At 56.1% G+C, this 115,343-nt stretch carries 94 protein-coding genes, 2 tRNA genes, 1 other RNA gene and 2 pseudogenes (1 of these 99 running past the window's edge); 49 read left to right on the forward strand and 50 right to left on the reverse strand.

The window, feature by feature from the left end:
- Positions 1–374 precede the first annotated feature (374 nt).
- The 9 genes from msrQ to mrcB all read right to left on the reverse strand — a co-directional run bounded on the left by msrQ (position 375) and on the right by mrcB (position 10,195).
- Entirely contained in the window at positions 375–1,007 is a 633-nt protein-coding gene (gene msrQ, locus AC19YQ_RS10980) for a protein-methionine-sulfoxide reductase heme-binding subunit MsrQ (protein WP_133078271.1), read from the reverse strand.
- Entirely contained in the window at positions 1,007–2,020 is a 1,014-nt protein-coding gene (gene msrP, locus AC19YQ_RS10985; protein ID WP_133078272.1) for a protein-methionine-sulfoxide reductase catalytic subunit MsrP, read from the reverse strand. The genes msrQ and msrP overlap by 1 nt, the downstream gene beginning before the upstream one ends.
- A 63-nt stretch (positions 2,021–2,083) precedes the next feature.
- Positions 2,084–2,941, reverse strand: coding sequence for a CDP-diacylglycerol--serine O-phosphatidyltransferase (gene pssA / locus AC19YQ_RS10990; RefSeq protein WP_019825985.1), 858 nt, complete (start codon positions 2,939–2,941; stop codon positions 2,084–2,086).
- A gap of 143 nt (positions 2,942–3,084) precedes the next feature.
- Positions 3,085–4,101 carry a ketol-acid reductoisomerase gene (ilvC, locus tag AC19YQ_RS10995; RefSeq protein ID WP_133078273.1) on the reverse strand — a complete coding sequence of 339 codons (1,017 nt, stop codon included), beginning with the start codon at positions 4,099–4,101 and terminating at the stop codon, positions 3,085–3,087.
- Between the two features lie 49 nt (positions 4,102–4,150).
- Entirely contained in the window at positions 4,151–4,642 is a 492-nt protein-coding gene (ilvN, locus tag AC19YQ_RS11000; protein ID WP_016783407.1) for an acetolactate synthase small subunit, read from the reverse strand.
- A gap of 2 nt (positions 4,643–4,644) precedes the next feature.
- On the reverse strand, positions 4,645–6,369 hold the full coding sequence (locus AC19YQ_RS11005; RefSeq protein ID WP_133078274.1) for an acetolactate synthase 3 large subunit: 1,725 nt from the start codon (positions 6,367–6,369) through the stop codon (positions 4,645–4,647).
- A gap of 409 nt (positions 6,370–6,778) precedes the next feature.
- A complete protein-coding gene (locus tag AC19YQ_RS11010) occupies positions 6,779–7,108 on the reverse strand; it encodes a YqcC family protein (protein ID WP_326398984.1) in 330 nt (109 codons plus the stop codon).
- Between the two features lie 5 nt (positions 7,109–7,113).
- Complete coding sequence (locus AC19YQ_RS11015) at positions 7,114–7,854, reverse strand: tetratricopeptide repeat protein (RefSeq protein ID WP_133078275.1); 741 nt, start codon at positions 7,852–7,854, stop codon at positions 7,114–7,116.
- A 16-nt stretch (positions 7,855–7,870) separates the two neighbouring features.
- Positions 7,871–10,195: a penicillin-binding protein 1B gene (mrcB, locus tag AC19YQ_RS11020; protein WP_133078276.1), complete on the reverse strand. Its 2,325-nt coding sequence runs from the start codon at positions 10,193–10,195 to the stop codon at positions 7,871–7,873.
- A gap of 116 nt (positions 10,196–10,311) precedes the next feature.
- On the opposite strand from mrcB, the gene AC19YQ_RS11025 reads away from it, so the two are divergent.
- Entirely contained in the window at positions 10,312–11,868 is a 1,557-nt protein-coding gene (locus AC19YQ_RS11025; RefSeq protein ID WP_133078277.1) for a bifunctional aminoglycoside phosphotransferase/ATP-binding protein, read from the forward strand.
- 339 nt (positions 11,869–12,207) lie between these two features.
- Positions 12,208–12,480, forward strand: a complete 273-nt coding sequence (locus AC19YQ_RS11030; protein ID WP_133078278.1) for a TfoX/Sxy family protein — start codon at positions 12,208–12,210, stop codon at positions 12,478–12,480.
- Positions 12,481–12,714: 234 nt separating this feature from the next.
- Here the strand turns inward: AC19YQ_RS11030 and AC19YQ_RS11035 are convergent.
- The 3 genes and pseudogenes from AC19YQ_RS11035 to AC19YQ_RS11045 form a co-directional block, all read right to left on the reverse strand.
- Positions 12,715–13,434: pseudogene (locus tag AC19YQ_RS11035) on the reverse strand (heme ABC transporter ATP-binding protein); the annotation flags it as partial.
- A gap of 47 nt (positions 13,435–13,481) precedes the next feature.
- A complete protein-coding gene (locus AC19YQ_RS11040; protein ID WP_326398982.1) occupies positions 13,482–14,465 on the reverse strand; it encodes a FecCD family ABC transporter permease in 984 nt (327 codons plus the stop codon).
- A gap of 50 nt (positions 14,466–14,515) precedes the next feature.
- Positions 14,516–15,391, reverse strand: coding sequence for a heme/hemin ABC transporter substrate-binding protein (locus AC19YQ_RS11045; protein ID WP_133078281.1), 876 nt, complete (start codon positions 15,389–15,391; stop codon positions 14,516–14,518).
- A 177-nt stretch (positions 15,392–15,568) separates the two neighbouring features.
- Between AC19YQ_RS11045 and AC19YQ_RS11050 the strand changes: the two genes are divergently transcribed.
- Entirely contained in the window at positions 15,569–15,907 is a 339-nt protein-coding gene (locus AC19YQ_RS11050; RefSeq protein ID WP_133078282.1) for a Rieske (2Fe-2S) protein, read from the forward strand.
- Here the strand turns inward: AC19YQ_RS11050 and sfsA are convergent.
- Together sfsA and AC19YQ_RS11060 are read right to left on the reverse strand one after the other, a co-directional pair.
- Positions 15,890–16,597: a DNA/RNA nuclease SfsA gene (gene sfsA, locus AC19YQ_RS11055; RefSeq protein WP_133078283.1), complete on the reverse strand. Its 708-nt coding sequence runs from the start codon at positions 16,595–16,597 to the stop codon at positions 15,890–15,892. The genes AC19YQ_RS11050 and sfsA overlap by 18 nt on opposite strands.
- Positions 16,597–17,769: a pyridoxal phosphate-dependent aminotransferase gene (locus AC19YQ_RS11060; RefSeq protein WP_133078284.1), complete on the reverse strand. Its 1,173-nt coding sequence runs from the start codon at positions 17,767–17,769 to the stop codon at positions 16,597–16,599. The genes sfsA and AC19YQ_RS11060 overlap by 1 nt, the downstream gene beginning before the upstream one ends.
- Before the next feature lie 322 nt (positions 17,770–18,091).
- On the opposite strand from AC19YQ_RS11060, the gene dksA reads away from it, so the two are divergent.
- From dksA to AC19YQ_RS11130, 14 genes are all read left to right on the forward strand, one after another.
- Positions 18,092–18,532, forward strand: coding sequence for an RNA polymerase-binding protein DksA (gene dksA, locus AC19YQ_RS11065; RefSeq protein WP_133078285.1), 441 nt, complete (start codon positions 18,092–18,094; stop codon positions 18,530–18,532).
- A 169-nt stretch (positions 18,533–18,701) separates the two neighbouring features.
- Entirely contained in the window at positions 18,702–19,589 is an 888-nt protein-coding gene (gluQRS, locus tag AC19YQ_RS11070) for a tRNA glutamyl-Q(34) synthetase GluQRS (protein WP_326397337.1), read from the forward strand.
- A gap of 78 nt (positions 19,590–19,667) precedes the next feature.
- Positions 19,668–19,844, forward strand: coding sequence for a hypothetical protein (locus AC19YQ_RS11075; protein ID WP_003176118.1), 177 nt, complete (start codon positions 19,668–19,670; stop codon positions 19,842–19,844).
- Positions 19,828–22,782, forward strand: coding sequence for a sensor histidine kinase (locus AC19YQ_RS11080; protein WP_219262445.1), 2,955 nt, complete (start codon positions 19,828–19,830; stop codon positions 22,780–22,782). The genes AC19YQ_RS11075 and AC19YQ_RS11080 overlap by 17 nt, the downstream gene beginning before the upstream one ends.
- Positions 22,783–22,804: 22 nt before the next feature.
- The gene (locus tag AC19YQ_RS11085) at positions 22,805–24,238 is read left to right on the forward strand and encodes a sigma-54-dependent transcriptional regulator (protein ID WP_133078288.1); all 1,434 of its coding nucleotides are present in this window, start codon (positions 22,805–22,807) and stop codon (positions 24,236–24,238) included.
- Between the two features lie 734 nt (positions 24,239–24,972).
- A complete protein-coding gene (locus AC19YQ_RS11090) occupies positions 24,973–26,367 on the forward strand; it encodes a polynucleotide adenylyltransferase PcnB (protein WP_133078290.1) in 1,395 nt (464 codons plus the stop codon).
- Between the two features lie 3 nt (positions 26,368–26,370).
- Complete coding sequence (folK, locus tag AC19YQ_RS11095) at positions 26,371–26,853, forward strand: 2-amino-4-hydroxy-6-hydroxymethyldihydropteridine diphosphokinase (protein ID WP_133078291.1); 483 nt, start codon at positions 26,371–26,373, stop codon at positions 26,851–26,853.
- A gap of 222 nt (positions 26,854–27,075) precedes the next feature.
- Complete coding sequence (panB, locus tag AC19YQ_RS11100; protein WP_133078292.1) at positions 27,076–27,876, forward strand: 3-methyl-2-oxobutanoate hydroxymethyltransferase; 801 nt, start codon at positions 27,076–27,078, stop codon at positions 27,874–27,876.
- The gene (gene panC / locus AC19YQ_RS11105) at positions 27,873–28,733 is read left to right on the forward strand and encodes a pantoate--beta-alanine ligase (RefSeq protein WP_133078293.1); all 861 of its coding nucleotides are present in this window, start codon (positions 27,873–27,875) and stop codon (positions 28,731–28,733) included. Before panB ends, panC begins: the two co-directional genes overlap by 4 nt.
- Before the next feature lie 262 nt (positions 28,734–28,995).
- Positions 28,996–30,660, forward strand: coding sequence for a glucose-6-phosphate isomerase (gene pgi / locus AC19YQ_RS11110; protein ID WP_133078294.1), 1,665 nt, complete (start codon positions 28,996–28,998; stop codon positions 30,658–30,660).
- A gap of 52 nt (positions 30,661–30,712) precedes the next feature.
- Entirely contained in the window at positions 30,713–31,594 is an 882-nt protein-coding gene (locus AC19YQ_RS11115; protein ID WP_219262444.1) for an oxygenase MpaB family protein, read from the forward strand.
- Positions 31,595–31,761: 167 nt separating this feature from the next.
- A complete protein-coding gene (locus tag AC19YQ_RS11120; RefSeq protein WP_219262443.1) occupies positions 31,762–32,943 on the forward strand; it encodes an acetyl-CoA C-acetyltransferase in 1,182 nt (393 codons plus the stop codon).
- A 162-nt stretch (positions 32,944–33,105) separates the two neighbouring features.
- A complete protein-coding gene (locus tag AC19YQ_RS11125; protein ID WP_133078297.1) occupies positions 33,106–34,119 on the forward strand; it encodes a class I SAM-dependent rRNA methyltransferase in 1,014 nt (337 codons plus the stop codon).
- A gap of 87 nt (positions 34,120–34,206) precedes the next feature.
- Complete coding sequence (locus AC19YQ_RS11130; protein ID WP_326397336.1) at positions 34,207–37,119, forward strand: DUF748 domain-containing protein; 2,913 nt, start codon at positions 34,207–34,209, stop codon at positions 37,117–37,119.
- 277 nt (positions 37,120–37,396) lie between these two features.
- On the opposite strand, the gene AC19YQ_RS11135 is transcribed toward AC19YQ_RS11130, so the two are convergent.
- The 16 genes from AC19YQ_RS11135 to rlmE all read right to left on the reverse strand — a co-directional run bounded on the left by AC19YQ_RS11135 (position 37,397) and on the right by rlmE (position 53,399).
- The gene (locus tag AC19YQ_RS11135) at positions 37,397–37,750 is read right to left on the reverse strand and encodes a BON domain-containing protein (protein ID WP_219262441.1); all 354 of its coding nucleotides are present in this window, start codon (positions 37,748–37,750) and stop codon (positions 37,397–37,399) included.
- Between the two features lie 289 nt (positions 37,751–38,039).
- Positions 38,040–40,145: a polyribonucleotide nucleotidyltransferase gene (gene pnp / locus AC19YQ_RS11140; protein WP_133078299.1), complete on the reverse strand. Its 2,106-nt coding sequence runs from the start codon at positions 40,143–40,145 to the stop codon at positions 38,040–38,042.
- A 224-nt stretch (positions 40,146–40,369) separates the two neighbouring features.
- Positions 40,370–40,639: a 30S ribosomal protein S15 gene (gene rpsO / locus AC19YQ_RS11145; RefSeq protein ID WP_019825926.1), complete on the reverse strand. Its 270-nt coding sequence runs from the start codon at positions 40,637–40,639 to the stop codon at positions 40,370–40,372.
- A gap of 162 nt (positions 40,640–40,801) precedes the next feature.
- Positions 40,802–41,719, reverse strand: coding sequence for a tRNA pseudouridine(55) synthase TruB (truB, locus tag AC19YQ_RS11150; protein ID WP_133078300.1), 918 nt, complete (start codon positions 41,717–41,719; stop codon positions 40,802–40,804).
- Positions 41,720–41,722: 3 nt separating this feature from the next.
- The gene (rbfA, locus tag AC19YQ_RS11155) at positions 41,723–42,124 is read right to left on the reverse strand and encodes a 30S ribosome-binding factor RbfA (RefSeq protein WP_019825923.1); all 402 of its coding nucleotides are present in this window, start codon (positions 42,122–42,124) and stop codon (positions 41,723–41,725) included.
- Positions 42,125–42,282: 158 nt separating this feature from the next.
- Positions 42,283–44,784, reverse strand: a complete 2,502-nt coding sequence (infB, locus tag AC19YQ_RS11160; RefSeq protein ID WP_133078301.1) for a translation initiation factor IF-2 — start codon at positions 44,782–44,784, stop codon at positions 42,283–42,285.
- A gap of 27 nt (positions 44,785–44,811) precedes the next feature.
- The gene (gene nusA, locus AC19YQ_RS11165; RefSeq protein ID WP_019825920.1) at positions 44,812–46,293 is read right to left on the reverse strand and encodes a transcription termination factor NusA; all 1,482 of its coding nucleotides are present in this window, start codon (positions 46,291–46,293) and stop codon (positions 44,812–44,814) included.
- Positions 46,294–46,340: 47 nt separating this feature from the next.
- Positions 46,341–46,799, reverse strand: coding sequence for a ribosome maturation factor RimP (gene rimP / locus AC19YQ_RS11170; protein WP_019825918.1), 459 nt, complete (start codon positions 46,797–46,799; stop codon positions 46,341–46,343).
- 141 nt (positions 46,800–46,940) lie between these two features.
- A tRNA-Met gene (locus tag AC19YQ_RS11175) sits at positions 46,941–47,017 on the reverse strand.
- Between the two features lie 96 nt (positions 47,018–47,113).
- Positions 47,114–47,199: transfer RNA gene (locus AC19YQ_RS11180), tRNA-Leu, on the reverse strand.
- Between the two features lie 28 nt (positions 47,200–47,227).
- Positions 47,228–47,611, reverse strand: coding sequence for a preprotein translocase subunit SecG (secG, locus tag AC19YQ_RS11185; protein WP_003439612.1), 384 nt, complete (start codon positions 47,609–47,611; stop codon positions 47,228–47,230).
- 2 nt (positions 47,612–47,613) lie between these two features.
- Positions 47,614–48,369, reverse strand: coding sequence for a triose-phosphate isomerase (gene tpiA, locus AC19YQ_RS11190; protein ID WP_133078302.1), 756 nt, complete (start codon positions 48,367–48,369; stop codon positions 47,614–47,616).
- Positions 48,370–48,435: 66 nt separating this feature from the next.
- The gene (gene glmM, locus AC19YQ_RS11195; RefSeq protein ID WP_133078303.1) at positions 48,436–49,773 is read right to left on the reverse strand and encodes a phosphoglucosamine mutase; all 1,338 of its coding nucleotides are present in this window, start codon (positions 49,771–49,773) and stop codon (positions 48,436–48,438) included.
- 16 nt (positions 49,774–49,789) lie between these two features.
- Complete coding sequence (folP, locus tag AC19YQ_RS11200) at positions 49,790–50,641, reverse strand: dihydropteroate synthase (protein ID WP_326397334.1); 852 nt, start codon at positions 50,639–50,641, stop codon at positions 49,790–49,792.
- Positions 50,642–50,649: 8 nt separating this feature from the next.
- The gene (gene ftsH / locus AC19YQ_RS11205; RefSeq protein WP_133078305.1) at positions 50,650–52,557 is read right to left on the reverse strand and encodes an ATP-dependent zinc metalloprotease FtsH; all 1,908 of its coding nucleotides are present in this window, start codon (positions 52,555–52,557) and stop codon (positions 50,650–50,652) included.
- Between the two features lie 191 nt (positions 52,558–52,748).
- The gene (rlmE, locus tag AC19YQ_RS11210) at positions 52,749–53,399 is read right to left on the reverse strand and encodes a 23S rRNA (uridine(2552)-2'-O)-methyltransferase RlmE (RefSeq protein WP_019825907.1); all 651 of its coding nucleotides are present in this window, start codon (positions 53,397–53,399) and stop codon (positions 52,749–52,751) included.
- A gap of 107 nt (positions 53,400–53,506) precedes the next feature.
- On the opposite strand from rlmE, the gene yhbY reads away from it, so the two are divergent.
- Positions 53,507–53,815 carry a ribosome assembly RNA-binding protein YhbY gene (gene yhbY / locus AC19YQ_RS11215; RefSeq protein ID WP_019825905.1) on the forward strand — a complete coding sequence of 103 codons (309 nt, stop codon included), beginning with the start codon at positions 53,507–53,509 and terminating at the stop codon, positions 53,813–53,815.
- 278 nt (positions 53,816–54,093) lie between these two features.
- Here yhbY and greA read toward each other — a convergent pair whose 3' ends face one another.
- From greA to grpE, 7 genes are all read right to left on the reverse strand, one after another.
- A complete protein-coding gene (gene greA, locus AC19YQ_RS11220; RefSeq protein WP_019825904.1) occupies positions 54,094–54,570 on the reverse strand; it encodes a transcription elongation factor GreA in 477 nt (158 codons plus the stop codon).
- Entirely contained in the window at positions 54,567–57,788 is a 3,222-nt protein-coding gene (gene carB, locus AC19YQ_RS11225) for a carbamoyl-phosphate synthase large subunit (protein ID WP_019825902.1), read from the reverse strand. Before carB ends, greA begins: the two co-directional genes overlap by 4 nt.
- A 114-nt stretch (positions 57,789–57,902) precedes the next feature.
- Positions 57,903–59,039: a glutamine-hydrolyzing carbamoyl-phosphate synthase small subunit gene (gene carA / locus AC19YQ_RS11230; RefSeq protein ID WP_133078306.1), complete on the reverse strand. Its 1,137-nt coding sequence runs from the start codon at positions 59,037–59,039 to the stop codon at positions 57,903–57,905.
- A gap of 259 nt (positions 59,040–59,298) precedes the next feature.
- Positions 59,299–60,105: a 4-hydroxy-tetrahydrodipicolinate reductase gene (dapB, locus tag AC19YQ_RS11235; protein WP_133078307.1), complete on the reverse strand. Its 807-nt coding sequence runs from the start codon at positions 60,103–60,105 to the stop codon at positions 59,299–59,301.
- A gap of 10 nt (positions 60,106–60,115) precedes the next feature.
- Positions 60,116–61,240 (reverse strand): molecular chaperone DnaJ, encoded by a 1,125-nt coding sequence (dnaJ, locus tag AC19YQ_RS11240; RefSeq protein ID WP_019825896.1) that lies wholly within the window; start codon positions 61,238–61,240, stop codon positions 60,116–60,118.
- Positions 61,241–61,560: 320 nt separating this feature from the next.
- Positions 61,561–63,477 carry a molecular chaperone DnaK gene (dnaK, locus tag AC19YQ_RS11245; RefSeq protein ID WP_019825894.1) on the reverse strand — a complete coding sequence of 639 codons (1,917 nt, stop codon included), beginning with the start codon at positions 63,475–63,477 and terminating at the stop codon, positions 61,561–61,563.
- Positions 63,478–63,577: 100 nt separating this feature from the next.
- Positions 63,578–64,144, reverse strand: a complete 567-nt coding sequence (grpE, locus tag AC19YQ_RS11250) for a nucleotide exchange factor GrpE (RefSeq protein ID WP_133078309.1) — start codon at positions 64,142–64,144, stop codon at positions 63,578–63,580.
- Positions 64,145–64,396: 252 nt separating this feature from the next.
- On the opposite strand from grpE, the gene recN reads away from it, so the two are divergent.
- Positions 64,397–66,079: a DNA repair protein RecN gene (gene recN / locus AC19YQ_RS11255; RefSeq protein WP_326397331.1), complete on the forward strand. Its 1,683-nt coding sequence runs from the start codon at positions 64,397–64,399 to the stop codon at positions 66,077–66,079.
- Between the two features lie 96 nt (positions 66,080–66,175).
- On the opposite strand, the gene fur is transcribed toward recN, so the two are convergent.
- A complete protein-coding gene (gene fur / locus AC19YQ_RS11260; RefSeq protein ID WP_019825889.1) occupies positions 66,176–66,589 on the reverse strand; it encodes a ferric iron uptake transcriptional regulator in 414 nt (137 codons plus the stop codon).
- Between the two features lie 98 nt (positions 66,590–66,687).
- Here fur and AC19YQ_RS11265 point away from each other — a divergent pair, with 98 nt between their 5' ends.
- The gene (locus AC19YQ_RS11265) at positions 66,688–67,215 is read left to right on the forward strand and encodes an outer membrane protein assembly factor BamE (protein ID WP_048352541.1); all 528 of its coding nucleotides are present in this window, start codon (positions 66,688–66,690) and stop codon (positions 67,213–67,215) included.
- 57 nt (positions 67,216–67,272) lie between these two features.
- On the opposite strand, the gene AC19YQ_RS11270 is transcribed toward AC19YQ_RS11265, so the two are convergent.
- Genes AC19YQ_RS11270 through AC19YQ_RS11280 form a run of 3 tightly spaced genes read right to left on the reverse strand, consistent with a single transcriptional unit; the run spans position 67,273 to position 69,428 of the window.
- Complete coding sequence (locus AC19YQ_RS11270; RefSeq protein ID WP_500595134.1) at positions 67,273–67,590, reverse strand: RnfH family protein; 318 nt, start codon at positions 67,588–67,590, stop codon at positions 67,273–67,275.
- Positions 67,583–68,017, reverse strand: a complete 435-nt coding sequence (locus AC19YQ_RS11275) for a type II toxin-antitoxin system RatA family toxin (RefSeq protein WP_019825884.1) — start codon at positions 68,015–68,017, stop codon at positions 67,583–67,585. The genes AC19YQ_RS11270 and AC19YQ_RS11275 overlap by 8 nt, the downstream gene beginning before the upstream one ends.
- Positions 68,018–68,024: 7 nt before the next feature.
- Positions 68,025–69,428, reverse strand: a complete 1,404-nt coding sequence (locus tag AC19YQ_RS11280) for a sodium-dependent transporter (RefSeq protein ID WP_500595135.1) — start codon at positions 69,426–69,428, stop codon at positions 68,025–68,027.
- 117 nt (positions 69,429–69,545) lie between these two features.
- Between AC19YQ_RS11280 and smpB the strand changes: the two genes are divergently transcribed.
- Positions 69,546–70,028 carry an SsrA-binding protein SmpB gene (gene smpB, locus AC19YQ_RS11285; protein ID WP_048362119.1) on the forward strand — a complete coding sequence of 161 codons (483 nt, stop codon included), beginning with the start codon at positions 69,546–69,548 and terminating at the stop codon, positions 70,026–70,028.
- A gap of 121 nt (positions 70,029–70,149) precedes the next feature.
- Here smpB and AC19YQ_RS11290 read toward each other — a convergent pair whose 3' ends face one another.
- Entirely contained in the window at positions 70,150–70,917 is a 768-nt protein-coding gene (locus AC19YQ_RS11290; protein ID WP_133078313.1) for a GntR family transcriptional regulator, read from the reverse strand.
- Positions 70,918–71,177: 260 nt separating this feature from the next.
- On the opposite strand from AC19YQ_RS11290, the gene AC19YQ_RS11295 reads away from it, so the two are divergent.
- The 11 genes from AC19YQ_RS11295 (at position 71,178) to AC19YQ_RS11345 (ending at position 87,919) form a co-directional block, all read left to right on the forward strand.
- Positions 71,178–72,872 carry a lactate permease LctP family transporter gene (locus AC19YQ_RS11295; RefSeq protein WP_133078314.1) on the forward strand — a complete coding sequence of 565 codons (1,695 nt, stop codon included), beginning with the start codon at positions 71,178–71,180 and terminating at the stop codon, positions 72,870–72,872.
- A gap of 113 nt (positions 72,873–72,985) precedes the next feature.
- Positions 72,986–73,810 carry a heterodisulfide reductase-related iron-sulfur binding cluster gene (locus AC19YQ_RS11300; RefSeq protein WP_133078315.1) on the forward strand — a complete coding sequence of 275 codons (825 nt, stop codon included), beginning with the start codon at positions 72,986–72,988 and terminating at the stop codon, positions 73,808–73,810.
- The gene (locus AC19YQ_RS11305; RefSeq protein WP_133078316.1) at positions 73,807–75,264 is read left to right on the forward strand and encodes a LutB/LldF family L-lactate oxidation iron-sulfur protein; all 1,458 of its coding nucleotides are present in this window, start codon (positions 73,807–73,809) and stop codon (positions 75,262–75,264) included. The genes AC19YQ_RS11300 and AC19YQ_RS11305 overlap by 4 nt, the downstream gene beginning before the upstream one ends.
- Complete coding sequence (locus AC19YQ_RS11310; protein ID WP_500595136.1) at positions 75,264–75,935, forward strand: LutC/YkgG family protein; 672 nt, start codon at positions 75,264–75,266, stop codon at positions 75,933–75,935. The genes AC19YQ_RS11305 and AC19YQ_RS11310 overlap by 1 nt, the downstream gene beginning before the upstream one ends.
- Positions 75,932–78,739, forward strand: coding sequence for an FAD-binding and (Fe-S)-binding domain-containing protein (locus AC19YQ_RS11315; protein ID WP_500595137.1), 2,808 nt, complete (start codon positions 75,932–75,934; stop codon positions 78,737–78,739). Before AC19YQ_RS11310 ends, AC19YQ_RS11315 begins: the two co-directional genes overlap by 4 nt.
- Before the next feature lie 256 nt (positions 78,740–78,995).
- Entirely contained in the window at positions 78,996–79,277 is a 282-nt protein-coding gene (locus tag AC19YQ_RS11320) for a PA2433 domain-containing protein (RefSeq protein WP_133078319.1), read from the forward strand.
- A gap of 71 nt (positions 79,278–79,348) precedes the next feature.
- Positions 79,349–79,740: a transfer-messenger RNA gene (ssrA, locus tag AC19YQ_RS11325) on the forward strand.
- Between the two features lie 173 nt (positions 79,741–79,913).
- The gene (locus tag AC19YQ_RS11330) at positions 79,914–81,119 is read left to right on the forward strand and encodes a tyrosine-type recombinase/integrase (protein ID WP_056789441.1); all 1,206 of its coding nucleotides are present in this window, start codon (positions 79,914–79,916) and stop codon (positions 81,117–81,119) included.
- Between the two features lie 140 nt (positions 81,120–81,259).
- A complete protein-coding gene (locus AC19YQ_RS11335) occupies positions 81,260–86,164 on the forward strand; it encodes a DEAD/DEAH box helicase (protein WP_056789444.1) in 4,905 nt (1,634 codons plus the stop codon).
- Positions 86,165–86,648: 484 nt separating this feature from the next.
- Positions 86,649–86,864 carry a helix-turn-helix transcriptional regulator gene (locus AC19YQ_RS11340; RefSeq protein WP_034133699.1) on the forward strand — a complete coding sequence of 72 codons (216 nt, stop codon included), beginning with the start codon at positions 86,649–86,651 and terminating at the stop codon, positions 86,862–86,864.
- On the forward strand, positions 86,864–87,919 hold the full coding sequence (locus tag AC19YQ_RS11345; RefSeq protein WP_056789448.1) for an AAA family ATPase: 1,056 nt from the start codon (positions 86,864–86,866) through the stop codon (positions 87,917–87,919). The genes AC19YQ_RS11340 and AC19YQ_RS11345 overlap by 1 nt, the downstream gene beginning before the upstream one ends.
- 144 nt (positions 87,920–88,063) lie before the next feature.
- On the opposite strand, the gene AC19YQ_RS11350 is transcribed toward AC19YQ_RS11345, so the two are convergent.
- Together AC19YQ_RS11350 and AC19YQ_RS11355 are read right to left on the reverse strand one after the other, a co-directional pair.
- Entirely contained in the window at positions 88,064–88,897 is an 834-nt protein-coding gene (locus AC19YQ_RS11350) for a hypothetical protein (protein ID WP_236710135.1), read from the reverse strand.
- Positions 88,898–89,023: 126 nt separating this feature from the next.
- On the reverse strand, positions 89,024–89,599 hold the full coding sequence (locus AC19YQ_RS11355) for a recombinase family protein (RefSeq protein WP_056789451.1): 576 nt from the start codon (positions 89,597–89,599) through the stop codon (positions 89,024–89,026).
- Between the two features lie 112 nt (positions 89,600–89,711).
- Between AC19YQ_RS11355 and AC19YQ_RS11360 the strand changes: the two genes are divergently transcribed.
- Both AC19YQ_RS11360 and AC19YQ_RS11365 read left to right on the forward strand, forming a co-directional pair.
- Positions 89,712–90,800 carry an integrase gene (locus AC19YQ_RS11360; RefSeq protein ID WP_242551694.1) on the forward strand — a complete coding sequence of 363 codons (1,089 nt, stop codon included), beginning with the start codon at positions 89,712–89,714 and terminating at the stop codon, positions 90,798–90,800.
- 548 nt (positions 90,801–91,348) lie between these two features.
- Positions 91,349–91,714, forward strand: a complete 366-nt coding sequence (locus tag AC19YQ_RS11365) for a hypothetical protein (protein WP_017735521.1) — start codon at positions 91,349–91,351, stop codon at positions 91,712–91,714.
- Positions 91,715–92,083: 369 nt separating this feature from the next.
- On the opposite strand, the gene mobI is transcribed toward AC19YQ_RS11365, so the two are convergent.
- The 3 genes from mobI to AC19YQ_RS11380 all read right to left on the reverse strand — a co-directional run bounded on the left by mobI (position 92,084) and on the right by AC19YQ_RS11380 (position 94,551).
- Positions 92,084–92,545 (reverse strand): conjugative transfer protein MobI(A/C), encoded by a 462-nt coding sequence (gene mobI, locus AC19YQ_RS11370; RefSeq protein ID WP_014754508.1) that lies wholly within the window; start codon positions 92,543–92,545, stop codon positions 92,084–92,086.
- A 410-nt stretch (positions 92,546–92,955) separates the two neighbouring features.
- On the reverse strand, positions 92,956–93,537 hold the full coding sequence (locus tag AC19YQ_RS11375) for a hypothetical protein (protein ID WP_017735520.1): 582 nt from the start codon (positions 93,535–93,537) through the stop codon (positions 92,956–92,958).
- Between the two features lie 160 nt (positions 93,538–93,697).
- Positions 93,698–94,551, reverse strand: a protein-coding gene (locus AC19YQ_RS11380; RefSeq protein WP_095024594.1) for an IS5 family transposase whose coding sequence is annotated in 2 segments (ribosomal slippage) — positions 93,698–94,195 and positions 94,198–94,551 — 852 coding nt in all. Because the reading frame shifts where the segments join, the coding sequence is not laid out codon by codon here.
- Positions 94,552–94,897: 346 nt separating this feature from the next.
- On the opposite strand from AC19YQ_RS11380, the pseudogene AC19YQ_RS11385 reads away from it, so the two are divergent.
- From AC19YQ_RS11385 to AC19YQ_RS11445, 13 genes and pseudogenes are all read left to right on the forward strand, one after another.
- Positions 94,898–95,065, forward strand: a pseudogene (locus AC19YQ_RS11385) (PAS domain-containing protein); the annotation flags it as partial.
- Between the two features lie 177 nt (positions 95,066–95,242).
- The gene (locus AC19YQ_RS11390) at positions 95,243–96,352 is read left to right on the forward strand and encodes a methyl-accepting chemotaxis protein (protein WP_371105869.1); all 1,110 of its coding nucleotides are present in this window, start codon (positions 95,243–95,245) and stop codon (positions 96,350–96,352) included.
- A 36-nt stretch (positions 96,353–96,388) separates the two neighbouring features.
- Positions 96,389–98,080 (forward strand): putative bifunctional diguanylate cyclase/phosphodiesterase, encoded by a 1,692-nt coding sequence (locus tag AC19YQ_RS11395; protein WP_500595138.1) that lies wholly within the window; start codon positions 96,389–96,391, stop codon positions 98,078–98,080.
- A 250-nt stretch (positions 98,081–98,330) separates the two neighbouring features.
- Positions 98,331–98,600, forward strand: coding sequence for a hypothetical protein (locus AC19YQ_RS11400; protein ID WP_012274344.1), 270 nt, complete (start codon positions 98,331–98,333; stop codon positions 98,598–98,600).
- A gap of 880 nt (positions 98,601–99,480) precedes the next feature.
- Entirely contained in the window at positions 99,481–100,719 is a 1,239-nt protein-coding gene (locus AC19YQ_RS11405; RefSeq protein ID WP_500595140.1) for a tyrosine-type recombinase/integrase, read from the forward strand.
- Between the two features lie 165 nt (positions 100,720–100,884).
- Positions 100,885–101,589 carry a hypothetical protein gene (locus AC19YQ_RS11410; protein ID WP_500595141.1) on the forward strand — a complete coding sequence of 235 codons (705 nt, stop codon included), beginning with the start codon at positions 100,885–100,887 and terminating at the stop codon, positions 101,587–101,589.
- A gap of 63 nt (positions 101,590–101,652) precedes the next feature.
- Positions 101,653–101,946, forward strand: a complete 294-nt coding sequence (locus AC19YQ_RS11415) for a helix-turn-helix transcriptional regulator (protein ID WP_500595142.1) — start codon at positions 101,653–101,655, stop codon at positions 101,944–101,946.
- 41 nt (positions 101,947–101,987) lie between these two features.
- Complete coding sequence (locus AC19YQ_RS11420; protein ID WP_500595143.1) at positions 101,988–102,419, forward strand: Rha family transcriptional regulator; 432 nt, start codon at positions 101,988–101,990, stop codon at positions 102,417–102,419.
- A 287-nt stretch (positions 102,420–102,706) separates the two neighbouring features.
- Positions 102,707–102,874 carry a hypothetical protein gene (locus tag AC19YQ_RS11425; RefSeq protein ID WP_178110288.1) on the forward strand — a complete coding sequence of 56 codons (168 nt, stop codon included), beginning with the start codon at positions 102,707–102,709 and terminating at the stop codon, positions 102,872–102,874.
- A 487-nt stretch (positions 102,875–103,361) separates the two neighbouring features.
- The gene (locus AC19YQ_RS11430; protein ID WP_500595144.1) at positions 103,362–103,640 is read left to right on the forward strand and encodes a hypothetical protein; all 279 of its coding nucleotides are present in this window, start codon (positions 103,362–103,364) and stop codon (positions 103,638–103,640) included.
- Complete coding sequence (locus AC19YQ_RS11435; protein ID WP_500595145.1) at positions 103,637–104,512, forward strand: toprim domain-containing protein; 876 nt, start codon at positions 103,637–103,639, stop codon at positions 104,510–104,512. The genes AC19YQ_RS11430 and AC19YQ_RS11435 overlap by 4 nt, the downstream gene beginning before the upstream one ends.
- A gap of 127 nt (positions 104,513–104,639) precedes the next feature.
- On the forward strand, positions 104,640–106,379 hold the full coding sequence (locus AC19YQ_RS11440) for a DUF927 domain-containing protein (RefSeq protein ID WP_500595181.1): 1,740 nt from the start codon (positions 104,640–104,642) through the stop codon (positions 106,377–106,379).
- Positions 106,376–106,738: a hypothetical protein gene (locus AC19YQ_RS11445; RefSeq protein ID WP_500595146.1), complete on the forward strand. Its 363-nt coding sequence runs from the start codon at positions 106,376–106,378 to the stop codon at positions 106,736–106,738. Before AC19YQ_RS11440 ends, AC19YQ_RS11445 begins: the two co-directional genes overlap by 4 nt.
- A 359-nt stretch (positions 106,739–107,097) precedes the next feature.
- On the opposite strand, the gene AC19YQ_RS11450 is transcribed toward AC19YQ_RS11445, so the two are convergent.
- The gene (locus AC19YQ_RS11450) at positions 107,098–107,253 is read right to left on the reverse strand and encodes a hypothetical protein (protein WP_500595147.1); all 156 of its coding nucleotides are present in this window, start codon (positions 107,251–107,253) and stop codon (positions 107,098–107,100) included.
- Between the two features lie 77 nt (positions 107,254–107,330).
- Here AC19YQ_RS11450 and AC19YQ_RS11455 point away from each other — a divergent pair, with 77 nt between their 5' ends.
- Positions 107,331–109,178 (forward strand): glycoside hydrolase family 19 protein, encoded by a 1,848-nt coding sequence (locus tag AC19YQ_RS11455; protein ID WP_500595148.1) that lies wholly within the window; start codon positions 107,331–107,333, stop codon positions 109,176–109,178.
- 1,342 nt (positions 109,179–110,520) lie between these two features.
- Here AC19YQ_RS11455 and AC19YQ_RS11460 read toward each other — a convergent pair.
- Positions 110,521–111,711 carry a tyrosine-type recombinase/integrase gene (locus AC19YQ_RS11460; protein WP_500595149.1) on the reverse strand — a complete coding sequence of 397 codons (1,191 nt, stop codon included), beginning with the start codon at positions 111,709–111,711 and terminating at the stop codon, positions 110,521–110,523.
- Positions 111,712–112,310: 599 nt separating this feature from the next.
- Here AC19YQ_RS11460 and AC19YQ_RS11465 point away from each other — a divergent pair.
- Positions 112,311–114,242: an AAA family ATPase gene (locus tag AC19YQ_RS11465; RefSeq protein WP_500595150.1), complete on the forward strand. Its 1,932-nt coding sequence runs from the start codon at positions 112,311–112,313 to the stop codon at positions 114,240–114,242.
- 266 nt (positions 114,243–114,508) lie between these two features.
- Here the strand turns inward: AC19YQ_RS11465 and AC19YQ_RS11470 are convergent, their stop codons facing one another.
- Positions 114,509–115,343: the 3' portion of an SIR2 family protein gene (locus AC19YQ_RS11470; RefSeq protein WP_500595151.1), read on the reverse strand. It continues 929 nt past the right edge of the window; only the last 835 of its 1,764 coding nucleotides appear in the window; its start codon lies off the right edge, out of view — the gene reads right to left on this strand; the stop codon is at positions 114,509–114,511.

Genomic DNA, 115,343 nt, shown 5'->3' on the forward strand with positions numbered 1-115,343 from the left:
CTGATAATCTTGTTGACTATCAGTCTGACTCCACAAGCACCCACACGAATTGCTTGATTCAGTTGTTAAAGAGCGGTTGGTTTAGCTTTCGCTGAACCGAGGCGCGCATTCTACAGCAGCCTCTGTTACTGTCAAGCGGTTATTTTAAGATGTTTTCAAAGTTTCCTCTGCAACATCAACCACTTGCGCTTTCGATCTCTCGTTAGCGGGAGGTGAATTCTACAGCGTTGCACGCTGCTGTCAACACCTCATTTCCTGCTTCGATGACTTGAAGCTGACACCGCCGAAAACTAATCCAACTCATTGAAACTCAAGGAGTTTTCCGTTTCGACTGCGCCGGAAGTGGGCGAATTATAGGCCGTTACAGATCTGAGTCAAGGGTTAATTTTCACTCTTGATACCGATATCGGTTTCTTCTTATATAGACGCGGAATTCGACTCATGACCACGGGTATTCGCAGCATCAGCAGGCACACACCTATAAAGGCATAAACCGACCATTCCTTGAGGTCCGCCCGCACAATCCAAAGCATATGCAGCAACCCCAATCCTACAACCACATACACCAGACGATGGAGTTTCTTCCAGCGCGCACCCAGCCGCCGCTGACTGTATCGATTTGAAGTCACTGCCAAGGCCAGCAAACACAGAAAACCCAGAGCACCTACAATAATGTAGGGCCGCTTGCGCAACTCCACACCCAGCTGCGACCAGTCAAACCCCAGCACGAAAGTCAGGTATGAACACACATGCAGCACCACATAGGCAAAACACCACAAGCCTATCTGGCGACGCACTGCAATCCATCCAGGCCACCCCGTAAGCTTTTGCATCGGCGTCATGCTCAGTGTTACCAGCAGCAGAATAAGCGCCCCCAACCCCAGCCTATCAACCAGCACCTTTCCCGGATCCGGGCCCAAGGCAAAGATCCAGGCCTCATAAAGCCAGTACAAAGGCCACACAGCCGCTGCTGCAAAGACCCCAATACGCCAAGAAAGGAACTTCATCAGTAGTTCTTCCGTAAATCGAGACCCGCATATAAAGAAGCCACTTCATCCGCGTACCCGTTAAACATCTGGGTATCACGCACATTAGGACTGAACAGGCCGCTCGGCAGACGCCGCTCACGCGCCTGCGTCCATCGCGGATGATCGACCTGCGGATTCACATTTGCGTAGAAGCCGTACTCATCCGCAGCGATGCTCTGCCAAGTGGTTTTCGGCTGCTCCTCCACCAGGCTGATTCTCACAATGGATTTCACACTTTTAAACCCGTACTTCCAAGGCACGACCAAACGTAGCGGCGCTCCATTCTGATTCGGCAATTCGCGCCCATACATGCCCACTGCCAAAATCGCCAGCGGGTTCATCGCTTCATCCAGACGCAACCCCTCAACATAGGGCCAGTCAATCAAGGCGAAACCCGAGCGCTGCCCCGGCATGACCTTCGGATCCTGTAAGGTTTCAAAGCGTATAAATTTGGCTTTCGACGTCGGCTCCACCTGCTTGAGCAATGCCGATATGGGAAAGCCCATCCATGGAATAACCATTGACCAGGCCTCTACGCAACGCAAACGATAGATCCGCTCTTCCAACTGATAAGGCTTCATGAAGTCTTCAAGGGCATAGCGACCCGGCTTGCCCACTTCCCCATCCACGACCACCGTCCAAGGCTCGGTTTTCAAGGCACCAGCATTCTGCGCCGGATCCCCCTTGTCGGTCCCGAACTCATAGAAGTTGTTGTAGTGCGTTGCGTCCTTGAAAGGCGTGATCGCCTCCCCGCTAACCGTGACAGCCTGCCATTTGGTCTGCGGGAGCTTATCGGCAAACCATGCCGGCGCCCTGCCCGGCTCGACATCCGCGTAACGCACCGCATCTTCGGCGCTGGCCCAACGCGGTAGCGCGCCTACAGCCAATCCGGCAAGCGAGCTGCCAAGTAATGCACGACGGGATAAATAGAAGGATTCAGGCGTAACGTCCGACTCTTTGCAGTCGGACGCCTTAGGAAGCTTGATAAGCATGACAACTCCGCAGTATTGGAGGACTGATGCACCAATAGACTACGGAGTATGGGAGAAATTACATCACTCGGCGTTTTTGTTACGGCGCAAACGCAACAAGTACTGGATAGGTCCCGATGCCGCATACGCCAGGAATGCCAACAACAGGATGCGCGGCGGGTCGCTGAACACAACAGCAAACACCAACACTACCGCCAGGATGGCCACGAAAGGAACGCGCCCTTTCAAATCCAGCTCTTTAAAGCTGTTGTACTTGATATTGCTGACCATCAGCATACCGGCTGCAGCCACCAGCAGCGCAACCAGGAACGACATTTTCGAACCCTGGATTCCGTAATCACTGAACGCCCAAACGATACCCGCCACTACACCAGCAGCAGCCGGACTGGCCAGACCTATGAAGTAACGCTTATCCGCTTTACCTACCTGGGTGTTAAAACGCGCCAGACGCAATGCAGCCCCCGCGACATAGATGAAAGCCACCATCCAGCCCACCTTGCCCATATCACCCAGGGCCCAGCCAAAGGCCAGCAATGCAGGTGCAACGCCAAAGGCAACCATGTCCGACAAGGAATCGTACTCGGCGCCAAAAGCACTTTCAGTATTGGTCATACGGGCTACGCGGCCATCGAGACCGTCCAGCACCATTGCGACAAAGATCGCGATAGCAGCAAACGCAAAATACTTGCTTGCTCCTGCAGCATCACCCGCACTCATCGCGCTTTGCGCACTCATGGAGCTGATGATCGAATAAAAACCGGCGAACAGGTTCGCGGTGGTGAACAGGTTCGGCAGCAGATAGATACCACGATGCCGGACTTTACGGCCTTCGGCGTCATGCCCTTCTTCGACATGCTCATCGATAGGCAGCAGGCTATCGGCGTCTGAAGCCGCTTTTGGCTCTTCGGGACGTTCGCTCATGGACATTACCTTGCAACGATATGGAAAGTTTCGGTGGAAGCTTGGGGCCAGCACACACCCGCAAACGATCCTGCTTTATACCAGAAGCTGTCGCTTAAACGAAAAAACGCGGCCTAGGCCGCGTTTTCTCTACAGGCTAAAACTTAGTTCTTTGTTTGATCGACGATTTTATTCGCGCCGATCCAAGGCATCATCGAGCGCAGTTGCCCGCCGATGACTTCGATACCGTGAGCGGCGTTGTTACGACGCTTGGCGGTCATCGATGGGTAGCCAGTAGCACCTTCGGTGATGAACATCTTCGCGTATTCACCATCCTGAATGCGCTTCAGAGCATTACGCATTGCCTGACGGGACTCTGCGTTGATCACTTCCGGACCGGTTACATACTCACCGTACTCGGCGTTGTTGGAGATCGAGTAGTTCATGTTGGCGATACCGCCTTCATACATGAGGTCAACGATCAACTTCAACTCGTGCAAGCACTCGAAGTAAGCCATTTCTGGCGCATAACCTGCTTCAACCAGGGTCTCGAAACCGGCTTTAACCAGCTCGACAGTACCGCCACACAGAACAGCCTGTTCGCCGAACAGGTCGGTTTCGGTTTCGTCCTTGAACGTGGTTTCGATGATGCCGGTACGACCGCCACCAACGCCAGCCGCGTATGACAAGGCTACGTTTTTGGCGTTGCCCGACGCATCCTGATAGATCGCGATCAGGTCAGGAATGCCACCGCCTTTTACGAACTCGGAGCGCACGGTGTGACCCGGTGCTTTTGGCGCGATCATGATCACGTCAAGGTCGGCGCGCGGTACAACCTGGTTGTAGTGGATAGCGAAGCCGTGGGAGAAAGCCAGTGTGGCTCCCTTCTTGATGTTCGGCTCGATTTCGTCCTTGTACAGCGCCGACTGGAATTCGTCCGGGGTCAGAATCATGACCAGATCTGCAGCGGCAACAGCGCTGGCAACGTCAGTCACTTTCAGGCCGTGAGCCTCAGCCTTGGCGACAGTGGCCGAACCTTTGCGCAGACCAACAGTAACGTCAACGCCGGAGTCTTTCAGGTTGCAGGCTTGGGCGTGACCCTGGGAGCCGTAACCGATAATGGCTACTTTTTTGCCCTGGATGATCGAAAGGTCGCAGTCTTTGTCGTAATAAACTTTCATGATTTTCCCTTATATCCAGGCCATTCAGGCCAATTAGCATTTGTTAGTTTTAGATGCTGAGTACTTTGTCGCCACGGGCAATCCCGGTGACGCCACTGCGAACTGTTTCCAGGATCGAGGCGGTACCAATCGACTGAATGAAACTGTCGAGCTTCTCACTGGTTCCTGTCAACTGCACGGTGTACACACTGGCGCTGACATCAACGATCTGCCCACGAAATATGTCCGTGGTGCGTTTGATTTCTGCGCGCTGTGCACCCGTTGCCTTGACCTTGACCAACATCAGTTCACGCTCGATATGAGCACTTTCCGACAGGTCAACCAGCTTGACCACTTCGATCAGCTTGTTCAGGTTTTTAGTGATCTGCTCGATCACTTCATCATGGCCCACCGTGGTCAGCGTCAGACGCGACAAAGTCGGGTCTTCGGTTGGCGCTACAGTCAGGCTTTCGATGTTGTAGTTACGTTGCGAGAAAAGCCCAACAACGCGAGACAAGGCGCCCGGTTCGTTTTCAAGAAGCAAGGAAATAATGTGCCGCATGATTAAGTGCGCTCCGTCTTGCTCAGCCACATGTCGCGCATGGAGCCATCTTTGATCTGCATCGGATAAACGTGCTCACTGGTATCAACCTGAATATCCAGGAACACCAGGCGATCCTTCATGGCAAAAGCTTCTTCCATCTTTGGCTTCAGGTCTTTCAGATCAGTGATCCGGATACCTACATGCCCATAAGCCTCAGCCAGCTTGACGAAATCAGGCAGCGACTCCATGTACGAATGCGAATGACGACTGCCGTAGTTCATGTCCTGCCACTGACGCACCATTCCCAGCACGCCGTTGTTGAGGCTGATGATTTTTACTGGCAAGCCATACTGCAAACACGTCGACAGCTCCTGAATGTTCATCTGAATACTGCCCTCGCCTGTTACACAGGCAACGTCAGCCTCAGGGAAACTCAGTTTTACGCCCATCGCCGCCGGGAAGCCGAACCCCATCGTGCCCAGGCCGCCAGAGTTGATCCAGCGATTAGGCTTGTTGAAGCGGTAATACTGGGCCGCAAACATTTGATGCTGACCCACATCGGATGTTACGTACGCATCACCCTTGGTCACTTCGCAAAGCATCTCGATAACAGCCTGAGGCTTGATCTTGCTGCCGTCACCCTTGTCATAAGGGAACAGGCCGCGATCGCCACGCCATTCGTCGATCTGCTTCCACCAACTGGAAACTGCCTCTGGATTTGGCTTCTCGCCAATGTCCTTGAGGATTGCGACCATCTCGGTGAGCACACTCTCCACCGGACCCACGATCGGTACATCGGCCTTGATGGTTTTGGAAATGGACGCCGGGTCGATATCGATATGGATGATCTTGGCGTTCGGGCAGAACTTGGACGGACCGTTGATTACGCGGTCATCAAAGCGTGCGCCTACAGCCAGAATCACATCAGCATTGTGCATGGTCATGTTGGCAGTGAAGCTGCCGTGCATGCCGAGCATGCCGACGAACTGACGGTCTGTGCCAGGGTAGGCACCCAAGCCCATCAGCGTATTGGTTACAGGCACGTTGAGCATTTTTGCCAGCTCGGTCAGCGGAGCCGAACCGCCGCCCAAAATTACGCCGCCGCCTGCATAAAGCACAGGGCGCTTGGCTGCCAGAAGCATCTCTGCCGCCTTGCGAATCTGGCCTGAGTGACCACGCAAGGCCGGGCTGTAAGAACGCAGCTTGGCTTTTTTCGGGAAAACGTATTCGAACTTCTCGGCCGGGTTGGTCATGTCTTTCGGGATATCGACCACAACCGGACCAGGACGGCCGGATTGAGCGAGGTAGAACGCCTTTTTCATGACCTCCGGGATTTCCGAAGCATGCTTGATCATAAAGCTGTGCTTCACGATGGGCCGGGAGATACCGATCATGTCGGTTTCCTGGAAAGCATCAGTCCCGACCATGGTGCTAGGCACCTGACCAGAAATGATCACCATCGGAATGGAGTCCATGTAGGCAGTGGCAATCCCGGTAATGGCATTGGTTGCTCCCGGTCCGGAAGTGACCAGAACTACACCGGCCTTACCCGTTGCACGGGCATAGCCGTCAGCCATGTGGGTAGCCGCTTGTTCGTGGCGAACCAGGATGTGGGTAACTTCCGGTTCTTTGAACAAAGCGTCGTAGACATGCAGCAGAGCACCACCAGGGTACCCGTAGATATATTTGACACCTTCGTCGCGCAAAAAGCGCACGAGCATCTCACCGCCAGATAAAAGCTCCACGTTGTTCACCTCTAAAACGCCAGAATACCGTTCACAAAAATACGAACGGGTCTTAATAGGTTTACTTTTCAGCAGAGCATGAGCGACGGTGGTCGCCGACTACGTCAGCACTGACTGAGCAAGTATTGGGAGCTCCCCAAGTGTTGCGGGGGTTTCCCACCCAGCGCGAGGTAACGCGTTGCGGGTGTAGCAGGTCGGCGCGGGTGTGCGCCTCATGATCTGCTGAGAGGGTCTGCTTCTGGCAGTCCCTCTACAGCGGGACTTCGATTCTTGTCATTAGGCCTGCCCAAGTCAAGCCATCTATGAGATTTATTTTCATAAATTGACAGGAACGCACAAAAAAACGCGTGAAACGCCAGAAACTGACAAGAAAATGGATGACTGACAGTAAAAGCTGGCAGCCATGACCTCAGGCGGAGGGGCTAATCAGCAGATCAAAACCTTCGAAGTGCTTGAGCAGTGGCTTCCAGTTTCCGCGACGCTGAGCAAAAACCTGATCAGCCATATGCCGAATACCCGAAACATTTGGCAGTGGCAGGCCCTGCTCAACAATGACTTTCATCTTCGGCAGGAAGATCCACTGCACCCACAGTTCAAAATCGAGCCGGTCGACGCTGAACGGCTCCTGGCTGGACAAGTCGTGCTCCGTAGGAACCTTGTCGCTCCACAACCCCTGCGTGCGCATTTCCTGCTCGATGAGCAACAAGAACCCGGCGACTTCAGGAGTACGGGAATCCATGACCATCAGAGGCTGACCTTGGCTTTTTGACGGGCCAGTGCAGCGCCTGCAGCATCGCCCTGTTTCTCACGCGCCTGGGCAATCAAGCCCCACAGACTGGCCTGCAGGTCCGGACGACCATTGGCGAACGTCAAACCGCGACGGGCAAACTGCTCCGCCTGAGCGGCGTCACCTTGTGCCATCCGCACTTGCGCCAAGCGATAGAGTACTTGCGGCTCCCGAGGCGCCACGCGCTGAGCACGCTCAAGACTCGACGAAGCGCCATTCAAGTCACCGCTCGACTGTTGCTGCTGAGCAGTGGTAAGCAACGCCAGCACTGGACCATCCAGCTGCTCGTCGGCAGCCAGAACGCCGCTACTGCTCGATGGAATTCCGCTTGGCGTAATCGGCGCCGGGGCGCTGTACGTATTACCCGGTGTATAGCTGCCCGTGCTGATGGGCGCTGCCGCCGGGCCAGGCGTAATCGGTCCGGGCGTGAACGGCTGGGTGCTGATCGGCGTAGATACGCTTGCAGCGCCACCCGGGATCATCACGACAACGCCCGAGTCCTCGGTAATCGTGCGCGCCTGAGTAGCACGCGGCGCAGTGGCCTGTGGGTAGTTTCCAGTCGTACGCTGGGCCGAAACTCGTTCGTTATTCGACACCGCCACACCAGAATCGACCACAGGGATCGAACCCTGAGGCACGCTGGCACAACCATTGAGCAAAGCCAGGGCTGAAACAGCCGCAATCCACAACTTATTCACGTAAAACCCTCTTTGCTTAATTCAACCAGCCCTTGACCCAATCCATCACGGCCTCACCTGAAGCAGGCGCCTGCCCGCCACAACTGGTCCCCGCTGGCGGCTCACTGCCGCGAATATACGGCATCTGTACCGCGCCAGGGCAGCTGGCGTCAGATCCTTGACCCGTATGCGGATCAATCCAGGCCTGAACAATGTTATCGGGCTGAGGCATATCGAGCGGCAGCGGGTCAGCTTTCTTCATAAAGCTGGTCCACACTTGCAGAGCACCGGTTGCGCCGGTAAACGGCGTTTTGCCGTTGTCGTCGCGACCCAGCCAGACCACTGCCAGCAAGTCCTGACTAAAACCTGCGAACCAGCTGTCACGCGAATCGTTACTGGTACCGGTCTTGCCTGCCAACGCAAGATTCCTGGGCAGTACGTTATAAACCGAACGCCCCGTACCTTCGCGCATTACATGCTGCATCGCATTCTGGATCAGGAAGATAGAACCCGGATCGAAGCGTTGCTGGATCTGGAACGGATAGCGCTTGAGTGGCTCGCCTTCTGCTGTCAGTACACTGCGAATCCCGCGCATCGGCGTATTAAAGCCGCCGTTGGCCAAGGTCTGATACATGGTCGCCACTTCCATCGGGCTCAATGCACCGGCACCCAGCAACATGGACGGGAACGCCGGGAACTGACGCTCAACCCCCAGTCGCGCCAAGGTCTTGAGCACATTAGGCACGCCGACTTCCTGCCCCAGTCTTACAGTACCCAGGTTGTAGGAGTTCATCATCGACTGGTAGAGGAAAACCGTGCCATGAGAACGCCGGTCATAGTTCTGAGGCTTCCAGACCTGACCGTCCGCGCCTTTGATCGACAACGGATCATCTGACAGCCAACTGGTCAGCGTGTACTGACTCGGCCGCTCAAGCGCCGTGAGATACACCGCAGGCTTGATCAACGAACCGATGGGCCGTACCGCATCCAGGGCACGGTTAAAACCTGCAAAGCGCGGTGCACGGCTGCCGATCAGGGCCTGAACCTCACCGGTTTCGGGATTCGTGACCACCATTGCGGCTTCCACTTCATCCGAACCCTTACGCCCGGTCAGACGCTTGAAGGTCTCACCCATTGCGGCTTCAGACTTCATCTGCAGGATCGGGTCGAAGCTGGTAAAAATCCTCAACCCCTCTTCGGTCAAGTCTTCATCTCGATAATCTTCACGTAACTGACGCTTTACCAGATCCAGAAAACCCGGGAACGAGCTGTCTGCCAGACTGCCACGCGTGGTCACGCCCAGTGGCATTTTCTTGGCAGCAGCCACTTGCTCAGACGTTGCAACACCTTGCTGCTCAAGCAAGTCGAGTACCAGATTACGGCGAACAAGCGCTCGCTCAGGGTAGCGTCGCGGATTGTAGGCAGATGGCCCTTTGACCATGCCTACCAGCAGCGCCACTTGATGCAACTTGAGCTCGGCCAGCGGCTGGCTGAAGAAGAACTGACTGGCCAGGCCAAAGCCATGAACAGCCCGTTGACCGTCTTGACCTACAAACACTTCGTTGAGATATGCCTCAAGGATTTCGCGCTTGTCGTAATGCATCTCAAGCAACAAGGCCATCATCGCTTCAGTCAACTTGCGGCTCAGACTGCGCTCGTTGGTCAGGTAGAAGTTCTTGACCAACTGCTGAGTCAATGTGCTGCCGCCCTGACGCATTTGCCCGGCCGAGGTATTGACCCACATGGCACGTGCGATCGACTTTGGCGACACGCCAAAGTGATGATAAAAATCGCGATCCTCTACCGTTACCAGCGTTTCAAGCAGAAACGGCGGCACTTGATCGATATTGATCAGGATCCGGTCTTCGAGGTTTTTCGGATAGAGGCCACCGATCAGCAACGGCTCAAGGCGCACCACAGGCAGCTTGGAACCATTGGTCGATGACAGCTCTGCTACATAGTCACCAGAAAAACGTACACGTACCGGCTGTGCCTGTTCAGCACCTTCATAAAACTGGAAGCCACGGGTATTGAGGTCGACCGTGTTGCCATTGACTGCTGCGGCACCAGGGCCATTGGCCACGCTTTCACGGCGGTAGCCCAGCGCATCGAGCTCCGTGAGGAAGTCATTCTTGCTCAGCTTCTGGCCGACGAACAGCTCCAGCGGCCGGGCATAAACCTTGGCCGGGATGGTCCAGCGCTTGCCGGAGAACTTCTCCTGCACGATGGCATCCAGATAGACGGCAAAACCTGCCAGCACCACCAGACCGACCAGACTGAGCTTGATTGCCCAGCCCAGCCAGGGCCGAAGGCCGCCAGAAGGACGTTTGGAACGAGAACGAGGAGATCGGGTACGAGTCATGGCGCGAGATTATACGCACTTTATTCATGTTCATCATGCGCAGCCCGGCGGTTTGCACTCCCGCTGTCAGCCGCCATAATGGCGCATCGAATTTTCCAGACCTTGAAGGATCAACCGTGAGCCAGAACCTGATTGCCGCCCTGCAAAACCCGGACCTCTACCCCCATGAAGTCGATGGGTTTCAGGTTATCGAGACGCACATCTCCTGGGTCATCCTTACGGGGCCGTACGCCTACAAACTTAAGAAGCCCGTCAACTTTGGCTTTCTGGACTTCACCGAGCTCAGCGGTCGCGAGCACTTCTGCAATGAAGAGCTGCGCCTGAACCAGCGCCTGACCGAAGGGCTGTACCTCGACGTATTGCCGATCACCGGTACTGCCGAAGCGCCAGCACTGGGCGGCGAAGGCCCGGCCATCGAATATGTGCTGAAAATGCGTCAGTTCCCGCAAAGCCAGCTGCTGAGCACCTTGCAAGCCAACGGCGAACTCAATGCCGCCCATGTCGACGAAATGGCCCAGCAGATCGCCCTGTTCCACACTCAGGCGCCCCACGTTCCTGCTGAACACTACCAAGGTACTCCAGAAGCCGTGATGGATCCTGTCCGTCAGAACTTCGATCAGATTCGCCCATTTCTTTCGGACAAAGCTGACCTGCTGCAACTGGACGCGCTCCAGGCCTGGGCAGAAGCAAGCTTTACCCGCCTCAAGCCGTTGTTCGAGCAGCGCAAGGCACAGGGATTCATCCGCGAATGCCACGGTGACATTCACTTGGGCAACGCCACCATCATTGATGGCAAGGTAGTGATTTTCGACTGCATTGAATTCAACGAGCCTTTCCGCTTTACCGATGTGTATGCCGACACCGCTTTTCTGGCGATGGACCTTGAAGACCGTGGCCTTAAGTCGCTGGCTCGACGGTTTGTCAGCCAGTACCTGGAACTGACAGGCGATTATCAGGGCCTGGAGCTGCTGAACTTCTACAAAGCCTACCGTGCACTGGTTCGCGCCAAAATCAGCCTGTTCAGCATGCCTGCAGAAGCCAGCCCTGTTCAGCGCGCGGCCACACTGCGCCAATACCGCAATTACGCCAATCTGGCGGAAAGCTACAGCACTATCCCTTCACGCTTCCTGACGATCACCCACGGTGTTTCGGCTGTAGGCAAAAGCTCAGTCGCCATGCGACTTGTCGAGGCACTGGGGGCGATTCGTCTGCGCTCAGACGTTATCCGCAAGCAGTTGTTCGGACAGCAGACCACTGAAAACGCGGTAGGCGATGGCATTTACAATGCCGACTCCAGTACTGCTACCTACAACAAGCTGCATGAACTGGCTGGCATCGTGCTGCGTGCGGGTTTCCCCGTGGTGATCGACGCTACCTACCTCAAGCGTGAACAGCGCGATGCCGCCGCTCAAGTAGCAGAAGCCACCGGCGTGCCTTGCCTGATCCTTGACTGCACAGCGCCAGACGCCGTGATCGAAGGCTGGCTGGCCCATCGCAAGTCCATTGGCACCGACCCTTCTGACGCCACTCTGGAAGTAGTCAAGGCACAGCAAGCCAGTCGCGAAGCCCTGGGCGCCGATGAAATCCTGCGCAGCAAATGTGTTGAAACCCACAACAGCAAAAGCCTCGACACTCTGATCGCTGATATTCGCCAGCGCTTGCCAGGCCTGTAAGGATTCGCGCTAGCCGTGAAACCGCAATGGTTTCACGGCTCAATTGAGCACCGGTGAAATTGAGCGGCCTTTAGTGTTCGTACTCGCCAGCACTGCCGGTAATACAATTACGACACCCGATCCAGCACACATGCAGTGCAATGGATCATGCAGGGTTGCACCGCCTCAGACGCTCTATCCCCTACGCCCCCGCCATCTTCTGACAAAATCCTTGTTGTTTAGAGCCAATCCTTTGTTCCAAAACCGACTAACGGACTGCGGTTTTCCTACTGAGCGCTACACTTCGTAGAATCAAAATGCCCCATAAACGCTGAGCTCACGCCGTCGCAAGGAGAGCTGATGAATGATGAACTCCAGCATTTGAAAAATCTTGGGAAGACCTCAGCGCAATGGCTTCACGCTGTTGGTATTCACAGCGCCTCGGACTTGAGACGTCTGGGGGCTGTTGATGCATATCGAGCAGTAAAGGCCCGGGGCTTCAGGGCTTCTAAAGTATTGCTGTATGCGATTGAAGGAGCCTTGCTGGATGTTCACTGGAACGATATCCCCGCGCAGCGCAAAGAAGAGCTGAACCAGCAGGTGGATCACCTGGCCACGTTGAAAAAAGCCTGAAGTGACTCATTTCAAACACGCACGATGAACGGTAAAAAACAGTTGTTGACATGGTAATGAGAATTGTTATGATTACGCCATCTGGTCGCGAGACCAGTCGATCTTCTGAAAGGCCCTTGGTTCGGACTCTCAGAAAATCTCCTCATCAGGCTAATCACGGTTATTTGACCCGGCTCTTGCCGGGTCTTTTTTTGCCTGCCGAAAAGCGCCAGCCAAATGACTCACGCTACCTGCTCAGCGGGCAATCACCATCGGGCAGCCCAGCTCCGGGTGAGGCTGCACTAAAACGTCCAGACCAAAAACGGCTTTTAGCGCGTCCGGCTGCAGCACCTTTTGCGGACAATCCAGGGCACGGGGACGTCCCTCCTCAAGCAACAACAGACGATCGCAGTAACGCGCGGCAAGATTCAGGTCATGGAGGATGATCAGTACCGCCGCTCCGCGGTCCGCGAACGCACGAATGGCCTTGAGCGTCGTGTGCTGATGCAAAGGGTCGAGCATGGAGGTCGGCTCATCAAGCAACAGGGTTTGCCCGCTTTGCCCTGGCCATAATTGCGCCAGCACCCTCGCCAGATGCACCCGTTGCCGCTCACCACCCGACAACGCCAGATAGCTGCGCCCCGCCAAGTGCTCAACGTCAGCCGCCTGCAACGCGGCGTGAATGATTTCTGAATCGCGGGTCCGACCTGTCTGATGTGGCAGTCGCCCCATACCCACTACTTCTTCAACACGAAAGGCGAAATCCAGGGTAGAGGTCTGCGGCAAGACCGCAAGACGCTGGGCCCGTTGCGCGCCCTTGAAGTTGCCCAGGACTTGCTGGTCCAGCCAGACCTGCCCCCCACTCGGAGCCAAGTCCCCGCACAACGCGGCCAGCAGTGTGCTTTTACCCGCGCCATTGGGACCCAGCACGCCCAGCACTTCACCCGGACGTACATCAAGAGTGACATCCGCCAACACGATTTTCCGGTCACGACGGATCTGCAGATTCTCCGCACGCAGCATCAGTGGCGACCTCGCAACAGTAAGTAGAGGAAGAACGGCGCCCCAAGGAATGCGGTAACAATCCCGATGGGCAGCTCTGCAGGTGCCAGGGCCAGTCGTGCAATCAAGTCGGCAAACAGCAGTAACGCGGCACCTGCCAGCACGGAAGCAGGTAACAGCACGCGGTGATCAGGCCCTGCCAGCAGCCGTACCAGATGCGGCACCACCAGCCCGACAAAACCAATCATGCCTGCCGCCGCCACAGCAGCGCCCACACCCAAGGCAGTGCAAAACACCAGCTCGCGCTTAAGGCCTTCGACGTCGATCCCCAGATGATTGGCCTCCGACTCTCCCAACAACAGCGCATTGAGCGCACTTGCTCGCCGAGGCAACCACAAGGCAACACCCACAGTAACAATCAACAAGGGCCACAACCGCGCGTAACTGGCGCCATTAAGACTGCCCAGATTCCAGAAAGTCAGGGTACGCAATGTCGCGTCATCTGCCAGATAGGTAAACAATCCGACCGCCGAACCGGCCAAAGCTGTCAGCGCGATCCCCGCAAGCAACATGACGGCGACATTGGTCTGACCGTTGCGCCGCCCCAGCCGATACACCAGTGCCGTTACACCCAACCCCCCGAGAAACGCGCACAGCGACAGCAAATAGGGTCCGATAAAATCTGGCAGCCCGCCAAACGCAGATCCGCCCACAATCGCAATCGCCGCACCCAAGGCTGCGCCGCTGGACACACCGACCAACCCGGGGTCGGCCAACGGGTTACGGAACAACCCCTGCATGGCTACACCTGACAACGCCAGCACACCGCCAACTGCCAACCCCAGCAATGTCCGAGGCAAACGAATCTGCCCCAGGATCAGCTCGGCCTGCTCCAGACCTTCGCCCGGTATCGGTATGCCCAGCAACCTCAGAGCCGCGCGCAGGGTGTCAAACAACGGCAAGCTCACAGGCCCCAGCGCCAGCGACAACCACGTCGCCAACAGGCACAGGGCACTCAGGCCAATAAACAATGATCGGGGTTTAACCAGGGTCCTCATGGGTTAGCCGGGGCCGCGGGATAAAAGTCTGCTGTCAGTTGCTTCAAGCTGGCTGGCAATCGTGGCCCCAGTCCACCCACCAGCAGTGTTGGGTCCAGCTCGTACACGCGGCCATTTTTAGCCGCACGGATAGACGCCAATACCGGGTTTTCCTTGAACAGTGCCGTGCGAGCCGCCTCACCTGTCAAACTGCGATCCGCAAACACCAAAACTTCAGGATTGAGCCCTGCCAGCGCCTCCACAGAAAACGGCTTGTAGCCGGTGTGGGTGGCCAGGTTATGTCCGCCAGCTTGAGTCAGCAGCCAGTCTGCCGCCGTATCCTTGCCGGCAATCAGCGGCTTGCCCCCCGCGTGCCCCAATAACAACAGCACCCCAGGCTTCTTGTGATCGGCTTGTGCCGCCTTTACCTGCTGCTGATGACGAACAAGTTGTTGCTGGTAGTCATTGAACAGTTGCCCCGCTTGCGCCTCGTTACCCAGCAGTCGCCCCAAATGCTTCAAGGTGGCTTCAAGGCTTGCAAGATCGGCCTTGGCCGAAAACATCTCTACCGGGACACCTGCACCGCGAATCTGCGCCAAAACCGGCGGCGGTCCCATCTCGTCAGTGCCGATCAGGACATCCGGTTTCAGGCTCAGGATCCCTTCTGCCGAAAGCTGGCGCTGATAACCGATGCTGGGCAGCGACTTGAGTGATTCAGGATGTTGGCTGGTGGTATCGACCCCAACCAATTTAGACTCCGCGCCCAGCGCGCTTACCCACTCCGAAAGCGCTCCACCCGCGCTGACCCAGCGTTGTGGCAACTCGCCAGCCAGGCTGGCATGACTGATCATAAGGCCTGCACAGAGCGAAATCAGGCGGGTACTCAGGCGCATACAGGGGCATTCCTTGAAAAAGAGGGCTCAACGGGACAAGGGGATTGTCACGCCGTGAAAACAGCACATCGCAGAGCAAGCCGCCATTTGATAATTGTTTGCATTTGCACGTCAACCTCTTAACCCACGCTGAAACACGTCAACCACACAGCCGTTTGGCTGCTATTAAGGATTGCCATGAAGTTTTTATGCCCCTCACAGGCACTAAGCGAAGGCGCCAGCCGTGGCTTCGAGCTGGATGAGCTGAGCCTGCTCGTCATTCGTCGTGAAGGCCAGGTATATGCCTACAAAAACCGCTGCCCCCATCGCGGGGTAACACTGGAATGGCAACCGGATCAGTTTCTCGACTCAAGCGCCAGCCTGATCCAGTGCGCGACTCACTCGGCACTGTTTCTGATCGAAAGCGGTGAATGCGTTGCCGGGCCTTGCGCCGGGCAGTTTCTGACAGCCCTTGACTGCCGTGAAGACAGTCAAGGGATCTGGATTACGCCACAAGTGTCAGAGGATGACGTCTAGTCGGCGATCAACCACCACTCCATCAGGCGTCAGGCTTACGCCATACGCCAGCACTTGCACTCCGGCTGCGACCGCCTCGCGCAACGCTGCCGCGTAACCGGGGTCGATCTCCTGGGCCGGACGCACCGCGTCGATACCCGTAAGGTTGACGCAATACAGCTGAACGGCACGCACCCCTTCACGCGCCAGGGTGGCAAGCTCGCGCAGATGCTTGGCACCACGCTGCGTAACAGCATCCGGAAATGCAGCGACACGAGAGTCGTCAAAACCCAGGGTCACACTCTTGACCTCTACAAAGGCAAAGCCTTGGGGGTATTCCAGACGGAAATCAATCCGGCTTTTTTCCTGGCCGTAAGGGACTTCACGCTTGAGTGCAGTGAAGCCATCAAGCTCAGTAATCACCCCTGCCAACAACGCCTCCTCGATCAAGTGATTGGCTCGCGCGGTATTCACGCACGCCAACCGCCCTTGCGGGGTTTGGCTGATTTCCCAAGTGCCCGGCAATTTGCGCTTGGGATCATTGGAGCGGCTGAACCAGACCTGACCACCTTCGACCATGCAATTGAGCATGGAGCCCGTATTCGGGCAGTGGATGGTCATCAACTCGCCAGTGGTGGTTTCGATATCCGCCAGGAAGCGCTTGTAGCGCTTGATCAGCCGCCCTTCTTCCAGTTCAGGTGAAAAACGCATCAGCCTTTCCAGCTCTTGAGACCAAGGGCGATCCGCTCAACGGCCTCCTGCAGGCGCGGCAAACTTTGAGTGTAGGCAAACCGTACGTGGTGCCCTGACTTGAAGCGCCCAAAATCCAGGCCCGGCGTAAAGGCTATGTGCTGGGTTTCAAGAAAGTGCTGGCAAAATGCAAACGCATCGCCGCCAAACGCGCTGATATCGGCGTACAGGTAAAACGCACCCTCTGGCTCTACCGCAATACCAAAGCCAAGCTCACGCAAGGCCGGCAACAGAAAGTCACGACGCCGCCCGAATTCGGCCCGACGCTCTTCCAGAATGGCCAGTGTCTGCGGTTCAAAACAGGCCAGGGCTGCGTATTGAGCCATGCTTGGCGCGCTGATATAGAGGTTCTGCGCGAGCTTCTCCAGATCAGCCACGGCTTCAGGCGGTGCCACCAGCCAGCCCAAACGCCACCCGGTCATGCCGAAATACTTGGAAAAGCTATTGAGCACAAACGCGCTGTCATCGACTTCAAGCACGCTCGTCGCATCGCAGCCATAGGTCAGGCCATGGTAAATCTCATCCACCACCAGATGCCCGTTGCGGGCCTTGATCGCCGTAGACAGTGCCGCCAGCTCATCACGGTTCAAGATCGTACCGGTAGGGTTGGCCGGGGATGCCACCAGCGCACCTACACTGTCTTGATTCCAGTAGCGCTCGACCAGATCCGCCGTCAGTTGGTAGCGCACCTCCGGGCCAACCGGCACCAATTGCGCGGCTCCCTCTACCAGACGTAGGAAATGTCGATTACAGGGGTAGCCAGGATCTGCAAGCAGCCAGTGTTTTCCGGGATCGACCAGCAGGCTGGATGCAAGCAACAAGGCGCCAGAACCACCTGGAGTGACAAGTATCCGTGAAGGATCGATGTTCAATCCATAACGCTGCTGATAGAACCCGGAGATCGCCTCGCGCAGCTCCGGCAGACCACGTGCTGCGGTGTAGCGGGTTTTTCCGGCAGCCAGGGCGGCCTGCCCCGCGGCAATGATCGGCTCAGCCGTGGTGAAATCCGGCTCCCCGATTTCCAGGTGAATCACATCGTGCCCCGCAGCCTGAAGCTCGTTGGCACGCGCCAACAACGCCATCACGTGGAACGGTTCGATTGCGCGGCTGCGCGCACTGTAAGACTGAGCCATGAGCCTGCCTTCCTGGGTAAGCAAAAGCCTGATTCTACCCAAGCAGTGCCACAAGGGAGAGCTAATTACTGTCTTAGGCAAGCGGCCTATAGAACCAAACAACCCAGCCTTTGGTCATAGCTCGACTAAAATTAATATTCAGGTACTAATCTCAAGCACCACAGGCTCTGTACACAACCACTGACAACGGGCTAGACATGCGGGAGTAGCGCAGCCCGATTTGATCTGGTAAGTTCGCCCGCTTGCAGCCGCAGGGCCGGCAGGTGTCGGTGATGTTGCAATCCTGCGCAATGGATTAGAAGAATGAGAGGCGGTCCATTTCATGCCCACACAAACCAAGCAACAGAATACTCAACTTAGCGGCTTCGAACCCTACGTTGAAAAGAAGGGCGAAGAGTACATGGGCGAGCCCATGCGCAAGCACTTCACCAAGATTCTGCAAAAGTGGAAACAGGACTTGATGCAGGAAGTCGACCGCACCGTTGATCACATGAAAGACGAAGCGGCAAACTTTCCTGACCCATCCGACCGCGCTAGCCAGGAAGAAGAGTTCAGCCTGGAACTGCGCGCCCGCGATCGCGAGCGCAAGCTGATCAAGAAAATCGACAAGACTCTCCAACTGATCGAAGACGAGGAATACGGCTGGTGCGAATCCTGTGGTGTCGAGATCGGTATTCGTCGACTCGAGGCCCGTCCTACTGCCGACATGTGCGTAGACTGCAAGACCTTGGCTGAAATCAAGGAAAAACAAGTCGGCAAGTAATCGCTGGCTTGACTGAATGGGGCGTGCGAACGCCCCATTTTTGTTTTTGGACTTTCTGTGTCCTGCGTGGGAGCGGGCTTGCTCGCGATAGCATCACCGCGCCAATCGCTCTAAACCGGGTAGCCCCATCGCGAGCACGCCCGCTCCCACACAAAACCGGCCCACGTCCATGACTGCTCCCTCCTACATCGGGCGCTTCGCCCCAACGCCCAGTGGCCACCTGCACTTTGGCTCGCTGGTCGCCGCCCTCGCTTCTTATCTGGATGCCCGCTCTGTGGGTGGCCGCTGGCTGCTGCGCATGGAAGACCTCGACCCTCCCCGCGAAATGCCCGGTGCACAAGCCGCCATTCTGGATGCCCTTGAACGCTACGGTTTTGAATGGGACGGCGAGCTGGTTCGCCAAAGCGACCGTCACGAGGCATACGCCCAAGTGCTGAACCGACTGTTCAGCATGGGCCTGGCTTACGCCTGCACCTGTTCGCGCAAACAGCTTGAAGGCTATAACGGCATTTATCCGGGGCTGTGCCGCAATGCGGGCCACTCGATGGAAAACGCCGCTATCCGCATACGCGTCCCCGAGCTCGAATACCGTTTTGAGGATCGGGTTCAGGGCTTGTTTGGTCAGCATCTGGGACGGGATGTGGGGGACTTTGTGATTCGGCGCCGGGACGGCCTGTATGCCTACCAACTGGCCGTGGTGCTCGATGACGCCGCCCAGGGTGTGACTGATATCGTGCGTGGCGCCGACCTGCTGGACTCCACACCGCGCCAGCTCTACCTGCAGGAGCTGCTGGGCTTGTCACAACCGCGCTACCTGCATGTGCCGCTGATCGTGCAGCCCGATGGCCACAAGCTCGGCAAATCGTACCGCTCGCCGCCCCTGACACCCGAGCAGGCAACACCATTGCTGCTTCGCGCCTTGCGCGCCCTGGGTCAGACGCCTGACGAATGCTTGAACGACGCCACCCCGCGTGAAGTCCTGGATTGGGGCATCGTTCACTGGAGCGCAGCCAAAATCCCGCGCACACTGACCCTCCCCGAAGCGCAATTACGCTGACAACCCTTGCAGGTTGCCAGCCATCCGTTACCATCGCCGCACGTTTTTGGGCATGCGGCCTGTAAAAGTGAGGGCGGGATGTATATCTATCGATTGGTCCTGTTGCTGGTTGTCGGGATCTACCTGTTTTCTCCCGCCATCATGGATTGGTGGATCGATGCAACAGGTGCCTGGTACAGGCCCTATCTGCTCTGGCTGATTCTGATCGTTGTGACCTTTATTCTTCAGAGCCAAAAAGATGCCGATGAGCTTTAGCCTGACCCAGATGATCCTGATCAGCGCCGCCTACCTGGGGGTACTGTTTGGTGTGGCCTGGATCAGTGAACGCGGCATGATCCCGCGCGCAATCATTCGCCACCCGCTGACCTACACACTGTCGCTGGGCGTCTATGCCAGTGCCTGGGCGTTTTACGGCACCGTGGGCCTGGCCTACGAATACGGCTATGGATTTCTATCCAGCTACCTGGGGGTTTCCGGGGCCTTTTTGCTGGCGCCCGTGCTGCTCTACCCCATCCTGAAAATTACCCGCACTTATCAGCTTTCATCCCTGGCTGACTTGTTCGCTTTCCGTTTTCGCAGCACATGGGCCGGTGCGCTGACCACGATTTTCATGCTCATAGGCGTGTTACCGCTGCTGGCCCTGCAGATCCAGGCCGTGGCCGACTCCATCAGCATCCTCACACGCGAACCCGTGCAACACCGCGTCGCCCTGAGCTTCTGTGCGCTGATTACCCTGTTTACGATCTTCTTCGGCTCGCGGCACATCGCCACCCGTGAAAAACACGAAGGTTTGGTCTTCGCGATCGCCTTTGAGTCGGTAATCAAACTGATCGCCATTGGCGGGGTGGGCCTCTACGCGCTTTATGGTGTGTTCGACGGCCCGCAACAGCTTGAAGTCTGGCTGCTGCAAAACCAGACCGCCCTCGCCGCTCTGCACACGCCATTGCAAGAAGGCCCGTGGCGTACCTTGCTACTGGTGTTTTTCGCCTCGGCCATCGTGATGCCGCACATGTATCACATGACCTTCACCGAGAACCTCAACCCGCGCGGACTGGTCAGCGCCAGCTGGGGCCTGCCGCTGTTCCTGCTGCTGATGAGCCTGGCCGTGCCGCTGATTCTATGGGCTGGCCTCAAGCTGGGCGCCACCACCAATCCCGAGTACTTCACCCTCGGTATCGGCATCGCCGCCAACAGCAAACCCCTTGCGTTGCTGGCCTATGTCGGCGGATTGTCTGCCTCTAGCGGGCTGATTATCGTCACCACCCTGGCACTGTCCGGCATGGCCCTGAACCATCTGGTGCTGCCGCTTTATCAGCCACCCGCCGAGGGCAACATCTACCGCTGGCTGAAGTGGACCCGCCGGGCACTGATCGTAGCCATCATCATGGCTGGCTATGGCTTTTACCTGCTGCTGGGCGCCGAACAGGATCTGGCCAACCTCGGTATCGTCGCATTCGTCGCGACCTTGCAGTTCCTGCCGGGCGTGCTCTCGGTACTGTACTGGCCGACCGCCAACCGACGCGGCTTTATTGCCGGATTGCTGGCAGGGATTCTGGTGTGGATGGCGAGCATGCTGTTCCCGCTGATCGGCAACTTCCAGGGGTTCTACATCCCGTGGCTGAACATGATCTATGTGCTGGACGACACCAGCTGGCACATGGCGGCAATCGCCTCACTGGCAGCCAACGTCCTGATGTTCACCCTGATTTCGCTGTTCACCAATGCCAGCCCCGAAGAGGCCAGTGCCGCCGAAGCTTGCGCCGTCGACAACGTACGCCGTCCACAACGGCGCGAGCTGCACGCCGCCTCACCGCAAGAATTCGCCACCCAGCTGGCCAAACCGTTGGGCGCCAAGGCGGCACAAAAAGAAGTCGAGCAAGCACTGCGTGACCTGTTCTTACCGTTCGACGAGCGCCGCCCCTACGCCTTGCGCCGTTTGCGCGACCGTATCGAAGCCAACCTTTCAGGCTTGATGGGCCCCAGCGTTGCCCAGGACATGGTCGAAACCTTTTTGCCCTACAAGTCGGGCGGCGAAAACTACGTCACCGAAGACATCCACTTCATTGAAAGCCGGCTTGAGGACTACCACTCACGCCTGACGGGGCTGGCAGCCGAACTCGACGCCTTGCGCCGTTATCACCGCCAAACCTTGCAAGAGCTGCCCATGGGCGTTTGTTCGCTGGCCAAGGATCAAGAGATCCTGATGTGGAACAAGGCCATGGAAGAGTTGACCGGTATCCCGGCCCAGCGTGTGGTGGGTTCGCGCCTTAGCACCCTGGGAGATCCGTGGCGAGAGTTGTTGCAAGGCTTTATCGACCTGCCTGACGAACACTTGCACAAGCAGCACCTGGCCCTGGATGGCCAGACTCGCTGGCTCAACCTGCACAAAGCCGCGATCGATGAACCTCTGGCCCCAGGAAACAGCGGCCTGGTGTTACTGGTCGAAGACCTTACAGAAACCCAGATGCTCGAAGACAAGCTGGTGCATTCCGAGCGACTGGCCAGCATCGGACGCCTGGCGGCGGGTGTCGCTCACGAAATCGGCAACCCTGTCACCGGGATCGCCTGCCTGGCGCAAAACCTGCGCGAGGAACGCGAAGACGACAGCGAGCTGACTGAAATCAGCAGCCAGATTCTTGAACAGACCAAACGTATCTCGCGCATCGTCCAGTCCTTGATGAGCTTCGCCCATGCCGGCAGCCACCAGCACAATGACGAGCCCGTCTGTCTGGCCGAAGTGGCACAGGATGCCATTGGCCTGCTGGCCCTGAACCGACGCAATTTCGAGGTGCAGTTCTATAACCTCTGCGACCCTGATCATTGGGTCGACGGAGACCCGCAACGACTCGCCCAAGTATTGATCAACCTGCTCTCCAACGCCCGTGACGCCTCACCGGCCGGGAGTGCAGTGAGGGTCAAGAGCGAAGCCAGCGAGCACACCGTCGACCTCATCGTGGAAGACGAAGGCACAGGCATCCCCAAGAACATCATGGATCGATTGTTCGAACCGTTTTTCACCACCAAGGACCCTGGCGAAGGCACCGGTCTGGGCCTTGCACTGGTCTATTCCATCGTTGAAGAGCATTATGGACAAATCACCATCGACAGCCCGGCTGACATTCACAGCCAACGCGGAACCCGTATCCGGGTGACACTACCGCGTCATGTCGAAGCGACGTCCGCTGTGAACTGAGACCGTCGAGAGAACCGAATCAATGCCGCATATTTTGATCGTCGAAGATGAAACCATCATCCGCTCCGCGTTACGCCGTTTACTGGAGCGTAACCAGTACCAGGTCAGCGAGGCCGGCTCGGTGCAAGAAGCACAGGAGCGTTTCAGCATCCCCTCGTTCGACTTGATTGTCAGCGACCTGCGCCTGCCAGGCGCTCCGGGCACCGAGCTGATCAAGCTCGGCCAAGGCAAGCCGGTGCTGATCATGACCAGCTATGCCAGCCTGCGCTCGGCTGTTGACTCGATGAAAATGGGCGCTGTCGACTACATCGCCAAACCCTTTGATCACGATGAAATGCTGCAAGCGGTGGCGCGTATTCTGCGTGACCGGCAAAACGTCCAGAGCGCACCTGTCGAGCGCCCTGCCAAACCGGGTGTCAGCGACAAAAGTGCTGTGGATAACAGCAACGGTGAAATCGGCATCATCGGCTCCTGCCCACCCATGCTGGACATGTACAGCAAGATCCGCAAAGTCGCGCCAACCGATTCCAATGTCTTGATCCAGGGTGAATCCGGTACCGGCAAAGAGCTGGTTGCACGCGCCCTGCACAATCTTTCCCGGCGTGCCAAGGCACCGATGATTTCGGTGAACTGCGCAGCCATTCCTGAATCTCTGATCGAGTCCGAACTGTTCGGCCACGAAAAAGGCGCGTTTACCGGCGCCAGCGCTGGCCGTGCAGGCCTGGTTGAAGCGGCCGACGGCGGAACACTGTTCCTTGATGAAATCGGCGAACTGCCGCTTGAGGCCCAAGCCCGTCTGCTTCGCGTGCTGCAAGAGGGCGAGATTCGCCGCGTAGGTTCCGTGCAGTCGCAAAAGGTCGATGTACGCCTGATTGCCGCGACGCACCGCGACCTGAAAAGCCTGGCCAAGGTCGGTCAGTTCCGCGAAGACTTGTACTACCGCCTGCACGTCATCGCACTCAAGCTGCCCGCATTGCGCGAGCGTGGCGCTGACGTGAACGAAATCGCCAACGCTTTTCTTGCACGCCAAAGTGCCCGCATTGGCCGCACTGACCTGAAATTCGCCCCCGATGCCGAGCGGGCAATCAGTCATTACTCCTGGCCGGGTAACGTGCGTGAACTGGAAAACGCAGTAGAGCGAGCGGTGATCCTGTGTGAAAGCCCGGAAATTTCGGCTGAACTGCTGGGTATCGATATTGAGCTGAGCGATCTGCAAGACGATGATTTTATCGGCCTGGCCCCGCAGCAGAGCATCGTCAACGGTAACACCAGCCTTGATCCGACCGAAGATCTGTCACTGGAAGACTACTTCCAGCACTTCGTGCTTGAGCATCAGGACCACATGACCGAGACAGAACTGGCCCGCAAACTGGGGGTCAGCCGCAAGTGCTTGTGGGAGCGGCGCCAACGCCTGGGCATTCCTCGGCGCAAAACCGGCGTGCCAAGCGAGGGCTAGGTAACACGTTTAAATGTAAAAAAACTGTTACCTCAGTCAAATCACGTAACAAAAGCCGGGTCTTAAGGTAACGATGACCCGGCTTTTTTTTGCCCTGAAAAAAGCAAAAACACTTAAAAACCCTTATTTTGCTGGCCCGTGCAAAAGTTGGCACGACCCCTGCTATATGTATTCGTACAAGAACAATAAGAATCACAGCAACACACAATAAAAATAAGACGTATCGGCTCACGCATAACAAGAACAACACGGCGGAGGCGCAGCTAACTGATTGTTTTGGAGAGGCGTTGTAAATGGGGCTTGCCCCACGACTAGGCAGAGAACAACAAAAACTGCACTTAAAGCAGAGCCTGAACTAGTTGGATCATGGATCACATCAACACAGCGACCAAAGCAATCCGTTTGCTCTTATCTCCCGATTGGGAGGGTTACTCAGGCAAGACCTCTGTAACCAGGGCGATTAACAAAAACAAAAAGCCCGCAATCAATAATAAAAATAGAGCATGCAATTCATTCTGGGGGAGCTTTGGCTCCCCTTGTGCTTGCTGCGATTCAGAAAAAACTCCCACGGCTCTACCTCAACGTTCTCGCAGCTATTTTTGCCTGTTACCTGCAGCTTCGCTCACAAGAGCGACTCAGCGTCCTACACCATCCCCTGACTAAATGCTAGAATCCCCGCCCATCATGCGGTCATTCTTCGTTTTGGCCGAACATTCCTTCAAACAGTGCATCCCATGCTGAAGAAGCTGTTCCAGTCATTCCGTTCCCCCAAGCGTCGTACGCAACAACTGCGCAGCACCCCTGAAGTGCTCAACAGCAGCCAACACTCGCTGCAACGTGCCCAGTTCAGCCGCTACGCGGTCAACATCGTCGAGCGCCTGCAGAACGCCGGTTACCAGGCCTATCTGGTAGGCGGTTGCGTACGCGACATGCTGCTCAACATCACGCCAAAAGACTTTGACGTCGCTACCAGCGCCACGCCTGAACAAGTGCGCGCCGAGTTTCGCAATGCGCGAATCATCGGTCGACGTTTCAAACTGGTGCATATCCACTTTGGTCGCGAAATCATTGAAGTCGCAACCTTCCGTGCCAATCACCCGCAAAACGACGAAGAGGAAGACAGCAACCAGTCCTCACGTAACGAGAGCGGGCGCATCTTGCGCGACAACGTTTACGGCACCCTTGAAGAAGACGCCCAGCGTCGTGACTTCACGATCAACGCCCTGTACTACGACCCGGTCAGCGAACGCATCCTCGACTACGCCAATGGCGTACACGACATACGTAACCGCTTGCTGCGCCTGATTGGTGACCCGCAACAGCGCTACCAGGAAGATCCGGTGCGCATGCTGCGCGCAGTGCGTTTTGCCGCCAAGCTCAACTTTGGCATCGAAAAACACACCGCCGAGCCGATTCGCGAACTGGCCCCCATGCTGCGCGAAATCCCCTCGGCACGGTTGTTCGAAGAAGTCCTCAAGCTGTTCCTCTCGGGTAACGCTTCAGACACCTTCGAAATGCTGGTTGACCTCGAGTTGTTCGACCCACTGTTCCCGGCCAGCGCCGAAGCACTGGAACACAATCCGACATACACCCACACCCTGATCAGCGAAGCCTTGCGCAACACCGATCTGCGGATCAAACAGGGCAAACCGGTAACTCCGGCCTTCCTGTTTGCTGCCCTGCTCTGGCCTGCCCTGCCGGCCCGTGTACTGCGTCTGCAAGATCAAGGCATGCCGCCCATTCCTGCCATGCAGGAAGCCGCGCACGAACTGATCGCCGAACAGTGCCAGCGCATTGCCATTCCCAAGCGTTTCACCATGCCGATTCGCGAGATCTGGGACATGCAGGAGCGCCTGCCACGGCGCAGCGGCAAACGTGCCGACATGTTGCTCGACAACCCGCGCTTCCGTGCCGGCTACGACTTCTTGCTGCTGCGTGAAAGCGCAGGCGAGCAGACCAATGGCCTGGGCGAGTGGTGGACGGACTATCAGGACGCCAATGACAGCGGTCGCCGCGACATGATTCGTGACCTGAGCAACGCCAAGGATGACGGCACCGGGCCTGCACCGCGTAAACGTCGCCGCACCAGCGGTGCCAAGCGCAAACGCAGCGCCGCAGCGGACGAGTAAGCGATGGAGCGCGTCTACATTGGAATGGGCAGCAACTTGGCCGCCCCTGAAGAGCAATTGCGCAGTGCCGTCCAGGCACTGGCGCAATTGCCTGACTCCCGACTCGTCGGGGTGTCGGCGTTCTATCAAAGCGATTCATTGCTACCCGGTCAGCCGCGCTACACCAATGCCGTGGCCGCCATCGACAGCACGCTGCCACCTCTGGACCTGCTCGACGCACTGCAAGCCATCGAGCTAGATCAAGGTCGCGAACGCCACGAACGCTGGGGCCCACGCACCCTGGATCTCGACATTTTGCTGTTTGGCGATCGCCTGATCGACGAACCCCGCCTCAAAGTCCCCCACTACCACATGCACGCCCGACCTTTTGTGCTCTACCCCCTGGCTGAAGTGGCGCCAGCATCCCTGAAACTCGCCGATGGCCGTAGCCTGTCGCAATTGCTGGCCGACTGCCCATTCATCGGGCTTGAGCGCATCACCGCTTAAGCTGAAACGAATCAATAACCGGGTAACACCTTTGCGGTAACACCCGGAATTGACTTCCTGTGAGCTCGTCACGACTATAGGCATCCCGCTGCCATCCGCTGGATGGCGCAATGTGAAAAGCAGGCTTTATAAGCGCCCTCTATAAAGGTGTGCCTGTTCATAACGATGAATCACACGCGTTACTCGCAGTGGTTATCACACTGCCTGACGAGGATCCTTTTCATGCCAGCTATTACCCTGACCACCCTGCAAAGCCTTAAGCAAAAAGGTGAAAAAATCACCATGCTGACGTGCTATGACGCCACCTTTGCCCATGCCTGCAATCAGGCCGGTGTTGAAGTGTTACTGGTAGGCGACTCCCTGGGCATGGTTCTACAAGGGCATGACAGCACATTGCCTGTGACGACCGCCGACATGGCTTACCACGTGGCTTGCGTCAAACGCGGTAACCAGGACGCCCTGATTCTCGCAGACATGGCCTTCATGGCGAATGCGACCCTGGAACAAAGCCTGAACAACAGCGCGCTGCTGATGAAAGCCGGCGCGCACATGGTCAAAGTCGAAGGCGCCGTGTGGCTCGCCGAATCGATTCGCGCCATGACCGAACGAGGTATCCCTGTGTGCGCGCACATGGGTCTGACCCCGCAGACGGTGAACGTACTGGGCGGTTACAAAGTTCAGGGACGCAACGAAAACCAGGCGCGCCAGATGCGTGCCGACGCCATTGCCCTGGAGCAAGCAGGCGCAGCCATGCTGCTGCTTGAGTGCGTACCGAGCGAACTGGCGGCAGAAATCACCCACGCAGTGAAAATCCCGGTGATCGGCATTGGTGCCGGCAGTGACACAGACGGACAGGTCCTGGTGCTGCACGACATGCTCGGCCTGTCGCTGACGGGTCGTGTGCCCAAGTTTGTGAAGAATTTCATGACCGGCCAGCCTGACATCCAGTCCGCCCTGAGTGCCTACGTCACTGAAGTCAAAGCCGTCAGCTTTCCTGCTACCGAACACGGGTTCTCTGCATGAACACAGTTAAAACCGTTCGCGAATTGCGCGCCGTTATCGCCCGTGCACGCCGCGAAGGCAAACAAATAGCCCTGGTTCCGACCATGGGCAATCTGCACAGCGGTCATGGCGCCCTGGTTACCACCGCCGCGCAACAGGCTGACTTTGTAGTGGCCAGCATTTTTGTAAACCCGCTGCAGTTTGGTGCCAACGAAGACCTCGCCACCTATCCGCGCACTCTGGCGGCCGATCAGGAAAGACTCCTGCAGGCAGGTTGCCATTTGCTGTTTGCCCCAACCGTCGAGGAAATGTACCCCAACGGCATGGAGGGCCTGACCCGTGTTACTGCCGCCAAGTTGAGCAATGAACTGTGCGGCAGCCGTCGCCCGGGGCATTTCGATGGCGTGACCACGGTGGTCAGCAAACTGTTCAATATGGTTCAGCCTGATCTGGCGATCTTTGGCCAAAAGGACTACCAGCAGCTGGCAGTCATTCGTGCAATGGTCAACGACCTCAACTTTCCGATCCAGATCATCAGTGAACCGACCGTACGCGCCGAAGATGGCCTGGCCCTGTCTTCGCGAAATGGTTACCTGAGCGAAGAGCAGCGTGCCCTGGCACCTGCGCTGTACCGTCATTTGAGCGAGATGGCTCACGCCATTGAAGCTGGTGAGCGCGATTACCCGGCATTGGTCAGCCAGCATCTGGCGCAGATCGAAGCCATCGGCTTTCGCCCCGACTACCTGGAAGTGCGTCACGGCCAGACTTTGCTCCCGGCCACGGCCACTGATCGTGACCTGGTGATTTTGGTCGCGGCTTTTATGGGTGCCACCCGTTTAATCGACAACGTGCACTTAAACCTCGACAGCGCGCTCTGACAGAGCCGACTGCGCGGACCCGCGGAATGACCCGCACTCCATAAAGAAACACTGAAACGATTCAGCTCGTGTGACACAGCGGTGACAAAAGTTACCGTTTGTTGTCAGACAAAGCCAAGACAGAAGCAGGCGAGAGAGGTACTGTAATCGCCCTGCTTCTAGCTGACGTGCAGAATCAGACCGACCGGGCACCTCGATAATAAAAAGGTGCAGGCGTTTTCAGTGTCCAAAGGCAGTTCAAGCAAAAAGGATATCCGCAGCGATGGCGTACTACCGCACCCCTCATGACGTTACCGCTCTGCCCGCTTGGCAAGCGTTGAAACTCCACCGCGCTGACATGCAAAATTTCAGCATGCGCGACGCGTTTAACAGCAACCCCAAACGTTTTGAAGAATTCACCCTGAGCAGCTGCGGGCTGTTTCTGGACTACTCGAAAAACCTGATCACCAACGAGACCCGCGACCTGTTGGTCAATCTCGCCAACGAGGTCGATCTCAAAGGCGCGATCAAGTCGCTGTTTGGTGGCGAAATCGTCAACGCCTCTGAAGGCCGTCCAGCCTTGCACACCGCGCTGCGCCGCCCGGTTGCCGACAAACTGTCGGTGAACGGCGTGAACATCATGCCCGAGGTGCATAAAGTCCTGAACCAGATGACCGAGCTGGTCGGCAGGATTCACGACGGTCTGTGGCGTGGTTACACCGAAAAACCGATCACCGATATCGTCAACATTGGCATTGGTGGCTCTTTCCTGGGCCCCGAGCTGGTCTCTGAAGCGCTGTTGTCCTACGCCCAAAAAGGGGTGCGTTGCCACTACCTGGCAAATATCGACGGCAGTGAATTCCATGAACTGACCGCCAAATTGCGCGCCGAAACCACGCTGTTTATCGTTTCGTCCAAATCCTTCAACACCCTCGAAACCCTGAAAAACGCTCAGGCTGCCCGGGCCTGGTACCTGGCCCAGGGCGGTTCGGAAGCAGAGCTGCATCGCCACTTTATCGCCGTATCGAGCAACAACGCGGCCGCTGTGGCCTTCGGTATTCGCGAAGAGAACATCTTCCCGATGTGGGACTGGGTCGGCGGGCGTTACTCGCTGTGGTCGGCCATCGGCTTGCCAATTGCCCTGGCAATCGGCATGTCCAACTTCAAGGAGCTTCTGTCCGGTGCCTACACCATGGACCAGCACTTCCAGACCGCTCCGTTTGAACAGAACATGCCTGTGCTGATGGCCGCACTGGGTGTCTGGTATGGCAATTTCTGGGGCGCACAAAGCCACGCGATCCTGCCGTACGACCACTACCTGCGCAACATCACCAAACACTTGCAACAGCTGGACATGGAGTCCAACGGCAAAAGCGTGCGCCAGGACGGCACTCCGGTGTCCACCGACACGGGTCCTGTCATCTGGGGCGGCGTAGGCTGCAACGGTCAGCATGCGTATCACCAGTTACTGCATCAGGGCACCCAGCTGATCCCGGCCGATTTCATCGTGCCGATCGTCAGTTTCAACCCTGTGGCCGATCACCATCAGTGGCTGTATGCCAACTGCCTGTCGCAAAGCCAGGCTCTGATGCTGGGTAAAACCCGCGAAGAAGCCGAAACTGAATTGCGCGACAAAGGCATGGCCGAAGAAGAGGTGCAAAAACTCGCACCGCACAAGGTGATTCCAGGCAACCGTCCGAGCAATACCCTGGTGGTTGAACGCATCAGCCCGCGTCGTCTGGGCGCGCTGGTTGCGCTGTACGAGCACAAGGTCTTTGTGCAAAGCGTGATCTGGGGCATCAACGCCTTCGACCAATGGGGTGTCGAGCTGGGCAAGGAACTGGGCAAGGGCGTTTACAACCGCCTGGTCGGCAGCCAGGAAGAGCCGGCCGACGATGCTTCGACCCAAGGTCTGATCAACTACTTCCGCGGTCGCCATCGCGGTTGATTGATAGCCAGCCAGTCTTCACCGACTGGCTGGCACCATCGAGAAAGGCATCATGGAACTTATCCGCCGCCCCATCGAACGCCAGATCATGAGCCTGACCGGGCTCTCCCTCGGCCAGCTCGACCTCGAAAACCCCAAGGGCGATCCCGGCCTGTTTGGCCCGGACTCCATCAGTTGGCAGGTACATGGTGATTTCACCAGCATGCTGATTGGCGGCATCAGCGCCTTGATGCTGCAAGCCTTGCACCCACTGGCCCTGGCCGGGGTGTGGGACCACTCCAATTTTCGTCAGGACATGCTGGGTCGGTTACGCCGCACCGGGCAGTTCATTTCTGGAACCACTTTCGGTGCCACCGGTGATGCCAACTGGCTGATCGACAAGGTGCGTACCATCCACCTGCAAGTCACCGGCACCGGCCTCGATGGTCGCCCCTATGCCGCCAGCGACCCCGAATTGTTGACTTGGGTGCATGTGGCAGAGGTCAGCAATTTCCTCGCCGCCCACTTGCGCTATCGCAACCCCCATTTATCCGGTGCAGATCAGGATCGTTACTACGACGAAATAGCCATGATCGCTGAACGCCTGGGCGCTACAAACGTTCCGCGCTCACGCCAGCAAGTGACCGACTACCTCGAGGCAATCCGTCCACAATTGCTGTGTGATGAGCGTAGCCACGAGGTGATTCGCCTGCTGCTCAATGCTCCCTCCCCCAGCCTGCTGGCCAAACCCTTTGGCGCGCTGATGATGAAGGCCGGGATTGATTTGCTGCCTGACTGGGCCAGCGATCAACTGGGACTGCACCAGCGTCCTCTGATTCGCAAGCTGGTGCGGGCCGAAGTGAACAGTACGGCGCCGATCCTTCGCTGGGCCGTGCGCAATGGCTCCGTGCAACGAGCACGGCGGCGCATGGGGCTGAGCAACAAAAGCCTGTAGTCGCTGCCGAGGAACGCAGGCTGCGATACAACTGCAACGACCAATCTGACGGACTGTACCGATGCAATCGTAGCCTGCGGCAGCGACTACACCCATGGGTGAATTTCATGCCACCATGCCCGCCTGACTCCGAGCACAACACTCCAAGAATAAAGAGGACTCTAGCAATGCAAGATGTCGTAATCGTTGCCGCTACCCGCACTGCCGTTGGCAGTTTTCAAGGCTCCCTGGCCCATGTACCCGCCGTGGAACTGGGCGCTGCGGTCATCCGCCAGTTACTGGTGCAAACCGGGCTGGATGGCACTCAGGTCGACGAAGTGATCATGGGCCAGGTACTGACCGCCGGGGCCGGGCAAAACCCTGCTCGCCAGGCTGCAATCAAGGCCGGGCTACCCTTCGCGGTTCCTGCCTTGACCCTCAACAAAGTCTGCGGCTCGGGGCTCAAGGCCCTGCACCTGGCCGCCCAGGCGATTCGTTGCGGCGATGCAGAGGTGATCATTGCCGGCGGACAGGAAAACATGAGCCTGTCCAACTACATCATGCCCGGTGCCCGCACCGGCCTGCGCATGGGCCACGGCCAGATCGTCGACACCATGATCAGCGATGGCCTGTGGGATGCGTTCAACGACTACCACATGGGTATCACTGCAGAGAACCTTGTGGATAAGTACGACATCAGCCGTGAAGCGCAAGACGCCTTTGCCGCCGCCTCGCAACAAAAAGCCACGGCAGCTATTGAAGCCGGGCGCTTTGTCGATGAGATCACCCCCATCCTGATCCCGCAGCGCAAAGGCGATCCGATCGCTTTCGCCACCGACGAACAGCCTCGCGCAGGCACCACTGCCGAGTCGTTGGCCAAGCTTCGTCCAGCCTTCAAGAAGGACGGCTCCGTGACCGCGGGTAATGCATCCTCACTCAATGACGGCGCAGCCGCAGTGATGCTGATGAGTGCCACCAAGGCCAAAGCCCTTGGCTTGCCGGTGCTGGCCAGGATTGCCGCCTACGCCAACGCTGGCGTAGACCCGGCCATCATGGGTATCGGTCCTGTGAGCGCCACTCAGCGCTGCCTGAGCAAGGCAGGCTGGAGCCTTGAGCAACTGGACCTGATCGAAGCCAACGAAGCGTTCGCGGCACAAGCGCTGGCAGTGGGCAAAGAGTTGAACTGGGACGCGAGCAAGGTCAACGTCAACGGAGGGGCTATTGCCATTGGCCACCCGATTGGAGCGTCGGGCTGCCGTATCCTCGTCACCCTGCTCCACGAAATGATCAAGCGCGACGGGAAAAAAGGCCTGGCAACCCTGTGCATTGGCGGTGGCCAGGGCGTGGCGCTGGCGATCGAGCGGGAGTAACCGCACACCCTGTGGGAGCGGGCTTGCTCGCGATGCAGACTACTCGGTCTGTCGGTCAAGCCGCGCGGATACGATCGTGAGCAAGCCCGCTTCCACACTGAAGTTTCGTACACCCTATTCTGCTAAACTGCCGCGCCTTATCTATCCCCCAAGGCGCATGGCATGTCTTCCTTGAATCAGGCGCTGCGCGCCGCCCTCGATAACCGTCACGACCTGTTGGCCGAGCTGCATGCTCAGGGCACTGACTGCTATCGCCTGTTCCACGGCAGCCAGGAAGGCGCTGGCGGACTGACCATCGACCGCTACGGCCCGCAACTGCTGGTGCAAAGCTTTCATCAGCGTCTTGAGCGCGATGATTTGCTGCAACTGCATGACGCGATCAATCGTCACTTGGGCCTCGACCTGTTGCTGGTTTACAACGACCGCTCCCAGGGCAATTCACGCATTGATCGCGAAGATACCGTGTACCGCGCTGAAGATGCCGCACTCGAAGACACCGTCGGCCACGAATGGGGGCTGAAGTACCGCGTGCGCGGGCGCCATGCCGGGCAAGACCCTCTGTTGTTTCTCGACCTGCGCAACGCTCGCGGCTGGGTCAAACAACACAGTGCCGGCAAAAGCGTACTCAACCTCTTCTCCTACACTTGCGGCGTGGGCCTGAGTGCGGCTGCGGGTGGCGCCCGTGAAGTCTGCAATCTCGATTTCGCCGAGGGTAACCTCGCGGTGGGCCGGGAAAACGGCCTGCTGAACCCTCAATTGCCCAAGATGAAGTTCGTGCAGTCCGACTATTTTGCAGCCATCCGCCAACTGGCCGGCTTGCCGATTATTCAACGCCGCCACAAGCTGCCCGCCTACCCGCGACTGGATCAACGTGAATATGATCTGGTGTTGCTTGACCCCCCTGCATGGGCCAAAAGCGCATTCGGCACAGTCGATCTGCTGCGCGATTACCAAAGCCTGCTCAAGCCTGCGGTGTTGACTACCGCCCCGGACGGCGTGCTGATTTGTTGCAACAACCTGGCGAAGGTCAGCATGGACGACTGGCGCGAACAGGTTTTGCGCTGTGCCGAGAAGGCAGGCCGCCCGGTTCGCGACTGGCAAGTATTGACCCCGGCCAGTGACTTCCCGTCCCAGGATCAGCAGCCACCGTTGAAAACCTTGATCCTTCAGTTTTAAAACATCCTCTGAGTACAGCGTTCGTCTCGGAACCAGAAACGCGTGCCATACTCAAAGGCACTCCGACTGCTATAGACGACGCCCTACATGCTCAAAGGATTGATCCGCGCCATCGGCGCCGTGCTGATTGCTATCGCGCTGTACAGCGTGCTTGGCTTCCTGATTTTGCCGGGCATTGGCCTGCGCATCATCAACCAGCAGCTTGCCAACTACGCCACGGTGCCCGCCAAACTCGACCGGCTGGAATTCAACCCTTTCAGCCTGGAGCTGACACTGTGGGGGTTCAGGACCGGCGAACCAGGCAAGGAACAGATCGGTTTTGAACGGCTGTACGTCAATCTTCAGCTCGATAGCCTGTGGACAAAAGCGTTGCACCTGGCTGAAGTCCAACTGGACAAGCCCAAGACCGAGGTGCTGTTCAACAAGGATGGCTCACTCAATCTGACCCAACTGTTCAAGTTGCCGGCCAGCGAACCTGCCCCGAGCGAACCCGACAGCAAACCGTTCCCTGTGCGCCTCGACAGCATCAAGCTGGCTGACGGCTACCTGCACTTCACCGATATGCGTCCCGGCGAACCCATTGAATTTTTGTACGACTCAATGGACCTGGAGCTGAAAAACCTCAGCACCCTGCCCGATGACAACGCCGACATGACCCTGGTGGCTGTCGGCCCGGCGGGCGGGCGTATTGACTGGAGCGGCACGTTAAGCCTGGTGCCTATAGCCTCCACCGGCAAACTGAAAGTTACCGATGGCCAGATGAAGGTCTGGTGGCCTTATGTACGCGATGCCCTGCCACTGGTACTGGAAGATGGCGTGCTGAATTTCAGCACCGATTACAGCCTGAACCTGTCCAAAGAAACCGAGATGGTGCTGACCAATGCCTCGGCCAGCATTGCTCCGTTCAAGATCAACGCTCCAGACGGGCGCCCCCTGGTACGACTGGAGCGCCTGGATGTCAGTGACACCCGCGTGGATCTGGCCAAGCAGCAAGTCGTCGTCGGCAAGATCAACAGCCGCAACCTCGAAACCTGGGCCACCCGCGAGAAGGATGGCCAGCTTGATTGGCAAAAACTGTTTGCCACTCCAGCCACAAAGGCACCGTCCAAAAAAGAACAAGTCGTCACGGTTGAAGCACCAAAATCAGCACCCGTAGCACCGGGCAAGCCGTGGGAAGTGCTGCTTAAGGATGTTGAATTACGCGACTATCGCGTACACCTCGCCGATAAAGAGCCCAAAACCCCGGTAGCGCTGGATATCGGTCCGCTTAACTTGAACCTGCAGAACTTCGACAGCCTGAACCGCTCGCCCTTCACCCTCAAACTGGATACCGGTGTGGGCAAGCAAGGCAAGCTTGACGCCAGTGGCGACGTCAACCTGAGCCCGGTGAGTGCCAGGCTCAAGGTTACAACCAAGGACATCGACCTGCGTATCGCCCAGGCCTACATCGATCCGTTCATACGACTTGAACTGCGCAGCGGCATGCTCGGCAGCGACCTGGCGGTCGATCTCAAAAGCACCGAGCCACTGGCCTTTACCGTAGAGGGCCGTGCACAGGTCGATCAACTGCACACGCTGGACACACTCAAAGACCGCGACTTCCTCAAGTGGCAAAAACTGGTGCTGGAGGACGTGAAATACCAGCACGGCGATAGCTTGTCGGTGACCAGGGTCAACTTCGAGAAGCCGTACGTGCGCTTCATGATCAACGACGACCGCACCACCAATATTGATGACCTGCTGATCCCCCAACCCGCAGGCAGCACCGCCAAGAGCACCGCCAGCAAGGACAAGCCGCTGGGCATTCACATAGGCGCGATTGCGATCAACGACGGCTCGGCCAACTTCGCCGACTTCAGCCTGACACCCAACTTCCAGACAGCCGTTCAACAGCTCAACGGACAGATCGGCACCATCGATAGCCGCAATGCCAAGCCCGCCCCGGTGAATATAGCGGGTAAGGTCGACCGTTATGCCCCGGTGACCATCAAGGGCAGCGTCAACCCGTTTGACCCGATGGCAAGCCTGGATATCGCCACCAGCTTCAAGCGTGTCGAACTGACGACATTGACGCCCTACTCCGGCAAATTTGCCGGCTACCGTATCCGCAAGGGTCGGCTGAACCTTGATCTGCACTACATGATCACCAAGGGTCAGCTCAAGGCCGAGAACAAACTGGTGGTCGAGCAATTGCAGCTCGGGGAGAAAGTCGACAGCCCCGATGCGGTTGATCTGCCGATCAAACTGGCAATTGCTTTGCTCAAAGACACGGACGGCAAGATCTCCATCGAGCTGCCGATCAGCGGCGACCTTAACAACCCGCAATTCAGTGTGATGCCCATTATCTGGCAGACCGTGCGCAATCTGGTGCTGCGTGCCGCCCAAGCCCCCTTCAAGTTCATTGGCGGCCTGATCAATGGTGGCGGCGCCGAAGACCTGGGCACGGTTTCATTCGCGCCAGGATCAAGCGAGCTGAGCCCTGAGGCGCAAAAAGCGCTGACCACCCTGGCCCAGGCGTTGAAAGAACGCCCCGCCTTGCGCCTGGAGATCGAAGGGACTGCAGCACAGAGCAGTGATGGCCCTTTCATTGCGAAAGAACGTCTTGAGCGCGAGTTCCAGTACAACTACTACAAGATCCTCCAGCGCCGTGGTGACAAAGTCCCGGCCAAGGCGGGTTTGCTGACCGTGCCGGATGATGAGAAAGGACCGTTGCTCGAAGGCATCTACCGCACCCGTCTCAAACAGCAGCCGCCTGCAGAATGGAAAGACCTGAGCCGTGACGAGCGCGCGGCCAAAATGACCGATGCATTGATCGACTTCTGGAGCAAAAGCGAAGTGCTGTTGCGTCAACTCGGCCAGGACCGCGCAAGCAGCATCAAGGACTTCCTGGTGGACAAAGGCCAGTTGGCTGATGAGCGCGTGTACTTTATCGATGCCACGTTGGGTGAAGCAGAGAGTGATGGCCGGGTGATTTCGCCTCTGCATCTGGATAGCGAGTAAGCGTGCCGGCAAAACCTGTAGTCGCTGACGAGGCAAGAGGCTGCGATTAAGGGCACCACCACAAGGTCGGGGCTGCTACGCACCCCATCGCAGCCTCGTGCCTCGTCAGCGACTACATATTCAGCAGAAATAGAACAGCCCCCGACGCAAGCGCCGAGGGCTGTAATGGCCACATCCATATGGCCGTCGCATGAACCTTGTTTCAAAGCCTGCGGGCGTACTGCTCAAATCACCCGCTGCGGCTTTGTTTCCCCCGGTTCTACGAAATGAGGGGTGTTTATTCGGCTTTCAGGCCATCAGCCGAGACAGCTTTAACGCCTTTGATCTTTTTGGTGATGGCAACAGCGATGTCTTTTTGAGCTTCGGTCACTGGGACCATCGAGGAAAGGGAAACAACACCTTTGTTTGTCTCAACTTTGATATCGGTGCCCGGAATGCCTTTTTCAGTCACCAGGTCAGCTTTCACTTTGGTGGTGATCCAGGTGTCAGAAGTGGCTTCCTTGGCTTTAGTTACTTCGCCAGCAGCGACGACCATCGGTGCCTGTGTAGTCGCTTGAGCAGCAAATGCAGCGTTGGCCATGGTCAGGGTCAGAGCGGTGGCAGTTGCAGCAGCGATAGCGAACTTCTTCATACGAGTAACTCCTGTCTTCTTTAAAATCTGCGCCGTCTTATGGCAGCAGGGTTATCTCTACTATTGCAGGGCCTGTGCCAACTTTTTAAGATAAATTAATCCTTATAAATCAATGACTTACGATTTATCTCCACAATGGCGATCGTGCAGAATGCATGACGCCCTGCAAATTTGCATGCAAGTTGCGGGTTTCCACTCATGGCCTATCGCCCATTGGCGCTGACTTTTCGTCGCCCATAAAAAAAGGATCCCGAAGGATCCTTTTTTGTAACGCGGGTATCGGGGGCTATTACGCTTCCGATGCCTTGGCAGCAGCTACGTCCTTGATGGACAGCTTGATACGGCCGCGGTTATCCACGTCCAGTACCAGTACTTCAACTTCCTGACCTTCTTTAAGAATGTCAGTCACTTTCTCAACGCGAGCGTCGCTCAGCATGGAGATGTGAACCAGGCCGTCCTTGCCAGGCAGGATGTTTACGAATGCGCCAAAGTCGACGATACGCTCAACCTTGCCCACGTAGATCTTGCCGATCTCGGCTTCAGCGGTGATGCCCAGAACGCGCTGACGCGCTGCTTCTGCAGCTTCTTTGGTTTCGCCGAAGATCTTGATCGAACCGTCGTCTTCGATATCGATCGAAGCTTTGGTTTCTTCACAGATTGCACGGATGGTCGCGCCGCCTTTACCGATGACATCACGGATTTTGTCGGTGTCGATCTTCATCGCAATCATGGTCGGAGCGTTGGCCGACAGTTCGTTGCGCGATACGGCAATGATCTGGTTCATCTGACCCAAGATGTTCAGGCGAGCGTCCAGGGCTTGGCCCAGTGCGATCTCCATGATTTCTTCGGTGATGCCCTTGATCTTGATGTCCATCTGCAGCGCGGTAACACCTTTGGCGGTACCGGCTACTTTGAAGTCCATGTCGCCCAAGTGATCTTCGTCACCCAGGATGTCGGTCAGGACAGCGAATTTCTCGCCTTCTTTAACCAGACCCATGGCGATACCGGCAACCGGTGCCTTCATCGGAACACCAGCGTCCATCAGTGCCAGGGAAGCACCACACACCGATGCCATCGAGCTGGAACCGTTGGATTCGGTGATTTCCGATACAACACGGATGGTGTACGGGAACACGTCGGCAGCAGGCAGCATGGCCTGAACCGAACGGCGGGCCAGACGGCCGTGACCGATTTCGCGACGACCGGCGCCACCCATACGACCACACTCACCTACCGAGAACGGAGGGAAGTTGTAGTGCAGCATGAACGGGTCTTTTTTCTCGCCTTCCAGGGTGTCCAGCAGTTGTGCGTCACGGGCAGTACCCAGCGTTGCAACAACCAGAGCCTGAGTTTCACCACGGGTGAACAGAGCAGAACCGTGGGTCTTCGGCAGAACACCTACTTCGATGTTCAGAGGACGAACAGTCTTGGTGTCACGGCCATCGATACGCGGCTTGCCGTTTACGATGTTTTCGCGAACGGTGCGGTATTCGATTTCGCCGAAAGCAGCTTTGACTTCGCTGGCAGAAGGCTGGCCTTCTTCACCGGACAGCTTGGCTACAACCTGATCCTTCAACTCGCCCAGACGTGCGTAACGGTCTGCCTTGACGGTGATGGTGTAAGCCTGGGAGATCGCTTCGCCGAACTCGGCACGGATAGCGCCCAGCAGTGCGGTAGCTTCCGGGGCAGCAGCCCAGTCCCACGTTGGTTTTGCAGCTTCGGCAGCCAGCTCTTTGACAGCCTGGATCACTACCTGGAATTCGTCGTGGGCAAACAGTACTGCGCCCAGCATCTGGTCTTCGGTCAGCTCTTTGGCTTCCGATTCAACCATCAATACGGCTTCCGAAGTACCGGCAACGACCATGTCCAGGCTCGAAGCAGCCAGTTGCTCGTAAGTCGGGTTCAGCAGGTAGCCGGTGCTTTCGTGGTAAGCAACGCGGGCAGCGCCGATCGGACCATCAAAAGGAATACCGGAGATAGCCAGGGCTGCCGAAGTACCGATCATCGCAGCGACGTCCGGATCGGTTTTCTTGCTGGTGGACAGAACGGTGCAGACAACCTGCACTTCGTTCATGAAACCTTCTGGGAACAGCGGACGGATCGGACGGTCGATCAGACGCGACGTCAGGGTTTCTTTCTCGGAAGGGCGACCTTCACGTTTGAAGAAACCGCCTGGGATTTTACCCGCGGCGTAGGTTTTTTCTTGGTAGTGAACAGACAGAGGGAAGAAGCCCTTGCCTGGATCAGCTTGCTTGGAGCCGACAACAGTCACCAACACGCTGACGTCGTCGTCAACGGTGACCAATACTGCGCCGGAGGCCTGACGGGCGATACGGCCAGTCTCTAGAGTAACGGTCGACTGACCGAACTGAAATTTTTTGATAACCGGGTTCACGGTGTCCTACCTTCTTTGTGGCTCTTGGGGAACGGGTTTCTTGCGAAAGTCATGCGCAACATCGGGTATTGACCCGACTCAAGATGCTTACGAAAACAGCCCGCGCGGCAAGCTTTCGTAAGAATCCGGCTAGTCCAGATAAAACTTGAGGCTGGAAGCCTGCCGTACGCCTGCGGAAAATCCGCAAACGCACGACAGACAACCAGCCTCTAGCAACATCGCTATTAGCGACGCAGACCCAGGCGAGCGATCAGCGTTTTGTAACGCTCAACGTTTTTGCCTTTGAGGTAGTCCAGCAGCTTACGACGCTGGTTTACCATGCGGATCAGACCACGACGGGAGTGGTGATCCTTGATGTTTGCCTTGAAGTGACCTTGCAGCGTGTTGATGTTAAAGGTCAGCAGTGCAACCTGCACTTCTGGAGAACCTGTATCACCTGGAGCTTGCTGGTAGTCAGCTACGATTTCTGCTTTGTGTTCAACTGTAAGTGCCATTTGGCTTTCCTTTCAATTAGGGCCTGCTTGCGAACAAGACAGATCCAATAGGCCGAGGACAAATCCTCGTATTTAAAAGTGAGATGTGACCGTGCCTAATAACAGCCACCCTCATTCCAGTCTGCCCCAAGAGTATTACATCCCGATGCAGCCTGGTTTCGGTCATTCCGACCGAATCAGTCGACGCGGCGCGATGCGCCCGTCTTCGCTCACTTCACCGATACCGATAAAGCGACCGTTGTGATCTTGTACTCGTACCATACCGAACTTCGGGGCATCAGGAGCACGAACCGGTTGGCCATTGAGCCAATAGAACGCACTGTGTTCCGAGAAGTGCAGTAATGGCCAGTCCAGCAAGCCACTGTCCGATGGCATAAGGAAGCGATCAACCGCTTCGTTGCCGCCTTCGGCATGCACAGCTTCCAACTCTTCCAGCGTCACCGTTTGGGCCAGGCTGAAAGGTCCAGCGTGTGTACGACGCAGCTCTGCAACGTATGCACCGCAACCCAGTTGCTCACCGATATCTTCCACGAGGGTACGGATATAGGTGCCTTTGGTGCAGTCGACGGCCAAGCGCGCAGTGTCACCTTCGCTGGCCAGCAATTCGAGGCGGGTAATAGTAACAGAACGTGGTTCACGCTCCACCACTTCGCCTGCACGGGCCAACTTGTAAAGCGGCTGTCCGTCTCGCTTGAGTGCAGAGTACATCGGCGGTATCTGACTGATTTTCCCACGAAAACTAGGCAAAACAGCTTCGATATCGGCGCGACCAACGGTCACTGGACGTGTCAGCAAAACATCGCCTTCAGCATCTGCAGTCGTGGTGGTCTTGCCCAATTGCATCAGGGTTTCATAACCCTTGTCGGAATCGAGCAGGTATTGCGAAAACTTGGTGGCTTCGCCAAAGCACAACGGCAAGACACCGCTGGCCAATGGATCTAGGCTACCGGTGTGCCCTGCCTTCTCGGCATTGAGCAGCCAGCGAACTTTCTGCAGGGCCGCGTTGGAAGTGAATCCAAGCGGCTTGTCGAGCAGGATGATGCCGCTGACGTTACGACGGATACGCTTGACCTGAGCCACCGGTTACTCCTTGGTGTCTTCGGGAGCAGTGGCTTCAGGGTGCTGATTGTCTTCAGCCACTGCACGCTCGATCAAAGCGGACAGGTGAGCGCCACGCACGACACTTTCATCGTAGTGGAAGTGCAGCTGAGGAACGCTGCGCAGTTTCATTTCACGCGCCAGTTGCATGCGCAGGAAACCCGCTGCCGAGTTCAGCACCTTGATGCTTTGAGCGATCTCTTCAGCGCTGTCCTCGCCCATCACGGTGATGAAGATCTTCGCGTGACCGACGTCACGGCTGACTTCAACAGCAGTAATGGTGACCAGACCCACGCGCGGGTCTTTGACTTCACGACGGATCAGCTGTGCCAGCTCGCGCTGCATCTGATCGCCAATACGTTGGGTACGGCTATATTCTTTTGCCATGTATTGTTACCTGTTACTCACCCATGGGAAACCCATGCGGTCTGAAAGCGGCAAACGCCCGGCACGACAGAAGCCGGACCGGGCGTTGCGTTTAGAGTCCAGGCCGAGCACTGCGCATTTGCATGCGCGGGCTCGTCCTCGCTCTTGAGGCTCGCGAGTTAGAGGCTGCGAGCAACCTGGACCTTCTCGAACACTTCGATCTTGTCACCGACTTTAACGTCGTTGTAGCTCTTGACGCCGATACCGCATTCCATGCCGGCACGCACTTCGGACATGTCATCTTTAAAGCGGCGCAGGGATTCCAGCTCGCCTTCGTAGATAACGATGTCTTCACGCAGTACGCGGATTGGACGGTTACGGTGAACAACACCTTCAAGCACCATGCAACCTGCAACCGCGCCAAACTTAGGCGAACGGAACACGTCACGGACTTCAGCGATACCCAGGATGTTCTCCCGAACGTCGCTGCCAAGCATGCCGGTAAGGGCTTTCTTGACGTCTTCGATGATGTCGTAGATGACGTTGTAGTAACGCATGTCCAGACCTTCCTGCTCGACAATCTTGCGAGCGCCGGCATCGGCACGCACGTTGAAGCCAAACAGAACAGCGTTGGAGGCCAGTGCCAGGTTAGCGTCGCTCTCGGTGATACCACCAACACCGCCGCCAACTACGCGCACTTGCACTTCGTCGTTACCCAGGCCGCTCAACGCGCCCTGCAGAGCTTCCAAGGAACCACGGACGTCAGATTTGAGGACGATGTTAAGCGTCTTCTTCTCTTCCTGGCCCATGTTCTCGAAGATGTTTTCCAGCTTGCCTGCGTGAGCACGCGCCAGTTTCACTTCGCGGAACTTGCCTTGACGGAACAGGGCAACTTCACGCGCCTTCTTCTCGTCAGTCATTACGCTCATCTCGTCGCCAGCATCTGGCGTTCCGTCCAGGCCGAGGATCTCGACAGGGATGGATGGACCGGCTTCCTTGATAGGCTTGCCGTTCTCATCGAGCATGGCACGGATGCGACCGTAGTTGGAGCCGACCAGAACCATGTCGCCTTGGCGCAGGGTACCGTCTTGAACCAGAACAGTTGCAACAGGCCCACGGCCTTTGTCCAGGCGGGACTCAACAACTACACCACGGCCAGGAGCCGATGGAGTGGCCTTGAGTTCCAGAACTTCAGCTTGCAGCAATACGGCTTCGAGCAATTCGTCAACGCCGGTACCCATTTTCGCCGAGACCGAAACAAACGGAGTGTCACCACCCCACTCTTCCGAGGTCACGCCGTGAACGGACAATTCGCTGCGGATGCGATCGAGATCAGCACCTGGCTTGTCGATCTTGTTCACTGCAACAACCAGAGGCACGCCAGCGGCTTTCGCATGCTGAACAGCTTCGATGGTTTGCGGCATTACGCCGTCGTCTGCAGCAACAACCAGAATCACGATGTCAGTCGCCTTGGCACCACGTGCACGCATTGCGGTAAACGCAGCGTGACCCGGGGTATCGAGGAAAGTGACCATGCCGCGTTCGGTTTCAACGTGGTACGCACCGATGTGCTGAGTAATACCACCGGCTTCGCCAGCAGCTACCTTGGCACGACGGATATAGTCGAGCAGGGAAGTTTTACCGTGGTCAACGTGGCCCATTACGGTCACAACCGGAGCACGGGAGAACGACTCGCCTTCGAATTTCAGGGATTCGGCCAGGGAATCTTCCAGGGCGTTGTCGCTTACCAGAGTCACTTTGTGGCCCAGTTCTTCAGCTACCAGTTGAGCAGTTTCCTGATCAAGTACCTGGTTGATGGTCGCTGGAGTACCCAGCTTGAACATGAACTTGATGACTTCGGCAGCCTTGACCGACATCTGTGCAGCCAAATCGCCGACAGTGATGGTCTCGCCAATCTGCACGTCACGAACTACAGGGCCGGTTGGGCTCTGGAAACCGTGAGCGTTACGCTTCTTCAGCTTGCCCTTGCCACGACCACCGCGACGGAAGCTGTCGCTTTCTTCGTCGGAAGTGCGTGGAGCAACACGTGGAGTCGGTGCTTTTTCTTTGACCGAGGCACGATGCGGAGCGTTTTTACGATCGCCGTCACCACTACCGCGACGATTGTTATCGTCTGCACGTGGTTTGTCCGGGCGACGCTGTTCGTCACGCTTGCGTGCATCAGCAGCCGGAGCAGGCGCTGCTGCCGGTGCGGTTTGCACAGGTGCAGGTGCCGCTACGGCTGGAGCTGGCGCAGGAGTAGATGCAGGCTGACGGCGCGCTTCTTCTTCGGCGCGACGCTTGGACTCTTCTTCAGCCTTCTGACGTGCGGCACTTTCTACTGCACGACGTTCATCCATCTCACGTTTGCGCTCGGCTTCGATTTCTTCCGGGCTTTGCTGTACGAAGACTTTCTTCTTGCGTACTTCAACGCTAATGCTTTTGCTGCCAGCAACACGCAGGGTACTGGTGGTTTTACGCTGCAAAGTGATCTTGCGCGGTTCTTCCACTTTAGCCTTGTGGCTGCTTTTCAGGTGAGTCAGCAGAGCTTGCTTCTCACTGTCGGTCACATTCTGCTCGGCGGCGTTGTGCGGCAGACCTGCCTCACGCATCTGCTGCAACAGGCGCTCAACCGGTGTTTTGACCTCATCGGCCAGTTGTTTCACCGTGACTTGCGTCATGCATTTCTCTCCTCAGGCCGCGCCTAATTACTCGAACCAATGGGCTCGGGCGGCCATGATCAACTTGCCGGCACGATCATCGTCAATGCCGTCGATGTCGAGCAGGTCGTCAATAGACTGCTCGGCCAGGTCTTCGCGGGTAATTACGCCGCGCACCGCCAGTTCCATCGCCAAATCCTTGTCCATACCCTCAAGTGAGAGCAGGTCTTCGGCCGGATGGGCGTCTGCCAGCTTTTCCTCAGTAGCGATGGCTTTAGTCAACAGTCGATCCTTGGCCCGAGCGCGAAGCTCGTTGACGGTATCTTCGTCAAAGCCATCGATGTTGAGCATTTCCTCCACCGGTACGTAGGCAATCTCTTCCAGGCTAGTAAAGCCTTCATCAACCAGTACCTGCGCCAGGTCTTCATCGACTTCCAGCTCTTCGATGAAGTTGCGCAGGATGTCGCCGGTTTCTGCTTGCTGCTTAGCCTGGATGTCCGATTCGGTCATCACGTTCAAGGTCCAGCCGGTCAACTGGCTGGCCAAACGTACGTTCTGACCGCCGCGACCAATCGCCTGGGCCAGATTGTCTGCGCCAACGGCGATGTCCATTGCATGGGCATCTTCGTCGACGATAATTGCCGCCACTTCTGCTGGCGACATTGCGTTGATCACGAACTGCGCCGGGTTGTCATCCCAAAGGACGATATCCACTCGCTCTCCGCCCAATTCGCCGGACACTGCCTGGACACGCGAACCGCGCATACCAATGCAGGCACCTTGCGGATCAATGCGTTTGTCTTTGGAGCGAACGGCTATTTTAGCGCGCGATCCAGGATCGCGGGAGGCCGCCATCACTTCGATCAGGCCTTCGGAGATCTCTGGCACTTCAATGCGGAACAGCTCGATCAGCATCTCTGGCGCGGTACGCGACAGGATCAGCTGAGGGCCGCGGTTCTCTGTGCGGATTTCCTTGAGCAGCGCGCGAAGGCGTACGCCAACACGGAAAGTTTCACGGGAAATGATGTCTTCACGGGCCAGCAACGCTTCAGCGTTATTGCCCAGATCAACGATCACGTTGTCACGTGTCACTTTTTTAACGGTACCCGAAATGATCTCGCCCAGACGCTCGCGATAAGCATCGACTACTTGAGCACGCTCGGCTTCGCGGACTTTTTGCACGATGACCTGTTTGGCCGTTTGTGCAGCAATCCGACCGAATTCGATAGAATCGATTTTCTCTTCGATAATATCGCCGGCTACAGCGCCTGGCTGTTTCGCCTGGGCCTGGTCAACCGCCAACTCGTATGCTGGATCATCCAGATCTTCGTCTTCGACCACAGTCCAGCGACGGAAAGTCTCGTAGTTACCGGTGTGGCGATTGATTTCCACACGCAGTTCGACTTCGTCCTCAAAACGCTTTTTGGTCGCGGTGGCCAGAGCCAGCTCCAGCGCTTCAAAAATAACGTTTGCCGGTACGCCCTTTTCATTGGACACCGACTCAACAACCAGCAGTACTTCTTTGCTCATCGTACGCCTCGCCTTTCGCAAGCCATTGGATCCGCGGGATCCGCGTCTCAGTCAAAACTGGGAATAATGTTGGCCTTGTCGATCATATCGATCGGCAACAGGAATTCATGGTCTTCAACTTGCACCACAATGTCCTGCTCTTCTACGCCGCGCAGAAGGCCCTGAAAGTTACGTCGCCCTTCGAAAGGCGAGCGCAGCTTGATCCTCACTTGCTCACCGGCAAATTTCGCAAACTGCTCAATGGTGAACAGTGGGCGTTCCATGCCAGGAGAAGAAACTTCAAGGGTGTATTCAACAGCGATAGGATCTTCGACATCCAAAACGCCGCTGATCTGACGACTCACGATTGCGCAGTCATCCACCAGTACGCCGCCTTCCTTGTCGATATACACACGCAACATTGAATGGCGGCCTTGAGCCGAAAATTCAATACCCCAGCATTCATAGCCAAGGGCCACGATCACCGGGGCCAACAAGTCCTGCAACTGTTCTAGCTTGCTCGACACCTGAACCCCCTAGTGCATGTTTGTGCATGCTGTGCAAAATGAAAAAATGGGCGAAGCGCCCATCTCTGAAACGTCGTTGAATACCGACGCTATAAAGTGTCCAGTTAACAAAAAGCCCCTAATAAGGGGCTCCGCTAAAACTGGTTGCGGGAGCCGGATTTGAACCGACGACCTTCGGGTTATGAGCCCGACGAGCTACCAGACTGCTCCATCCCGCGACAAAGCTGGAGTGGAAGTATACGGTTGATCCTTTTCAGGGTCAATCTAACCTTCCACATACAAGAAAGCCCGCTACTGCGGGCATTCTTGATAATTGGTACCGAGAAGGGGACTCGAACCCCTACACCCTATGGGCACAACCACCTCAAGGTTGCGTGTCTACCAATTCCACCACCTCGGCAATACTACGTTACATCATGAAACCCGTTTTACTTTTGCTCTTGAGCTGGAGGTACGTCAGTCGCAGGAGTTGCCGACTTTTGCTCTTGAAGCACCGGAACATCATCTGAAGCCGGCTTTTGCACTGGAACTTCCAACACCGCTGGATTTGGCAAACCTACTTGAGTCAGCTGTTCAGCTTTCTCTTTAGCAAAGTAACCTAACCCTAAGCTGGTTATGAAAAAACCTGCGGCAAGTATAGCAGTAAACTTACTAAGAAAGGTAGAGGAACCTTGGCTTCCGAACACAGTATTTGATGCACCTGCGCCAAAAGATGCTCCAGCATCCGCTCCCTTACCCTGTTGCAGCAAAACCAGGGCAATTACACCCAATGCTGTCAGCAGATGAAACACAGTTACGACGTTATCCAGCATTTTCAGTTTCCTGCGGCACGAATGATCGCACCGAACTCATCTGCATTCAGGGAAGCCCCGCCAATGAGTCCCCCATCGATATCCGGCATGCTGAACAGTTCGACCGCATTGGCCGCCTTCACGCTGCCGCCGTATAGAAGCCGCACACCTTGTGCCACTTCAGAATTCTTTTGCGCCAGCTGTGCGCGAATGGCCGCATGCACATCTTGCGCCTGCTGCGGTGATGCGGTCAGTCCGGTGCCAATGGCCCAAACTGGCTCGTATGCAATCACAGCATTTACAAATGCATCAATACCAAACTCGTCAATCACGACATTCAGCTGACGCGCTACCACTTCAAGCGTTTGCCCCGCTTCGCGCTGCTCCAGGGTTTCCCCTATGCACAACACAGGCGTCAAACCAGAGGCTTGAGCCGCTGCAAACTTGCGATTGAGCGTCTCGTCCTGCTCACCCAAAATCAGGCGGCGCTCCGAGTGACCCACAAGCACCAGCTTGCAACCTGCGTCCACTAACTGGCTCGATGAAATCTCGCCAGTCAGTGCGCCCTGCCCCGACTCCACCGCAGCATCCTGTGCACCGACCGAAATCGGTGCGCCTTGCAAGCCATTGATCACTCGATCAATAAACAGCTGAGGCGGGAATACTGCAACATCAACATCGTTTGGCAAGACCAGACCACGCAGACCGTCGATCAGCTCAGCGACGCTGGCGCGGGTACCGTGCATCTTCCAGTTACCAGCTACCATAGTGCGACGCATGCTTTACCTCGTCGGTCAAAGTGGGCGCAGATGTTACCCAACCAAATCCGCGCTGGCAAGCCGAATTCAGGCACAAACTTCACTTACCAGCTTTGCCAGCTCGTCGGCGTAGCCGCGAACCATGTTTTCGTCATCGCCTTCGACCATTACACGCACCAAAGGCTCTGTTCCCGACTTGCGCAGCAGCACGCGACCACGACCCTTCATGGCCTCAGTCACACGCGCGCACGCTTCCTTGACCGCCGGGTGCTCAACAGGATTCACGCCGCCAGCAAAACGCACGTTCACCAGAATCTGCGGGCACTTGCGCAAAGCCTGACGCGACTGGGCAAGACTTTCATCGCGACGACGCAATGACAGCAACACCTGAAGCGCTGCGATGATCGCGTCACCCGTCGTGGTGTGCTGGAAGCAGACGATGTGCCCGGAGTTCTCGCCACCCACCAGCCAATCGCGCTCTTGCAGGCCAGCGATGACGTAACGGTCTCCCACATTGGCGCGCACAAACGGGATACCCAGGTCAGCCAGCGCCAGTTCAAGCCCAAGGTTGCTCATCAGCGTGCCGACGACGCCACCTTGCAACTTGCCACGCTCGTGCAAATCACGGGCGATGATGAACAGCAATTCATCGCCATCAACTACGGCACCCGTATGATCGACCATGAGAACCCGATCACCATCGCCATCAAAAGCGATGCCCAGGTCTGCACCTTCAGCCACAACGGCAGCCTGCAACTGCCCCATATGGGTCGAACCGCAGTTTTCGTTGATGTTCAGTCCATCAGGCTGGGCCGACAGCACGACGACCTGGGCTCCCAGCTCTTTGAAAACACTAGGCGCAACCTTGTAGGTGGCACCGTGGGCGCAATCGAGAACAATCTTGAGGCCGCTGAAGTTGGTACTGCTTGGCACACTGCTTTTGCAGAACTCGATATAGCGACCCGGAGCATCATTGATACGCGACACTTTCCCCAGCTTGTCAGACTCGACAACCGTCATGGGTGCGTCCAACAACTCTTCAATCATCAATTCAACATCATCAGGGAGCTTGGTGCCGTCCCCGGAAAAGAACTTGATGCCGTTATCATCATGAGGATTGTGCGAAGCGCTGATCACGATGCCTGCTTCGGCATGGAAGGTGCGCGTCAGGTAGGCAATAGCCGGCGTGGGCATAGGGCCCAGCAGCATCACATCAGCCCCGGCAGCAGACAGGCCTGCCTCCAGCGCGGATTCGAACATATAACCCGATATGCGAGTGTCCTTGCCTACCAGGATCCGGCAAGCACCCTTGCTACGAAACGCCATGCCCGCCGCCCAGCCCAACTTGAGCATAAAGTCAGGGGTAATCGGGTAAACGCCGACCCGACCACGAATACCGTCGGTGCCAAAATACTTCTTTGTCATAAGCGCTCCATCATTCTTAGTCGGCGGAATCTACCGCTGCGATCATCCGTACCACATCAACTGTTTCGGCAACGTCATGGACACGCAGAATGCGCGCGCCCTTGGTCATCGCCAATGCCGCAAGAGCCAGGCTGCCATAGAGCCTCTCTGCAACCGGCCGGTTCAGTGTTTGCCCGACCATACTTTTACGTGACACGCCCACCAGCAAAGGTCGACCCAGCGCATGCAGGGCCTCCATATGCTTGAACAGGCTCAAATTGTGCTGCAAGGTTTTGGCAAAACCAAAACCCGGGTCCAGCACGATGCTCTCAGGCCCGATACCTGCCGCCGCACAGCGCGCCATGCTGTCAGCCAGAAACGCCGACACCTCGCCCACCAGATCTTCGTAGTGCGGATTGTCCTGCATGTCGCCGGGCTCACCGAGCATATGCATCAGACACACCGGCAAACCGGTGGCCGCAGCGGCCTGCAAGGCACCCTCACGACGCAGCGAACGCACATCATTGATAAGCCCCGCCCCGAGACGCGCAACCTCAGTCATGACGATTGGCGCGGAGGTATCGACCGAAATAATGACATCCAGTTCCCGGCTTATACGCTCGACAACAGGAGCAACCCGATCGAGCTCTTCCTGAGACGAAACGGCAGGCGCTCCGGGGCGAGTTGACTCACCGCCAACATCAATCAGAGTTGCACCCGCCTCAACCATCGCCTGCGCATGGCGCAGAGCAGCATCCACAGCAGCAAAGCGGCCGCCGTCGGAAAAGGAATCAGGGGTGACATTGAGAATGCCCATAATATGCGTATGGGCCAAATCAAGAACCCGGTTGCCGCAAGGCAACCGGGTCGAGGACTGAACAGAAGTCATTTCAAGCCTTATTGATCAGCAGCAGGGCCGCCGATAGGTGTTTCCGGGCGCTCGGTTTTATCCAGCGTCGGGGCAGTCGGGGTACCCGAACTACCGTCTTCCCAGTCACGCGGCTCGCGCGGCGGACGACCCGCCATGATGTCGTCGATCTGATCGGCATCGATCGTTTCGTACTTCATCAACGCGTCAGCCATAGCATCGAGCTTGTCACGGTTTTCGGTCAGGATCTGCTTGGCCGTGTTGTAGCACTGATCAATGATGCTGCGTACTTCGGAGTCGATCAGCTTGGCTGTTTCGCCCGACACGCTTGCAGACTGACCACCACCACGACCCAGATAAGACTCTTCGTCCTCGGCATACATCAGAGGGCCAAGCTTCTCGGACAAGCCCCACTTGGTCACCATGTTCCGCGCAATCTGGCTGGCACGCATGATGTCGTTGGAAGCGCCGGTGGTAACACCGTCGAAACCCAGGGTCATCTCTTCAGCGATACGGCCACCATATAGCGAGCAGATCTGGCTGATCAGCGCACGCTTGGACAGGCTGTAACGATCTTCTTCCGGCAGGAACATGGTTACGCCCAAGGCGCGACCACGAGGGATGATCGAAACCTTGTAGACCGGATCATGCTCAGGCACTACGCGACCGACGATAGCGTGACCCGCCTCGTGATAAGCCGTGTTGCGCTTTTCTTTGTCCGACATGACCATCGATTTGCGCTCGGCGCCCATCATGATCTTGTCTTTAGCCAGCTCAAACTCTTTCATTTCAACAACACGCTTACCGGTGCGCGCTGCGAACAGGGAAGCTTCGTTCACCAGGTTTGCCAGATCGGCACCCGAGAAGCCCGGAGTACCACGTGCAATCACGCCCGGCTGGACATCATCGCCCATCGGCACTTTACGCATGTGCACCTTGAGGATCTGCTCGCGACCACGAATGTCCGGCAAGCCAACCACAACCTGACGGTCAAAACGACCTGGACGCAACAGCGCAGGATCGAGCACATCAGGACGGTTGGTGGCAGCAATCACAATGATGCCGTCATTCATCTCAAAGCCGTCCATCTCAACCAGCAACTGGTTAAGCGTCTGCTCGCGCTCATCATGACCGCCGCCCATGCCGTTACCACGGTGACGGCCGACCGCATCGATTTCATCGATAAAGATGATGCAGGGTGCGTGTTTCTTGGCTTGTTCAAACATGTCACGAACACGGCTTGCGCCGACGCCCACGAACATTTCAACAAAGTCGGAACCGGAAATCGTGAAGAACGGCACCTTGGCTTCGCCCGCGATTGCCTTGGCAATCAGGGTTTTACCGGTACCCGGTGGGCCAACCATCAGCACACCACGAGGAATACGACCACCCAGGCGCTGGAACTTGCCCGGATCTCGCAGGAATTCGACCAGTTCGCCGACTTCTTCCTTCGCCTCATCACAACCCGCTACGTCAGCCAGAGTCGTTTTGACCTGGTCTTCCGACAGCAGCCGCGCCTTGCTCTTGCCAAAGCTCATCGGGCCGCCTTTGCCGCCGGCACCGCCCTGCATCTGGCGCATCATGAACATGAAGACAGCGATGATCACCAGAATCGGGAAGCTTGCAACCAGCAGCTGAGTCCAGATGCTTTGTTGCTCTGGCAGTTTGCCCTCAACGGTCACATGGTTATCCACCAGGTCACCGATCAAACCGTTGTCCTGAATAGCCGGACGGATGGTTTTGAAGGAATCGCCATCGCTGCGTTTGCCGGTAATCACGTAGCCATCCACGGCAACGCGCTCGACCTTGCCATCCTTAACTTGCTGGATGAAGTCGGAATAGTTGAGGGTTTGTGGCTCGTTTGGACTGGAGAAGTTGTTCATCACTGTCACCAGGACAGCGGCGATGATCAACCACAGGATCAGATTCTTTGCCATATCGTTCAATTAGCTACCCTCTGAAGCAAGCCCCGCTACTGAAGCGTGCTTCGCATGATATTCACCGGCATAACTTACTACATTGCCTACAACCCTTGCAGGCTCCGTCTGTAACCCTTTGTGAAACTTTGACTACACAATATTCGTTATGCCAGATCTGTAAAGCGATTCAAAAAAAACTATCGCCCTTGTCAGAGACGCTCATCACTGGCGGAACCATCGATACCGCGGAAGCCGCGCCCCAGCAAATACTGCTCGCGGGACCTGTCTCGAGACGACGACGGCTTGCGCATCTGCACCTTGTCGAACAGCTTGCGAATGTCTTTGTGGTACTGATCGAAGCCTTCGCCTTGGAAAACTTTAATCAGAAAATCACCACCAGGACGTAGGACGCGACCAGCAAGGTCCAGTGCCAATTCGCACAGGAACATCGCCCGGGGCATATCCACAGCGGCCAATCCACTCATATTGGGGGCCATATCAGAAATCACAAGGTCTACTTGCGTATTTCCTACTGCTTCGAGGATCTGTGCCAGTACGGCGTCCTCGGTAAAGTCGCCCTTGATGAAGGTCACATCAGGAATGCTGTCCATGTCCAGGATGTCGGAAGCAATCAAACGCCCCTGACCACCGATCAGACGACTGGTCACCTGTGACCAGCCACCCGGGGCAGCACCCAGGTCAATCACTGTCATGCCGGGACGAATGAGTCGATCGCGCTCTTGAATCTCCAGCAATTTGTAGCTGGCGCGCGAGCGATACCCGTCTTTTTGCGCCATTTTGACGTACGGGTCGTTGAAATGCTCTTTCAGCCAGTTAAGGCTAGTCTTGGAACGGGCCACGGGCCACCTCAAAAATTTTAAACGGGTCGTGATTAACTGGGCGGTCTGGGACTCGCTCGGGTAAACTGGCCGCCGCTTTTTACAAGATCAGACACAGGGGTCAGATTATGCCGCTCACTCAAGAGCAGAAGAAACAGTACAAATCCATTGGCCACCATCTGAAACCAGTTTTGACTGTGGCTGATAATGGTTTGACTGAAGGTGTTTTAGCCGAACTCGAACGCGCATTGGGCGATCACGAGCTGATTAAAATCAAAGTCAACATTCTGGATCGTGAATCCCGCCTGGAAGCCGTCGCACAAATGTGCAAGGCCGGCAAAGCGGAACTGGTACAGGTTATCGGCAAAATGGCGCTTCTGTACCGCAAGAACGTCAATGTAAACAAGCAACTGTCGAACATCCATCGCTTCAAGTGATGTCGACAAGGGTCAAGGGTGCGCCTGGCGCGCCCTGAAACTCTTCCAGGGATAAACCCGAGAGCCATGCAAGAACTGCCCGCGCAACGCATCAGGCAGCCAGAGACGCCCAACGCAACCCTTCCCGCACCTGCTACTCGCCTTTCAACTTGCAACGCTGCCAACCGGGTTCAGGCCAGCACCGCTAAAAATTCTGTGTGCAACAACCACAAGCTGCCGACCCGGAACACCCGGGCCAGCCGCCAAAGAAGTGCGCCCGCACAAGGCGGGCGCCATTCTTAGATGTGACGCACCTCAATGATCTCGTATTCAATAACACCGCCAGGTGTTTTCACCGCGACTACGTCACCCTCTTCCTTGGCAATCAAGGCACGAGCAAGTGGCGAACCCACGGAGATTTTTCCGAGCTTGAAGTCAGCTTCATCTTCACCAACGATCTGATAGACAACGCGCTCGTCAGTTTCAACGTTCGCGATCTCAACCGTGGTGCCGAAAATCACCTTGCCGGTGTGAGGAATCGCTGCCACATCAATAACCACTGCGTTTTGCAGACGGCCTTCGATGTCACGGATACGAGCCTCAGACATACCCTGGAGCTCACGAGCTGCATGGTATTCAGCATTTTCTTTCAAATCGCCCAACTCACGCGCCGTACCGATTTCCTTGCTCAGCTTCGGCCGAACAACCTTGGTCAGGTGTGCGAGTTCTTCCTCCAGGGCCTTGTGGCCCTGGACGGTCATTGGATACTTGATCATGACTTCAATCCTGCGTGTAGATCCTGCAAGCGGCGCACGGTTTTTTCAGGACCGAACTTGAGCGCTTCGCAGATCGCTTCGCCAGCAGCAATGGTCGTGGTGCAGTAGATCTTGTGCTGAAGCGCGTTGCGGCGAATGGAGTAGGAGTCAGCAATCGACTGACGACCCTCGGTAGTGTTGATGATCAAGGTAACTTCGTCATTCTTGATCATGTCGACAACGTGCGGACGACCTTCGGTCACCTTGTTCACGCGACGTACTTTCAAGCCGGCAGCTTCGATGAACTTGGCTGTGCCCGCCGTTGAAACGATCTCGAAGCCCAGGCTGATCAGGTCGCGAGCAACGCCAGCCACCAGGGGCTTGTCGTCGTCACGAACGCTGATGAAGGCAGTACCGCCAGTCGGCAGCACTTCGCTTGCACCCATCTGGGCCTTGGCAAAAGCTTCGCCGAAGGTATCGCCCACACCCATCACTTCACCGGTGGACTTCATCTCAGGGCCGAGAATCGGGTCAACACCCGGGAATTTGGCGAACGGGAAGACCGCCTCTTTCACGCTGTAGAAGTTAGGAATGATTTCTTTGGTGAAGCCGATTTCTTTCAGGGTTTTACCGGCCATCACGCGAGCTGCGATCATCGCCAGGGAAACACCGATGCACTTGGACACGAAAGGAACGGTACGCGAAGCACGCGGGTTCACTTCGATCACGTAGATATCTTCGCCCTGCAGAGCCAACTGCACGTTCATCAGGCCGACAACGCCCAATTCCAGAGCCATCTTCTTGACCTGCTCGCGCATCTCGTCCTGGATGTGCAGCGGCAGCGAGTACGGCGGCAGCGAACATGCAGAGTCACCAGAGTGAACACCCGCCTGCTCGATGTGCTGCATGATCGCGCCGATCACTACATCAGTACCGTCGCAGACAGCATCCACGTCCATTTCGATGGCACAGTTGAGGAAGTGATCCAGCAGCACAGGGCTGTCGTTGGACACTTTCACCGCGTCGCGCAGGTAGCGCTTGAGTTCTTCTTCTTCGTAAACGATTTCCATCGCACGGCCGCCCAATACGTAGGACGGACGAACAACCAGCGGGTAACCGATCTTGCCAGCGGCACGAATCGCTTCGTCTTCGCTGCGCACAGTGGCGTTTGGCGGCTGACGCAGGTTCAGGCGCTCAACCATCTGCTGGAAACGCTCGCGGTCTTCTGCACGGTCGATGGCGTCAGGGCTGGTACCGATGATCGGTACGCCGGCTTCTTCCAGGGCGCGGGCCAGTTTCAGCGGAGTTTGGCCGCCGTACTGGACGATCACGCCTTTTGGCTTCTCGACCCGCACGATTTCCAGAACGTCTTCGAGGGTTACGGATTCAAAGTACAAACGATCCGAAGTGTCGTAGTCGGTGGAAACGGTTTCCGGGTTGCAGTTGACCATGATGGTCTCGTAACCGTCTGCACGCAGTGCCAGAGCGGCGTGAACGCAGCAATAGTCGAACTCGATACCTTGGCCGATACGGTTCGGGCCACCGCCCAGGATCATGATCTTGTCACGATCCGAAGGGTTGGCTTCGCACTCTTCCTCGTAGGTGGAGTACATGTAGGCGGTGTCGGTGGCGAACTCGGCGGCGCAGGTGTCAACGCGCTTGTAGACCGGGAACACTTCCAGCTTGTGACGGTGACGACGCAGGTTTTTCTCGGTGACACCCAGCAGTACGGCCAGGCGCGCATCAGAGAAGCCCTTGCGCTTGAGGCGATACATGGCATCACGGTCAATCGAGGACAGCGCCATGGTCTTGATCTTTTCTTCGTCCTTGATCAGATCTTCGATCTGCACCAGGAACCAAGGGTCAATCATGTTCATGCCGAAGATATCTTCGACGGTCATGCCTGCGCGGAACGCGTCAGCCACGTACCAGATACGCTCGGCGCCCGGCACGGTCAGCTCGCGCTTGAGCACGGCCATGCTTTCCGGGTTGCTCAGGTCCAGCTTTGGATCAAGACCGCTTACACCCACTTCAAGACCGCGAAGGGCCTTCTGCAGGGATTCCTGGAAAGTCCGGCCGATAGCCATGACTTCACCCACAGATTTCATCTGCGTGGTCAAACGAGCGTCAGCCTTGGCGAACTTCTCGAAAGCAAAGCGCGGCAGCTTGGTCACAACGTAGTCGATGGACGGCTCGAAGGACGCAGGAGTAGCGCCGCCGGTGATTTCGTTTTGCAGTTCGTCCAGGGTGTAGCCGATCGCCAACTTGGCAGCGATACGTGCAATCGGGAAACCGGTCGCTTTCGATGCCAGGGCCGAGGAACGCGATACACGCGGGTTCATCTCGATCACAACCATACGGCCGGTGTCCGGGCAAATACCGAACTGAACGTTGGAACCGCCGGTTTCAACGCCGATCTCACGCAGTACCGCCAGAGAGGCGTTACGCATGATCTGGTATTCCTTGTCCGTCAGGGTTTGTGCCGGAGCAACGGTGATCGAGTCACCGGTGTGCACGCCCATCGGGTCAAAGTTTTCAATCGAGCACACGATGATGCAGTTGTCCTTTTTATCGCGGACAACCTCCATCTCGTACTCTTTCCAGCCGATCAGGGATTCGTCGATCAGCAGCTCTTTGGTTGGCGACAGGTCCAGGCCGCGAGCGCAGATTTCTTCGAACTCTTCACGGTTGTAAGCAATACCGCCACCGGTGCCGCCCATGGTGAAGGACGGACGGATGATGCACGGGAAGCCCAGCTTTTCGAGAACCGCATTGGCCTCTTCCATGCTGTGAGCGATACCGGAACGCGGGCAGTCAAGACCGATGGACTTCATCGCCTTGTCGAAACGCGAACGGTCTTCAGCCTTGTCGATGGTGTCGGCATTGGCGCCGATCATCTCTACGCCGAACTTCTCCAGAACGCCTTCGCGCTCCAGATCCAGTGCGCAGTTCAGAGCAGTCTGGCCGCCCATGGTTGGGAGCAGTGCGTCCGGACGCTCTTTTTCGATGATCTTGGCAACGGTCTGCCATTTGATCGGCTCGATGTAGGTGGCGTCGGCCATGTCCGGGTCGGTCATGATGGTGGCCGGGTTGGAGTTCACCAGGATGACGCGATAACCCTCTTCGCGCAGGGCTTTACAGGCCTGGGCGCCGGAGTAGTCGAATTCACAGGCCTGGCCGATAACAATCGGGCCAGCGCCGAGAATCAGGATGCTTTTTATGTCTGTACGTTTTGGCATGGGTTTGTCACTCAAATCCGCAGGTCAGTCGGCAAGCTGTCAATCAGGCTTCTGAAGCGCCCTGGGGGCCACCGAAGGTCGGGGCCGCCACAGGGCGCTGCAGCAGGGAGCTGATCAGCGGCGCTTGGCCATCTCATTGATGAAGCGATCGAACAGCGGCGCAACGTCGTTCGGGCCAGGGCTTGCTTCAGGGTGACCCTGGAAGCTGAAAGCGCTCTTGTCGGTCAGCTCGATACCTTGCAGCGTGCCGTCGAACAGCGACTTGTGAATGGCGCGCACGTTGGCTGGCAAGGTTGCTTCGTCTACCGCAAAACCGTGGTTCTGGCTGGTGATCATCACAACACCGGTGTCCAGATCCTGGACCGGGTGGTTAGCGCCGTGGTGGCCATGACCCATTTTCACGGTCTTGGCGCCCGAGGCCAGAGCCAGCAGCTGGTGACCGAGGCAGATACCAAACACCGGAATCTCGGTATTCAGAACTTCCTTGATGGCCGTGATCGCGTAGTCGCAAGGCTCAGGATCGCCAGGACCGTTGGACAGGAACACGCCGTCAGGGTTGAGTGCCAGTACATCGCTGGCCGGGGTCTGAGCAGGAACCACCGTAACGCGGCAGCCGCGCTCAACCAGCATGCGCAGGATGTTCCATTTTACGCCGTAGTCGTACGCGACCACGTGGTAAGGCAGCTCGCTGGCTTCGATAGTCGGGTGACTGTCAGTGGCCAGGTTCCAGACGCTGGAGCGCCACTCGTAGGCTTTTTCAGTGCTGACGACTTTCGCCAGATCCATGCCTTTCAGGCCCGGGAAGCCGCGAGCAGCTGCGATTGCAGCCTCGTCAGAAATATTGTCGCCCGCCATGATGCAACCGTTCTGCGCGCCTTTCTCACGCAGGATGCGCGTCAGGCGGCGAGTGTCGATACCGGCGATGGCCACAACATTGTTGGCTTTCAGGTAGTCGGCCAGCGACATGGTGTTGCGCCAGTTGCTTGCAACCAGCGGCAGATCACGGATTACCAGACCTGCGGACCAGACACGATCAGACTCGGCGTCTTCCGGGGTAGTACCGGTATTGCCAACATGCGGGTAAGTCAGGGTCACGATTTGCTGAGCGTAGGAAGGATCCGTCAGGATCTCCTGGTAGCCAGTCATTGCGGTGTTAAACACCACCTCACCAACGGTTTGACCGTCGGCCCCAATGGCTTCGCCGCGAAAAATGCTGCCATCAGCGAGGGCGAGTATGGCTTGCTTAGTCAAGAAGACCTCCCGTAAATAAAGCCTGAAAGGGCGATCGCAGGTTGTAAAAAAGCGGAGTGACGTATGGACACGTCACCCCGCTTCTTCATCGAATTATCTGCGCGCTTTTAGTGGACACACTAAAGCTGTAGCTTACAGAAAAAGGCTTTTTTGGTCTACCGCTAAAGAGTCTAAAAGACAGGAGAATGCGACAGGAAATCGCTTAGCGGTTAAAAATCGGGCTGCTGGCGCGCCAACAGCCCGATTTTACAGAGATAACTCAACGTAGGTCGAGCACATCCTGCATGTCATACACGCCAGGCTCTCGCCCTTCCAGCCACAAGGCAGCACGAACGGCACCCTTGGCAAAGGTCATGCGACTGGATGCCTTGTGGGTAATCTCGAGACGCTCACCTTCAGTGGCAAACAGCACCGTATGATCACCCACCACATCACCGCCGCGCACAGTGGCAAAACCGATGGTTTCACGGTCACGAGCACCGGTATGGCCTTCACGACCATATACCGCAACCTTTTGCAGATCGCGGCCCAGCGCATCGGCAATCACCTCACCCATCCGCATCGCCGTTCCCGAAGGAGCGTCGACCTTGTGCCGATGGTGCGCCTCGATGATTTCGATATCCGCCTCATCACCCATCACCCGCGCCGCCATATCCAGCAACTTGAATGACAGATTGACCCCGACACTGAAGTTGGAAGCAAAGACAATCGCAATGTCCTGACCCGCTTCGACCAACAGCTGTTTTTGCGCCGCACTCAAGCCCGTGGTGCCAATCACCATGGCCTTGCCCAGCTTGCGACACACCGCCAGATTGCCCAGCATCACCTCAGGCAAAGTGAAATCGATGAGCACATCAAAATCAGCAGCGACCTCCTGCAGGCTGGCCGACAACGGCACATCAATTCGCCCGATAGAAGCCAGCTCGCCAGCATCAGCCCCCACCAGGGAACTGCCCGGACGAACGATTGCCGCCGTCAGCCCGCACAGTGGCGAGCGCTGCTGCACCGCATCGATCAATGTCTTGCCCATGCGCCCGGCAGCGCCCATCACAGCTATACGTCGCATCTACCGCTCCTTACAGGTCGCCGAAAAAACGCTTCACGCCTTCAAACCAGCCCGTGGCGTTTGGGGAATGGCAGCTATCGCCTTCCAGCGTGGTACGGAACTCTTCCATCAGTTCACGCTGACGACGACTCAACTTGACCGGAGTTTCAACTACAACGCGGCACATCAGATCGCCTGCACCACCGCCACGCACCGGAGCAACGCCCTTGCCACGCAAGCGGAACTGCTTGCCAGTCTGAGTACCTTCAGGGACTTTCAACTTGACCCGACCATCCAGCGTTGGCACTTCAAGCTCTGCGCCCAATGCGGCATCAGCCACGCTGATCGGCACTTCACAGAACAAATGCTTGCCGTCGCGCTGGAAAATCGCGTGCTCGCGCACATCGATCACTACATACAGATCACCAGTCGGCCCACCCTGTACGCCTGCCTCGCCTTCGCCCGACAGACGAATGCGATCGCCGGTATCAACGCCCGCAGGGACTTTGACGGAAAGGGTTTTGTATTCTTCTACACGGCCTTCGCCACGGCAGCTGTCGCACGGATCAGAGATGACCTTGCCTTGACCATGGCAACGCGGGCAAGTCTGCTGAACAGCGAAGAAACCCTGCTGCATGCGCACCTGACCAATACCGCCACAGGTTGTACAGGTCACAGGCGAAGAGCCCTTCTTGGCGCCCGAGCCGTCACATGGCTTGCAGTTGACCAGCGTCGGAACGCGGATATTGACCGTGGTACCGCGCACGGCTTCTTCCAGATCCAGCTCCAGCGTGTAGCGCAAATCACTACCACGCTGAGCGCCACCCCGGGAGCCGCCACGGCCACCACCAAAGAAATCGCTGAACACATCGCCAAAAATATCGGAGAAGTTCTGGCCGCCAAAACCAGCACCGCCGCCACCCATTTGCGGATCAACACCGGCATGACCGTATTGATCGTAGGCCGCACGCTTGCTGGAGTCCGACAGAACTTCGTAAGCTTCGTTAGCTTCCTTGAACAGTTCTTCCGAGGCCTTGTCATCCGGATTGCGGTCCGGGTGATGCTTCATCGCCAGTCGGCGATAAGCTTTTTTCAGTTCGATCTCAGTCGTAGTGCGTTCAACACCCAATATTTCGTAATAGTCGCGCTTTGCCATAATTCTTTGCACTCTCAAGGACGTTCGACAAAACCCTCCCGAGCCTCGCCAAACCCGCCAAGCCCGAAAAGGATCAGACCCGACTCACGTCTTTTCAACGATATTGGTTTCTGTTTAACAGCCAATGCATTGGCCGACAGGAGCGGTTACCTCTGGCCGGAAAACAAGAAAGATCCAGACCAAACCGCCAGCATTCGACCTTGTCGCATGCTGTAAAAATTCCTTTACTCCAGACACGCCAACGCGGGAGCAAGCTCCCGCGCGGCGACATCCTACCAGTCACCGCTAAAGCGCGGTCAACTGGCCGACAAACAAGCTGATTACTTGTTGTCTTTTACTTCTTCGAACTCAGCGTCGACAACGTCGTCCGCTTTTTCAGCCGAATCAGCTGGCTTGGCCGCTGCGTCTGCCGGGTTCGCTTGCTCGGCGTACATTTTCTGTGCAACCGGAGCAGACACCTTGGACAGCTCTTCAACCTTGGCTTCGATAGCAGCCTTGTCGTCGCCTTTAACAGCAGCTTCAAGTGCAACTACAGCAGCTTCGATTGCAGCTTTCTCTTCCTCGGTTACTTTGTCGCCAGCATCGACGATCATTTTGCGAGTCGAGTGAACCAGTGCGTCGCCCTGGTTACGTGCAGCTGCCAGCTCTTCGAACTTGCGGTCTTCCTCAGCATTGATCTCGGCATCGCGAACCATCTGAGCGATTTCTTCCTCGGACAGACCCGAGTTAGCCTTGATCACGATGGACTGAGACTTGCCAGTCGCCTTGTCTTTTGCACTTACGTGCAGGATGCCGTTGGCATCGATGTCGAAGGTTACTTCGATCTGAGGCACGCCACGTGGAGCGGGTGGAATGTCAGCCAGGTCGAACTTGCCCAACGACTTGTTCTGTGCGGCTTGCTTACGCTCACCTTGCAGCACGTGAATGGTCACAGCGCCCTGGTTATCGTCAGCAGTCGAGAACACTTGCGATTTCTTGGTAGGAATCGTGGTGTTTTTCTCGATCAGAGCAGTCATTACGCCGCCCATGGTTTCGATACCCAGAGTCAGCGGGCTCACGTCCAGCAACAGAACGTCTTTAACATCACCGGCCAATACCGCGCCCTGGATGGCAGCACCCATTGCAACAGCTTCGTCCGGGTTCACGTCTTTACGTGCTTCCTTGCCGAAGAACTCGGTTACCAGCTTCTGTACCAGCGGCATACGAGTCTGACCACCGACCAAGATCACGTCGTTGATCGCGCCAACGTCGATACCAGCGTCTTTCAGAGCAATGCGGCAAGGCTCGATGGTGCGCTGAACCAGGTCTTCAACCAGCGATTCCAGCTTGGCGCGGGAAATCTTCACGTTCAAGTGCTTAGGACCGGTGGCATCTGCAGTGATGTAAGGCAGATTCACGTCAGTCGACTGGCTCGAAGACAGTTCGATCTTGGCTTTTTCAGCAGCTTCTTTCAGACGCTGCATCGCCAGCGGGTCACCTTTGAGGTTCATGCCGCTTTCTTTCTTGAACTCGTCAACCAGGTAGTCGATCAGACGGATGTCAAAGTCTTCACCACCCAGGAACGTGTCACCGTTGGTTGCCAGCACTTCAAACTGGTGCTCGCCATCAACTTCGGCAATTTCAATGACCGACACGTCGAAAGTACCGCCACCCAAGTCATAAACGATGACAGTGTGGTCGCCCTTCGCTTTATCCATACCGTAAGCCAGAGCAGCTGCGGTTGGTTCGTTGATGATGCGTTTAACGTCCAGACCCGCGATACGGCCGGCGTCTTTGGTTGCCTGACGCTGGCTGTCGTTGAAGTAGGCCGGAACGGTAATGACCGCTTCAGTCACTGGCTCGCCGAGGTAGTCTTCGGCGGTTTTCTTCATTTTCTTCAGAATTTCAGCCGAGATCTGTGGCGGAGCCATTTTCTGGCCGTTCACTTCAACCCAAGCGTCGCCGTTGTCAGCCTTGGCGATCTTGTACGGAACCATCTGAATGTCTTTCTGTACAACTTCTTCGTCAAAGCGACGACCGATCAGACGCTTCACCGCGTACAGGGTGTTATGCGGATTGGTCACTGCCTGACGCTTGGCCGACTGGCCAACCAGAATTTCGCCATCATTGGCGTACGCAACGATCGACGGCGTAGTGCGCGCGCCTTCTGCGTTTTCGATAACTTTTGCTTTACCGTTTTCCAGAACCGAAACACACGAGTTGGTGGTCCCGAGGTCAATACCGATAATTCTGCCCATGTTTACTCTCCCTAAATTTGAATTTTGTTGCCGCAGCAGTAATGACCAACTGCGGCATTGCTTAACGCTTGACTTCTAAATGGGGGCCTTGCGGCCGATTTCAAGCCTTTTCGTCAATCGATGGCGAAACCGGCGCTGGCGCCTTGCTGACTACGACCATAGCCGGGCGCAGCAAGCGACCATTGAGCTGATAACCCTTTTGAAACACCTTGAGCACACTGTTTGGCTCCAGGTCAGCACTTTCCTGCATTGCCATCGCCTGATGATGCTCGGCATTGAAGGGCTCGCCGTGCGGGTCGATCGCTTCCAGCTGATAACGCTTCAGGGTGTCCTGGAACATTTTCAGGGTCAGTTCGATCCCTTCGCGCATCGGACGAATGTTTTCATCGTCCGGGCTGGACAGCTCAAGACCGCGCTCCAGACTGTCGATCACCGGCAACAGGTCGCCAGCGAACTTCTCCAGCGCAAACTTGTGAGCCTTCTCAACATCCTGCTCAGCGCGGCGGCGAACGTTCTGCAGATCGGCAGCTACGCGCAGAGCCTGATCATTAGCGGCTGCCAGCTGCTCTTCAAGCACCTGCACACGGGCTGCCAAATCTTCACCTGCTACATCGGCGGCCTGGTTGGCGTCCTGGTTCTGCGTATCCATAGTCTGTTCGTCTGCCATAGATTTCTCCTTTCAAACTTCGTCCGCGAGCTCGACTCGCGCTTCTGCCAAGGTATATGGGGTCGCAATTCTCAGGTTCAAGAGCCTGAAAACCAGAAAATAGATGTTAGAGCCCCCTGGCGTTACCTGCCAAAAAACAAAATCGAGCTAAAAAAACCAAAAAAACAAGCAAATCGAACTAAGCACAGCCATTGTCAGCACGAAACAAAACACTGTATAAATAACCAGACATTACGTTTTGGAGCAGCTCCTATGCTGGTGCACCTGTCCGTACACAACTACGCCATCGTTGAACATCTCGATCTCGAACTGGATCGCGGGATGAGTGTAATCACTGGCGAGACCGGTGCCGGCAAATCGATCATGCTCGACGCCCTGGGCCTCACACTAGGGGACCGCGCAGACAGCGGTGTTGTCCGCCCGGGAGCCGACAAGGCCGATATCCTGGCCACGTTCGACCTGCAAGACATACCAGAAGCCCGGGCCTGGCTTGCCGAGCGCGACCTGGAAGGCGAAGGTCCGTGCATCTTGCGCCGAGTCATTACTGCCGAAGGCCGCTCGCGCAGCTACATCAACGGCACCCCCTGCCCCCAAGGCGACCTCAAGGCCCTGGGCGAGCTGCTGATTGATATCCACAGCCAGCACGAGCACCAGTCGCTGCTCAAACCCGACACCCACCGCCGCCTGCTCGACGAGTTCGCCGGCGCCACCGACCTTGCCCGCCAGGTGCAATTGGCCGCGCAACGCTGGCGCCAGACCAGGCAAGAGCTTGAACACCTGTCCAACTCCGGCGATGAACAGCGCTCGCGCCATCAACTGCTCAGCTACCAGCTCGAAGAACTTGAAACCCTTTCCCTGGGCGAGAACGAACTGGAAGAACTGGAACAGGAACACAAAAACCTGACCAACGCCGAAACCTTGCTGACCATATGCCGCCAAGTGGTGGAGCAATGCAGCGAAAGCGACTCAGGCAACGTACTCAATGCCCTGACGGTGAGCCTCAATCGCCTTTCAAGCATCAACAACAACTCGGGCTCACTGGGCGAAGCCACCGATCTGCTGGCCAGCGCACAAATTCAAGTCGAAGAAGCCGTGGGCGAACTTAATCGCTTTATCGACCATTTTGATGCTGATCCAGGCCGACTGCAGTACCTGGAAGAAAGGCTCGACACCATCTATACACTGGCGCGCAAACACCGCGTGCAACCCACCGAAGTGGCTGCCTTGCAGCAAAAACTGCTGGATGAACTCGAAACCCTCAACGCCAACGACGAGAACATCGAACGCCTGGCCAATGAGCTGACCTCCTATTCCCGCCACTATCATGAGTGCGCCCGCGAACTCAGCAACTTGCGCAGCCAGGCTGCAACGCGCCTGAGCAGTGCCGTAGAAGAAGAGATACAGCGCCTTGGCATGCCCGGTGGCCGTTTCGTGATTGAACTGCGCCCACAGAGCAGCAATGACCCTATGCCACAAGGCCTGGAGCAGGTCGAACTGCTCGTAAGTGCCAACCCCGGCCAGCCACTCAAGGCATTGGCCAAAGTTGCCTCTGGCGGTGAACTGTCACGTATCAGCCTGGCCATCCAGGTAATTACCGCTCAAACATCCCGCGTACCCACTCTGGTATTCGACGAAGTGGATGTCGGGATTGGCGGCCCGACGGCCGAAATCGTGGGGCAACTGCTACGCCGCCTTGGCGAACGAGGCCAGGTACTGACAGTCACTCACTTGCCGCAAGTGGCTGCCCAATGTCATCAACACCTTTTTGTACACAAGGTCCGCGAGAGCGATACCACCCGTACTGCCGTGGCCAAACTGAGCAAAAAAGAGCGCGTAGAAGAAGTTGCACGCATGCTCGGCGGTGTCGACCTGACCAAAGAATCCTTGGCCCACGCCAAAAAAATGGTCGTCACTGCAAAGAATCTGGCGGCTTAACGACGAACGGTTATCAAAAGACCGATATCAGAAAGCACGAAGGCGGCCCTTGGGCCGCCTTCGATCGTTTCGCGAACCGTAGCTCGCGTGACATGCTTACTTGGACTTCTTGCGCACGTACAGCACCAAGTTGTGATCCACCAACTCAACACCGTGCTTGGCTGCAATGGCGTGCTGCAGTTTTTCGATGTCTTCGTCGAAAAACTCGATCACTTCACCGCTGTCCACGTTGACCATATGGTCGTGGTGGCCGCCGTCAGCATCAGCCAATTCAAAGACCGCATGACCGCCATCAAAGTTATGGCGAATCACCAGCCCGGCTGACTCGAACTGGGTCAGTACACGGTAAACCGTGGCCAGACCGACGTCCTCGCCTGCTTGCATAAGTGCCTTGTAAACGTCCTCGGCGCTCATGTGACGCTGCTCTGCAGAGTCAAGCATCTGTAGAATTTTGACTCGTGGCAGAGTCACCTTAAGTCCGGCCTTACGTAGTTCGCTATTTTCAACCATGGTTAGCTTTCTCGCGGAAGCGGCTTCGCAGCTTCTCTTAATACGGGTATGATCGGCGTTTACGTTGTCCCAGCCAAGATAGTGGAAGTCGCCCACCGATGCAAAACACCAAGCTCTTGCTAACCAGTTTCACCTTTGTGGGACTGCTCGCACTCGCCGGTTGTTCATTCCCCGGGGTTTACAAAATCGACATCCAACAGGGCAATGTCGTCACGCAGGACATGATAAACCAGTTACGCCCGGGAATGACCCGTCGGCAAGTGCGGTTTATCATGGGCAACGCCCTGCTGACCGATACATTCCACCCTGATCGCTGGGATTACCTGTATAGCCTGCAGCCCGGCGGCGGTGAACGCCAACAGGAACGCGTCAGCGTGTTCTTCAACCAAAATGACCAGCTCGTAAGCTTGTCAGGCGACTTTAAGCCTGGCGTAAGCCGCGACGAAGCCATTCTCGGCAAAACCGGCGGCACAAACGTGACCGAGCCGGCCACTGAAGCTCCAGTCGAGAAGAGCGAAGTTCCAGCCAAGCCTGGTTCGTTGCTTGATCAAATCCAGAAGGACGTAGACGGTGTTGAAACCGTACCGGTTCCTACGCCAGAACCTCTGGACACAACCGAACAATAAGCGTTCGGCACAAAAAAGCCCGGCATGCCGGGCTTTTTGTTGCCTGCTATAAAGTGCTCACTGCTGACTCAGGCGCTTGGCCTCGGCAGCTTTAGCCGCACGCTGACGCCGAATTTCTTTAGGGTCGGCCAGCAGCGGGCGATACATCTCAATGCGATCGCCCGCCTGCAACACCCGGGTTTCAGGCTCTGCGACATGCTTGCCGAATATCCCCACCGGGCAATTCGCAAGATCGAGTTCGGGAAACTCACGCCCCATGCCCGACGCCAAAACTGCAGCCCGTAAAGTCGTACCCTGGGGTACAACCACAGTCAGCAGGCACTGACGATCAACAGCGGCATACACCACCTCAACGTCAATCATGAGCTCAGCCATACAACTGCTTGGCACGCTGACAGAATGCATCCACCAGCGTGTTGGCCGCCTGATTGAACAAAGGCCCCAGGGTCGCCTTGACGATAGCCCCGGCGTAATCGAAGGTCATGTCCAGGCTGATCTTGCAGGCCTTCTCCCCCAACGGTTTGAACACCCACATACCGTGCAACTTGGTAAACGGGCCTTCTTCCAGATTCATTTCAATGGATTGACCCGGCACCAGCGTATTGCAGGTCACGAAGTGCTGGCTCAGGCCGCCCTTCGCCACGCCCAGGCTGGCGCGCATCAGCACCTCAGTGCTTTCCAGGATTTCGGCAGACGAACACCACGGCAAAAATTGCGGGTAACTCGCAACATCATTCACCAGGTCATAAAGAGCCTGGGCTGGATAAGGCAACAAAGCGGAGCGTTGGATATGGGTAGTCATGTCAGCGTTACTTCCACAGCTGGGCGGCAAACACAATCAGAATGCCGAGTGGCGCTACATAGCGCATCAAAAAAAGAGTCAGGGCGAACAACGCCGGGCTACGCATCGACAACTCGTCGCGAACCGCACCGCGCCCCATGATCCAGCCTGCAAAGACCACAAAGCACAGCCCGCCCAAAGGCAACATGATACGCGAGGTGAAGAAATCGACGACACCAAAGAAGTCCAGGCCGCTTGCAGCGCCCCATTGATAGAGGTGAAAACCCGAGTCTTCACTCACGAAAAACTTGGCCTGTTTCCAGATATTGAACGAAAACACCGTGCCCAGCCCAACAAACCAGCAACTGAACGCCAGCCAGAACGTGACCCACAAGCGTCGAACCTTGGTCCGCTCCACCAGATAAGCCACCATCGGCTCAAGCAATGAAATGGCTGAGCTCCAGGCGGCCACCGCCACCAGAACGAAAAACACCACGCCCATCAACTGACCAAACGCCACATTGCCGAAGGCAAAAGGCAAGGTCACAAACATCAACCCCGGCCCTTCGCCAGGGTTAAGTCCCGATGCGAAGACAATTGGAAACAATGCCAGCCCGGCGAGCAATGAGACAAACGTGTCGATCAGGGCGACCCCCACGACCGTTCCGGAAATCGATACGTTCTTCGGCATATACGCGCCGTAAATCATGATCGAGCCCACGCCCACACTCAGCGAAAAGAAGGCATGACCCATCGCAGCCAGCAAACCATCGAGCACGCGATCAGGGTTGAAGTCGAACATGAAATGCACGCCCTGCATAAAGTGCCCTGTGGTCATGCTGTAACCCAGCAACACCAGCAGCAGCACAAACAGCAACGGCATCATGATCTTCAGGCTGCGCTCAAGCCCCGCCACCACGCCTTTGGCAATCACATACGCCGACAACAACATAAACGCGGTGTGCCAGAAAGTGAGCCTCCAGGGGTTGGAAATCACGCCACCAAAGTACTCTCCGACCTGAGCAGCCGTCGCGCCCTGAAAATCACCCTTGCCCATATTAATGATGTAATCCAGCGACCAACCGCCCACCACGCTATAGAAAGATAAAATCAGCAGCGCCGTAATCATCCCGGCAAAAGCCCCCCACGACCAACGCCCCGAGTGCCCGGCCTCTACCGCCAAGACCCTCAAGGCATTCGCCGGACTAAGCCGCGCACGCCGCCCGATCAGGGTTTCAGCCAACATGACCGGCACACCAATCAGCGCGATGCAGGCCAAAAACACCAATACAAATGCGCCGCCGCCATAGACGCCAACCATGTAAGGAAATTTCCAGATACTGCCCAAACCCACGGCAGAACCGGTCGCAGCGAAAATAAAGACCCAACGGCTTGCCCAACTGCCGTGGACAGAAACCTTGTCTGTCGACATCGTTACTACGCCCAACCACTAAAAAAAGAGGGCGCATTGTCCGGGAATCAACCTACGTGCTCAAGCACGCAGGTGCCCGTAGCCGACACGCTCGCAACTGCCTATAATGCCGGCCCTATGGCTAAACAGAAGAAACACCCTACAGGGACCATCGCGCAGAATAAAAAAGCGCGACACGATTACTTCATCGAACATCGGTTCGAGGCTGGTCTGGTCCTGGCCGGCTGGGAAGTAAAAAGTCTGCGTGCAGGCAAGGCACAACTGGTCGACAGTTATGTGCTGCTCAAGGATGGTGAAGCATGGTTGCTCGGCAGCCATATTTCACCCCTGACGACTGCCAGCACCCACGTCATCGCCGACCCGACGCGCAGCCGCAAACTGCTGCTTAACCAGCGCGAGCTGGAAAAGCTGTTTGCCGCAGTGCAGCAGAAGGGTTACGCCTGCGTCTGCCTCTCGCTTTACTGGAGCAAGCACTTGATCAAGTGCGAAATTGCCCTGGGTAAAGGCAAGAAGGAATACGACAAGCGTCATACCGAGCGCGAGCGTGATTCTGACCGCGAGTTGCAGCGCGCAGTGCGCAACAAGGGCAAGGAAGACTAGTTCTTTCACCCTTGCTCTTGTGGGAGCGGGCTTGCTCGCGATGCAGGCGATACGGTCTTTCAGTAGAACCGCATCGATGCAATCGCGAGCAAGCCCGCTCCCACAAGTTTTGCCTTAACCTTTACAACCCATTACGCCGTTCGGCCCGCGCCATGCGCTGCACTTCCTGACGCACCTCTTCCAGTACCTCCTGCACGTACACCAAATGGCGGCTCGCCACTTCCCGGGCGTCCTCCGCCCTGCCCTCGATAATCGCCAGGTACAATTCGCGGTGCTGACTGATCAGCATGTCGCGCGTTTCGCTGCGCTGCTTGTACATGCCGCCAATGTTAGTCACCACGTTGCGCTTGAGCAGATCGAACAGCCCGCGAATCGTGTGCAACAACACCGCGTTATGGCTCGCCTCAGCGATAGCCAGATGGAAGCTCGCATCCGCCTCTCCCTCTTCCGAGCGACTGACCTCATCAACCCGCGCATAACAATCCTGCAATCGTTCAAACGCCAGCCGTAGTCGCTCGCGATCCATCTCGGTGGCTCTGGATGCGGCGTAAAAAGCGCACGAAGCCTCAAGGGTGTGACGAAACTCAAGCAGATCGCGCTGAGCTTCGGGGTTGCTTTCGAGCAGTTGCAGCAAGGGATCGCTGAACGTCGAGCCCAGCGATGTCGCCACATAATTGCCGCCACCCTGGCGACTGACCAGCAGCCCCTTGGCCGACAATTTCTGGATCGCCTCACGCAACGACGGGCGCGACACCCCAAACTGTTCCGCCAGCGCACGTTCGGCGGGCAAACGCTCACCCGACTTCAGCGTGCCCTCAAGGATCATCCCCTCAAGTTGCTCGACAATATCGTCCGACAAACGGCGCTGACGAATCTGATCAAACCCCATAACTGCTCTCCACCCTCCCGACCACGCGCCGGGGGCCGCTATTCTCGCTGATTCGCGCCACTCACACACCCACCAGAACACCGCCTGAAACCCCGGGCAGATGCCCCGACGACGAGCACCTCGACTAAAGATTGTGAGGCGGCAAATTGACACATGCCACATAAGGCTTTTAACCTAGCCAACAGCGACTGTAAATTGGTAATACCAATATACCAAATGCAATCGTAGCATCAACCAATAACAATTAGGGGCCACCCCATATGCAAACCTGGCAACAGCTCTACAGTCCGCTCGGCAGCCTCGGCCTGTCCGCTCTCGCGGCCGTTATCCCGATCGTATTCTTCTTCCTGGCCCTGGCCGTGTTCCGCCTCAAAGGTCACGTCGCAGGCAGCATTACCCTGGGCCTGTCGATTCTGGTGGCCATCTTTGCCTTCCAGATGCCTGTCGACATGGCCTTCGCAGCAGCGGGCTATGGATTTGCCTATGGCCTTTGGCCGATTGCCTGGATCATCGTTGCCGCGGTGTTCCTCTACAAATTGACCGTCAAGAGCGGCCAGTTTGAAATCATCCGCAGTTCCGTACTGTCGATCACTGACGATCAGCGCCTGCAAGTGCTGCTGATCGGCTTCTGCTTCGGTGCATTCCTTGAAGGTGCAGCCGGTTTCGGCGCCCCGGTAGCGATTACTGCCGCACTGCTCGTAGGCCTGGGCTTCAACCCTCTGTACGCAGCAGGCCTGTGCCTGATCGCCAACACCGCGCCGGTGGCCTTTGGCGCCCTGGGCATCCCGATCATCGTTGCAGGCCAGGTGACTGGCATCGACGCCTTCAAGATCGGCGCCATGGCTGGCCGTCAGCTGCCATTGCTGTCGCTGTTCGTACCGTTCTGGCTGGTCTTCATGATGGATGGCCTGCGCGGCGTGCGTGAAACCTGGCCCGCAGCCCTGGTGGCCGGCTTGAGCTTCGCCATCACCCAGTACTACACCTCGAACTACATTGGCCCGGAACTGCCGGACATCACCTCGGCCCTCGCCAGCCTGGTCAGCCTGACGCTGTTCCTCAAAGTGTGGCAACCAAAACGCACCGCAGGCGCTCAGATCGCTGGCGTTTCGTCGGACGTAACCGTCACCGCCAGTGCAGGTGGTTTCGGCAAGCCGACCAACCTGATGGCTTCGCCTTACAGCCTGATGCAGATCCTCAAAGCGTGGTCGCCGTTCCTGATCCTGACCGTGCTGGTCACCATCTGGACCCTCAAACCGTTCAAGGCCATGTTCTCCGCCGGTGGTTCGATGTACGGCTGGGTATTCAACTTCGCGATCCCGCACCTTGATCAACTGGTGATCAAGACTGCACCGATCGTCAACGCACCGACAGCCATTGCAGCCGTATTCAAACTTGACCCGATTTCAGCCACTGGCACCGCGATCTTCTTCTCCGCGCTGATCTCGATGCTGATCCTGAAAATCGACATCAAGACTGGTCTTACCACTTTAAAAGAGACCCTCTACGAACTCCGCTGGCCGATCCTGTCCATCGGTATGGTGCTGGCCTTTGCCTTCGTTACCAACTACTCGGGCATGTCTTCCACTATGGCCCTGGTGCTGGCAGGTACGGGCGCGGCATTCCCGTTCTTCTCGCCATTCCTTGGCTGGCTGGGCGTGTTCCTGACCGGTTCCGACACCTCGTCCAACGCCCTGTTCAGCTCGCTGCAAGCCACTACCGCACACCAGATCGGCGTCAGCGACACCCTGATGGTTGCCGCCAATACCAGCGGTGGTGTGACCGGCAAAATGATTTCCCCGCAATCGATCGCAGTGGCATGTGCCGCGACCGGTCTGGTGGGTAAAGAGTCTGACCTGTTCCGCTTCACCCTCAAGCACAGCCTGTTCTTCGCCACCATCGTTGGCCTGATCACGCTGGCCCAGGCGTACTGGCTCACCGGCATGCTGGTGCACTAATACACGCTATGGTTACTGCACATTAATGGCGCCGGGGCACAGCCCCGGCGTCAGTAATTCACTACCCGGTCCACCTCGGTGGACACATAACCGGGACCACCCGGAGACGCCTGATGAGCGAGCTTTTCTACAATGCCGTGCCGAATGCGACCCGCGTCGCCCCACCCCTGCCAACTCCTCGCCAATACCCTGCGCATAAACCGCGCAAGGTCTATCTGTTCGGCACCTGCGTAGTCGATCTGTTCTTTCCCGAAGCCGGGATGGACGCCATCCATCTGATCGAGCGCGAAGGTATCGAAGTCGATTACCCGCAAGGTCAAAGCTGCTGCGGACAACCGGCCTACACCTCGGGCTACACCGACCAGGCACGGGAGGTGGCACGTTCACAGCTGGCCCTGTTTGCTGAAGATTACCCGGTGGTCGTGCCGTCCGGCTCCTGCGCCGGCATGCTGCGCGAGCACTACGAAGACCTGTTCAAAGACGAGCCCGAAACCCTGAAAAAGGTTCACGCACTGGCTGATCGCACCTTTGAGCTCACTGAATTTTTGCTGTTTGTGTGCAAGGTCCAATTCCAGGACCACGGCGCCCCGGTCAAGGTCGCGCTGCACACCTCATGCTCCGCACGCCGCGAAATGAACACCCACCTGCACGGCCGCGAAATGCTCGCGCAACTGAGCAATGTGGAACGCATCGACCACAGCCACGAAAGTGAATGCTGCGGTTTTGGTGGGACATTCAGCGTACGCATGCCGGATATTTCCGGCGCAATGGTCGCCGACAAGACCCGCTCCCTGATTGAAACCGGCGCGCATCAAGTGCTCACCGCCGACTGCGGCTGCCTGATGAACATCAACGGCTCGCTGGAAAAACAGAAACAAGCCCTGCGCGGCCAGCATCTGGCCAGTTTTCTGTGGCAGCGCACTGGAGGTGAGCAATGAACGCCAGCACCCTGATTCCCACCGTCGCGGTTGAAGAAGACTTCCGCGAGCGCGCTCACGAAGCCCTGGGTGACAAGCAACTGCGAAACAACTTTCGCAGTGCAATGGATTCCCTGATGACAAAACGCGCCGTGGCCTTCAGCGACGCCCACGAGCGCGAACACTTGCGCGCACTGGGCAACGCCATCCGCGCCCGCGCCCTCTCCAAACTGCCCGACCTGCTGGAACGACTGGAAGCCAACCTGACCCGCAACGGGGTGCAGGTGCATTGGGCCGAAACCGTCGAGCAGGCTAACGAAATCGTCATGTCCATCGCTCGCCGCCGCGCCGCCAAACAGGTGATCAAAGGCAAGTCGATGGTCAGCGAAGAGATGGAAATGAACCACGTGCTCGGCGCCCAGGGGATTGAATGCCTTGAGTCCGACATGGGTGAGTACATCGTTCAACTGGACAACGAAAAACCGTCCCACATCATCATGCCCGCGATCCACAAAAACGCAGGGCAAGTGGCCGACCTGTTTCACGAAAAGCTCGGCGTGGAATACACCAAAGACGTCGACCAACTGATCCAGATCGGTCGACGGGTACTGCGGCAAAAATTCTTCGAAGCTGATATCGGCGTGTCGGGGGTCAACTTCGCCGTCGCCGAAACCGGCACCTTGCTGCTGGTGGAAAACGAAGGCAACGGCCGTATGTCGACCACCGTGCCCCCCGTACACATTGCCGTCACCGGTATCGAGAAAGTCGTCGAAAACCTGCGCGACGTTGTACCACTGGTGTCGCTGTTGACCCGCTCTGCACTGGGCCAGCCAATCACCACCTACGTCAACATGATCTCCGGCCCGCGCAAACCCGGCGAGCTGGACGGCCCTGAAGAAGTGCACCTGGTACTGCTCGACAACGGCCGCAGCCAGGCGTTTGCCGACAGTGAACTGCGCCAGACCCTGAACTGCATTCGCTGCGGTGCCTGCATGAACCACTGCCCGGTTTACACCCGCATTGGCGGCCATGCCTACGGTGAGGTCTACCCGGGTCCTATAGGCGCAATCATCACCCCGCATATGGTTGGCCTGGCCAAAGTTCCAGACCACCCGAGCGCATCGTCGCTGTGCGGTGCCTGTGGCGAAGTGTGTCCGGTAAAAATTCCTATCCCGGCATTGCTGCGACGCCTGCGCGAAGAGAACGTCAAAGCGCCCGATACCTCTCCCCGCATCATGCGCGGCCAGGGCAGCAAGTATTCACGCAAGGAACGTCTGATCTGGAACATGTGGGCCAAGCTCAACAGCTCACCCGCCCTGTACCGCGTATTCCTCAAGGCCGCCACCCGCCTGCGCGGGCTTACGCCGAGCAATGTCGGCCCGTGGACGCAAAACCACAGCGCCCCCAAACCCGCTGCCCGTTCGCTGCACGACATGGCCCGCGAACATTTGGCGAAAAAGTCGGGAGACCAGTGATGAGCGCTAAACAGAATATCCTCAACAAACTGCGCAAAAGTCTGACTGGCACCACACCGGTGCCTGACAACTTCGACGAAGTGCTGGTGACAGAGCCCTGGACCTATACCCCGGAGCAACGCATCCCACAGCTGCGCAAATTGATGGAAGCCGTACACACCGAAATCCACCTCAGCACTGAGCAAGACTGGCCAGCGCTGCTGGCGCAATTGGTCACCGACCGTCAATTGCCCAGTTTGCTGATTGCGCCGACTACACCCCACGGACAGAAAGTAACCGCGCACTGGGCACAAAACCCTGCGCTGCCAACGCTCAAAGCCTACGATCGCCCGGTGGAAGAGTGGAAGGCCGAACTGTTCAACGACACCCCGGCCAGTTTCACCACCACCCTGGGGGCGATTGCCGCCACCGGCAGCCTGATCATGTGGCCTACCCCTGAAGAACCCCGGCTGATGAGCCTTGTACCACCGGTGCATTTTGCATTGCTCAAGGCCAGTGAAATCCGTGACAACTTCTATCAGGTGCAGCGCGAGATGAACTGGTCAGCGGGCATGCCGACCAATGCATTGCTGGTGTCCGGTCCGTCGAAAACCGCGGATATCGAACAAATCCTCGCCTACGGCGCCCACGGTCCGAAAGACCTGATCGTGTTGATTCTGGAGGATGCATGAGTCTGCCCGCCGCATTTGTGCGTGATGCCGAACGGCTGATACCGCAAGACCGCCGCTTCAACGATCCACTCTCCACCCTGGCTTTCGGCACTGACGCGAGCTTTTATCGGCTGATTCCCAAGCTGGTGATTCGGGTTGAGTCCGAAGACGAAGTCGTCGAACTGCTGAAGCTTGCCCGGCGCGATCAAGTGTCGGTGACCTTCCGCGCCGCGGGCACCAGCTTGTCAGGCCAGGCCATCAGCGACTCGGTGCTGATCGTGCTGGGGGATAACTGGAACGCCAGGGAAATTCGCGACCAGGGCATGCAAATCCGCCTGCAACCCGGCGTCATCGGCGCGCAGGCCAACGCCTGGCTGGCCCCGTTCGGACGCAAGATCGGCCCCGACCCGGCCTCGATCAACGCCTGCAAAATTGGCGGCATCGTCGCCAATAACGCCAGCGGCATGTGCTGCGGCACCGCGCAAAACACCTACCACACACTGGCTGGCCTGCGCGTGGTATTGGCCGACGGCACCCGGGTCGACACCGAAGATGCGAGCAACATCGCCGCCTTTCGCCAAAGCCACGCCCCCCTGCTCGAACAACTTGGAACTTTAGCTCGCGAGACCCGCGCCAACACTGAACTGGCTGCCAAAATCCGGCATAAATACCGTCTGAAAAACACCACAGGCCTGTCACTTAACGCCCTGGTAGATTTCGATGACCCGCTGGATATCCTTAGCCACCTGCTGGTGGGCAGCGAAGGCACCCTGGGCTTTATCAGTGCAGTGACCTACGACACCGTGATCGACCACCCGAGCAAGGCTTCGGCGCTGATCGTGTTCCCGGACGTTGAAACCTGCTGCAACGCTGTCACCGTGCTCAAGAGCCAGCCCGTCTCCGCCGTAGAACTGCTGGACCGCCGCAGCTTGCGCTCGGTACAGGACAAGCCGGGCATGCCCGCTTTCGTACAACAGCTGTCGGCCAATGCCTGCGCCCTACTGATCGAGTCTCGCGCAGCAACTCAGACGCTGCTGCACGAGCAACTGGGGCAAATCATGGCCTCGCTGTCGACCTTCCCGGTCGAGAAACAAATCGACTTCACCGAAGACCCCGCCGAGAACGCCAAGCTGTGGGCCATCCGCAAGGACACCTTCCCGGCAGTCGGTGCGGTGCGTAAAACCGGCACCACGGTCATCATCGAAGACGTGACCTTTCCGGTCGAACAACTGGCCATCGGCGTCAACCGCCTGATCGAACTGTTCGACAAGCACCACTACGACGAAGCGATCCTCTTCGGCCACGCGCTTGAGGGCAACCTGCACTTCGTCTTCACCCAGGGCTTCAATAATCCTGAAGAAGTGGCGCGCTACCAGGCCTTTATGGATGACGTGGCGCAACTGGTAGCCGTGGAATTCGGCGGCTCGCTCAAGGCCGAACACGGTACGGGCCGCAACATGGCACCCTTTGTCGAGCTGGAATGGGGCAGCGACGCTTACCAGTTGATGTGGGCACTCAAGCGATTGCTCGACCCGCAGGGCATTCTCAACCCGGACGTGGTGCTCAGCGAAGACCCGCACATCCACCTCAAACACCTCAAGCCGATGCCCGCCGCAGACGAGATTGTGGATAAGTGCATCGAATGCGGTTTCTGCGAGCCGGTGTGCCCGTCCAAGGGACTGACCCTCAGCCCCCGCCAGCGAATTGTCATCTGGCGTGACATCCAGGCTAAAAAGCGCGCAGGCATCGACACCACCGAACTGGAAAAAGCCTACGCCTATCAGGGCATTGATACCTGCGCAGCGACAGGGTTGTGCGCGCAACGTTGCCCGGTTGGCATCAACACCGGCGAACTGGTGAAAAAACTGCGTGCCCGCACAGCCCACAGCGCGAAAACCGCCGACTGGCTGGGCAATCATTTTGCAACCACGTTACAAGGCGCACGCTTCACCCTGCATGTGGCCAATGGCGCACGCATGATGCTGGGGGCGCCACGCCTGGGGAAAATTTCGGCAGCACTGACCAGAGCCAGCAAGGGCCGCGTGCCGTTATGGACCAACGCCATGCCCCAGCCGGAGCGCGCAATCCGCTTTAGTCCGCCAGTCAATGATGAGCGGCCACGGGTCGTGTATCTGGCCGCCTGCGTCTCTCGGGTCATGGGCCCGGCAGCAGGCGACAGCGAACAAATGTCGCTGCTGGACAAAACCCGCGGCCTGCTGGAAAAGGCTGGCTACCAGGTGGTATTCCCCGACAACATGGACAGCCTGTGCTGCGGCCAGCCGTTTGCGTCCAAGGGATACAACGAACAAGCCGAGCACAAGCGTCAGGAACTGATCGGGGCATTGCTGCACGCCAGCCGTGGCGGGCTTGATCCGATCTACTGCGACACCAGCCCGTGCACCTTGCGTCTGGTGCAGGATCTGGGCGAAACCCGCCTGGACCTGTACGACCCCGTTCGATTTATTCGCACCCACCTTGTGGATAAGTTGAGTTTCACCCCGCAAACCGCACCGATAGCCGTGCATGTCACCTGCAGCACCCAGCACCTGGGCGAAGGCCAGGCACTGATCGACATTGCACGCCTGTGCAGCACCCACGTAGTGATCCCGGAAGGCATTCACTGCTGCGGCTTTGCTGGCGACAAAGGCTTCACCACACCGGAGCTGAACGCTTACTCGCTGCGCACCTTGAAAGACGCAGTGCAGCAGTGCAGCGAAGGGATTTCGACCAGCCGCACCTGTGAAATTGGCCTGAGTCAGCATGGCGGGATTGATTACCACGGCCTGGTTTATCTGGTGGACCGCGTCACCCGCGCCCAGGCCTGAAAATGTGGGAGCGGGCTTGCTCGCGATGGCATCTGCGCGATCAGGCAGAATCACCGCGCCATCTGCATCGCGAGCAAGCTCACTCCCACCAAAAACAATCGACACCTGCGCCCGTTTTCGAACGCAAAAAAACTCGCCAAATACAGGCAGAACTCCCGAGCGTGGCTATAGTCAATTGGCTTAAGGCCCCAATCTTTGGGGCATATAACCGAGCCTGGAAACACCGGGCCTACCCTGTGCACAAGGAGTTTTCCCCATGAAGCGTACCGCTCTTGCTGGTCTGTTTATTTCCGCTGTGATGTTGGCTTCCCCGGTGTTTGCGGCAGATGACCTTTGCCAGATCAACCTGCAAAAGATCAATGATGCTGTAGCCAGCTCTGGAGAAATCAGCTCCGACTTACAAGACAACATCGACAGCACCGTAGCCCAGGCCAAGGAAGAACAATCCAAAGGCACGAAAGAAGGCACTCAAGCCTGCATTTCACTGACTACCCAAGTGCTCCAGGACATCTCCAACAACAACAAAGGTGGTGAGTAACCCCTTTGGGTTGGCCTTCTGCGCCAGAAAGGCGTAGACTCCGCAGGCTTGCTGGATACACAGCAAGCATCGGGGCCGTTTAGGATTCGACGCCGGTTGCGAAACTCTAGGTGCATGCCGAGTTGGTAACAGAACTCGTAAATCCACTGTTGCAACTACTTATAGTTGCCAATGACGAAACCTACGAGGGTCAAGCTCTCGCAGCGTAAGCTGCCTTAGCCATCCTCCTGGTACCTTCGGGTCCAGCAATCACTAGGGGATGCCTGTAAACCTGAAGTGATTGTCATATAGAACAGGATCGCCGTGCAGTACGTTGTGGACGAATCGGCTAAAACTTACACAACTCGCCCAAAGCACCCTGCCCTTCGGGTCGCTGAGGGTTAACTTAATAGATACGGCTAAGCATGTAGTACCGACAGCGGAGTACTGGCGGACGGGGGTTCAAATCCCCCCGGCTCCACCAATTTGTCTTCCCAGGAAGACCCAGAAAAGCCGTAAAGCCTAGAGAAATCAAAGCTTTACGGCTTTTTTCTTGCCCGCGTTTTCCCACCTAATCCCAGGGCATCCCACGGTTGACGGGGGCATATATGGGGGCATAAAACGCTCATCTGCTCGCTCGGAGAGGATGTGCCCCCAATGCCCCTGAAAGACACAAACTGCCGCAACGCCAAGCCACAGGACAAGCCGTACCGCCTGTACGACGAACAAGGTTTGTACCTTGAGGTGCAGCCCAAAGGAGGCCGTTACTGGCGCTTGAAGTACCGCTTTCTGGGAAAGGAAAAACGCCTGGCTCTTGGCGTTTACCCAGAGGTCGGCCTGCAGGAGGCGCGGCGAAAACGTGATGATGCTCGTGTCCAGCTCGCCAGCGGCCAAGACCCTTCACTGCAAAGACGCATGGCCAAGGTGGTCAGCCAGCTGGATCACCAGCACACCTTTGAGTCGGTTGCCGCGCAGTGGCTGAGTGTTCGCGAGTCATCCTGGGATCCGGAATACACCCGCACAGTGCGGCAGCGCCTTGAGCTCAATGCCTTCCCCTGGCTGGGAAAACTCCCGATCAGCAGCATCAGCACGCCCATGCTGGTAGAAAACCTCCAGCGCATCATCAAGCGCGGCGCGCGCGAGACAGCACGTCGTGTTGCTCAGATCTACAAGCAAATTTTCGAGTTCGCCGAAGCTGCCGGCATCACCCCACCCAACCAGATTGGGAATCTCTCACGTACGCTCCCAGCCAAGCGGGTGAAACACTTTGCTGCCGTGACCGACCCTGAAAAGCTCGGCGCTCTACTTAAAGCGCTGGATAGCTATAGCGGAACGATGCCTGTTTGTTGTGCCTTAAAACTGGCTCCGTTGCTGTTCTGCCGACCCGGAGACCTGCGTCACATGGAGTGGTCGGAGGTCAATCTGGATACGGGCGAATGGTTGATTCCTGGTCACAAGATGAAAGGGCTTACTGCCACCAAACAGGATCGGCCGGATCATTTGGTTCCTCTCAGCCAACAAGCAGTCGCGGTTCTGCGCGAGCTGAAACCACTCACCGGCAGACATCGGTACGCCTTCCCCTCGGCACGAGGAGGCGACCGGCCGATGTCCAACAATGCCGTACTCAGCGCATTACGCCGCATGGACATCAGCGGCGACGAAATGACTGGGCACGGCTTTCGTGCGACAGCGAGAACCATAGGTGCGGAGGTGCTAGGATTTCGCCCCGATCTCCTGGAGCATCAGCTTGCTCACACGGTAAAAAATCCGCTGGGACGTGCGTACGATCGAACCACCTTCTTGCCGGAGCGCCGCGAAATGATGCAGACATGGGCCGATTATTTGGACTCGATAAAAAACTGAATGCGCGCTCGCGCCATCAGCCGGCCCCCTTGAAACCAGCACAAGCACCATCGCTTCGCATGAGTACGGGCTGAATTGCTAAACTGCGCGGATTTGGCGTCTGCAATGCGCCACGCATAGTTCAAAAGGAATTCCTGCCGATGTCAGCCTTATCAGCCTTGCTCACTACCTACCGCAGCGCTTCTGTCACCGAACGCGAAAAAGGTACTTACTTCGAAGAGCTGGTTTGCACTTATCTGCGCAACGAAGCCACCTACCGCGACCTGTACGAAAAGGTATGGACATATGCGCAATGGGCCAAGGAGCAAGGACTCAGCGGCAAAGATGCTGGCATTGATTTAGTGGCTCGCACCCAGGGCACCGGCCAATACCACGCTATCCAGTGCAAGCTGTATGCCGAGGACTACAAAGTCCAGAAGAAAGACATCGACAGTTTCTTTACCGCCTCGGGCAAAACGCCATTCTCGCACCGCGTCATCGTTACCACCACTAACAACTGGAGCGAGCACGCCGAGGATGCGCTTCAAGGCCAGCAGCCCCCAGTCAGTAAGATCGACTTACAAGCCTTGGAAGACAGCCAAATTGACTGGGCCAAGTATCAACCCAATCAGGCAGTCGCCCTCAAGGCCAAGAAGCAGCTTCGCGATCACCAACAGACCGCATTAAACGCCGTAGCCGCCGGCCTCAAGGATGCCGAGCGCGGCAAGCTGATCATGGCTTGCGGCACCGGCAAGACCTTCACCAGCCTGAAGATTGCCGAGCAGCAGGCCGGTAAGGGTAAGCGCGTACTGTTCTTGGTGCCCAGCCTGTCGCTGCTATCGCAGACCCTTACCGAATGGACGCAGGAAAGTACCACCCCGCTCCACAGCTTTGCCGTCTGCTCCGACAGTGACGTAGGCAAGAAGCGCAAAGCAGAGGATGACGCGGTTCAGGTGTTCACCCACGAGCTGCGCTACCCGGCTACCACCCAGGCGGATCGCCTTGCAGCGGAAATGCTCAAGCGCCATGATGTCGAGCACATGAGCGTGGTGTTCTCCACCTATCACTCCATCGACGTGATCAGCCGTGCCCAGGCTGATCATGGCCTGGCCGCTTTCGATCTGGTGATCTGCGACGAAGCGCACCGCACCACGGGCGCCACCTTTGGCGACGATGACGAAAGCAACTTTGTGCGCGTTCACGATGCCGACTACATCCGCGCCACCAAACGTCTGTACATGACCGCCACGCCGCGCATCTACGGTGACAACGCCAAGCTCAAGGCCGAGTCCGGTGAAGTCACCCTGTGCTCGATGGATGACGAAGCGCTCTACGGCAAAGAGCTGTTCGTCATCAACTTCTCCGAGGCCGTTCAGCGGGGCCTGCTCACCGATTACAAGGTGCTGGTACTCACCGTCGAGGAGAGCACCATCAGCCGGCGCCTTCAGGAGATGCTGAAGGACGAGAATAACCAGCTCAAGGTAGACGATGCCGCCAAGATAGTCGGCTGCTGGAAAGCGCTGGCCAAGCAGGGACTAGCCGAAAACCTGGTGGGTGATGATCAGCCCATGAAGCGCGCCGTAGCTTTCTGCCAGGTCATCTCGCCCAACTACAAGGGCACCAAGCACAAGGTCAGCTCGATCAACATCGCCAGCATGTTCCAGTCGGTGGTGGAGGCTTATCAGGAGTCAGAAAACATCGATGAGGCCTCACGCATTATCTGCGAAGCCGCACACGTCGATGGCGGCATGAATGCTAGTGCTAAGGAAGCCAAACTCAACTGGCTCAAAGAGGAACCGCCAGCCAATACCTGCCGCATCCTCAGCAACGTGCGCTGCCTGTCTGAAGGAGTGGACGTACCGGCGCTTGACGCCGTGCTCTTCCTCACCCCGCGCAATTCCCAGGTCGACGTTGTGCAATCGGTGGGCCGGGTGATGCGCAACGCACCGGGTAAAAAACGCGGCTACGTGGTGCTGCCCGTGGTCATTCCGGCCGGCATGGAGCCCCACGAAGCGCTTAATGACAACCAGACCTACAAAGTGGTCTGGCAGGTGCTTCAGGCACTGCGTTCGCACGACGACAGCTTCGACGCCATGGTCAACAAGCTCGACCTGATCGGCTCTGACCCGCGCAAGATGGAAGTCATCGCCATCACCGACAAGGCCGATAAAAAGGCCAGGAAAACTAGCGGCACCAGCAACGGCCAGGCAGGCAAAGGCCAGTACGGCATTGGTGAGAAACGCGCTAAATACGATGTCGAAGGCCAGATGACCCAGCAGGCGGAGCTGGCCTATGAGGTGGGGGAAATCGAGAAGGCCATCTACGCCAAAATCGTCGACAAGTGCGGCAACCGCCATCACTGGGAAGACTGGGCCAACGACATCGCCAAGATCGCCCGTACCCACATCGACCGCATCCAGGGCATTTTGGAGAATCCTGAATACACTCAGGAGAGAGCGACTTTCGAGACCTTCGCCGCTGAGCTGCGAGATGATCTCAACGACAGCATTACAGATGGCGAGATCGTCGAAATGCTTGCCCAGCATCTGGTAACCAAGCCCGTGTTCGATGCGCTGTTCGATGAATACAGCTTCGCCAGCCACAACCCCATGTCCAAGGCCATGCAAGAGGTACTGGACGCGCTTCATGAACATCACCTGGCCAAGGAAGTCGACACCCTGGAGAAGTTCTACGCCAGCGTGCGTCAACGTGCGGCTGGTATCAACAACGCACAGGGTAAGCAGAAGATCATCGTCGAGCTGTACGACAAGTTCTTCCGTAACGCTTTCCCCAAGATGACCGAGCGCTTGGGCATCGTCTACACCCCGGTCGAGGTGGTGGACTTCATCCTCCACAGCGTCAACCACCTGCTGCAACAGGAGTTCGGCCAAACCCTTGGCAGCAAGGGTGTTCACATCATTGACCCCTTTACTGGCACGGGCACGTTTATCACCCGCCTGATTCAGTCAGGCCTGATCAAGCCAGAAGAGTTGCCGCACAAGTACCGGCACGAGATCCACGCTAACGAGCTGGTACTGCTGGCCTACTACATAGCTGCCATCAATATCGAAGCTGCTTACCACGGCGAAGTGCTCGACGAGTACGCACCGTTTGAAGGTATCTGTCTGACCGATACCTTTCAAATGTACGAGAAAGACGATCTGGTGGATGTCCTATTGGAGGACAACAGCGCCCGGCGTAAGCGCCAGAAGGAGTTGGATATCCGCGTCATCATTGGCAACCCGCCGTACTCAGTTGGCCAAAAAAGCGAAAATGACAACAACGATAACGTCGAGTATCCACATTTGGATAGCCGCATTCGCGGCACATATGCGGCACGCTCCAAGGCGGTTCTATCTAAGGGGCTATATGATAGCTATATTCGCGCCATTCGTTGGGCTAGTGACCGCATTGGAGATAGCGGGATAATTGGCTTTGTTACAAATGCCGCCTTCATTGAAACAAACACATTCGATGGACTACGCAATTGTCTGGTAGAAGAGTTTTCCAGTTTGTATATTTTCCACCTACGCGGCAATCAACGCACTGTAGGCGAGACGTCCCGTAAAGAAGGCGGCAAAATTTTTGGCAGCGGCAGCCGCGCGCCAATTTCCATTTCCCTTTTGGTCAAGAACCCAAAAGCTTGTCAGCAAGGCGCTATTTACTTCCACGATATTGGCGACTACCTGAGCAAGGAAGAAAAGCTGGAACGCATAAGTAGCCTGGCCAGCGTGGCTGGCATCTCTAAATCACAAGGCTGGCAGACTCTCACCCCGGACGCCCATGGAGACTGGTTGAAGAAGCGGGATAGCAGCTTTGGGGGGTTCATTACCTTAGGGGATAAAAAAGACCCTACAGCCACCGTATTGTTTGACAACTACTCTCATGGAGTCATTACCAACCGAGATGCTTGGTGCTACAACAGCTCTGGGACTGCGGTTGCAGAAAACATGCGTCACATGATCAGTTCTTACAACAGCGATGTAGCAAAGACTATTGCTACATACCCTGCCCTGGACAAGAAATCACTTGCAGATGTGATTGAATCAATCATCAACACTGACCCAACAGATATCAGCTGGACGAGATCACTAAAGGCAGAGCTCTGCAAGACTAGCCGAATCGAGTTTCTTCCGGAAAGCTTGACTCAGTCAATGTACAGGCCATTCACCAAGCAATGGATGTACTTCAACAGAAAGCTTAATGAAATGGTTTACCAAATACCTAAGATTTTCCCAGGTGGAGGAGCAGCCAATAAGGTTATCTATTTGAACTCTCCCGGAACTCAGCGAGGATTCTCGGTCCTGATTTGCAACCAAGTCCCTGACCTTCACCTGCTACAGACTGGTCAAGGCTTCCCGCTCTTCCTCTACGACGAGGCAGCCCAAACCTCAGAAGACGATCTGTTTGCCGAGCAAGCTGAAAGCGGCCTGCGCCGCCGCGAAGCCATCACCGACGCTGGTCTGGCTCACTTTCACACGGCCTACCCAGGCGAGCTGATTAGCAAGGAAGATCTTTTCTACTACGTCTACGGCGTTCTCCATTCGCCGGACTACCGCGAGCGTTTTGCCGACAACCTCAGCAAGGAACTGCCGCGCATTCCGGCAGTGAAGAAGGCTGCCGACCTCTGGGCCTTCAGCAAAGCTGGCCGCACTCTGGCTGACCTCCACCTGAACTACGAAACCGTCGAGCCGTACCCGCTGACCATCGAAGCCAAAGGCCCGCTCACCGACGCGGATTACCGCGTGGAGAAGATGAAGTTCGCCAAGAAAGGTGACAAGACCACAGTCATCTACAACCACCGCATCACGCTCAAGGGCATCCCCGAAGCGGCATGGGATTACGTGATCAACGGCAAGGCGGCGCTGGACTGGGTGATGGAACGCCAGGCTGTTCGAACCGACAAAGCCAGCGGTATCGTCAACGACGCCAATGACTGGGCCGTGGAAACCATGGGCAACCCCAAGTACCCTCTGGAGCTGTTCCAGCGCGTGGTCACCGTCAGCTTGGAAACCCAGAAAATCGTCAAGGCGCTGCCCAAACTCGATATCGGCACAGATGACTAGTTGAGTCCGATAGAACGCTAAGCATTCAGTCAACTACTGCCTTGGTTGGGCCACCCTTTCCCAACCAAGGCAGAGCATCTGCTGATTGCCAGCCCGGCACTCTCATGTTAAAAATTGCCCGTCCCAAGCGATCCCTATCGATCCGCAACGGTCCGCCACGTCGCTCTGGTAACGACGTTAAAAAACTTTCGCCTCGTTCGCATCCGCTGAACGGGCCGCATCAGCTGGCATTGGCTGATTTGCGTATCTGGTCAGAACACTCGCAGTCCGTTCTGCTCCTAGAAGCCTTAGTGCCCTAGAACTTCTGTAGCCCACAACGACCTCCGACGCTACCGACCATAAATCTCGGAAACGCGCATATACCTATGCGTGTGGCAAATGCCCCTGCTCGCTATATAGCCAGCCGATATCCGTCTTTTTACCCTTTTTAGCAGTAGTGCCGGAGGACGCTGCTCCACGCTCCAGAACCTAGGACTCAAAACCTATGGCAATGCACGTTAGCAACTTTGACGACGTCGGCGACGATGACAAGATTCTTCGTTTGCGCGATGTCGAAGCAATCGTCGGCCTAAAACGTTCAACGATCTATCGGAAAATATCGGAAGGCCTTTTCCCGCGACAGCGCCTTTTGTGCGGCTCCAGCGTCGGTTGGCGTAATAGCGAAGTCCAGGCTTGGATTCGGCAAAGGGAGGCGCTGTAATGCAGCGCCGAACACCTCAACAACCGGGCTGGATGATAGAACTCACAGCAGCGGTCGATATTCCAGCGGAAAAAATCCAGTGGATTTGGCCAGGCTGGCTGCCAAAGGCAAAGTTATCCATTCTTGCCGGCGCAGGTGGATGCGGCAAAACCACGCTGGCAATCTCGCTGGCCGCCACGCTCAGCAGAGGTGGTGACTGGCCAGACGGCAGCAAATGTGAGGCACCAGGCAACATCGTAATCTGGAGCGGCGAGGATGGTATCGCTGACACGATCATTCCCCGCCTTACGGCTGCAGATGCAGACCTAACCCGCGTGCACATAATCGAAGGGCTAAGTGATCAGCGTGGGAACAGGCGACAGTTTGATCCTGCAGCCAACTTTGCCCTTTTGAATGAGGCAGCCGCACGGATTGACGGCGTTTCATTGCTGATTTTCGATCCACTGATCAATCTTATTCGTGGGGATATGCACCGAGCAAACGAGGTTCGGCAAGGGCTACAAATGGTAGTGGATTTTGCAGAGCGGCATTGTTGCGCTGTCCTCGGCATATCTCACCTGAACAAAGGTACGGCCCAGTCTTCCGCCGCTAATCGTGTAATCGGCAGCCAGGCATTCTCCGCGCTCGCTCGCACTGTACTGGTGGCAGAGAAGGATCAAAATTCAGAAGCCAGGGTGCTTGTCCGAGCCAAGTCCAACGTTTCGATTGATAACGGAGGAATCGAGTATTTCGTTGAGCCCATCGTTATAGACGAGCAGCTGGAGACAACCTGCATCCGATGGGGAGAGGCCATCGACGGTAGCGCTGAAGCCATTCTCGCTGCTATCGAGCAAACGGGTGATGCCAGACCCGCATCAGCTACTCAAGAAGCGCGCAGCTTTCTTGAGGAGACGTTGCAAGCTGGGCCTGTTGCAATCAATGCGTTGATGGCTTTAGCTGAAGAACGTTGCATTTCTTCGGCGTCACTTCGCAGAGCCCAGAAACAGCTAGGTATACGTTCACACAAAACAGGTATGCAGGGCGGATGGGCATGGGAGCTTCCCACCGCTCCCTGAAGGCGCTCAACGCACGTCGAAGGTGCTCAATACTTGTGTTGAGCATCTTCGTTTTTATTGAACGCCTTCGACTCGCGAGAGAGTCAGCATGACTGATTCCGCAGATAAAACCCCGGCACGCCAGGCGCGCAGGTCGACCACGAACTACTTCCCAATGAAATAGAGATTGCCGTTCTTGTTGTAAATAGCGGCAGGTCGGAAGTCCTTAGGCCAATTCCGTCCAGGATAGTATGCATACATCCATTCGGTCAGGTGACGAGCAATACCCGCCAGCGCATCCATGCCGTCCTTATCAGCTCTGCTAGCGTCAGCAAATAGTTCGCCTGAGGGATCGGTCAGGAAAATCGGGCCGTAGGCTTTCTCGGCCGAAATGAATGCTGGCGCAGCGCTCGCCGGAGCGTCGAACGGTGCAGGGTTCCCAGCAGCCAAATCTGCAAGCCTGTCGTATTTCTTGCCTGATCCGTCAGCGTACTTAGCCGGCTCATGACGCAACTTTGAGATTTTCCCACCGAAGTATTTTTCTCTCGCATCAAGCCAGGCCGACCTGACCAACGCAGATGCCTCCTTTGGGTTAGACGCGAGTTCCTCAGGCACCCACGCAGCAACCTGGTAATGATAGACAGGGCCAGCGCTGCCACCACCCAGCAAGAACAACCCGACGCCAAGAGAGGCTGCCCCTGCGCTGCTAAAACCAGTTGGAGGTGACACGTATCCCAAACCTGCCGTCGCTAGACCTCCAGAGCCTCCCGAAGACCGCGGCGCGCTCAGGTTATCTGCTTCATTCCCAACCATTTCACTTGGAATATCGCGCTGACCATCGATGCGCATGGCTTCCAGAACCAGCATGGCATCGGACCATTTCTCGCGAGGAACATCTTTTGGTTCTGGCAACGTGACCTTCGGGGTACTGGAGCAACCAACCAGCGCAACCAACAGCAAGGTACCAACGCATCTCTTCACAGAAAAAAGCGTCGACATGAAAACTCCCTATTTATTCAGTGGTAGTCCGGCACACGTAGTACGCCGGAGACATCCTTCACTTGCCTGCTAGGTCATAGCGCCCAAAATTATCTGGGCAACTTCAGCGGAAAATACCACCACCACTTAAACGACCGCAGATGATTTTGGCGAACCGACGTAGCGGTAAAGCGTTGTTCGAGAAACGCCATACCGTCGGGCAACATCGGTTACCTGTATCTCAGGATCTCTGAGAAGAGCCCGTATCTCACGCACCTGACGATCATCCAGCGCAGGCTTGCGTCCACCTTTTCTCCCACGGGCACGAGCCGCAGCCAGTCCTGCACGAGTTCGTTCTCGAATGAGGTTGCGCTCAAACTCAGCCAGGGCAGCGAACACGTGAAAGATTAGCTTGCCGGCAGCGCTGGTGGTTTCGATTCGTTCAGTTATGGATTCGAAAGCCACCTCTTCCTGCTCCAAGCTACTGACAATCCCAACCAAGTCAGGCAAAGAGCGACCGAGGCGGTCCAGTCGCCAGACAACCAGAGTGTCACCATTACGCAGAGCTTTAAGGCAATGCCCCAGCTCCGGCCTGTCCGCCGACTTGCCGCTCATGGTCTCCTCGTAGACTGTTGAGCACCCAGCCAGAGCAAGTGCATCTCGCTGCAGGTCGAGGTTCTGATCATCAGTCGACACTCGGGCATATCCAATCCGCTTTCCCATACGTTTTTCTCTCACTGATTTCGGTACAGGAAAAGTGACAGGAAAGCGGTAAATCCCAAGTCCAAAAGATCAGCTGGAATATGTGTGCCGTAAACGACCGTTTACGGGACGGATGCGCTCGTCAATTTCAGGTGCTGAAAGCGACCGAAAACGAACCACAGGATATTTTTTCTTCCTCAACATTCCCTACAGCAGCTCAGCACCTGAGCTGATTGGAGGAATGACCATGAAGCAGAGTTTCCACCTACATTTTGACCGGGACTTGAGCAAGGCCGGTTCGGCGATCCTCAGGGAGGCAGTCCGGCGCGGCCTCCTCAGCCAACACGAGGCAATGATCCACGACCAGCAGTGGGCCCAGTTTAGTATTTACGCCAAGGAGTCTCATGAGGTGGACATCCTGGAGCTCGTCAATAAAAAACTGGTGCGGCAATACGGCGAAGAACTCTGTATCCAGGTGTACCACGGGAATCTCTCGCAGCAAGGCGCGGCGAACTTGCTTGAGACCGTGTATTCAGTAATGGCCCTTGCAACCGATGGTGGCTGGAAAGTCGCGACAGCTGACGTTGGCGACCGTATTGGCTTTCCTAACCATGCACGGATTACCGTCCCGCGCAGCCTTGATCAAGCGAGGTTCGAGGCAGCTGTAGAAGACGTTCAAACTCGCCTCTCTGAGCACCTGGCGGTGGTGATTATGTTAGTGCGGTATCTGGGCATTTCGCTGCGTGAAGCGTTTTTCTTCGATGCCCGAATAGCTCTGAATGACGCCAAAGCAGACGGATATCATTCGGTAAGTAACGGCAGCGAAGATCCATACGATCACCGCAAAATTAATATCTCAGGGGGCAAGCAGATCGCCGTTTTGGAAACGGCCTCGGCAGTTCAAGGTGTGCGGCACTGTCACCATCCAAGACAAGAAGCATGGCGGATATGGCGGCAAAACAGCCTACCTGCAGCTAAGGAGCTTTTGCTTGCTCATGGGTTAAATTTTGATGATTGCCGCTCAGCGTATGCCTGCGAGCTCTACGAACAATGGGCCGATCATAAAGCTCCGATTCTTGGGGGAAACGCTCCCCACGACGAGGATCTAGAGGCGCGGGATCACGTCGCCTACGAGCTCGGAAATTTGCGTATCTGGGAAACTGATGCATACGTCGGTGCCCGAGCCACCCTACTGAAGGAAGCAGCCGGTACCAGCCGCTAAGGCACTACGCAGCAGATTTGGGATTAGATCAGACGCCCTTAAACTTGGCTTACCTCGAGTCAAAGGAGTCAGGGCGTGGATCGTTTTGAATTGTTGGTATATGCGGTACTTGCGGTCATCAGTGCGCTCACCATCACAGGTGCTGTTGGCTACATGGTCGCAGCGTATCTGGACAAGAAGCGTGGCGACGATTGAGTCTTCAGCGGTATGACCAGATACCTGTAACAAACTGTCCGCTGCCTTTTCATCGGCAGCGGGCGCCTACCCGAATCCACCTGCAAGGCATCACTACTGCGATACGCAATATTTGCCACCCAAGTCCATGAGATCAGCGATGACCTTGGCTGGGTAGTCAGTTGCCGCGTCAATGCGAAAATGACCGGAGCGCCGAAGCGCTTAGATCAACGGCATGCTCGCTTCTCGATGTGGCGAATTAGCTTGCCCGGTACGCCATAACCCGTGCGCCGACTCGCAGGCAACATCTGATCTTGGGTTTTCCTAAAACTACCGGAGAGTGTCTAGCGACCTCATCTATCCGGAGCACCACCATGGAATTTCGCCACCTCGGTAACGGGCAGTACTTCCCACCCATTGCACCAAACGGTCGGGTTTACGCCGTACCTCTTGGGCAGGAAACCCAGGTAGAAATTTTCTGCCTGACACCAGTAGGCATCATGGGCGCGGGCGTCCAATCGCACTGGTCAGAAATCGTTGGTTTTTACTACGACGACGAATCATGGGAGATCATCCCGCGCAATTACTCGGGACGAGGAATGCGCTTCCGCAGAGGCCTCTCCTGCATCATGGTGATCGCCGGCAGCGAGGCTCTCACGACCCACATCCAGGGCTACCCCATCCCCATCTGCGTAATGAACCGCATTGCATTCGAACAGCAGCGATGCAGTGAAGGGTAGCGCATCACCGCCGCCATCCGCTGCGCGACACAGGTACCAGCTAGACCAGCACCTACCAATGTTTATTTTATGAAAGTGAAGCCTCTCACTGCTAATACAGATCGCAGTTGGCCAGCAGCCTTGGACGTACGCATCACTGCTAATAGCAAATATAGCCTGTGAACCCCGCATGCACTGGCCTGCTGGCTGGCAGCGAGTAGATTTAGCGCACTACACTGCTTATAGCCCGTAACCTACTCAAGCGCTGCAACATGTCGCACAGGAATTCACTGCTGATACAAGAAAGCCCCGTCAGACCATGCTGCACGGGGCTTTCGGACGCTAAAATCGGTTCAGATCCGTTCGGCACTGCTTATAGGCACTCAGCCTCTACTCTCCCGAATAGAGACCGCCATGATCAAGCGCTTGGTATCTAGACAGTTTCTTTTCATAAGCGACCAACGTCCGACGCAGCTGACGATTCTCGCTGGCAATGCTACGAATCTCAGCAAGACGCTCCTCAACCTGCAAAACCAGGCGGCGGTAAGGGTATTTAACAAACTCGAACGAGGAAGCCGGGTATTTGTGTTTGCCATTGCCCTTGGCAATAGTAAGGGGCGCGAATTTGTTTTTTTGCCCATGCAGTGGCACCAGTTTGCACCAGTAGATCGAGTACGCATTCGGGCTCGTTTGCTTGATTGACACGGCAGCTACAACAGATCTGGCCCCAGTCTTTTTGTACAGCTTCATGGACGCATCCACATAGCTTGTTACCAGGCGTCTCGCGTCCACCAACAACTGCTCATATTGCTGATCCAGCAAGGCGACTATCGCTTGCGGTTCTTTGCTCATGGCCAAGGCTCCAACTGCTTCTAGAGCCCAAATGGTGGCATCTCATCCGGTATCAAAAATTCGCTTTCAGGCGATTTTACCGTCAGAAATTTACGGAAGCGGAGTTGGCAATGCACCGCTGCCGCTCTGCCGCGCGTTAGATGGGCGGCAGATGACGACATTGCAGACGTACAGCAACATTACGTGCAAAGGATGCACAACAGACGACGACGGATGCCCTGGCTCGAGATTGAACAGAATCAACGAATGCCAAAGTGACGATAAGCAGGCAATGGCCAAGAGCTGATCCTTCTGATCGACGGCTTCCGCCCCAAGCCGGATCTTTACCGCTCGCGCTTCGAACATTGCGGTGTTGGTTCGCAAACATTCCCAACCACAAGCAGAATGGCAGTTGCGCAAAACAAAAACGGTTATGACCCGCCTTTCCCGACTGGCGAATGCAAAGTCGTAGGCAGCGCACGGGTAGCACGGAGTTCTTCCGCGATAATGGTCGCCTGCTGCAGAGCGGCACTGTCAAGAAACGAAGCGTTCAGATCGAACGTGATGGCATCGTCGTCGGAGCTTTCCTTTATCGCATAGGGCCCGAAGAGGATGTCGTTGCTTCCCTCAACATGGGGCTGGAAACGTGACAGGGGATTACGACTGTCGTTCCCATTGTGTATCGCTATCGCGGAACCATTGTCGCTATACATGGTACGCAGAACGGAGGGATCGCGCTTGCCGCTAATCCATTGCCGGGGCGTGACAGGATCGCCGTCCATTACTAGGGGCACGCGCAAGAGGTAAATTACCTCGTCCGCGTCCTCGAGCCTACTGAACGCAGCATCATAGTCCGGCTGCCTACCCAACACGCAGTCGATGTCCACCTGTATGTCGAAGAAGGCCACTTTGCCGGCATTCGCTCGCACGTCATAAAGGAGATCCAGAAGTTTTGGGCTACCTTGGTCAGCCGCGGTAGGGCAGAACGTGTACCAGCCGGAAATGACGGGCATCTCAACACCTATCACTGCTGGCGTAATAGCTGGCTCTGCCTGGCTCGGAATTGCTTTCTGGGAACTGTTTGCTGCCGGGGATGCCACAGAGCCTGACACTTCTGCTCCAGGAGGAGGTGCGCTGTCAACTGCAGGACCCTCATGCAACAAAGCCCATAATCTAGGCTTTGTACGAAAAGTATTGCCGCATGCAACGTAGGCTGCAGGCCAAGGTGACCATGGCTGCAAAGCTCTTGGCCAGCTTGTCATAGCGAGTGCCGATCCTGCGATTTTCTTTCAGCCAGCCAAACATCCGCTCAATGATGTTCCGTTGCCGGTATTTGGGCCGGTCAAACAGTCGGGGCAAGCCAGGTCGAGGTTTGCGCGGCATAGCGCGCAATGGGATTACCGGCTGCATTCGGTAACGGTGGCAGTACTGGCGCAGGTGCTCGGCATCGTATCCCTTGTCAGCCAGCAACCACCGGCTACGTTTACGCGGTCGTCCTGGCTTGCCAGCAATTCTTACAGCATCCAGCAGCGGCTGAGCGTGGGAGACATCACTGGCTTGTCCTGGTGAAAGCCTGAAATGCAATGGCACGCCATTGGCATCGCACACCATGTGAATCTTGGTGGTCAGACCGCCTCGACTGCGCCCGAAGGCATGGTCTAACGGTTCTTCAGGCCCCCCTTTTTCCCGGCGCCTGAAGAGGCTCGGGTTGCTCGTACTGCGGTGGAGTCGATCATCCAGGTGTCCAAGTCGATCAGTCCTTCCCGGTTCAGCCGAATATGCAGACGCTCCAGTACTCGCTCGAATGTGCCGTCGTCGCGCCAGTCACGAAAACGCTGATACACCGTTGACCAAGGCCCAAAGCGTTCAGGCAGGTCGCGCCAGGGAGCGCCCGAGCACAGGATCCACAGAATTCCGTGGAGAACCTGACGATCATCGTTGCGAGGACGGCCCATTTTCTGTTCTGGAGAAACCAAATCCTTGATCAGCTCCCATGACGCATCAGAAAGTTCGTAACGCCTTGCCATACGGGCCTCCAACCGGTCATGGCGGCAATTTTAGCCACAACGACTTTTCGTACAAAACCTAATTCGCACTGGCAGGGGGACTTCAACCGAAGTCACCAGTGTCAGATAATGGTTGCAGCTGAGAACCATGGCTTAGCGTACAAACATCTCAGTGCTCTGTGATTTCCCTTTATTTCGCATGACCCGTTAGTCGCGCCTTATGGCATAATGCCATTATTGCTCATGGAGACTCATCTTGCGCTCGAACCTGCCTGTCACAACCGTTGAACAAATATTTCCAGTCCAGCAGCGATTGATCTCTGCTACGGATACGAATGGGAATATTTCCTATGTGAATGACGAGTTTATGAGAATAAGTGGCTATTCTCGTGAAGAGTTGTTGGGCAGTCCGCACAATTTGGTTCGTCATCCCGACATGCCTCCAGCTGTTTTCGGGCTGATGTGGGGCTATCTGAAGGCTGGCAAAAGCTGGATGGGTATCATCAAGAATCGCTGCAAGAATGGTGACTTCTATTGGGTCAGTGCGTATGTGACACCTATTCTCGAAGATGGCCGCTTAACAGGCTACGAGTCCGTTAGAGTCAAGCCGACTCGGGAGCAAATTGATCGCGCACAAAAGCTGTATGACCGGTTGCGTGCAGGTAAAAATTCCATTCCCCAAAATCGTCATTATGCGGCATTCATGAGGAGGATGGTCTTACCTGCAACTGCGGCTGCGTTGGCAATAGGTGCGGCTAGCGTGCTGCCAAGCCTGGCAGCACAAGCGGTAACTGCCGTGCTCTTTCTCGTTACAGGATGGTGGTCCTATACGCGGCTGGAACATCAGTTGAGTCATATCATGAAATGCGCCCCTGACGCTTTTTCAGATCCGATTAGCGCCATCACTTACAGCGATACGTATGGCCCTTCAGCGCAGTTGGAAATGATATTGATTAGTGAGGATGCACGCCTTAAAACCGCACTGACTCGGCTAAGCGATCTGGCCAGCCAAGTGGCTGAAGCCGCTGCGCATTCCTCCTTACTCTCGAACCAAACTGAAAATGCCTTGCTGGAGCAGCGAGCGGAAACGGACATGACGGCAGCCGCCATGACGGAGATGGCGGCCTCAATCAACGAAGTGGCAGGGCATGTTCAAAAAACCGCCATGGAAGCGCAAGCAGCAAATGAACTGGCTGAACAAGGTGATAAAGTCGCCGGTACTTCCCGTGAGGCCATTCAGTTGCTGGCCAGTACCGTCACGAATATCAGCACTGCTGTGGATTACCTTGCCAATGAAACCCAGCAAATTATGGCTGCTGCGGGGGTGATTCAAGCCATTGCTGATCAAACCAACCTACTCGCTCTCAACGCTGCAATTGAAGCGGCTAGGGCTGGTGAGCAGGGTCGTGGTTTTGCGGTAGTAGCTGATGAAGTCCGGGCCTTGGCCGCTAAAACCCGCGTATCGACTCAACAAATTCAAAACGTCATTGAAACCCTTAAAAAAGGCGCAGATGAGGCTGTGAGCATTGCCAAACTCGGTATTCGCGAGGCCGACCACGGTGTACAGCAAGTTATAGAGGCGCAGTGTGCTCTCCAAGGCATTCGCGATGCTGTTGAACGGATCAGTGGTATGAGCCAGCAAATGGCAGCCGCTTCAGAAGAGCAGGCTAGTGTCGCTGAAGATATTGCTCGGCAGATTAATAACGTAGCGGGAACGGTTGAGAGAACAGCGAAGAATGCTAACTCCGCCGTGATTCGTGGCCGCGAACTTGAAAGTACATCCCGTGGTTTAAACTCGTTGGTTGAACGGTTCAACAGGTAGTGACCTTATGATTATTTTGGTGAATTAGGTTTATATATGAGTGCAAGATACCGTGCAGCGGTGGATGCGGCAGCTATTTTCTCGGAAACCGATAAAACCGGAATAATCACCTATGTCAATGAACAGTTCTGTGATATTTCTGGCTATAGCGCACAGGAATTGATTGGGCAAAACCACCGCATACTAAACTCAGGGCAGCATCCCCCTGAGTTCTTTATTGATATGTGGAAAAAAGTTTCACGTGGGCAGGTATGGAAAGGTGAAATTTGCAACCGTAAAAAGGATGGCAGCCTGTATTGGGTAGAGAGCACCATTGTACCCATGTACGATGATGCCAGCCAGCGGGTGCAGAAATACGTTTCCATTCGTTTCGATGTGACCGAAAAGCGGAAGTTTCTGGAAACCTTGCAATGGCAGGCTGAGCACGACGAGCTGACGGGTCTTCCAAATCGTTTTTTGCTGTCCAAAGCGCTTGATCAGGCTATTGTCAAAGCAAAGAGCCAGCCCAGCACGGTTGCCGTGGGCGTGCTTGATCTCGATGGGTTTAAGCAGATTAACGACCGCTATGGCCACGAGATAGGTGATCGTCTGTTAGTGGCGGTGGCTGATCGCCTGAAACATAGTATGCGTATCGAAGATACCGTAGCCCGTTTGGGAGGCGATGAGTTCGTGCTGATTTTGGGTGTGCGGGATCCCAAGGTGTTGGAAAGCGCCCTGCAGAGGCTTTTAGCTGCCCTTTCCGCCGTCTACATCATCGATGGCATAGGCATTAATATTTCCGCCAGTATCGGTGTGACGCTCTATCCAAACGATAATAAGAATGCCGATACACTGCTACGTCATGCCGATCAGGCTATGTATAAGGCCAAACAAAGTGGCCGTAACTGTTTCCATTTGTTTGATGTATCAAAAGATAAGATGGATAAATCAGCTTTTGATACCGTAATACGGGTTCGCCAAGCGTTACATGATGGTGAGTTATGCTTGCATTATCAACCAAAAATAAGTTTGAGCAGTGGGGCAGTGATTGGTTTTGAAGCACTATTGCGTTGGCAGCATCCGCGAGATGGACTTATATTACCGCAGTATTTTATACCGTTGATTGAGCAGAGCGATCTGATCGTGGAGATCGGCGAGTGGGTCATAGATCAGGCGCTCAGTCAAATAGAACAATGGGCGGACTTGGGTCATTCGTGGTCTGTGAGTGTAAACATTGCAGCAATACATTTCAAAAAAGAAAACCTTGTAAAGTCCCTAAAGTTTTTGCTGGACAGCCACCCTAATGTTTTGCCGCAGATGTTGGATATTGAGATTACCGAATCAGTGGTGATAGAGCACTTATCACATGTCACTCAGTGCCTCATTGCTTGCCAGGATCTGGGTGTGACATTTTCGTTGGACGACTTTGGAACCGGGTATTCATCGCTGAGCTACCTTAAACAACTGCCCACGCAGTCAATCAAGATAGACAAATCTTTTATACGCGACATACTCATCGATAAAGACAGCTTGGGGCTGACTAAGGCGATCATCGGCCTAGCGAAATCGTTTAACCGCGAGGTTATTGCTGAAGGGGTGGAAACGGTTGAGCACGAAGTGTTGCTGATGAACCTAGGTTGTGATGTAGCGCAAGGCTATGGTATTGCGAAACCCATGCCGGTAGAAAAAGTGCTATCTTGGGTGGCGAAGTTTGTCCCTGCTCATTTATCTAGAGGGGGTAATAGATAAACCGCACCGTCCACGAACTGATTGCGTCGTCGCAACCTAGTGGATTGAGCGGTTAATTCATTTATCCACCGGTAACGATATACTGTGCGTCCAATGCCATGGATTGGTTATGCGCATGGCTCGACCGACTTTCCCCATTCGCTCGAAATATATTTTTTATGATACACTATCCCAGCTGTTTTTTTCTGGAACAATGAAATAATTAATATTATCATAAACAACAAATCGATAATAATAAAGAGGACCATATATGTCGGATCAAGAGTTGATACTAGAGCAACTCCGTAACGTGAATTATGATAAGTTAAGCAAACAAGATATCGTAACAATGCTAAATGCAGGGGAACAGACTCTAGAAAATATGGCAGCATCAAGAAAAACTGCCATTGATATAATAGCAGAGGCAATGAACCAAACAAAGAATACGCTTGAGGCACTTGATTATTCTGGAAAGGTAGAAGCTGAAATCAGGAAAAATCTCAGCATACTGAGAGAGCTACTGATGACTGGCGATCTATAGCCCCCTAGACTGGGCGAATTAGTCAGAAATCTACAAACCAGTTGTAAAATCGATACCCCGCGATAACTGACACTGCGCATGTGGTTAGGCTCAATAGAGGCCATTGTCCTTCAACGCCCAGCCACCACTGCACTTTGAACAGAAACGCTCCCATCAACACACAGGCCAGAACACCTAGAGCCAGGCCAATTAACGCAAATAGCCGAGTCCCTAACCCCGGATTTCCGCCATGCCAATTCTCACTCAGGCAAAAGGGACAGTGATTCGACGAAGGCGAATAGCCCCAGAAGCCACGGCTATATGTCGCTCTCGGAACCATCGCTTTGCCACAGTTTTGACAGGTAACCATCGAGTGTTTCATACCGCACCTCAGCTCAGACGTCCTAGATGAGCCCATGGTGCGCGACCGCGGAAAAAACCCAATTGCGTGGCCCGAGCTACCCAGCGCCCCGGCCTGGGCTAGGATCAAACCCTGGTCGCCAGATAACCGATACCATGCTGTGCACGACCGACACCATCTAATGCCCGCCGGTGACTGGCTAGCTCCGCCTTGTCGCAGAACGATAATTCAGGACGCCAGTTCAACTCCTCAAATAGCCGTTCATCGAAAATATGTGCGCGGGGGCACTTATGGGGGCACTTACGCAGAATACAAACAAAAATGCATTTTAAAACAGTAACTTAGATACAAATATTTAATCCCCCCGGCTCCACCAAATGCACGTTTCCACATGTTCCCACATGGCTGGAAACACCCCAAGAAGCCCGCCCCGTGCGGGCTTTCTTGTGTCTGGGTGTATCTGAATGCCCCCGTACAGCATTGCGCTCTGTGTATGCCTCCTTGTATGCTCGCTGAATATTTGAAACTGAGGCATACACAGTGAAACGTTCGGAGATAAAGCGCCGTCCGATGGCAGATACCACCTTGGCCAGCCTTGAGCCCGAGGCCAGTACCTACCGGGAGCTGGATGGTGCCGGTCTTTATCTGCGCGTTAAGCCGACCGGACAGAAGTCTTGGGAGCTGCGCTACAAAAAAGCCGATGGCAAATGGTCTTGGTTAGGATTGGGAGGTTACGGTAAGGGTAGCCACCAGTTAACCGGCGAGCAGGCGCGCCAAAAGGCAGCAGAATTGCGCGACGGCACAGCAAAAGATGGCAGCATGCTTGCAACTCAGCGAGCAAAAAAGGCCTCAGAGCTTGAAGCCGCCAACAATACGTTTGAGCATCTGGCTCGCGAGTGGTACGCCAACAAGCGCAAAGGCTGGAGTGACGGCACGGCAACCCGGACCATCGGCGCCTTGGAACTTCATGTGTTCCCGGTCTTTGGTAAGCGCCCCTATCAAGGCATTCTGCCGATGGAGTGGATGGAGTTCCTGCGCGGCAAGGAGCAGACCGGCATTATCGAGCAGACCAGCCGGGTACGCGGCATGTGTCGGGAAATTTACGACCTGGCCCGTGTTACCGGACGCGCCACTCACAACCCGCTTGAAGGCCTGCACAAATTTCTGCTGACCAAGCCCGCCGAAAACTATGCCCATGTCTCAATCGACGAACTGCCGCCTCTGTTGCGAGCGATCAGAGCGTACCCAAGTGCGGTAGACGTTCGTATCGGTCTGCACCTTTTGTCTATGCTCGCTTGCCGACCGTCTGAGTTGCGCGAGGCCCGCTGGTCTGAGTTCGATCTAGATGGTTGTCTGTGGACCGTTCCCGCCGAACGAATGAAGCGTCGTCGTGAGCATGTGGTTCCCCTACCACGCCAAGCCGTCGAACTGCTGCGCGATCTGCACAGCCTCACAGGGTCTTATTTGCTGCTATTCCCTGGCCGCAGCGACACCACTAAGCCGCGATCCAATACCGTCTTCCTGATGGCCCTACGCCGACTTGGCTACGAAGGTCGGCAGACCGGCCACGGGTTCAGACACATCGCCAGCACGATCCTTAACGAACACGGCTTCGACGAAAACCACATTGAAGCTCAGCTATCGCACGTCAAAGATGGGATTGCCGGGGTGTACAACAAAGCTCAATACCTGGCTCAGCGCACGACCATGATGCAGTGGTATGCCGATCATCTCGACAAGCTGGCCGCCAACAACGTGGTTGAGCTAAAACGTGCATAAACTTTCGGTCAGTCAAGTGGATAAGCCGCAATCATCCACCGAGATACTAATGCTTTATTCAAAAGTGCAAATGTGCGCGAGGCCACTGCTTTGAGCTGGCTAGTAAAGTACAAGCGTTGGCTGACGCTAGCGGATGCCGCAAAGTATCTGAACAAGAGCCCAGACATGAATGTCACCGAGACGGATCTATTGTGGCTAGCTCTTGAAGGGCGTCTAAAAATCGCAGCGCGCTTTCCCTACCCCATACCCGCCACAATAGGAACAACCGAAACACTCACCGGGATCCCCGAACATATTGCCCTAGAACCTTTCCCCTTATACCCAGGCATAAAAGGGGAGTTCGACCTGCTATCCACACCGGAGACACTCCTACTGAACAAAAATGGAGACCTTGAAAGCAGCGAAATTCTGGGTGGCTTCGTGTTCAACACCGATGTACCTGGAAAAGTAGTAATGATTGGTACTCGTACCCTCCCAGAAACGGCTTACTGGGTTATTCAATCCAGAGACTTGCTTGAGTTTGAATCCAAGACTGAGGAATTTAGTAACCCGCTACCCGCTCCCCTCATAGAAAAAATTCCCACGATTGGCATATCGGAACCACTCCAGGTACAGGAAAAGCCCAAAAGAAAGACAAATCGCCAAGACCAAGCTGTCATCGAGATACTGATAGATCTCGGTTACAACCCAAAGGCCCTTCCTCCACGACAGCCGGGTTTACCGTGGGTAAAATCGGATGTCAGAAAAGCAGCACTAAACCGTAGAAATCTTTTCACGGAAAAATCCTTCGACAATACCTGGGAGCGGCTACGTGCCAGTTGGGAGATCCTAGAGCTAACGCGAGGTATCCCCTCCGAAAAAAGGGGATAGAGGGACACTTGCGGGGGAGGATACCTCCAGTAGGAGCATTGCCTCACTTACAGAGAGGTCTATATGCATCCTAGTGATCCCCCCAACAAAGCATTGATTCGCCAGACAGCGCTTTGCAACTGGCTCGACTTGTCCCGCTCAGGGCTGGATAAGCTCCGCAAAAAAGACCCAACCTTTCCGCGTCCACTCAAGGACGGAACCAAGGACAGCACCACCCGCCAAGCCGCTGCCTACTTTGTCGTGTCAGAAATTCAATCGTGGCTCCAATCCAAGATCGAAGCACGCGACGCCGCGAACGCTCCCGTCATTCCCTTCGTCGATGAGCAGCAGAGCAAGCACCAGCGGAGGATTGCCTAATGAACCCAGTCAGGTTGACTCTCATCAGGAATGAACCCCGCGTGGATAGTCGCGTACTGGCCGAGCAACTGGGCGTTAAGCCCAAGAACACGCTTGGCCTGATCGAGCGATACCTCAGCAAGTTTGAGCGGTTTGGGGTTGTTCCGTTTCAAACGGAGAAACCTGGGGCCGGTACTGTTGGTGGTAGGCCGGAACGGTTCGTGCTGCTCAACGAGGATCAGTGCTACTTCCTGCTGTCCCTCTCGCGCAACAGTGATGTTGTGGTCGAGCTGAAAGCAGACCTGATAACGGCATTCTGCGAAGCCCGATACGGGCATGCTTACCAGACTCTTGAGGCTGCAAGGAAAGAAGCGAGCCAGAGCGGTAGGCGGTTGGCTCATTGGCGCTACCAAAAGCCCCGCATGCAGCAGCACGTTGCCCACTTGAGGGAGCAACTGAAGCTCCCTCTCGAACTGAAAGGTGTATCTCCATGAACACCGCCCAGACCTTCCCGCCTCTTGCCATGCATTCCCACAATCGGTATGGTGCGCCCGTCGCTGCAAATTCAGCGCACGGGACGCCAAGCCCGGAAAGTAAAAGGAGCACAAGCTCCCACCTATCGTCGCGGAGTTTTTTTTCGTCTGCGTTTTATGGTGGCGCTGTGTGGGAGGGCCTCGGCCCTATCGGCTTCCTTTTGCGCCGATCTTGGCGGCCCGCACAGTGCTACCGCCTATCATCGCCAAGTGATGCCGGTAGCTCCCCAGCAAAAGGAGCTGTACCCATGCAACACATCCTCAGCCTCAATCCGTCCAAGATCCGCGCCCTTGCTCACCGCCGCATGGCCTTGAGCGCACTTCGCGCCGACTCATCCCTATCCGTTCGACTCAAGCGCTACAACGACCACATGACCATTGTTCGCGCCTTGGAAGTGCAAGGCGGTGCAAAGTGAACTGGTCGCTGTTGGTGCCTTTTCTGAGCGTGGCCTATTTCGGCTGCGGCGTTACAAAACGCAGTTCGTGCGCCTTGATTGCCACGACGACACCCGGTTGTAACTCGTCCATCAACTACAATCTGGAGTTGTCATCATGGGTAGCGTAAGGCCTTTAAATGGCAATCCATATGCGTGTGCCAGCACCAACAATACGCAGGGAGATTACGACGATGTCAGCGCTCCCACAGCGCCAGCCATTGACGACGATAGCTTCGCCCTGCTGATTGAGGCCTACTCTGAGCTTAGCGATTATCACGACCTAGAGAAGTGCCCAGGGCGGGCAGGCTGGCTATCGGAAATCATCGAAGAATTTAAGGCCTTAATCGACCGAGTTGATCCTTCGAGGGCCAGTGAGTGACTCAGCAAATCTTTTCGTGACGCACTCCAGTCTGTCTAACGACGCTGGGGCGAGTAGCACCAAAAGCCTCGTAACGGAATAACCACAATGATCAAAACAACCTGCAAAAAAGCGGGAATGCCGAAGGCTTGCCTGAAGAAAGTCCTCGAACTCTGGTACATCACCCATCCAAAGGTCGCCAAAGCATTGCTAGGGCCATTCTTGACTGAGACCGACGCCGAGTGCGGGCGTGTAGTGATGCACAGCACCGATACCATGGTGACTGCTTGCCTAGTCGATTCAATCGACGACTTCACCTACTCGCTCGGCGTTAACAACGGCCAAGTTTGCCGGGCCTTTGCTGACGCTGCCAAGGGGGTCGCATGACCGACTCGACGATCCTTTTCCGTGACGTGCTCCAGTCAGCCTATGGCCCGCTTGATTGGCTTCCCGTGCCAGACGGTGCAATTCATCGTTTCCACGTGCCTGACGACAAGGTCGGTACGCTTAACGGCTGGTACGTGCTGTACCTGGACAGCATCGCGTCCGGTGCGTTCGGCAGTTGGAAAACCAATGGTTCCAGCGTTTGGAGCAGTCGATCACCCGTTGATTATCGTGAAGCCGAACAGGTACGCCAGCGCATTGAGCAGGCCAGCCGCCAGCGCGAAGCCGAGCAACAAGTGCGCCAGCTCAAAACCGCGAGCCTTGCTCAACGCTGGTGGCGTGATGCCCACCCCGCCGATCCTGACCATGCCTATTTAATTGCCAAGGGAGTTCGGGCGCACAGCTTACGCCAGCGTGGTGACGAATTGCTGGTGCCGCTTTATGCCGATGGCGTGCTGGCCAACCTGCAACGGATCGCTCCGGACGGTGGTAAGCGCTTCCTGTTCGGTGGCCGGGTGAAGGGCACCTATTCACTGCTGGGTCGCATCACGCCAGGCAAGCCGCTGTGCATTTGTGAAGGCTGGGCCACGAGCGCAACGCTTCACGAAATCGGCTACACCGTCGCGTGCGCGCTGAATGCAGGGAATCTAAAACCAGTGGCGCTTGTGCTTAAAGCCGAACACTGCAACATCGAAATTATCATTGCGGGAGACGACGACCGGCGCACCGAGGGCAATCCCGGACGCACCGCCGCCAATGCCGCCGCCATTGCAGTGGGTGGACTGGTGGCGTTTCCCGACTGGCCGAACAGTGCCCCCGACACCCTGACTGACTTCAACGATCTGTACCGCTGGGAAACCGACCATGCCAAATAACGTAACCAGCCAAACGGTTGACTTAGGCGGCACGGCTGGGGCAACTGACGGCACCGATACGGCAAAAACAACCGCAAACCAAGCGGCAAAGGCCTCGTCCAAGTTTCTGACCTGTGAACCCCCGAAGATTGCACCTGTGCGCCCTTGCTGGGGTGTGTATGAACACTGGGTGAAAAATGAGAAAGCCCGCCCGCTGCGACCCGGTGTGTACTGGCACGGCTTTAAACGCACCACCGCAGATGATGAGACCGACGACGACAAAACAGATCGCCCCATCACTGACGAGTTTATCGCCAGCCCCGTGACCGTAGTAGCCCGGACAACCAATAGCGACGATGGCAGCGAAGGCCGTTTACTGCGACTGGTGACGGAGACCGGCATCAAGGAGTGGATCATACCCATGGAGGTGTTCGGCGGCAGTGGTGAGGACGCAAGGCGCCAATTGTTCGGCATGGGCGTAATCATCGCACTCAAGAAACGTGGAGCATTCATGGAATACCTACTAGACCAACGCCCTGACCAAGTGTTTGCTACCACTTGCCGTCCCGGCTGGCATGAGTCGGGCGCCTTTGTGCTGCCAGGCCGCGCCCTCGGCAGTGACAAGGTGCGTTATCAGGCCAGCGGTAAGGGACAAAACCTATTCAGCCTGCGCGGTGATCTGGTGGGCTGGAAAACCGAAGTCGCGGCCAAGTGCGAGGGCAACCCGGTACTGACCTTGGCGATTGGCTGCGCTCTAGCTGGCCCGTTGCTGAGTTTGGTGGGCGTCCTGGGTGGCGGTGTTCACCTGGTGGGCGACAGCTCTAGCGGCAAGTCACTGGCGCAACTGATTGGCTCGTCCGTATGGGGCGATCCTGGAATATTCGCCGCGTCGTGGGATATGACTAAGGGCGGTTTGGAAATCGAAGCATCGAGCCGCAATGACACCATGCTGCCTCTAGACGAGATCAAGCGGGCCGACCCAAAGCGCGTACAGGAAATGGCCTACTCACTCGCCAATGGCCAGGGCAAAGGCACCATGACTCGCGAGCGTGAAGGTAGGGCAAAACTGTCGTGGCGCCTGCTGGCGCTGTCGAGTGGTGAGCGCTCCCTATCTGAGCACGCAGCCATCGGCGGTAATGCGGCCCACGCTGGCGCTGAATTACGCATGGTGGACGTGAACGCCGGTACTCGTACCCACCGTGCCTTCGACGAGTTGCATGGCTTGGCGGGCGCCGACTTCCACCGCCTTCTGACTGTCGCTGTCGGCGCCCACCATGGGCACATCGGGCCAGCCTTCGTGGAAAAGCTGCTCGCCAGTGATGACCGCCCCGGCCTGCTGGAAGATTTCGCCGGTATTCGCGCCAAGTTCATCGAGGACAACGCACAAGCCGGACGGGTGGCGGATCGCTTCGCCGTCATTGCGCTGGCAGGGGAAATGGCTATTACCCACGGCCTTTTGCCCTGGACGCCAGGCAGTGCCCTTGCTGACTGCCAGTTGCTCTATAGCGAGTGGCTGAGTCGAGTAGGCAGCGGCAATGCCGAAGACCGGCAAATCCTATCTAGCGTTAGCGACTTCATAGCCAGGCACGGCGATAGCCGATTCTCCAATGTGAACGACCAAACGCCCGACACTAAGGTACATAACCGAGCCGGGTTCTGGGAATTATCAATGGGGAAGCGGCTGTACCTATTCAACAAACCGGCACTGATCGAGGCCGCGCACGGCCACGGATTTAATCGTGTTATCAAGGCATTAGAGGCGTCTAGCGCTCTGACGCGTCGTGACAACGGACGGAATACGAAGAACTACCGACTGCCTGGTGGCGGGCAACATCGTCTATATGTCGTCGACCAAGAAGCAATGGACATGGAAGGTGGTGGCTCATGACCGCCCCCCAAACTCCACTTACCCAGAATGCCAAAGTTCACATGAACATAAAGCCAGTGGCAACAGTGGCAACACCGGCAACAGCCTTGCGGGGCATGGCCTGTAGCCGTTGCCACCCTATAAAAAAAGTGGCAACAACTGGCAACACACACCTACGTTTCAATATATGGGCGTTTTCCTACTGCAACTTGTGGTTATCACTGTTGCCACTAAAAATACGCTGGCAACAAAATCACCAAATTGGCAATGACTGGAGGCCTCGGAAAACGGGGCTGTTGCCGATGTTGCCACTGTTGCCGGTGTTTTTTGATTCACAGGAACATGTTCTTGTGAAAAAACCGGGCTGGGTGGTGCTATGAGCCCGACTTGCCAATACTTGAGCCAGCGACAGAGGAAGTGGAAACCGAGAAGGTATCCGGTGTCCTGGTCAAAAGCATCGACCTTGTGCGTCAAGTTTTCGGAGGGCTCTAAATGAGCATCCTTCCTTCCGACTCTGATGGCTTCCTGACGGCGACGATGAAGGAAGCTCTCGACCAGATGGGCCGAGAAATCGAGGTACTTAAGGCAATTCAGAGGGACACGGCTTCAACCCTTTCGCAACTATCGTCGATTGCCAACGCATTATCTAACCCCCCACGTCCTCCCGCCCCGCACCCGTCGTCAGGGCCAGCACTACGGCCTAGGCCTGCGCCACCGGTTCCGCCACCAAGTCCTGCGCCTAGACCGCCCAGTCCGGCGCCGATACCTCCAGCCCCGCCGGCGCCCGCTGGCCCGCCAAGTCCAGACCATGGCAGTGATGAGAGCGGACGATGGCGCCCACGCAACCCTGTGCCGCCTGGCCCGGATGGCGCGCCACCTTATAGCAGTCCATCACGGCCCGGCTCCAGCAATCGCGCTACCGAGGCTATGGGGGATGCTGCCGCGAGTTTGAAAGGTGCGGCTGGGGTATTGGTGTCTGGTGCTGATGGTATCGATCCAACTGTCCAGGCAGTAAAAGAGATTGGCAGCATTTTCCAGCCAATTATGGGTGTCCTCAGGCCCATGGGGCGCATGTCCGGAATTGGTCGACGGCCTGAACAGAAAAACCAGCGTGAGAATGTAAGCTGGTACCGCCGCATCTGGAACGCCCTAAGAGCGCCAGGTGGTGGGGGCGGTGGTGGTATGGGACTGATCATGACGGCCTTGCTATCTATGCTCGGCATGATCATGGTGCCGATTAAGGCACTGGGAGCGCTGACGGGGATTACTGGACTTGTTAAAGGGCTTGGATCGTTATTCGGGGCTGGGGCTGGCGGTGGGCTGCTCAAGGGGATTCTAAAAAAGATCCCTTTCATTGGGGCGCTGATTGGTGGGGGGCTGCTGGCCAGTGACTTAATGGCCGGTGATGATCCGAACCTGACGCCTCAAGAGAACAAGACAAAGCGTTATGGCAACGTAGGCAGCAGCGTCGGAGGTCTAGTCGGCGGAATGCTGGGTATGTTTGGTGGTCCTGCTGGCGCCATAGCTGGCGCGATGATTGGTGACCAACTGGGGAGGATGATCGGAACTTGGCTATCTACCTTTGACCTGACATCGATCACTAAGGCTTGGGATGGCATGGTGGCCACAGGCGTCAAACTCCTGAGCGGAATGACCGACAGTATCAAGGAGGCATTCAGTAAGGCCGTGGATGTCGTGCTGGGCATCAAGGACACCACTCAGACAGCTAAGGACTACGTGGGCGACAAGGCCACGTCGGTCAAGGACGCAGTTCAAAATGTACTCTACAAAACATCCGCCGGGCGTCTTGGCTCTGAAGGTTCTGATGGGCGCAAGGCCGAACTGATAAAGGCGATGGACGCAGGTGGGATCACTGACCAGAAGTCGAAAGCCATGCTTATGGCCAACGTCGATGTTGAGTCGAGCGGATTCACAGAGAGCGAGGAAAAATTGAACTACAGCGCCAAGCATCTACAGGAAGTGTTCCCGAAATATTACAAGACCGCCGAGGCTGCTAGAGCTGACGTGGGTCACCCGGAGGCTATCGCCAATAAGGTTTATGGCAGCCGTATGGGAAACACCGCGACGGGCGATGGGTACAAGTACCGGGGGCGGGGAGCCATACAACTGACTGGTAAAGCTCAGTACGAGGCCATGGGAAAAGCGCTGGGCATCGACTTGGTGAATAACCCGGACCTAGCCATGGACCCTAAGTACTCCGCACAAATCGCTGTACAGCATTGGAAGGGGTCAGGCGCTAACAGAGCCGCGATGACCGGCGATGTTGTGCGTGCACGCAAACTCACGAATGGCGGTACCAATGGCCTGGCCGACGTACAGGCTAAATATGACGGTTATCTGGCTCAGGCGAAAGCTGGCGACCTGACACCCACCCGGCGAGCCGATCAGGGCAAGGTGCAAGCCCCGTACGCGGCCAATGCGGCGCTGGCCAGTACCATGTCAGCAGTCAGGGGTAGTCCACCTTTAGGCGTTATGCCGATAGGTCCAAGTCCCTCTGTGGCGTCTGGCCTATCAAGTACTCAGCCGGTGGGCGTAATGGCCCCGGCTATACCGGCCATGAGCATGGCGTCTCTCAAGCCGGTTAGCGCCAGCACGATGATCGCGCCAAGCTATGCAGCTCCTGCACCAGACGCATCACTGGTCAAGTTTCCAACCATGGCAGTAGTCGAAAAGCCACTGATGGCGCCCAGCAAGACAGCCGGTAATCAGACCATTCATATGTCGGCACCGCTCAGTCAGAACGTGGAAGACAGGCAGATTGCCCACGTCTCCAGTGGAGGCGTAGGGATGGGCATATAGCTCGCCCGTACACTGCAAACCGCCCTGCAATAGGGTTGATAGCGGTTGGGGCGGCTACCATGGTCTACGCTCAAACAAATGGCCCGCCGATGCGGGCTATTTTTTTAACGTAAAGCGCAGGAAGTTGGCCTTTTTACCGTGGCTGATAGCGAACTTATCACGCCATGAGGTTGTTGGATGTCGCACAGGACAGAGACGGAAAAACCACCGAACCGGGGACAACCAACTCCTTCCAATGCGGCCAAGTGTGTTCATAAATCGGCAAAACCGCGTGTTGTTAACGTCAGCAAGAATTCACCTATCAAAATCCCGTCGCAATGGCTGAAAAAATCGCGGTATATACAAGTGGAGAAACTGAAAGTTTGAAGACTGCTAACCAGCACCGCGACTGTGGATATGCTCAGATAATGAGCCCGAAAGGCTGGCTCTGAAATAGCAAAAAACCTTTGATTTAAAGGCTTTCAAAGGACTTTATGCTCGTGTGGACCTGTGGTTTGTGAGCTATAACGGGGCCCGGGCCTACCGGCATGCTGGCTACCCGTGCAAGACCGAAGCAGGGCTCAAACGGGCGCAAGCAGGTTGTTAACATTTGCTAACGTCCTTTTCCCATCAGGCTAACTTGCGCAAAATCGCAAGGTGAACAAATTGGTTAACCTCAACCCACCTACAAATACGCCGAATTACCGGTAAAAGCCCGGATTTGCTGGTCAAAAGCGGCCTAATCGTATGCTGCTAGGCTGTTAAGGTTTGTTAAGGTCGTTTTTCCCCCATCAGAGGGATGGTCAGACTGCAATTTTGTGCGAGCTTTTCGTGGGCTGGCGCTACATTGGTGACATTCTTGTCGTATGGCAGCTATCGAGCTGCAAGAGTCAGCACAGATGAACGAAGACCAACACCGACGCCGTATCGCATTGTGGTTAGGATCATTCCCCATGATTGCAGCCTTTGTGCTTCTGACCCTGGTGCTGCTACTGAGTGACTGTACGGCCCCGGTAATTCCGCAAATGCCTGTTGGCTCAAATCCGATCCATCCGGCGGATCAATCCACTAAAGTGATGAGCCGGGCAATCGAGCCAATTCAGGCTCAATCCCCATAGACAGAATCGGACCACTCATCCGACAGTATAAATCTGAGTCATCGCCCAACAATCGATGCATAAATAAAGACCGACCCTCTTGAGGTAAAGGTGCGGGTCTTGCTGGCCGAACGTCTCCAATATCAGGCCTACGAAATCAAACTATTGGCAGCGGTGACAGCCTGTCAGTGAGCCCCAATGCTAATTTTCTCGCCCTACGATGTAGGCAACAAATTAGAGGCAGGAGACTAAAACCCCGACCTTTTTCATTCATCTATAGAAATGTCTTTCCCCTTCGTTTTCGGCGGATTACTGCGCTCCATAACGAAGTTGGCCCATTTATCCATAAGTGAGCGACGGCGCTCTAGCAGGTTGCCTCTGCTGTAGGATCGAGTAGTCGCGGTGCCTACAGAATGTGATAGAGCAATCTCGCAAATCTCATCTGGAAACTTAGTTTTCTCGACTGCCCACATACGGAAGGTTGAGCGGAACCCGTGCGGGGTGGCAGTTTCATCATATCGAGTCAGAACGCGGCGCATAGAGTTGTTAGCCATGATGGCTTTAAGCGATCTATTCGGGAAAATTAAGTCACTTCGACCTCTTGTATGAACGTCTTTCAATACCCCCATGGCGGCGTCACTTAATGGGATCTGGTGGGGGTGACGGCTTTTCATACGCTCGGCGGGGATACTCCACATCTTGTTTTCGAAGTCGATTTCATCCCACCTTGCGCCCATCGCTTCGCCGCTGCGGCAAGCTGTCAATATCACGAATTGTAGGCAGCGCGCCGCACGGGTGATATCTCCCTCTAACTTCTCCATAAAGGCAGGCAATCGGGAGTAGGGCATAGATTCAAGGTGTTCGACTTCGGGTGGTATGCCCGACAGAATATTTTGTAGATGTCCGCGCCAGCGTGCCGGGTTATCTTCGGAGCGGTTGCCACGCGTCTTTGCGAAGTCGAGCACCAGCTCTATGCGGTTTCGCACGCGTCGCGCCGACTCTGGCAATTCACGCCAAATAGGCTCAAGCACAGACATAACCGCATCAGCGTCTACCTCGCTGACGGGCATTAGGCCTATTTTGGGGAATACATGATCGCGTAGCGAACTGAACCACTGAGCGGAGTGCTTTGTCGACCACTCGTGTTTGTAGTGCTCAATTCGTTCTAGCGCCTCATCTTGAAAGGTGATGGTCTGTTTCGCTTTCTGATGTTTCTCTGCCAGCGGATCAATTCCGCTGTTGATCTTTTCCCGCAGTTCCAAGCAGGCGGCTCGCGCATCCGCCAACGACACGAGTGGGAATGATCCCAATCCCAGATCGTGACGATGACCGTCTTTCTGGTATCGAAAGATCCAAGATTTAGAGCCGGTTTTTGTCACTCGCAGCGCCAAACCATTTTTATCTTGGTATGTCGCCGGCAGAGTGATGTTCTGAGCAGTTTTCTGAGTGAGAGCCATGTTGTGGCTTACCTTTTATGCGCGATTTTGTAATTTGCAGCGATAGCGTTTTGATTTAAATAACTCGAAGAACGTAGCAGTATTCTTAAAAGCGAATAGATTTGTGAGCAGATATCATACTCACCACCGACCAAGCCCATATAAACAGCAATCCAAAGCTAATAGTTCGACTCCGTCTCTGGCACCACCTTTTGTTTTCAGGTGATGCCCGAAAACAACGAACAGATTGCTAAGATTAGCCACGTACAAAGGCGTGAATATTTCGGCCAAAGCCCCGGTTTTGCTGGTCGAGAATGGTTGAACCCTATGTCCCCAAGTTGCTAATTTTTGCTAAGGTCACTTTTCCCGTCGGGGAACGGGAGCCCAGAACACGGCAATCGCTTCGGTTCAGATGCTCAATGAGGATTCCAACCGCCGTCGGTGCGTTACGGGCCACGTCCGTTGCAGGAATTTGATTGGAGGTCATGGCTGCGTAATTGCCTGGACTTGGCCACCCATTTGTATTGCCACTGACCAATCGTTTGCATTCGACTTGACCAGCACACGCCGTAGTGACGACCGGCAGAGAACGGCCACGAGCGATCGCTGGATCGACATCAATGTTTGATCTTCTGCGACTGTCTGCGGTAAAAACAGGCGCTCATCAACAAGCGCGTTTAGTCGGTAAGGTCCAGGGAAGAAGCATGCAAATTCGGCTCGATAAAATAGTCATCAATGAATTCAAGCGGATAGAGTCACTCGAAATCGATTTGCGACCACTTACTGCTCTTGTAGGCGGTAACACGAGTGGTAAAAGCAGCGCGTTGCAGGCGGCGCAACTCGGCGTGTCAATCTTGCAGGCAGCGTTTCGCGGTATCCGCGCTAATGGCGCCCCTGATTTCGCTGGGACGGTCGCCAACGATGCGGTGCTGTTCCGGCCGACCGAGCGGCTGCTAGATTTAAGGCGCGGGGACAGTGCGACACAGAATCTCGGCTATTCGATCACCTACTGCGGCGTAGATCTCGACACAAATACGGATAAGGCGGTAACGATTGAGATCCGCCGCGGAAAGAACGCGAATATTGCCATCACCCGCCGGGGGGATGACGACCTGGCTGCCGTCCTTGCTAGTAGCGCCCGCCCTTTCTCAATATTTACACCTGGTTTATCTGGAATCCCGATCCGTGAAGAATGGCGGTCAAAGGGGGCAATGGACGCCGCAGTCATGCATGGCGACGCCAACCTTTATCTACGCACCGTACTTGATCATCTCTTCACTCGCGATCTGGATGAAATGGCGAGGACTGCCTGGCGCCAGGAGCGCAACATTGCCCTATTACCGGACTGCGGTTGGAAGACCTTTTCCAAGCTTCTTGAGCGCTGCTACCCAGGTGCCCGCGTCATAGTAAGTCATGATCAGCAAAGAGATCGCTACGTCAATGTCGAAATCGAAACACTTGACGCTACTGTCACGCTCGACATGGCGTCGACAGGGATGTTGCAAGTTATTCAGATCATCGCTTACGCCTGCTTCTATGCACCGCCTCTGATCCTGCTGGACGAGCCGGATGCGCACCTGCATGCCGATAGCCAGGCGCGACTCTACGATGCGCTCAAAAGCGTCGCCGCTGAGACTCAAACCCGTATTTTGTTCGCCAGCCATTCGCCCCAACTGATCCAGCGCCTTATGTACGATCCAGACGCCGGAGTTGCATGGATGAGCGACGGTGCACAGGTTCCTGTCGACGATTCTCAACGTCCCGCGATTCCCATTCTGATGACGCTCGGAGCGCTATCAGCCGGCGCCGACGCCTTCGATCCTGCTAGGCCCGTTATCTTGATGACAGAGGACAAACTGTCACGACCGGTTACGGTACTGGCGAAGGCGAACGGCGCGCCTGATAACCTCGTTGTACTCTCCTACAACGGGTGCGGAAACCTTCCGGCAGCAAGGTTACTTGCAAACATGATCACTGACATGCGTCCAGACGCCCGAATCATCTTGCACCGGGATCGAGACTTCCGGACCGAACAAGAAATGCAATTCGAGTTATCAACTGCTGCCTCGGAACGCCAGCGCAACGGCGTGACCCGTGTCACGGAAGTTTTCACGCCTTTGAACGACGTCGAGCATTCGTTTGCCCAGGCCGTACATCTGAAAGAGGTCTTCAACGACCTTGCCCCTGAACTAATCGACGCCGCGATTACGGACGTGACCGTGTTCAAGCGCGACAATCTCGTGAATGCTGCCCGCGTCGCTCGTGGACAGATTTTCTCATCTCTTTACGATGTTCCTCGCAAGCGCGGGAAGCCAGAGTGGGCCGCATCAGGAATGCCCAACAATCCTCCGCAGGACAGTGCTTTCATTCCCGCAAACGGACTGACACCAGTCTCCTTTCAGCATTCTCACGGCAAGATGCTTATGGATGGGCTTCGGCCGAAAATCCATCACCATGTTGGGGGGGCTTCGCAGGTATCGGACAATAGGATATATACCGTGACTGGCCAGCTCCTAGCGCTGGACTGGAGTGAGGCGTTTCTTATTCAGTAATTTGAAATGCTTGTGCTTCTCAAGAGGCCACTTTGGGTCGGCTGCCGTCAGTGACGGCAGGCCGAAACCGGCCAAAAGCGGACGGGTGGTGGCCACCTCGTTCGTTCCGCTGGTGCGGCACTGTGCAAGGCCAGTTGATGACTAGGAGTGGTATGCAGTCGGCAAGGCCGAGAGAAACGTCTAGAACAAAGGATCGGAGCTGATCCAGCCGATCGGTTAGCCGCAACTAAGGCGGCTAACCGAAACGCCCATCCCTGCTCATATCCCTAATCCCAAATGTTGATTTTCTTCATACCCTGCATGAAAAGCTCAAGGTATTGCTCGCTCGGAACAAGGCCTGCGTCCACGATTGAACCGATGCTCTCAGGAACCTCCATGTCTTGCTCAATTGTTCGCTTTGAATCTTGATCCCACTTCAATCCACCGAGATTAAGCTTTGTTGAGGGGCTTGCAACGCTCAGCTTCAACGCCTCTTCGCTTGTCACCCTGCTGTGATAAAACAGCGAGCTATAGAATTCGTACCGTGCAAATAACAACTGCGGATTGCTCATACCTGCAAAACTTGGCGCCCAAGATGGCACAATTAGTTCAGCGAGACGCCAGCTCAAAGGGTTGTGGCGCTTCGTTGCACCTTCTTCATTCCATGATTCTGTCGTCATCATTGACTCAAAATATGCTGGATTGAAGTATTCGCCGAGAGTAGAGATCCTACGTTCATCGATTGGAACGGTTGACTCGAACAGATTTCGCAACGCTTTCAACCTGGCTGCACGTGCCAGCGCGGTGGCATAAGCGGTAAATACCAAAAATGCAGGGTAAAGCCTCATCTTCAACCAGCCCACATTGAACATACCCTGAGGGCTTTTCACCGCCGTGGCTACAAGATCTCTGATCGTTGAAAGCACCATTGCATGAGCAGCGTCATCTCCCCATCTCCCGATTGCAGCCACCAGATGCGCAAGAGGGGATGTCACATGCTCGTACGTCTCTTTCCACTTTGCAGCGTCCTTACCCAGCTTTCCTTGATCTGAAAAAATTGGGGTGAGCGATACCATCAGCCTTCTGTGCTCTGCTGTGAGCAAATCATCCAAACGAATGTTG

This window comes from Pseudomonas sp. MF06569 (genome assembly GCF_059862735.1).

What these genes read in the sequence shown, in the direction of transcription:
- msrQ (WP_133078271.1), bottom strand. Translation starts at nt 1,007, where the DNA reads ATGAAGTTCCTTTCTTGGCGTATTGGGGTCTTTGCAGCAGCGGCTGTG.
- msrP (WP_133078272.1), bottom strand. Translation starts at nt 2,020, where the DNA reads ATGCTTATCAAGCTTCCTAAGGCGTCCGACTGCAAAGAGTCGGACGTT.
- pssA (WP_019825985.1), bottom strand. Translation starts at nt 2,941, where the DNA reads ATGAGCGAACGTCCCGAAGAGCCAAAAGCGGCTTCAGACGCCGATAGC.
- ilvC (WP_133078273.1), bottom strand. Translation starts at nt 4,101, where the DNA reads ATGAAAGTTTATTACGACAAAGACTGCGACCTTTCGATCATCCAGGGC.
- ilvN (WP_016783407.1), bottom strand. Translation starts at nt 4,642, where the DNA reads ATGCGGCACATTATTTCCTTGCTTCTTGAAAACGAACCGGGCGCCTTG.
- AC19YQ_RS11010 (WP_326398984.1), bottom strand. Translation starts at nt 7,108, where the DNA reads ATGGATTCCCGTACTCCTGAAGTCGCCGGGTTCTTGTTGCTCATCGAG.
- mrcB (WP_133078276.1), bottom strand. Translation starts at nt 10,195, where the DNA reads ATGACTCGTACCCGATCTCCTCGTTCTCGTTCCAAACGTCCTTCTGGC.
- AC19YQ_RS11030 (WP_133078278.1), top strand. Translation starts at nt 12,208, where the DNA reads ATGAATGATGAACTCCAGCATTTGAAAAATCTTGGGAAGACCTCAGCG.
- AC19YQ_RS11045 (WP_133078281.1), bottom strand. Translation starts at nt 15,391, where the DNA reads ATGCGCCTGAGTACCCGCCTGATTTCGCTCTGTGCAGGCCTTATGATC.
- AC19YQ_RS11050 (WP_133078282.1), top strand. Translation starts at nt 15,569, where the DNA reads ATGAAGTTTTTATGCCCCTCACAGGCACTAAGCGAAGGCGCCAGCCGT.
- sfsA (WP_133078283.1), bottom strand. Translation starts at nt 16,597, where the DNA reads ATGCGTTTTTCACCTGAACTGGAAGAAGGGCGGCTGATCAAGCGCTAC.
- AC19YQ_RS11060 (WP_133078284.1), bottom strand. Translation starts at nt 17,769, where the DNA reads ATGGCTCAGTCTTACAGTGCGCGCAGCCGCGCAATCGAACCGTTCCAC.
- dksA (WP_133078285.1), top strand. Translation starts at nt 18,092, where the DNA reads ATGCCCACACAAACCAAGCAACAGAATACTCAACTTAGCGGCTTCGAA.
- gluQRS (WP_326397337.1), top strand. Translation starts at nt 18,702, where the DNA reads ATGACTGCTCCCTCCTACATCGGGCGCTTCGCCCCAACGCCCAGTGGC.
- AC19YQ_RS11075 (WP_003176118.1), top strand. Translation starts at nt 19,668, where the DNA reads ATGTATATCTATCGATTGGTCCTGTTGCTGGTTGTCGGGATCTACCTG.
- AC19YQ_RS11080 (WP_219262445.1), top strand. Translation starts at nt 19,828, where the DNA reads ATGCCGATGAGCTTTAGCCTGACCCAGATGATCCTGATCAGCGCCGCC.
- AC19YQ_RS11085 (WP_133078288.1), top strand. Translation starts at nt 22,805, where the DNA reads ATGCCGCATATTTTGATCGTCGAAGATGAAACCATCATCCGCTCCGCG.
- AC19YQ_RS11090 (WP_133078290.1), top strand. Translation starts at nt 24,973, where the DNA reads ATGCTGAAGAAGCTGTTCCAGTCATTCCGTTCCCCCAAGCGTCGTACG.
- folK (WP_133078291.1), top strand. Translation starts at nt 26,371, where the DNA reads ATGGAGCGCGTCTACATTGGAATGGGCAGCAACTTGGCCGCCCCTGAA.
- panB (WP_133078292.1), top strand. Translation starts at nt 27,076, where the DNA reads ATGCCAGCTATTACCCTGACCACCCTGCAAAGCCTTAAGCAAAAAGGT.
- panC (WP_133078293.1), top strand. Translation starts at nt 27,873, where the DNA reads ATGAACACAGTTAAAACCGTTCGCGAATTGCGCGCCGTTATCGCCCGT.
- pgi (WP_133078294.1), top strand. Translation starts at nt 28,996, where the DNA reads ATGGCGTACTACCGCACCCCTCATGACGTTACCGCTCTGCCCGCTTGG.
- AC19YQ_RS11115 (WP_219262444.1), top strand. Translation starts at nt 30,713, where the DNA reads ATGGAACTTATCCGCCGCCCCATCGAACGCCAGATCATGAGCCTGACC.
- AC19YQ_RS11120 (WP_219262443.1), top strand. Translation starts at nt 31,762, where the DNA reads ATGCAAGATGTCGTAATCGTTGCCGCTACCCGCACTGCCGTTGGCAGT.
- AC19YQ_RS11125 (WP_133078297.1), top strand. Translation starts at nt 33,106, where the DNA reads ATGTCTTCCTTGAATCAGGCGCTGCGCGCCGCCCTCGATAACCGTCAC.
- AC19YQ_RS11130 (WP_326397336.1), top strand. Translation starts at nt 34,207, where the DNA reads ATGCTCAAAGGATTGATCCGCGCCATCGGCGCCGTGCTGATTGCTATC.
- AC19YQ_RS11135 (WP_219262441.1), bottom strand. Translation starts at nt 37,750, where the DNA reads ATGAAGAAGTTCGCTATCGCTGCTGCAACTGCCACCGCTCTGACCCTG.
- rpsO (WP_019825926.1), bottom strand. Translation starts at nt 40,639, where the DNA reads ATGGCACTTACAGTTGAACACAAAGCAGAAATCGTAGCTGACTACCAG.
- rbfA (WP_019825923.1), bottom strand. Translation starts at nt 42,124, where the DNA reads ATGGCAAAAGAATATAGCCGTACCCAACGTATTGGCGATCAGATGCAG.
- infB (WP_133078301.1), bottom strand. Translation starts at nt 44,784, where the DNA reads ATGACGCAAGTCACGGTGAAACAACTGGCCGATGAGGTCAAAACACCG.
- nusA (WP_019825920.1), bottom strand. Translation starts at nt 46,293, where the DNA reads ATGAGCAAAGAAGTACTGCTGGTTGTTGAGTCGGTGTCCAATGAAAAG.
- secG (WP_003439612.1), bottom strand. Translation starts at nt 47,611, where the DNA reads ATGCTGGATAACGTCGTAACTGTGTTTCATCTGCTGACAGCATTGGGT.
- tpiA (WP_133078302.1), bottom strand. Translation starts at nt 48,369, where the DNA reads ATGCGTCGCACTATGGTAGCTGGTAACTGGAAGATGCACGGTACCCGC.
- glmM (WP_133078303.1), bottom strand. Translation starts at nt 49,773, where the DNA reads ATGACAAAGAAGTATTTTGGCACCGACGGTATTCGTGGTCGGGTCGGC.
- folP (WP_326397334.1), bottom strand. Translation starts at nt 50,641, where the DNA reads ATGACTTCTGTTCAGTCCTCGACCCGGTTGCCTTGCGGCAACCGGGTT.
- ftsH (WP_133078305.1), bottom strand. Translation starts at nt 52,557, where the DNA reads ATGGCAAAGAATCTGATCCTGTGGTTGATCATCGCCGCTGTCCTGGTG.
- yhbY (WP_019825905.1), top strand. Translation starts at nt 53,507, where the DNA reads ATGCCGCTCACTCAAGAGCAGAAGAAACAGTACAAATCCATTGGCCAC.
- greA (WP_019825904.1), bottom strand. Translation starts at nt 54,570, where the DNA reads ATGATCAAGTATCCAATGACCGTCCAGGGCCACAAGGCCCTGGAGGAA.
- carB (WP_019825902.1), bottom strand. Translation starts at nt 57,788, where the DNA reads ATGCCAAAACGTACAGACATAAAAAGCATCCTGATTCTCGGCGCTGGC.
- dapB (WP_133078307.1), bottom strand. Translation starts at nt 60,105, where the DNA reads ATGCGACGTATAGCTGTGATGGGCGCTGCCGGGCGCATGGGCAAGACA.
- dnaJ (WP_019825896.1), bottom strand. Translation starts at nt 61,240, where the DNA reads ATGGCAAAGCGCGACTATTACGAAATATTGGGTGTTGAACGCACTACG.
- dnaK (WP_019825894.1), bottom strand. Translation starts at nt 63,477, where the DNA reads ATGGGCAGAATTATCGGTATTGACCTCGGGACCACCAACTCGTGTGTT.
- grpE (WP_133078309.1), bottom strand. Translation starts at nt 64,144, where the DNA reads ATGGCAGACGAACAGACTATGGATACGCAGAACCAGGACGCCAACCAG.
- recN (WP_326397331.1), top strand. Translation starts at nt 64,397, where the DNA reads ATGCTGGTGCACCTGTCCGTACACAACTACGCCATCGTTGAACATCTC.
- fur (WP_019825889.1), bottom strand. Translation starts at nt 66,589, where the DNA reads ATGGTTGAAAATAGCGAACTACGTAAGGCCGGACTTAAGGTGACTCTG.
- AC19YQ_RS11265 (WP_048352541.1), top strand. Translation starts at nt 66,688, where the DNA reads ATGCAAAACACCAAGCTCTTGCTAACCAGTTTCACCTTTGTGGGACTG.
- AC19YQ_RS11270 (WP_500595134.1), bottom strand. Translation starts at nt 67,590, where the DNA reads ATGGCTGAGCTCATGATTGACGTTGAGGTGGTGTATGCCGCTGTTGAT.
- AC19YQ_RS11275 (WP_019825884.1), bottom strand. Translation starts at nt 68,017, where the DNA reads ATGACTACCCATATCCAACGCTCCGCTTTGTTGCCTTATCCAGCCCAG.
- AC19YQ_RS11280 (WP_500595135.1), bottom strand. Translation starts at nt 69,428, where the DNA reads ATGTCGACAGACAAGGTTTCTGTCCACGGCAGTTGGGCAAGCCGTTGG.
- smpB (WP_048362119.1), top strand. Translation starts at nt 69,546, where the DNA reads ATGGCTAAACAGAAGAAACACCCTACAGGGACCATCGCGCAGAATAAA.
- AC19YQ_RS11290 (WP_133078313.1), bottom strand. Translation starts at nt 70,917, where the DNA reads ATGGGGTTTGATCAGATTCGTCAGCGCCGTTTGTCGGACGATATTGTC.
- AC19YQ_RS11295 (WP_133078314.1), top strand. Translation starts at nt 71,178, where the DNA reads ATGCAAACCTGGCAACAGCTCTACAGTCCGCTCGGCAGCCTCGGCCTG.
- AC19YQ_RS11300 (WP_133078315.1), top strand. Translation starts at nt 72,986, where the DNA reads ATGAGCGAGCTTTTCTACAATGCCGTGCCGAATGCGACCCGCGTCGCC.
- AC19YQ_RS11305 (WP_133078316.1), top strand. Translation starts at nt 73,807, where the DNA reads ATGAACGCCAGCACCCTGATTCCCACCGTCGCGGTTGAAGAAGACTTC.
- AC19YQ_RS11310 (WP_500595136.1), top strand. Translation starts at nt 75,264, where the DNA reads ATGAGCGCTAAACAGAATATCCTCAACAAACTGCGCAAAAGTCTGACT.
- AC19YQ_RS11315 (WP_500595137.1), top strand. Translation starts at nt 75,932, where the DNA reads ATGAGTCTGCCCGCCGCATTTGTGCGTGATGCCGAACGGCTGATACCG.
- AC19YQ_RS11320 (WP_133078319.1), top strand. Translation starts at nt 78,996, where the DNA reads ATGAAGCGTACCGCTCTTGCTGGTCTGTTTATTTCCGCTGTGATGTTG.
- AC19YQ_RS11330 (WP_056789441.1), top strand. Translation starts at nt 79,914, where the DNA reads ATGCCCCTGAAAGACACAAACTGCCGCAACGCCAAGCCACAGGACAAG.
- AC19YQ_RS11335 (WP_056789444.1), top strand. Translation starts at nt 81,260, where the DNA reads ATGTCAGCCTTATCAGCCTTGCTCACTACCTACCGCAGCGCTTCTGTC.
- AC19YQ_RS11340 (WP_034133699.1), top strand. Translation starts at nt 86,649, where the DNA reads ATGGCAATGCACGTTAGCAACTTTGACGACGTCGGCGACGATGACAAG.
- AC19YQ_RS11345 (WP_056789448.1), top strand. Translation starts at nt 86,864, where the DNA reads ATGCAGCGCCGAACACCTCAACAACCGGGCTGGATGATAGAACTCACA.
- AC19YQ_RS11350 (WP_236710135.1), bottom strand. Translation starts at nt 88,897, where the DNA reads ATGTCGACGCTTTTTTCTGTGAAGAGATGCGTTGGTACCTTGCTGTTG.
- AC19YQ_RS11355 (WP_056789451.1), bottom strand. Translation starts at nt 89,599, where the DNA reads ATGGGAAAGCGGATTGGATATGCCCGAGTGTCGACTGATGATCAGAAC.
- AC19YQ_RS11360 (WP_242551694.1), top strand. Translation starts at nt 89,712, where the DNA reads ATGCGCTCGTCAATTTCAGGTGCTGAAAGCGACCGAAAACGAACCACA.
- AC19YQ_RS11365 (WP_017735521.1), top strand. Translation starts at nt 91,349, where the DNA reads ATGGAATTTCGCCACCTCGGTAACGGGCAGTACTTCCCACCCATTGCA.
- mobI (WP_014754508.1), bottom strand. Translation starts at nt 92,545, where the DNA reads ATGAGCAAAGAACCGCAAGCGATAGTCGCCTTGCTGGATCAGCAATAT.
- AC19YQ_RS11375 (WP_017735520.1), bottom strand. Translation starts at nt 93,537, where the DNA reads ATGCCCGTCATTTCCGGCTGGTACACGTTCTGCCCTACCGCGGCTGAC.
- AC19YQ_RS11390 (WP_371105869.1), top strand. Translation starts at nt 95,243, where the DNA reads ATGGTCTTACCTGCAACTGCGGCTGCGTTGGCAATAGGTGCGGCTAGC.
- AC19YQ_RS11395 (WP_500595138.1), top strand. Translation starts at nt 96,389, where the DNA reads ATGAGTGCAAGATACCGTGCAGCGGTGGATGCGGCAGCTATTTTCTCG.
- AC19YQ_RS11400 (WP_012274344.1), top strand. Translation starts at nt 98,331, where the DNA reads ATGTCGGATCAAGAGTTGATACTAGAGCAACTCCGTAACGTGAATTAT.
- AC19YQ_RS11410 (WP_500595141.1), top strand. Translation starts at nt 100,885, where the DNA reads ATGAATGTCACCGAGACGGATCTATTGTGGCTAGCTCTTGAAGGGCGT.
- AC19YQ_RS11415 (WP_500595142.1), top strand. Translation starts at nt 101,653, where the DNA reads ATGCATCCTAGTGATCCCCCCAACAAAGCATTGATTCGCCAGACAGCG.
- AC19YQ_RS11425 (WP_178110288.1), top strand. Translation starts at nt 102,707, where the DNA reads ATGCAACACATCCTCAGCCTCAATCCGTCCAAGATCCGCGCCCTTGCT.
- AC19YQ_RS11430 (WP_500595144.1), top strand. Translation starts at nt 103,362, where the DNA reads ATGATCAAAACAACCTGCAAAAAAGCGGGAATGCCGAAGGCTTGCCTG.
- AC19YQ_RS11435 (WP_500595145.1), top strand. Translation starts at nt 103,637, where the DNA reads ATGACCGACTCGACGATCCTTTTCCGTGACGTGCTCCAGTCAGCCTAT.
- AC19YQ_RS11445 (WP_500595146.1), top strand. Translation starts at nt 106,376, where the DNA reads ATGACCGCCCCCCAAACTCCACTTACCCAGAATGCCAAAGTTCACATG.
- AC19YQ_RS11460 (WP_500595149.1), bottom strand. Translation starts at nt 111,711, where the DNA reads ATGGCTCTCACTCAGAAAACTGCTCAGAACATCACTCTGCCGGCGACA.
- AC19YQ_RS11465 (WP_500595150.1), top strand. Translation starts at nt 112,311, where the DNA reads ATGTTTGATCTTCTGCGACTGTCTGCGGTAAAAACAGGCGCTCATCAA.